Annotated in this window: 103 protein-coding genes, 3 tRNA genes, 1 rRNA gene, 1 other RNA gene and 1 pseudogene (1 of these 109 running past the window's edge); 50 read left to right on the top strand and 59 right to left on the bottom strand. The window is 70.1% G+C overall.

The annotated features are described in order from the left end of the window. Positions 1-89, bottom strand: the start of a protein-coding gene (locus tag AB0M35_RS17425; RefSeq protein ID WP_363746389.1) for an adenosylcobinamide amidohydrolase. It extends 574 nt beyond the left edge of the window; only the first 89 of its 663 coding nucleotides appear in the window; its start codon is at positions 87-89; the stop codon falls past the left edge of the window. Positions 90-300: 211 nt separating this feature from the next. On the opposite strand from AB0M35_RS17425, the gene AB0M35_RS17420 reads away from it, so the two are divergent. The 6 genes from AB0M35_RS17420 (at position 301) to AB0M35_RS17395 (ending at position 8,333) form a co-directional block, all read left to right on the top strand. Beyond that, entirely contained in the window at positions 301-978 is a 678-nt protein-coding gene (locus tag AB0M35_RS17420; RefSeq protein ID WP_013736306.1) for a Crp/Fnr family transcriptional regulator, read from the top strand. 137 nt (positions 979-1,115) lie between these two features. Further along, the gene (locus tag AB0M35_RS17415) at positions 1,116-1,751 is read left to right on the top strand and encodes a TetR/AcrR family transcriptional regulator (protein WP_363746387.1); all 636 of its coding nucleotides are present in this window, start codon (positions 1,116-1,118) and stop codon (positions 1,749-1,751) included. 117 nt (positions 1,752-1,868) lie between these two features. After that, positions 1,869-3,587: an acyclic terpene utilization AtuA family protein gene (locus tag AB0M35_RS17410; RefSeq protein ID WP_363746385.1), complete on the top strand. Its 1,719-nt coding sequence runs from the start codon at positions 1,869-1,871 to the stop codon at positions 3,585-3,587. After that, entirely contained in the window at positions 3,584-5,185 is a 1,602-nt protein-coding gene (locus AB0M35_RS17405; protein ID WP_363746383.1) for a carboxyl transferase domain-containing protein, read from the top strand. The genes AB0M35_RS17410 and AB0M35_RS17405 overlap by 4 nt, the downstream gene beginning before the upstream one ends. A gap of 11 nt (positions 5,186-5,196) precedes the next feature. Beyond that, complete coding sequence (locus AB0M35_RS17400; protein WP_363746382.1) at positions 5,197-7,170, top strand: biotin carboxylase N-terminal domain-containing protein; 1,974 nt, start codon at positions 5,197-5,199, stop codon at positions 7,168-7,170. Then, entirely contained in the window at positions 7,170-8,333 is a 1,164-nt protein-coding gene (locus AB0M35_RS17395; RefSeq protein ID WP_363746712.1) for an acyl-CoA dehydrogenase, read from the top strand. Before AB0M35_RS17400 ends, AB0M35_RS17395 begins: the two co-directional genes overlap by 1 nt. 78 nt (positions 8,334-8,411) lie before the next feature. Here AB0M35_RS17395 and AB0M35_RS17390 read toward each other — a convergent pair whose 3' ends face one another. After that, on the bottom strand, positions 8,412-10,157 hold the full coding sequence (locus AB0M35_RS17390) for an alpha/beta hydrolase (RefSeq protein ID WP_363746380.1): 1,746 nt from the start codon (positions 10,155-10,157) through the stop codon (positions 8,412-8,414). A 270-nt stretch (positions 10,158-10,427) separates the two neighbouring features. On the opposite strand from AB0M35_RS17390, the gene AB0M35_RS17385 reads away from it, so the two are divergent. Further along, the gene (locus AB0M35_RS17385) at positions 10,428-10,754 is read left to right on the top strand and encodes a hypothetical protein (RefSeq protein ID WP_363746378.1); all 327 of its coding nucleotides are present in this window, start codon (positions 10,428-10,430) and stop codon (positions 10,752-10,754) included. 48 nt (positions 10,755-10,802) lie between these two features. Here the strand turns inward: AB0M35_RS17385 and AB0M35_RS17380 are convergent, their stop codons facing one another. The 7 genes from AB0M35_RS17380 to AB0M35_RS17350 form a co-directional block, all read right to left on the bottom strand. Beyond that, positions 10,803-12,281, bottom strand: coding sequence for a serine/threonine-protein kinase (locus AB0M35_RS17380; protein WP_363746377.1), 1,479 nt, complete (start codon positions 12,279-12,281; stop codon positions 10,803-10,805). Positions 12,282-12,312: 31 nt separating this feature from the next. Beyond that, positions 12,313-12,801: a hypothetical protein gene (locus AB0M35_RS17375; RefSeq protein WP_363746376.1), complete on the bottom strand. Its 489-nt coding sequence runs from the start codon at positions 12,799-12,801 to the stop codon at positions 12,313-12,315. 168 nt (positions 12,802-12,969) lie between these two features. Beyond that, positions 12,970-16,533, bottom strand: a complete 3,564-nt coding sequence (locus AB0M35_RS17370; RefSeq protein ID WP_363746375.1) for an adenylate/guanylate cyclase domain-containing protein — start codon at positions 16,531-16,533, stop codon at positions 12,970-12,972. Next, positions 16,530-17,372 (bottom strand): MBL fold metallo-hydrolase, encoded by an 843-nt coding sequence (locus AB0M35_RS17365; RefSeq protein ID WP_363746374.1) that lies wholly within the window; start codon positions 17,370-17,372, stop codon positions 16,530-16,532. Before AB0M35_RS17365 ends, AB0M35_RS17370 begins: the two co-directional genes overlap by 4 nt. 172 nt (positions 17,373-17,544) lie before the next feature. Continuing rightward, positions 17,545-18,006: a RidA family protein gene (locus tag AB0M35_RS17360; RefSeq protein WP_363746372.1), complete on the bottom strand. Its 462-nt coding sequence runs from the start codon at positions 18,004-18,006 to the stop codon at positions 17,545-17,547. A 76-nt stretch (positions 18,007-18,082) separates the two neighbouring features. Continuing rightward, positions 18,083-18,238 (bottom strand): DUF4177 domain-containing protein, encoded by a 156-nt coding sequence (locus tag AB0M35_RS17355; RefSeq protein ID WP_013736319.1) that lies wholly within the window; start codon positions 18,236-18,238, stop codon positions 18,083-18,085. Between the two features lie 44 nt (positions 18,239-18,282). Next, entirely contained in the window at positions 18,283-18,741 is a 459-nt protein-coding gene (locus tag AB0M35_RS17350; protein WP_363746371.1) for a hypothetical protein, read from the bottom strand. Between the two features lie 326 nt (positions 18,742-19,067). Between AB0M35_RS17350 and AB0M35_RS17345 the strand changes: the two genes are divergently transcribed. The 3 genes from AB0M35_RS17345 to AB0M35_RS17335 are packed head-to-tail and all read left to right on the top strand — an operon-like array spanning position 19,068 to position 21,814. Further along, positions 19,068-19,607, top strand: coding sequence for a hypothetical protein (locus AB0M35_RS17345; RefSeq protein ID WP_363746370.1), 540 nt, complete (start codon positions 19,068-19,070; stop codon positions 19,605-19,607). A gap of 26 nt (positions 19,608-19,633) precedes the next feature. Beyond that, positions 19,634-20,611, top strand: a complete 978-nt coding sequence (locus AB0M35_RS17340; RefSeq protein WP_363746369.1) for an ArsA-related P-loop ATPase — start codon at positions 19,634-19,636, stop codon at positions 20,609-20,611. Positions 20,612-20,665: 54 nt separating this feature from the next. Continuing rightward, positions 20,666-21,814 (top strand): ArsA-related P-loop ATPase, encoded by a 1,149-nt coding sequence (locus AB0M35_RS17335; protein WP_363746367.1) that lies wholly within the window; start codon positions 20,666-20,668, stop codon positions 21,812-21,814. A 19-nt stretch (positions 21,815-21,833) separates the two neighbouring features. Here AB0M35_RS17335 and AB0M35_RS17330 read toward each other — a convergent pair whose 3' ends face one another. Continuing rightward, a complete protein-coding gene (locus AB0M35_RS17330; protein ID WP_363746366.1) occupies positions 21,834-22,166 on the bottom strand; it encodes a WhiB family transcriptional regulator in 333 nt (110 codons plus the stop codon). A 404-nt stretch (positions 22,167-22,570) separates the two neighbouring features. Between AB0M35_RS17330 and AB0M35_RS17325 the strand changes: the two genes are divergently transcribed. Then, entirely contained in the window at positions 22,571-25,021 is a 2,451-nt protein-coding gene (locus AB0M35_RS17325; RefSeq protein ID WP_363746364.1) for a transglycosylase domain-containing protein, read from the top strand. A 152-nt stretch (positions 25,022-25,173) separates the two neighbouring features. On the opposite strand, the gene AB0M35_RS17320 is transcribed toward AB0M35_RS17325, so the two are convergent. Then, positions 25,174-25,629, bottom strand: a complete 456-nt coding sequence (locus tag AB0M35_RS17320; protein WP_363746363.1) for a GatB/YqeY domain-containing protein — start codon at positions 25,627-25,629, stop codon at positions 25,174-25,176. 25 nt (positions 25,630-25,654) lie between these two features. Here AB0M35_RS17320 and AB0M35_RS17315 point away from each other — a divergent pair, with 25 nt between their 5' ends. From AB0M35_RS17315 to AB0M35_RS17305, 3 genes are all read left to right on the top strand, one after another. Further along, positions 25,655-26,548, top strand: a complete 894-nt coding sequence (locus AB0M35_RS17315; RefSeq protein WP_363746361.1) for a metallophosphoesterase — start codon at positions 25,655-25,657, stop codon at positions 26,546-26,548. 145 nt (positions 26,549-26,693) lie between these two features. Continuing rightward, a tRNA-Pro gene (locus tag AB0M35_RS17310) sits at positions 26,694-26,770 on the top strand. A gap of 126 nt (positions 26,771-26,896) precedes the next feature. Further along, complete coding sequence (locus AB0M35_RS17305; protein ID WP_363746360.1) at positions 26,897-27,229, top strand: hypothetical protein; 333 nt, start codon at positions 26,897-26,899, stop codon at positions 27,227-27,229. A 100-nt stretch (positions 27,230-27,329) separates the two neighbouring features. Here AB0M35_RS17305 and AB0M35_RS17300 read toward each other — a convergent pair whose 3' ends face one another. Further along, positions 27,330-27,788, bottom strand: coding sequence for a lamin tail domain-containing protein (locus AB0M35_RS17300; RefSeq protein ID WP_363746359.1), 459 nt, complete (start codon positions 27,786-27,788; stop codon positions 27,330-27,332). A gap of 308 nt (positions 27,789-28,096) precedes the next feature. Then, positions 28,097-28,876, bottom strand: coding sequence for a phosphodiesterase (locus AB0M35_RS17295; RefSeq protein ID WP_363746358.1), 780 nt, complete (start codon positions 28,874-28,876; stop codon positions 28,097-28,099). A 193-nt stretch (positions 28,877-29,069) separates the two neighbouring features. On the opposite strand from AB0M35_RS17295, the gene AB0M35_RS17290 reads away from it, so the two are divergent. Continuing rightward, a complete protein-coding gene (locus AB0M35_RS17290) occupies positions 29,070-30,488 on the top strand; it encodes a sensor domain-containing diguanylate cyclase (protein ID WP_363746710.1) in 1,419 nt (472 codons plus the stop codon). A gap of 241 nt (positions 30,489-30,729) precedes the next feature. Here AB0M35_RS17290 and AB0M35_RS17285 read toward each other — a convergent pair whose 3' ends face one another. Continuing rightward, positions 30,730-31,791 carry an aspartate-semialdehyde dehydrogenase gene (locus AB0M35_RS17285; RefSeq protein WP_363746357.1) on the bottom strand — a complete coding sequence of 354 codons (1,062 nt, stop codon included), beginning with the start codon at positions 31,789-31,791 and terminating at the stop codon, positions 30,730-30,732. Positions 31,792-31,796: 5 nt separating this feature from the next. Beyond that, entirely contained in the window at positions 31,797-33,062 is a 1,266-nt protein-coding gene (locus AB0M35_RS17280) for an aspartate kinase (RefSeq protein ID WP_363746356.1), read from the bottom strand. Positions 33,063-33,308: 246 nt separating this feature from the next. On the opposite strand from AB0M35_RS17280, the gene AB0M35_RS17275 reads away from it, so the two are divergent. The 3 genes from AB0M35_RS17275 to leuA all read left to right on the top strand — a co-directional run bounded on the left by AB0M35_RS17275 (position 33,309) and on the right by leuA (position 36,753). Then, a complete protein-coding gene (locus AB0M35_RS17275; protein ID WP_363746355.1) occupies positions 33,309-34,124 on the top strand; it encodes a hypothetical protein in 816 nt (271 codons plus the stop codon). 84 nt (positions 34,125-34,208) lie between these two features. Continuing rightward, positions 34,209-34,757: a nitroreductase family protein gene (locus AB0M35_RS17270; RefSeq protein WP_363746354.1), complete on the top strand. Its 549-nt coding sequence runs from the start codon at positions 34,209-34,211 to the stop codon at positions 34,755-34,757. Between the two features lie 217 nt (positions 34,758-34,974). Further along, complete coding sequence (gene leuA / locus AB0M35_RS17265) at positions 34,975-36,753, top strand: 2-isopropylmalate synthase (RefSeq protein WP_363746353.1); 1,779 nt, start codon at positions 34,975-34,977, stop codon at positions 36,751-36,753. A 56-nt stretch (positions 36,754-36,809) separates the two neighbouring features. Here the strand turns inward: leuA and AB0M35_RS17260 are convergent, their stop codons facing one another. Beyond that, positions 36,810-38,240 (bottom strand): MFS transporter, encoded by a 1,431-nt coding sequence (locus AB0M35_RS17260; protein WP_363746352.1) that lies wholly within the window; start codon positions 38,238-38,240, stop codon positions 36,810-36,812. Between the two features lie 108 nt (positions 38,241-38,348). On the opposite strand from AB0M35_RS17260, the gene AB0M35_RS17255 reads away from it, so the two are divergent. Together AB0M35_RS17255 and AB0M35_RS17250 are read left to right on the top strand one after the other, a co-directional pair. Next, positions 38,349-39,011, top strand: coding sequence for an HNH endonuclease family protein (locus AB0M35_RS17255; protein ID WP_363746709.1), 663 nt, complete (start codon positions 38,349-38,351; stop codon positions 39,009-39,011). Beyond that, a complete protein-coding gene (locus AB0M35_RS17250; protein WP_363746350.1) occupies positions 38,993-39,490 on the top strand; it encodes a hypothetical protein in 498 nt (165 codons plus the stop codon). The genes AB0M35_RS17255 and AB0M35_RS17250 overlap by 19 nt, the downstream gene beginning before the upstream one ends. Positions 39,491-39,562: 72 nt before the next feature. Here the strand turns inward: AB0M35_RS17250 and AB0M35_RS17245 are convergent, their stop codons facing one another. The 9 genes from AB0M35_RS17245 to ffs all read right to left on the bottom strand — a co-directional run bounded on the left by AB0M35_RS17245 (position 39,563) and on the right by ffs (position 49,872). Next, positions 39,563-40,660, bottom strand: coding sequence for an oligopeptide/dipeptide ABC transporter ATP-binding protein (locus AB0M35_RS17245; RefSeq protein WP_363746348.1), 1,098 nt, complete (start codon positions 40,658-40,660; stop codon positions 39,563-39,565). Continuing rightward, entirely contained in the window at positions 40,657-41,769 is a 1,113-nt protein-coding gene (locus tag AB0M35_RS17240) for an ABC transporter ATP-binding protein (RefSeq protein WP_363746346.1), read from the bottom strand. The genes AB0M35_RS17245 and AB0M35_RS17240 overlap by 4 nt, the downstream gene beginning before the upstream one ends. A gap of 4 nt (positions 41,770-41,773) precedes the next feature. Further along, positions 41,774-42,742 (bottom strand): ABC transporter permease, encoded by a 969-nt coding sequence (locus tag AB0M35_RS17235; protein WP_363746344.1) that lies wholly within the window; start codon positions 42,740-42,742, stop codon positions 41,774-41,776. After that, positions 42,739-43,743: an ABC transporter permease gene (locus AB0M35_RS17230; protein WP_363746342.1), complete on the bottom strand. Its 1,005-nt coding sequence runs from the start codon at positions 43,741-43,743 to the stop codon at positions 42,739-42,741. The genes AB0M35_RS17235 and AB0M35_RS17230 overlap by 4 nt, the downstream gene beginning before the upstream one ends. Before the next feature lie 78 nt (positions 43,744-43,821). Further along, entirely contained in the window at positions 43,822-45,486 is a 1,665-nt protein-coding gene (locus AB0M35_RS17225; protein WP_363746340.1) for an ABC transporter substrate-binding protein, read from the bottom strand. Positions 45,487-45,788: 302 nt separating this feature from the next. Beyond that, positions 45,789-46,382 carry a recombination mediator RecR gene (gene recR, locus AB0M35_RS17220; RefSeq protein WP_363746339.1) on the bottom strand — a complete coding sequence of 198 codons (594 nt, stop codon included), beginning with the start codon at positions 46,380-46,382 and terminating at the stop codon, positions 45,789-45,791. A gap of 8 nt (positions 46,383-46,390) precedes the next feature. Continuing rightward, positions 46,391-46,699 (bottom strand): YbaB/EbfC family nucleoid-associated protein, encoded by a 309-nt coding sequence (locus tag AB0M35_RS17215; protein ID WP_363746708.1) that lies wholly within the window; start codon positions 46,697-46,699, stop codon positions 46,391-46,393. Positions 46,700-46,916: 217 nt separating this feature from the next. Further along, positions 46,917-49,610, bottom strand: coding sequence for a DNA polymerase III subunit gamma and tau (locus AB0M35_RS17210; protein WP_363746337.1), 2,694 nt, complete (start codon positions 49,608-49,610; stop codon positions 46,917-46,919). Positions 49,611-49,782: 172 nt separating this feature from the next. Beyond that, an RNA gene (gene ffs / locus AB0M35_RS17205) (signal recognition particle sRNA small type) lies at positions 49,783-49,872 on the bottom strand. Positions 49,873-49,953: 81 nt separating this feature from the next. On the opposite strand from ffs, the gene AB0M35_RS17200 reads away from it, so the two are divergent. Further along, positions 49,954-50,038: transfer RNA gene (locus tag AB0M35_RS17200), tRNA-Ser, on the top strand. A gap of 89 nt (positions 50,039-50,127) precedes the next feature. Here the strand turns inward: AB0M35_RS17200 and AB0M35_RS17195 are convergent. The 14 genes from AB0M35_RS17195 to AB0M35_RS17130 all read right to left on the bottom strand — a co-directional run bounded on the left by AB0M35_RS17195 (position 50,128) and on the right by AB0M35_RS17130 (position 60,008). After that, positions 50,128-51,393, bottom strand: a complete 1,266-nt coding sequence (locus AB0M35_RS17195; RefSeq protein ID WP_363746335.1) for a site-specific integrase — start codon at positions 51,391-51,393, stop codon at positions 50,128-50,130. A gap of 17 nt (positions 51,394-51,410) precedes the next feature. Beyond that, positions 51,411-51,698, bottom strand: a complete 288-nt coding sequence (locus AB0M35_RS17190) for a helix-turn-helix domain-containing protein (protein WP_363746333.1) — start codon at positions 51,696-51,698, stop codon at positions 51,411-51,413. Between the two features lie 206 nt (positions 51,699-51,904). Then, positions 51,905-53,206, bottom strand: coding sequence for a DUF3631 domain-containing protein (locus AB0M35_RS17185; RefSeq protein ID WP_363746331.1), 1,302 nt, complete (start codon positions 53,204-53,206; stop codon positions 51,905-51,907). Then, on the bottom strand, positions 53,203-54,108 hold the full coding sequence (locus AB0M35_RS17180) for a bifunctional DNA primase/polymerase (RefSeq protein ID WP_363746329.1): 906 nt from the start codon (positions 54,106-54,108) through the stop codon (positions 53,203-53,205). The genes AB0M35_RS17185 and AB0M35_RS17180 overlap by 4 nt, the downstream gene beginning before the upstream one ends. A gap of 92 nt (positions 54,109-54,200) precedes the next feature. Further along, positions 54,201-54,419 carry a hypothetical protein gene (locus AB0M35_RS17175; RefSeq protein ID WP_363746327.1) on the bottom strand — a complete coding sequence of 73 codons (219 nt, stop codon included), beginning with the start codon at positions 54,417-54,419 and terminating at the stop codon, positions 54,201-54,203. A 4-nt stretch (positions 54,420-54,423) separates the two neighbouring features. Next, positions 54,424-54,708: a hypothetical protein gene (locus AB0M35_RS17170; protein WP_363746325.1), complete on the bottom strand. Its 285-nt coding sequence runs from the start codon at positions 54,706-54,708 to the stop codon at positions 54,424-54,426. Next, positions 54,705-54,953: a hypothetical protein gene (locus tag AB0M35_RS17165; RefSeq protein WP_363746323.1), complete on the bottom strand. Its 249-nt coding sequence runs from the start codon at positions 54,951-54,953 to the stop codon at positions 54,705-54,707. Before AB0M35_RS17165 ends, AB0M35_RS17170 begins: the two co-directional genes overlap by 4 nt. A gap of 141 nt (positions 54,954-55,094) precedes the next feature. Next, positions 55,095-57,299: a cell division protein FtsK gene (locus AB0M35_RS17160; RefSeq protein WP_363746321.1), complete on the bottom strand. Its 2,205-nt coding sequence runs from the start codon at positions 57,297-57,299 to the stop codon at positions 55,095-55,097. 95 nt (positions 57,300-57,394) lie between these two features. After that, positions 57,395-57,607 (bottom strand): hypothetical protein, encoded by a 213-nt coding sequence (locus AB0M35_RS17155; RefSeq protein WP_327038802.1) that lies wholly within the window; start codon positions 57,605-57,607, stop codon positions 57,395-57,397. A 40-nt stretch (positions 57,608-57,647) separates the two neighbouring features. Then, positions 57,648-58,079: a DUF3307 domain-containing protein gene (locus AB0M35_RS17150; protein WP_363746319.1), complete on the bottom strand. Its 432-nt coding sequence runs from the start codon at positions 58,077-58,079 to the stop codon at positions 57,648-57,650. Between the two features lie 90 nt (positions 58,080-58,169). Next, positions 58,170-59,045: an ABC transporter permease gene (locus AB0M35_RS17145; protein ID WP_363746318.1), complete on the bottom strand. Its 876-nt coding sequence runs from the start codon at positions 59,043-59,045 to the stop codon at positions 58,170-58,172. Then, the gene (locus AB0M35_RS17140; protein WP_363746707.1) at positions 59,045-59,359 is read right to left on the bottom strand and encodes a hypothetical protein; all 315 of its coding nucleotides are present in this window, start codon (positions 59,357-59,359) and stop codon (positions 59,045-59,047) included. Before AB0M35_RS17140 ends, AB0M35_RS17145 begins: the two co-directional genes overlap by 1 nt. A 26-nt stretch (positions 59,360-59,385) precedes the next feature. Next, a complete protein-coding gene (locus tag AB0M35_RS17135; RefSeq protein WP_363746316.1) occupies positions 59,386-59,760 on the bottom strand; it encodes an RRQRL motif-containing zinc-binding protein in 375 nt (124 codons plus the stop codon). Beyond that, positions 59,760-60,008 carry a DUF6284 family protein gene (locus AB0M35_RS17130; protein WP_363746314.1) on the bottom strand — a complete coding sequence of 83 codons (249 nt, stop codon included), beginning with the start codon at positions 60,006-60,008 and terminating at the stop codon, positions 59,760-59,762. Before AB0M35_RS17130 ends, AB0M35_RS17135 begins: the two co-directional genes overlap by 1 nt. A gap of 558 nt (positions 60,009-60,566) precedes the next feature. Here AB0M35_RS17130 and AB0M35_RS17125 point away from each other — a divergent pair. The 3 genes from AB0M35_RS17125 (at position 60,567) to AB0M35_RS17115 (ending at position 62,634) form a co-directional block, all read left to right on the top strand. Further along, the gene (locus AB0M35_RS17125) at positions 60,567-60,788 is read left to right on the top strand and encodes a transcriptional regulator (protein WP_146017628.1); all 222 of its coding nucleotides are present in this window, start codon (positions 60,567-60,569) and stop codon (positions 60,786-60,788) included. Positions 60,789-60,916: 128 nt separating this feature from the next. Beyond that, a complete protein-coding gene (locus AB0M35_RS17120) occupies positions 60,917-62,083 on the top strand; it encodes a hypothetical protein (protein ID WP_363746312.1) in 1,167 nt (388 codons plus the stop codon). Between the two features lie 5 nt (positions 62,084-62,088). Then, positions 62,089-62,634: a cysteine hydrolase gene (locus AB0M35_RS17115; protein WP_363746310.1), complete on the top strand. Its 546-nt coding sequence runs from the start codon at positions 62,089-62,091 to the stop codon at positions 62,632-62,634. Between the two features lie 671 nt (positions 62,635-63,305). Here AB0M35_RS17115 and AB0M35_RS17110 read toward each other — a convergent pair. Both AB0M35_RS17110 and AB0M35_RS17105 read right to left on the bottom strand, forming a co-directional pair. Beyond that, on the bottom strand, positions 63,306-64,205 hold the full coding sequence (locus AB0M35_RS17110; RefSeq protein ID WP_363746308.1) for a hypothetical protein: 900 nt from the start codon (positions 64,203-64,205) through the stop codon (positions 63,306-63,308). A gap of 567 nt (positions 64,206-64,772) precedes the next feature. Then, complete coding sequence (locus tag AB0M35_RS17105) at positions 64,773-65,039, bottom strand: hypothetical protein (protein WP_363746306.1); 267 nt, start codon at positions 65,037-65,039, stop codon at positions 64,773-64,775. A 352-nt stretch (positions 65,040-65,391) separates the two neighbouring features. Here AB0M35_RS17105 and AB0M35_RS17100 point away from each other — a divergent pair, with 352 nt between their 5' ends. Genes AB0M35_RS17100 through AB0M35_RS17085 form a run of 4 tightly spaced genes read left to right on the top strand, consistent with a single transcriptional unit; the run spans position 65,392 to position 67,523 of the window. Beyond that, complete coding sequence (locus AB0M35_RS17100; RefSeq protein WP_363746304.1) at positions 65,392-66,159, top strand: helix-turn-helix transcriptional regulator; 768 nt, start codon at positions 65,392-65,394, stop codon at positions 66,157-66,159. Next, positions 66,156-66,353 carry a DUF397 domain-containing protein gene (locus AB0M35_RS17095; protein ID WP_363746705.1) on the top strand — a complete coding sequence of 66 codons (198 nt, stop codon included), beginning with the start codon at positions 66,156-66,158 and terminating at the stop codon, positions 66,351-66,353. The genes AB0M35_RS17100 and AB0M35_RS17095 overlap by 4 nt, the downstream gene beginning before the upstream one ends. 42 nt (positions 66,354-66,395) lie before the next feature. Next, positions 66,396-66,953, top strand: coding sequence for a hypothetical protein (locus AB0M35_RS17090; protein WP_363746302.1), 558 nt, complete (start codon positions 66,396-66,398; stop codon positions 66,951-66,953). Positions 66,954-66,992: 39 nt separating this feature from the next. After that, positions 66,993-67,523, top strand: a complete 531-nt coding sequence (locus tag AB0M35_RS17085) for a hypothetical protein (RefSeq protein WP_363746300.1) — start codon at positions 66,993-66,995, stop codon at positions 67,521-67,523. A gap of 84 nt (positions 67,524-67,607) precedes the next feature. On the opposite strand, the gene AB0M35_RS17080 is transcribed toward AB0M35_RS17085, so the two are convergent. Beyond that, positions 67,608-68,198 carry a TetR/AcrR family transcriptional regulator gene (locus tag AB0M35_RS17080; protein ID WP_013736367.1) on the bottom strand — a complete coding sequence of 197 codons (591 nt, stop codon included), beginning with the start codon at positions 68,196-68,198 and terminating at the stop codon, positions 67,608-67,610. A gap of 138 nt (positions 68,199-68,336) precedes the next feature. Here AB0M35_RS17080 and AB0M35_RS17075 point away from each other — a divergent pair, with 138 nt between their 5' ends. The 10 genes from AB0M35_RS17075 to pruA all read left to right on the top strand — a co-directional run bounded on the left by AB0M35_RS17075 (position 68,337) and on the right by pruA (position 78,325). Further along, a complete protein-coding gene (locus tag AB0M35_RS17075; RefSeq protein WP_363746298.1) occupies positions 68,337-68,852 on the top strand; it encodes a hypothetical protein in 516 nt (171 codons plus the stop codon). Continuing rightward, positions 68,843-70,078 (top strand): ABC transporter substrate-binding protein, encoded by a 1,236-nt coding sequence (locus AB0M35_RS17070; RefSeq protein ID WP_363746296.1) that lies wholly within the window; start codon positions 68,843-68,845, stop codon positions 70,076-70,078. The genes AB0M35_RS17075 and AB0M35_RS17070 overlap by 10 nt, the downstream gene beginning before the upstream one ends. A 66-nt stretch (positions 70,079-70,144) precedes the next feature. After that, the gene (locus AB0M35_RS17065; RefSeq protein WP_363746294.1) at positions 70,145-71,020 is read left to right on the top strand and encodes a branched-chain amino acid ABC transporter permease; all 876 of its coding nucleotides are present in this window, start codon (positions 70,145-70,147) and stop codon (positions 71,018-71,020) included. Beyond that, a complete protein-coding gene (locus AB0M35_RS17060) occupies positions 71,017-72,045 on the top strand; it encodes a branched-chain amino acid ABC transporter permease (protein ID WP_363746292.1) in 1,029 nt (342 codons plus the stop codon). The genes AB0M35_RS17065 and AB0M35_RS17060 overlap by 4 nt, the downstream gene beginning before the upstream one ends. Further along, the gene (locus AB0M35_RS17055) at positions 72,042-72,836 is read left to right on the top strand and encodes an ATP-binding cassette domain-containing protein (protein ID WP_363746290.1); all 795 of its coding nucleotides are present in this window, start codon (positions 72,042-72,044) and stop codon (positions 72,834-72,836) included. The genes AB0M35_RS17060 and AB0M35_RS17055 overlap by 4 nt, the downstream gene beginning before the upstream one ends. Further along, positions 72,823-73,518 (top strand): ABC transporter ATP-binding protein, encoded by a 696-nt coding sequence (locus AB0M35_RS17050; protein WP_363746288.1) that lies wholly within the window; start codon positions 72,823-72,825, stop codon positions 73,516-73,518. The genes AB0M35_RS17055 and AB0M35_RS17050 overlap by 14 nt, the downstream gene beginning before the upstream one ends. A gap of 17 nt (positions 73,519-73,535) precedes the next feature. Continuing rightward, entirely contained in the window at positions 73,536-74,774 is a 1,239-nt protein-coding gene (locus tag AB0M35_RS17045) for an amidohydrolase family protein (protein WP_363746286.1), read from the top strand. 27 nt (positions 74,775-74,801) lie between these two features. Then, positions 74,802-75,749 carry a carbon-nitrogen hydrolase family protein gene (locus AB0M35_RS17040; RefSeq protein ID WP_363746285.1) on the top strand — a complete coding sequence of 316 codons (948 nt, stop codon included), beginning with the start codon at positions 74,802-74,804 and terminating at the stop codon, positions 75,747-75,749. Position 75,750: 1 nt separating this feature from the next. Then, positions 75,751-76,680, top strand: a complete 930-nt coding sequence (locus tag AB0M35_RS17035) for a proline dehydrogenase family protein (protein ID WP_363746283.1) — start codon at positions 75,751-75,753, stop codon at positions 76,678-76,680. 19 nt (positions 76,681-76,699) lie between these two features. Beyond that, positions 76,700-78,325: an L-glutamate gamma-semialdehyde dehydrogenase gene (gene pruA / locus AB0M35_RS17030; protein WP_363746281.1), complete on the top strand. Its 1,626-nt coding sequence runs from the start codon at positions 76,700-76,702 to the stop codon at positions 78,323-78,325. Positions 78,326-78,386: 61 nt separating this feature from the next. Here the strand turns inward: pruA and AB0M35_RS17025 are convergent, their stop codons facing one another. The 4 genes from AB0M35_RS17025 to AB0M35_RS17010 form a co-directional block, all read right to left on the bottom strand. Beyond that, positions 78,387-80,024, bottom strand: a complete 1,638-nt coding sequence (locus tag AB0M35_RS17025) for a hypothetical protein (RefSeq protein ID WP_363746279.1) — start codon at positions 80,022-80,024, stop codon at positions 78,387-78,389. Positions 80,025-80,077: 53 nt separating this feature from the next. Further along, positions 80,078-81,745, bottom strand: coding sequence for an FG-GAP-like repeat-containing protein (locus AB0M35_RS17020; RefSeq protein WP_363746277.1), 1,668 nt, complete (start codon positions 81,743-81,745; stop codon positions 80,078-80,080). Between the two features lie 20 nt (positions 81,746-81,765). Continuing rightward, complete coding sequence (locus tag AB0M35_RS17015) at positions 81,766-83,424, bottom strand: hypothetical protein (RefSeq protein ID WP_363746275.1); 1,659 nt, start codon at positions 83,422-83,424, stop codon at positions 81,766-81,768. Positions 83,425-83,607: 183 nt separating this feature from the next. After that, positions 83,608-83,694 (bottom strand) — tRNA-Ser (locus AB0M35_RS17010). Positions 83,695-83,769: 75 nt separating this feature from the next. Between AB0M35_RS17010 and deoD the strand changes: the two genes are divergently transcribed. From deoD to AB0M35_RS16995, 3 genes are all read left to right on the top strand, one after another. Next, a complete protein-coding gene (deoD, locus tag AB0M35_RS17005; RefSeq protein ID WP_363746273.1) occupies positions 83,770-84,477 on the top strand; it encodes a purine-nucleoside phosphorylase in 708 nt (235 codons plus the stop codon). Between the two features lie 124 nt (positions 84,478-84,601). Next, positions 84,602-85,240, top strand: a complete 639-nt coding sequence (locus AB0M35_RS17000; RefSeq protein ID WP_363746271.1) for a TetR/AcrR family transcriptional regulator — start codon at positions 84,602-84,604, stop codon at positions 85,238-85,240. Further along, on the top strand, positions 85,237-85,692 hold the full coding sequence (locus tag AB0M35_RS16995) for a thioesterase family protein (protein ID WP_363746269.1): 456 nt from the start codon (positions 85,237-85,239) through the stop codon (positions 85,690-85,692). The genes AB0M35_RS17000 and AB0M35_RS16995 overlap by 4 nt, the downstream gene beginning before the upstream one ends. Positions 85,693-85,735: 43 nt before the next feature. Here the strand turns inward: AB0M35_RS16995 and AB0M35_RS16990 are convergent, their stop codons facing one another. The 4 genes from AB0M35_RS16990 to AB0M35_RS16975 all read right to left on the bottom strand — a co-directional run bounded on the left by AB0M35_RS16990 (position 85,736) and on the right by AB0M35_RS16975 (position 87,628). Next, positions 85,736-86,227 carry a nucleoside deaminase gene (locus tag AB0M35_RS16990; RefSeq protein WP_363746703.1) on the bottom strand — a complete coding sequence of 164 codons (492 nt, stop codon included), beginning with the start codon at positions 86,225-86,227 and terminating at the stop codon, positions 85,736-85,738. 148 nt (positions 86,228-86,375) lie between these two features. Next, positions 86,376-86,903, bottom strand: coding sequence for a tRNA adenosine deaminase-associated protein (locus tag AB0M35_RS16985; protein WP_363746267.1), 528 nt, complete (start codon positions 86,901-86,903; stop codon positions 86,376-86,378). 128 nt (positions 86,904-87,031) lie between these two features. Further along, positions 87,032-87,199 (bottom strand): hypothetical protein, encoded by a 168-nt coding sequence (locus AB0M35_RS16980; protein ID WP_363746265.1) that lies wholly within the window; start codon positions 87,197-87,199, stop codon positions 87,032-87,034. Between the two features lie 87 nt (positions 87,200-87,286). After that, positions 87,287-87,628 carry a hypothetical protein gene (locus AB0M35_RS16975; RefSeq protein WP_363746263.1) on the bottom strand — a complete coding sequence of 114 codons (342 nt, stop codon included), beginning with the start codon at positions 87,626-87,628 and terminating at the stop codon, positions 87,287-87,289. A gap of 176 nt (positions 87,629-87,804) precedes the next feature. On the opposite strand from AB0M35_RS16975, the gene AB0M35_RS16970 reads away from it, so the two are divergent. The 3 genes from AB0M35_RS16970 (at position 87,805) to AB0M35_RS16960 (ending at position 92,760) form a co-directional block, all read left to right on the top strand. Beyond that, the gene (locus tag AB0M35_RS16970; protein WP_363746701.1) at positions 87,805-88,515 is read left to right on the top strand and encodes a peptidoglycan DD-metalloendopeptidase family protein; all 711 of its coding nucleotides are present in this window, start codon (positions 87,805-87,807) and stop codon (positions 88,513-88,515) included. A gap of 177 nt (positions 88,516-88,692) precedes the next feature. Further along, complete coding sequence (locus AB0M35_RS16965) at positions 88,693-91,596, top strand: glycosyl hydrolase (protein ID WP_363746261.1); 2,904 nt, start codon at positions 88,693-88,695, stop codon at positions 91,594-91,596. Positions 91,597-91,698: 102 nt separating this feature from the next. Further along, positions 91,699-92,760: a PHP domain-containing protein gene (locus AB0M35_RS16960; protein ID WP_363746259.1), complete on the top strand. Its 1,062-nt coding sequence runs from the start codon at positions 91,699-91,701 to the stop codon at positions 92,758-92,760. On the opposite strand, the pseudogene AB0M35_RS16955 reads toward AB0M35_RS16960, so the two are convergent. Further along, positions 92,646-93,836, bottom strand: a pseudogene (locus tag AB0M35_RS16955) (DMT family transporter). The gene AB0M35_RS16960 and the pseudogene AB0M35_RS16955 overlap by 115 nt on opposite strands. 117 nt (positions 93,837-93,953) lie before the next feature. On the opposite strand from AB0M35_RS16955, the gene AB0M35_RS16950 reads away from it, so the two are divergent. Both AB0M35_RS16950 and AB0M35_RS16945 read left to right on the top strand, forming a co-directional pair. Beyond that, entirely contained in the window at positions 93,954-94,553 is a 600-nt protein-coding gene (locus AB0M35_RS16950) for a Uma2 family endonuclease (protein WP_363746257.1), read from the top strand. Between the two features lie 134 nt (positions 94,554-94,687). Continuing rightward, positions 94,688-96,358, top strand: a complete 1,671-nt coding sequence (locus AB0M35_RS16945; RefSeq protein WP_363746255.1) for a DUF885 domain-containing protein — start codon at positions 94,688-94,690, stop codon at positions 96,356-96,358. Positions 96,359-96,429: 71 nt separating this feature from the next. Here the strand turns inward: AB0M35_RS16945 and AB0M35_RS16940 are convergent, their stop codons facing one another. The 4 genes from AB0M35_RS16940 to AB0M35_RS16925 form a co-directional block, all read right to left on the bottom strand. Beyond that, positions 96,430-97,569 carry a DUF3068 domain-containing protein gene (locus AB0M35_RS16940; protein WP_363746253.1) on the bottom strand — a complete coding sequence of 380 codons (1,140 nt, stop codon included), beginning with the start codon at positions 97,567-97,569 and terminating at the stop codon, positions 96,430-96,432. Between the two features lie 68 nt (positions 97,570-97,637). Beyond that, positions 97,638-98,459, bottom strand: coding sequence for a methyltransferase domain-containing protein (locus tag AB0M35_RS16935; protein WP_363746251.1), 822 nt, complete (start codon positions 98,457-98,459; stop codon positions 97,638-97,640). After that, on the bottom strand, positions 98,456-102,811 hold the full coding sequence (locus tag AB0M35_RS16930; protein WP_363746249.1) for an alpha-(1->3)-arabinofuranosyltransferase: 4,356 nt from the start codon (positions 102,809-102,811) through the stop codon (positions 98,456-98,458). The genes AB0M35_RS16935 and AB0M35_RS16930 overlap by 4 nt, the downstream gene beginning before the upstream one ends. Further along, positions 102,808-104,475 carry a substrate-binding and VWA domain-containing protein gene (locus AB0M35_RS16925; protein ID WP_363746247.1) on the bottom strand — a complete coding sequence of 556 codons (1,668 nt, stop codon included), beginning with the start codon at positions 104,473-104,475 and terminating at the stop codon, positions 102,808-102,810. The genes AB0M35_RS16930 and AB0M35_RS16925 overlap by 4 nt, the downstream gene beginning before the upstream one ends. 257 nt (positions 104,476-104,732) lie before the next feature. Here AB0M35_RS16925 and AB0M35_RS16920 point away from each other — a divergent pair, with 257 nt between their 5' ends. Continuing rightward, entirely contained in the window at positions 104,733-105,890 is a 1,158-nt protein-coding gene (locus AB0M35_RS16920; protein ID WP_363746245.1) for a glycosyltransferase family 4 protein, read from the top strand. Positions 105,891-106,012: 122 nt separating this feature from the next. Here AB0M35_RS16920 and AB0M35_RS16915 read toward each other — a convergent pair whose 3' ends face one another. Together AB0M35_RS16915 and AB0M35_RS16910 are read right to left on the bottom strand one after the other, a co-directional pair. Next, entirely contained in the window at positions 106,013-106,174 is a 162-nt protein-coding gene (locus AB0M35_RS16915) for a hypothetical protein (RefSeq protein WP_363746243.1), read from the bottom strand. Continuing rightward, positions 106,171-107,955 (bottom strand): hypothetical protein, encoded by a 1,785-nt coding sequence (locus tag AB0M35_RS16910; protein ID WP_363746241.1) that lies wholly within the window; start codon positions 107,953-107,955, stop codon positions 106,171-106,173. Before AB0M35_RS16910 ends, AB0M35_RS16915 begins: the two co-directional genes overlap by 4 nt. 147 nt (positions 107,956-108,102) lie before the next feature. Here AB0M35_RS16910 and AB0M35_RS16905 point away from each other — a divergent pair, with 147 nt between their 5' ends. Next, on the top strand, positions 108,103-110,283 hold the full coding sequence (locus AB0M35_RS16905; protein ID WP_363746239.1) for a hypothetical protein: 2,181 nt from the start codon (positions 108,103-108,105) through the stop codon (positions 110,281-110,283). 10 nt (positions 110,284-110,293) lie between these two features. Here the strand turns inward: AB0M35_RS16905 and AB0M35_RS16900 are convergent, their stop codons facing one another. Continuing rightward, positions 110,294-111,049: an FkbM family methyltransferase gene (locus AB0M35_RS16900; protein ID WP_363746237.1), complete on the bottom strand. Its 756-nt coding sequence runs from the start codon at positions 111,047-111,049 to the stop codon at positions 110,294-110,296. Between the two features lie 156 nt (positions 111,050-111,205). Here AB0M35_RS16900 and AB0M35_RS16895 point away from each other — a divergent pair, with 156 nt between their 5' ends. Together AB0M35_RS16895 and AB0M35_RS16890 are read left to right on the top strand one after the other, a co-directional pair. Continuing rightward, a complete protein-coding gene (locus tag AB0M35_RS16895; RefSeq protein ID WP_363746235.1) occupies positions 111,206-112,663 on the top strand; it encodes a polysaccharide biosynthesis protein in 1,458 nt (485 codons plus the stop codon). Positions 112,664-112,720: 57 nt separating this feature from the next. Next, entirely contained in the window at positions 112,721-114,535 is a 1,815-nt protein-coding gene (locus AB0M35_RS16890) for a VanW family protein (protein ID WP_363746233.1), read from the top strand. Between the two features lie 547 nt (positions 114,536-115,082). Here the strand turns inward: AB0M35_RS16890 and rrf are convergent. After that, positions 115,083-115,199: ribosomal RNA gene (gene rrf / locus AB0M35_RS16885) — 5S ribosomal RNA — on the bottom strand. Positions 115,200-115,343: the final 144 nt, after the last annotated feature.

Below are 115,343 nucleotides of genomic sequence, written 5' to 3'. Positions count from 1 at the left end.
GCCCGCAGGGGTCGCCGCGTACGCCACACGAGTAGCGGGATGTCCCGACCGTCCTCGCGCCGGGTGGTCAGCAGGGGCTCGCTCAGCACGCCGTGACCTTACGACCAGCGACGTCGTCCCTTCGATCGGGCCGGTGGCGGTGCCAAGGCGTCGGCGACGGGCGGGTTACCCCCAACGATCAAGATTCCAGGGGTGGACCTCTGATTACTGCTCACGTGCGCCTAGACTGGTCGGCGCGCGAGGGGATCAGCGGACGGCAGTCCCGGCCGAGCAGACGGCACGCGCAACCGGAGGTGCGCGATGGACGAGGTACTGGCCCGCAGCGGGATCTTCCAGGGCGTTGACCCGGAGGCTGCCGAGGCGCTCGCCAAGGAGATGGAGACGATCGAGGTCCGCAAGGGCGAGGTCGTCTTCAACGAGGGCGAGCCCGGCGACAGCCTCTACATCCTGCTGTCCGGCAAGATCAAAGTGGGTCGCCGCGCGGCGGACGGCCGGCAGAACCTGATCGCGGTGATGGGGCCGTCGGACATGGTGGGCGAGTTGTCCCTGTTCGACCCGGGTCCGCGTACGGCGACCGCCACTGCGGTCACCGACAGCCGGCTGGCCCGACTGCGCAAGCAGGCCCTGCGGCCCTGGCTGAACAACCGGCCGGAGATCGCCGAGCAGCTGCTGCGGGTGCTCGCCCGTCGGCTGCGCCGCACCAACGACGCCCTCGCCGACCTGATCTTCACCGACGTGCCCGGTCGGGTCGCCAAGAACCTGCTCCAGATGGCCGGTCGGTTCGGCACCCGCGACGGCGGCGTGCTGCGCGTGACGCACGATCTCACCCAGGAGGAGATCGCCCAGCTCGTCGGCGCCTCCCGGGAGACGGTCAACAAGGCGCTGGCCGACTTCGCCTCGCGCGGTTGGCTGCGCCTGGACGGCAAGAGCATCATCATCCTCGACCCGGAGCGCCTGGCCCGCCGCGCCCGCGTCTGACCCGTCTGCTCACCCCACCCGCTCGGCCCGCCACTGCGGACCGAGCGGGTGGGGTGTTTCTACGGGGCGGCCGGCAGCCGCAGGACCGATAAAAAGTCAGTCTTGACTGTTTGTTTTTGGCGCGGCAGGCTGTGCGCGTGTCCACCGCATCGACCCGCGTCCCTCAACAGGAACGCAGTCGCGCCACCCAGGCCCGACTGCTGGAAGCGACCGTCGACTGCCTGGTGGAGCATGGCTGGTCTGGCACCACCACCACCGTCGTGGCTCAACGGGCGGGCGTCTCGCGGGGCGCCCAACTGCACCACTACCCGACCAAGGCAGCCCTGGTCACCGCCGCCGTCGTGCACCTGACCGAGCGCCGGGCGGCGGAGTTGCGCAGCGAGGCCGAGACCCTGCCGGCCGACACGAGTCGGCTGGACCGGGTCGTCGACCTGCTGGCTGCCGCCTTCACCGGGCCGCTGTTCGTCGCCGCCCTCGAACTCTGGGTGGCCGCCCGCACCGACGCCGAACTACGCGCCGCGCTGCTGCCTCTGGAGGCCCGGGTCGGCCGGGAGATGTACCGGCTGACCGTCGAGCTGCTCGGGGTGGACGAACGCCGGCCCCGCGTACGCGAGGCGGTGCAGGCCACCCTCGACCTGCTGCGCGGTCTGGGCGTGGCCAACCTGCTCAGCGACGACTCGGCCCGCCGGACCGCCCTGCTGCACGCCTGGAAGCACCAGCTCGCCATCCTGCTCGCTCCCGCAGTCGACCCGCCCGGGAGCGAGCGGCACTGACATCCCGCCCGGAGGCACCATGGTCGACCTGCCCGCACTGCCCGCCGATCCGGCTGCCGAATCCGAGCTACCCGGCACCGGCCTTCCGGTCCACGTGCCCGGCGCCGGGAGGTTCGCGTGAGCCCGGCCACCGGCGGGGGTGCGGTGCTGCGGGTCGGTAACGCCTCCGGCTTCTACGGTGACCGCTTCTCCGCCTGGCGGGAGATGCTCGACGGCGGTGAGCTGGACGTGCTGACCGGTGACTACCTCGCCGAGCTGACCATGCTCATCCTGGGCCGAGACCGGATGCGCGACCCCGACCTCGGCTACGCGAAGACGTTCCTCCGGCAGCTGGAAGGCTGCCTCGGCACCGCGCTGGACCGGGGCGTCCGGATCGTCACCAACGCCGGTGGACTGAATCCCGCCGGGCTGGCCGCCGCCGTCCGGTCACTCGCCGAGCGGCTCGGGCTCGACGTCAACGTCGGGTACGTCGAGGGCGACGCCCTCCAACGGCCGGACGCCCTGACCGCGAACGCGTACCTGGGCGCGTTCGGGATCGCCGCCTGTCTCGATGCCGGGGCGGACATCGTGGTGACCGGACGGGTGACCGATGCCGCCCTGACCGTCGGCCCCGCGATCGCCCGCTTCGGGTGGGGACACGACGACCTCGACGCGCTGGCCGGCGCCACCGTGGCCGGACACCTGATCGAGTGCGGGGCACAGGTGACCGGCGGCAACTTCAGCTTCTTCACCGAATTGCCCGACGGCGCTCACCGACCCGGTTTCCCGATCGCCGAACTGCACCCGGACGGCTCGTCGGTGATCACCAAGCATCCCGGCACCGGCGGTGCGGTCACCGTCGAGACGGTCACCGCCCAGCTGTTGTACGAGGTGGGCGGGCCGGCGTACCTGGGGCCGGATGTGGTGACCCGGCTGGACACGGTGCAGCTGCGTCAGGACGGGCCGGACCGGGTGCGCGTCTGCGGAGTCCAGGGCACTCCCCCGCCCGACACCCTCAAGGTCGGCGTCAACAACCTCGGCGGTTTCCGCAACTCGATGACGTTCGTGCTCTGCGGGCTGGACATCCCGGCCAAGGCCGCCCTGGTCCGGGCGCAGCTGACCGAGGCGGTCGATGCGGAGGGGCTGGAGTTCATCCTGGCCCGCACCGATCACCCCGACGCCGCCGACACCGAGGCGGCGAGCGCGCTGCTGCACGTACACCTGCGGGACGGGGACAAGGCACGGGCCGGGCGGGCGTTCTCGGCGGCGGCGGTGGAGCTGGCGCTGGCCTCCTACCCGGGCTGCACGCTGACCACGCTGCCCGGCGACGCCACCCCGTACGGCGTCTTCACCGCCGCAACGGTGCCGCAGGACGCGGTCGAACAGGTCGCCGTGCTGCCGGACGGCACCCGGGTGCCGATCCCACCGCCCCCGGTGACGTGTTTGGCGGGGCCCCCTATACAACACCAGGCGTTAACAGGGGGCCCTTCCTTCCACTCGACCCGGCGGGGGGTGCTGGGGGAGTTGGTGGGGGCGCGCTCAGGCGACAAGGGCGGCGACGCGAACCTCGGCGTGTGGGCGCGTACCGACGCGACCTGGGCCTGGCTGCGCGGCTGGCTCAGCGTCGAGCGGTTGGCCGAGTTGCTGCCGGAGACCGCTGCACTGCGGGTGCAGCGGTACGAGCTGCCCAACCTGCGGGCGGTCAACTTCGTCATCGAGGGGTTGCTGGGTGCCGGCGTGGCCGCCTCCACCCGGTTCGACCCGCAGGCCAAGGCGCTCGGCGAGCTGCTCCGCGCCCGGGTGGTCGACCTGCCGGCGGACCTGTTGGCCGGACCGGCATCGGAGGGAGCACCGTGAGCACACTGGACACCGCTGTCGATCCCGCCTCCCCAGCGTTCCGCGCCAACCGGAAGTCGCTGCTGGAACGCCTCGCCGAACTGGACGCTACGTTGGACACAGCGCGGGCCGGTGGCGGAGAGAAGTACGTGACCCGGCACCACCGACGCGGCAAGCTGCTCCCCCGGGAACGCATCGAGCTGCTGCTGGATCAGGACAGCCCGTTCCTGGAGCTGTCGCCGGTCGCCGCGTACGGCACCGATTTCCCGGTCGGGGCCAGCGTGGTGACCGGCATCGGGGTGGTCGAGGGCGTCGAGTGCCTGGTCGTCGCCAACGACCCGACGGTACGCGGCGGGGCGGTGAACCCGTGGTCGCTGGCGAAGACCCGACGGGCCGGCGAGATCGCCCTGGCCAACCGGCTGCCCATGGTGAACCTGGTCGAGTCGGCCGGCGCGGACCTGCCCACCCAGGCGGAGATCTTCATTCCGGGCGGCCGGGTGTTCCGCGACCTGACCCGGCTCTCGGCCGAAAAGATCCCCACGGTCAGCGTGGTCTTCGGCAACGCCACCGCCGGCGGGGCGTACGTGCCCGGGATGTCCGACTACACGATCATGATCCGGGACCGGTCACAGGTCTACCTGGCCGGGCCGCCGCTGGTGAAGATGGCCACCGGTGAAGACGCCGACGACGAGTCGCTGGGCGGCGCGGCCATGCACGCGACGAAAAGCGGCCTGGCCGACTTCCTCGCCACCGACGAGCGCGACGGCATCCGGCTGGCCCGGCAGTGCGTACGCCGGTTGAACTGGCGCAAGCTCGGCCCGGCGCCCCGCAACCCGCACCCGCAACCCCCCAAGTACGACGCGGAGGAGTTGCTCGGCATCGTCAGCGCCGACCTCAAGGTGCCCTTCGACCCCCGCGAGGTGCTCGCCCGGGTGCTCGACGGCAGCGAGTTCGACGAGTTCAAGCCGGCGTACGGCGACGCGCTGGTCACCGGCTGGGGTGAGCTGCACGGGTACCCGGTCGGCGTACTCGCCAACGCCCGGGGCGTGCTGTTCAGCGCCGAGGCACAGAAGGCGGCCCAGTTCATCCAGTTGGCCAACGCCACCGACACCCCGTTGATCTTCTTGCAGAACACCACCGGTTACATGGTCGGCACCGAATACGAGCAGCGCGGCATCATCAAACACGGCGCGTTGATGATCAACGCGGTGGCGAACTCGAAGGTGCCGCACCTGACGGTCAACCTGGGCGCCTCGTACGGTGCGGGCAACTACGGCATGTGCGGCCGGGCGTACGAGCCGAGGTTCCTGTTCACCTGGCCGAACGCGAAATCGGCGGTGATGGGCCCGGCGCAGTTGGCCGGGGTGCTGTCCATCGTGGCCCGGCAGGCCGCCGCCGCCCGGGGACACGAGTTCGACTCCGACTCCGACACGGCGATGCGGATGATGGTCGAGCAGCAGATCGAGTCGCAGTCCGGCGCCCTGTTCCTCTCCGGCCGGCTCTACGACGACGGGGTGATCGATCCTCGGGACACCCGTACCGTCCTCGGGCTCTGTCTGTCGGCCATCCACAACGGACCGGTGAAGGGCGCCGACGGCTTCGGCGTCTTCCGAATGTGAGCGGGCGAATCATGATTCAGAAGTTGTTGGTCGCCAACCGGGGGGAGATCTCCCGTCGGGTCTTCGCCACCTGCCGGTTACTCGGCATCGAGACGGTCGCCGTGCACTCCGACGCGGACGCCGACGCGCCTTTCGTCGCCGAGGCCGACCAGTCCGTACGCCTGCCCGGCAACACCCCCACCGAGACGTACCTGCGGGTCGACCTGATCATCGAGGCGGCCCGCCGCTGCGGCGCGGACGCCGTCCACCCCGGATACGGGTTCCTCGCCGAGAACGCCGACTTCGCCACGGCGGTGGCCGACGCCGGCCTGACCTGGGTCGGCCCGTCCGCGAAGGCGATCGCCGCGATGGGCGACAAGCTGGCCGCCAAGGCGTTGCTCGCCGAGGCCGGCGTACCGATGCTGCCCAGTTGGACCGAGGCGGACCAGGTCACCGGCTTCCCGGTGCTGGTCAAGGCGTCCGCCGGTGGCGGCGGGCGCGGCATGCGGATCGTCCGCGACGCGGCGGGGCTCGCCGAGTCCGTCGCGGGTGCGCGCCGCGAGGCGGCGTCGGCGTTCGGCGACGGCACGGTCTTCATCGAGCGGTACGTCGAACGGGGCCGGCACGTCGAGGTGCAGATCGTCGGCGACCGGCACGGTGCGGTGCTCGCCCTCGGCGAGCGGGACTGCTCGATCCAGCGCCGGCACCAGAAGATCGTCGAGGAGGCACCGGCGCTGCTCGCCCCGGAGGTGCGGGCCCGGCTGCACCAGGCTGCGGTGGCCGCCGGTCGGGCCGTCGACTACGTCGGTGCGGGCACGGTCGAGTTCCTGCTCACCGAAGAGGGCGAGTTCTTCTTCCTGGAGATGAACACGCGACTCCAGGTCGAACACCCCGTCACCGAGGCGGTCACCGGGCTGGACCTGGTCCGGCTGCAACTGCTGGTCGCCGAGGGCCGGCCGCTGCCGCTGTCGGCGACCCCGCCGGCCCAGGGTCACGCGATCGAGGTACGCCTCTGCGCCGAGGACCCCGCCGCCGGGTACGGTCCGGCGACCGGCATCCTGCACCGGTTCGCCCTGCCCGGGGTGGCCGCCGAGTTCACGCCGCACCAGGGCCTGCGGCTGGACTCCGGGGTGGTCGACGGTTCGGTGGTGGGCGTGCACTACGACTCGATGCTCGCCAAGCTGATCGCCTGGGCACCCACCCGCGCCGAGGCGGCCCGCGCCTTGGCCGCCGCCCTCGCCCGGGCCGAACTGCACGGCGTTACCACCAATCGGGACCTGCTGGTCCGGGTGCTGCGCAGCCCGCAGTTCAATGCGGCGCAGGTCGACACGGGCTTCCTGGAGCGCCACCCGGAGGTCCTCGCGCCACTGCTGGCACCTGCTGAACTCCCGCTGGTCGCCCTGGCCGCCGCGCTCGCCTCGGCCGCCGCCCGACGCGCCGCCGCCGGAGCGCTGGCCGGGCTGCCGTCAGGCTGGCGCAACGTGCCCGCCTTTCCCCAGGTCACCCGGTTCACCGACACCGACGGCGGCGAGATCGAGGTCCGCTACCGGTTGGACCGCGTCGGCCGGCTCGCGCAGTGGTCGACCTCGCCGGGCGAGGCACCCACGGTCGCTCTGGTCGAGGCGAGCCCGGAGCGGGTCGTGCTGGACGTGGCCGGGGTGCGGCGGGCGTATCGCGTACACCGGGTCGGGTCGGAGGTCTTCGTGGACGGCCCGGACGGGGCGGCGCGGTTGGCCGAGTCGCCGCGTTTCCCGTTGCCCGGCGTGGCGCTGGCGGCCGGGTCGCTGCTCGCCCCGCTGCCCGGCGCGGTGACCCGGGTGCACGTCGAGGCCGGTCAGCGGGTCACCGCCGGTGACCTGCTGCTGACCCTGGAAGCGATGAAGCTGGAACATCCCGTGTTCGCCCCGACCGACGGCGTGGTCACCGAGCTGCCGGTGTCGCCCGGCACGCAGGTCGACACGGGTGCCGTGCTGGCCGTGGTCAACCCGCTTGAGGAGGCATCGTGATGAAGTTCGACCTCAGCCCGGAACAGGACCAGTTACGCGAGGCGGTACGCGCGCTGGGCCGCCGGTACGGTCACCGCTACTTCGTCGAGAAGGCCAGAGCCGGCGAGCACACCAGCGAGCTGTGGCACGAGGCGGGCCGGCTCGGCTACCTCGGCGTCAACATCCCCACCGAGTACGGCGGTGGCGGCGGCGGCATCACCGAGCTGGCCATCGTCTGCGAGGAACTGGCCGCCGCCGGCTGCCCGCTGCTGCTGCTCGTGGTCTCCCCCGCGATCGCCGCCACCGTCATCCACCGGCACGGCACCGAGGCGCAGCGCAAACGCCACCTGCCCGGGCTGGCCGACGGCTCCCAGAAGATCGTCTTCGCGATCACCGAGCCGGAGGCGGGGTCGAACTTCCACCGCCTCGCCACCGTGGCCCGCCGCGACGGTGACGACTGGCTGCTGTCCGGACGCAAGTGCTACATCTCGGGTGTCGACGAGGCGCAGCACGTGCTGGTGGTGGCGCGTACCGAGGACGCGGCGACCGGCAAGCTCAAGCCGGCGCTGTTCGTCGTGCCCACCGATGCTCCCGGAATGACCCGCTCCAAGCTCGACATGGAGATCGTGTCCCCGGAGAACCAGTTCCTGCTCTACCTGGACGACGTCCGGCTGCCCGCCGACGCGCTGGTCGGTGAGTCCCTCGACGCCGGTCTGCCGGCGTTGTTCTCCGGGCTGAACCCGGAGCGGATCACGGTCGCCGCGATGGGCGCCGGCACCGGCCGGTACGCCATCGAACGGGCCACGGAGTACACCGCCACCCGGGCGGTCTGGGGCGGCCGGACCATCGGCTCCCATCAGGGCGTGTCGCACCCGCTGGCACACGCCGCCGTGCAGGTGGAACTGGCTCGGCTGATGATCCAGAAGGCGGCGACGCTCTACGACGCCGGTCGCGACCTGGAGGCGGGGGTGGCCGGCAACATGGCCAAGTACGCCTCCGGCGAGGCGGCGGCGTTGGCCGTCGACACCGCCGTCCAGGCCCTCGGCGGTGCCGGCATGACCACGGAGTACGGGGTGGCCACGTTGCTCGGTGCGGTACGCGCCAGCCGAATCGCCCCGGTCAGCCGCGAGATGATCCTCAACTTCGTCGCCCAACACGTCCTCGGCCAGGACAAGTCGTACTGAGGGCGGCTGTAAAAAGACGCGGCCGGGGTACGGCGGGCGACCCGAACGCCGGCCGTACCCCGGTGAGTCGAACGTAACTCAGCGACCGGCAGGTGTCCCGGCCGGCAGCGGCGCCACTACCGGCGGTAGCTGCTTCGGTGCGCCACGGCGCGGCGCGCTCTGCCCGGCCGTGTCGCTGCTGGGCACCTCGGCCCGCGTGGTCGCCGCGAACTCCGGCACCTCCTCGAAGGGCTGGATGTCACCCTTGCAGACCGTGCCCTTCCTGGGCAGGGTCACCCGCAGCAGGTACGCGTCGATGGCCTTGGTCGCGCAGGCCGACGACCCGTACGCGGTGTGTCCCCAACTGTCGCTGGACAGCAGCCGACTGTTCGGCAGCAGCTTCGACGTGGAGACCGCCCCGTTGTAGTTGGTGGCCGGGTCCCAGTAGTTGCCGACCACCAGCACCGGGTTGGCGGTCCGCCGGTTGAACGGGCCGGTGAACCGATCCTCGTCGCGTACCGTCCAACTGTCTCGGGCGCAGGCCGCACTTCTCCAGGTCCAGAGCCGACCGAAGTACCCGTCCCGCTTCTCGGCCCTGGCCGCCCGCGCCGGCCAGGGGGCGACGTCCTTCGGGTGGTTGGCGTCGGCGCAGTTCACCCCGAGGAAGGCCTCCTCCAGGTTGTTGTAGGGAGTGTCGTCGATGTCGGCCCTGGCCAGCCGTTGGGCCAGCGCGGCCCGGGCCTGCTCACGGTCCGCCTTCGGCGCCGTCGGGTCGGTCAGCCGCAGTACCTCGGCGGCCAACCACACGATGTCGCCGTCGTTCCACGGGTAGTACAGCAACCTGAGGACGTAGCCCACGAAGCTGGTGTAGGTGAAGGGCCGCGGGCCGAGGTACGGGAGGTCGATGACCACCGGCCCGGCCTTCAGCCGCTGCAACGCCAACTCGAACTTGGCCTCCGGGTCGCCGGGGGCCAGCGGACAGACCTCGGCGCCGACGGTCTTGCACCGCTTCAGGATCTCGCGAAGCGCCTTGTCCGCGCCCTGCGCGCTGCGCATCCGCGACTCCTGGTCGACGTCGCCGTACTTGCCGCCACCGACCCAGGCGGTCGCGTCCAACACCCCGTCGATCGCCACGGCACGGACCCGGTCGGGGAACATGTTCGCGTAGTACTGCCCGAGGATGCTGCCGTAGCTGTATCCCAGGTAGGTCAGCTTCTTGTCACCGACGGCCCGGCGCAGCACGTCCATGTCCCGGGCCACCTCGGCGGTGGACATCGCGCCACTGATCGGCCTGCCCGTGGTGGAGCAGGCCCTGCCGACGGCGATCGAGGAGGCCAGGTACGCCTTCTCCTCGGCCTTGGTGTACGGGAAGTCGACGTTCAATCCCTCGTACGCCCGGGCCTGTTCCTCGACGGATCTGAAGCACCTGATCGGATTGCTGGCACCCACCCCACGCGGGTCGACTCCGACGATGTCGAACCGTTCCAGCAGTTCGTCACTGAGGACGTACGGCATGACGAGGGCGATGTCGGTGCCTGGGAGCCCGGGGCCGCCCGGGTTGATGAAGAGGCTGCCGATCTTGCGTTTCTGGTCTCGCGCCTTGACCCGCAGGACGGCGACCTTGGTCGTGGGGCCCTTCGGGTCGTCGTAGTCCAGCGGCAGGTCGACGGTGGCGCACTCGGCGTATTCGTGGCACTCCTGCCAGTCGAGGTTGGGCGTCGGTACCCGGTCGACGCGCAGCCTCTCCTGGATGCTGGTGCGGTGCGAGACGGTCGCACCGCCGATCGAGGTCGGGGCGGCAGCGGCGGGTGCGACCGCCATCCCGGCGAGCAACACGCCGGTCATACCTGCTGCGGCCAGTGTCCGAACTGGTCGTAACATATGGACGCCTTCCGGTGGAGTGAGAGACACGTCGAGTCGAGGCCCGACCATCGACACTCTAGATATTCCCGACAATGGATGGCGCCCCGCAAAGTCGGACCTTCAGGGCATTCAACTCGACGATGTAACGAGTTGTTCATTTCAGGCGCTTATGTCGAGCGGCTTTGCCTGTTGTTATCCCAACGGTGGGAAGCCCGTAGTTGACAGCTCGGCGATCCCCGACATTCTGGACGAGTGAAACGCTTCTCCGACGCCCGGACCGTCGCGGTGGTCACCGCCGTCGCGGCACTCTGGTTGCTGGCGTCACTGGTCGCCGGGCGCCGACAGGATCTACTCGGCGTGGCGATGGCCCTGCTCTGCGTCCTGCTCGCCACCATCGCCGGCGTGGCGGTGGCGGCCGCCCGCCAACAGGACGCCGCGGCCCCGCCCGATCCCGCGCACCCGCTCGGGCCTGCCCACGCCGCGCCGTCCGGCATCGACGCCGACACGCTGGAGACGTTGGGCGACCGCGACGCGGTCCGCGCGATGCGGGCCCGCTACCGCCGTGACGGCGACCAGTGAGCATCCGGCAGCACCGTGCCTCGGCGGTGCAGCTGCGGCACCGCCCGCTCAGCCGCCGGTGAGGGTGGGCGAGGCCAACCCGTCCAGCCCACGGCCGGCCAGGCAGCGGTACGTGCGGTCGGTGTCCCCGTCGGCCGGCGGCAGCACCTCCAGGTTCCAGCCGGTCGTCTGACGCCCTCCGCTGACCAGCCGGAACGTCTCTTCGTTGCAGACCTTCCGCACAGCGGGATCGGCCACGATCTCGTCATGGCCGGCGTCGGCCAGCGCGGCAGGCAACTGCCCCTGGGCATAGCTCTCCCAGGTGTGCCGGGTGTCGCACGGCACCTGGCTCGCCTCGGCCCGTTGACCACGCACCTGTACCGGCCCGAAGCACTCCAACTCCTCCGCGCACCGGGCACCGCTGGGCAACGCCTCGGGCACGGCGGCGCAACCCGGGCGGAGGACGCCGGTCGCCGACGGGCGAGGGGGCAGGGTGGGCTGCGTCGACGGCAGACCACCGGCGGCCCAAGCGCCCACCCCCGCCGAGGCGGCCAACGCGACGACGCCGGTCACGCCGAAGAACCAGCGCCGCCGACGACGCCGCTCGGCCGAGTCGGCGGAGACCACCTCGGCGGGCTGCCCGTACGGCGACGGGGGACGAGCGGTGTCGTACCGGCCGCCGCCGAATCCGAACGAGGTGTCCTGGGCGTACCCACCGGGCGCGCCCAGGGAGAGGTTGGCCAGCAGGTCGCGCAGTTCCGCGGCGGACGGCCGCTCCCCGGGATCGTTGGCCATCCCCGCGCGCAGCACGTCGAGCAGGTCGCCCGGCACTCCGGGCAGGCTGGGAATCGGCTGGTGGAACATCTCCAGCACGGTCACCAGGCTCGGGTTGCGTTCGGCCTGCCAGCGGGGCGGACGCCCGTGCATGACCGCGTAGAGCGTGGCGCAGAGCGCGTACACGTCCACGGCGGGCGACGGCGGGCTGTGGTTGAACATCTCCGGCGGCGCGTACGCCGGGGTGAGCACCTCCAAGGCGACAGAGGCGTCCCGCATCTCGGCGACCACCGCCAACCCGAAGTCGGCCAGCACCGCGCTGTTGAAGTGCGAGTAGAGGATGTTGGCCGGCTTCACGTCGCGGTGCAGCACACCGGCGCCGTGCGAGTGGGCGATCGCGTCGGCGATCTTGACACCGAGATCGCGGGCCTCGACGGCATCCAGCGGCGAGGTGCGCATCCGTTCCGCGTACGACCCGTCGCACAATTCCATGATCAGGTAGGGGTGCTGGTCGATGGTGACGCCGACGTCGAACAGATCGACCACGTGCGGATGCGACGACATTCGGCCAGCCGCCCGCGCTTCGCGCAGGAAACGCGCCTGGTCCCGCTCGCTGGCCAGGGTGCGGTTCTCCACCTTGACCGCGACCTCACGGCCCACCGAGATCTGGGTGGCCCGGTAGACCGTCGCATAACCACCCCGGGCAAATACCTGCAAATCAGTCAGACCGGGCACAATGGGCATCGGCAAGGAGCCGGGCGGCGTGGCGGTCACGGTATCGAAAATACCCAACCGCACCGTCCGCTCAACGAACCGCATCCGCAGATGGTTCCACGCTCGACGTTTCAGCACCCCTGCGCCCGCCCGACGACGACGCCGAACCCGCAGCTCCGCCGCCACGCCGAGCGTCCCACCAGAGGCCGGCGGCGGTGGCCAGCGCGCCCACGCCCTCCCAGGCCGCCACCCCGAAGAACCGGCCGGGCGCCACGTCGGCCAACACCGCGAGGGTGAACACCGTGAACGTGACCAGACGGAAGACCACCGTGAAGCGGTAGAACGCACGCCACTCGGTGGCGGTGGCAAGCAGGTAGTAGACGCCCATGTTGAACGAGGCCATCGACGAGGCGGTCACGAACACGCCCGTGTAGTCGCCGGTCATCCGGGTCTCGGGTATCTCGAAGCCGAGCATCCCCAGCAGCGCCTCCGGCCAGAGCAGCCCGACCGCACCCATCAGCAGCGCCAACACACCGAACACCGCGATCGTCCAGCCGGCAACCGAGCGCGGCAGCCTCATCTCGTGCCCTCCCCCTGTCGGCGCAACCGTCCACATCGACCGTCGCGTGCAACATGCACGCTAACGGTCGACTCCGACGGATCACATCACCGAAACCGACAGACCTGCATCTGCCGTACCAACTCGCCGCAGTATCGGCTGAGTTCGCGCTGTGACGTCGGAGGAGTTTCAGCCGCCGCGCAGGCGGCCGAGCAGTTCCTCGGCGGCGGCCCGCTCGCTGCGCTGCTCGGTGGCGTACGCCAGCCGCACCGCCTCCTCGGCACACGCCGTGGCCTCGACCGGGCGGTCACACGCGGCCAACGCCTCGGCGAGCACGCTCGTCGCGATCACCTGGCTGCGCACGTCCTCCGCAGGCACCTGCACCGCCCGCCGGGCCCAGTCCAACGCCTGCTCGGGCTGGCCGTGCGCGAGCAACGCCGAGGCGTACCGGGCCATCGACTGCCGGCGGGAGAACAGCAACGAGGGCGTACCCGCAGCAGCGGTGGCGACCGGCGCGAGCAGCCCGACCGCCGTACCGGAGTCACCGGCCGCCAGGCGGGCGGTCGCCAGCAACACCCGGGGCGCCACCTGCGCGGGTGCCTGCGGATTGTGCGGCTCGACACTGCTGAGCACGGCACGGGCGTCGCGTTCGGCGGCGCTGCCGTCACCTGAGTCCAACGCCACGAAACCACGCAGCGTGCCGGCCATCCCGGTGAGCAGCGGGTGACCCGTGCGGCGGGCGTAGGACAGTGCGTCGGTGAACAGGTCGGCGGCGTGCTCCGGCTCACCCAGGCCCCGGGCGACCACCCCGCGTACGACCAGGGCGAAGCCCTGCCCCCAGTCGTCCGAGGCGGCGGAGAACTCCCGGTACGCCCGCCGGGCCTCCCGGTCGGCGTCGGCCAGGTCGCCGAGTTCGGCTTTCGCGTACGCGTCGACCGCTCGCAGGGTGCCCACCGCCCACGCCTCGCCGACCCGCTCACCGAACGGCAGGAAGATCCGGGCCAGCCGGTGTGCCTCCCGTAGCCGGCCGGCGAGCAGCCGGGCGAACGCCGTGGTACCCCGCAGCCACGCCCGGCCGTACGGGTCCTTGAGTTCGGCGAAGAGCCGCGCCGCCCGGCCGAGGACGGCGTCCGTGCCGGCGAAGTCCCCCCGGGTGGTGGTCACCCAGGCCAGGTTCTGCAACGACCACGCCTGTCCCCGACGGTCCTGTGCGGCCAGACTGACCTGGTACGAGGCAGCCAGCCGGCTGCTCGCCTGGCCGAGCCGGCCGGAGAGGAAGTCCGCCATGCCCAGTCGCCGCATCGCCGATGCCCGAAGGGCGGGCAGATCGGCGACGGTGGCCACCTGCAACGCCTCCCGCCAGTAGGTCTCCGCCCGCCGCAGGTCACCCATCACCTGCTGGGCCTGCCCGGCGAGCAGCAGCGCGCTGATCCGGGTCGCCGCCTGGTCCCCGGCGTTCGCCGCGATCTTCTCGGCGTAGGCCAACGCGTCGGCGGCCCGACCGACCTGGAACAGCGCCCGGGCGTGCACCACCCGGTCAGCACCCGGCACCTCACCCCGGGCCAGTTCGGCGGCGCGCTCGGCGTACTCGACGGCCAGCGCCGGCTCACCCTCCTGCACTGACCGGCGCGCGGCACGGCTGAGCGCGGCCACGCCCAGCGGTGCGACCGCCCGGGCCGGCGCGTCCGGACGCAGGGTGACCGCGTCGGCCAGCGCGGTGGCCCGCTCGACGTGGCCAGCGACGAAGTCGTCCCGGGCCACGTCGGCGAAGCCACCCGGGCCACCTGCCGCGCCCTCCTGCGGCGCGGCCCAGCGGGCCAGCACGGCGTGCCGTTCGGCGAGCTCCGCCTTGCTGACCCCGGAGTACGCGGCCTCCCGCATCAACGGGGTGGCGAAGGCGTATCCGGTTCGGGTGCGATGCAGCATGCGGCGTTGCAGCAGTTCCTCGACCGCCCGTTCCAGCTCGACCGCGACCACCGCAGCGGGCCGGCCGTCCCGGCCCACGCGTTGTTCCCGCAGCACCTCCAACGCCCCGTCGGGCACCGTGTCGCCGACCACCGCCGCGTCCCGCAGCACGGCACGGGCCTGCGGCGGCAGGGCGTCGATCCGAGCCGCGAGCACCGCCGCGAGGTCGCGGGAGAGCAGCCGGCTGCCGAGCGAACCGGGCGCCAAGCGCCAGCTGTTGCCCGTTCCGGCGGTCAACGCGCCGCGCTCCATCAGCAGGGTGACCAGTTCGGCCAGGTAGAAGGGATTGCCTTGGGCGGTGGCCAGCAGCCGGTCGGTGTCGGCCTGGGGCAGCCGCCCGCCGCCGAGGTAGCTGGTGAGCAATCGGGCCGCGTCGGCACCGCGCAGCGGCGGCAGGGCGTGCACCTCGGCGTCCGCGACCCGGGTCAACGTGCCAGCGGTACGCACCAGTTCGGGCCGGCCGAGCAGCAGCACCAGGACCGAGCCGCTGAGCCGGGACAGGGTGACCTCCAACGCCCGGATGGTCTCGCTGGTGGCGTCGTGCAGGTCGTCCACCACCACCATCAGCGGCGCCTCGGCGGCGAGCGCGCTGAGCAGATCCGCCACCGCGTTGGGCACCGCGTCGACGTCGGCCGGCTGCGGGGCGCTGCTCCAGTCGACCTGGTCGGTTCCGGCGGGCAGTTCGGCGTACCCGAGCAGGGCCAGCAACTGGTCGACGGCGACCGGGGCGGGACCGGGGCGGGACCGGCTGAGTCGCTGTTCCAGCCGACGCAGCCGTTCCTCCACCGCCGGACGGGTGACCGCGGTGGAAGCGTCGTTGGGTAGGCCGGCGGCGGCGCGTACCAGGTCGGCGAGGGGAGCGAGCCGGCGACGCTCGCCGAACGCGGCGCATCGTACCGACAGCACCCGGGCCCCGGTGTGCGCGGCGTACCGTCCGGCGCCCACGTCGTAGCCGGCGGCGAGGCGTTCCACCTCGGCGGCGAACCGGGACTTGCCGATGCCCGCCTCGGCGGTCATCAGCAGCACCCGTGGCTCGCCCCGGTCGATCACCTCGGCCAGTCGCCCGGCGATCCGGCCGATCTCGGTCTCCCGGCCGACATAGGGTGCCTCGTCGCCGAGGCCGGACCGGGTGCCCGGGGCGTCCAGCAGGCCGAGCAGTTCGTACGCCTCGACCGGCTCGCGCTTGCCCTTGAGCCGCAACGGCCGCAGCGCTCGCCAGCTGGCCACGTGTCGGGTGGCCGCAGCGGTGCGGGCCCCGGCGTAGACCGCGCCGACGGCAGCGGCGTCGGCCAGCCGGGCGGCGGTGTTCACGGTGTCGCCGATGACGGTGTACTCGATGGCGGCCTGGATGCCGGCGATCACGTCGCCGGTGTTCAACCCGACCCGCAGCCCCAGCGGCGCACCGCCGCCGCGCTCGTCGTCCAGCACCCGCCGCACCGCCCGTTGCATGGACAACGCGGCGCGGACGGCACGCTCGGCGTCGTCCTCGTGTGCGACGGGGGCACCGAAGACCGCCATGATCCCGTCACCGGTCAGCTTGTCGACGTGCCCGCCGAAGGTCTTCACCGCCCCGGCGAGGGATGCCAGCACCCGGTCGGTGACCGCGCCGACCCGCTCCGGGTCGAGATCCTCCGACCAGGAGGTGAAGTCGGACAGGTCGCCGAAGAGCACGGTCACCACCCGGCGTTCGGCGGCCGGCAGGGTCGCGGCGGCCGGCAGCGCGGCACCACAGTTGTGGCAGAACCGCGCGCCGGGTACCGCGACGGTTCCACAAACCGGGCAGGTCACGGTGTGTCCAACCCCACGGCGTCAGCGCCGGATTCCCGGCCGAGATATTCCAGCTGGGCGCGGACCGACCACTCCGCCGCCCACCACAGCGACCGGTCCACGTCGGCGTAGACCTTCGCGACCACCTCCGCCGCGGTTTCCGCACCCTCGTCGAGAGCCACGCGGACCTGGTCGAGCCGGGCCCGCCGGTGGGCGAGGTAGAAGTCGGCGGCGGCACCGCAGTCGGCCAGCGCCGGGCCGTGTCCCGGCAGCGCCGGGATCCCTCGGTACGCGGAGAGCAGTTCCAGACTGGCCAGGTAGTCGCCGAGGTGGCCGTCCGGGTGGGCGACCACGGTGGTACCCCGGCCCAGGATCGTGTCGCCGGTCAGCACCACCTGCCGGCCGCCCTGCTCGACCAGCAGGCAGATCGAGTCGGCGGTGTGCCCGGGGGTCGGTACCAGCCGGATGGACAGCCCACAGCCGTCGCCGCCCAGCTCGATGCCGTCCGGCCCGTCGCTGGCCAGGGGCGGGCCGGCGATGCTGTGCGCAGGGTCGACGGCTCGGACCGGCACCCCACCGAGCAGTTCGTGCAGCCGCCGGGAGCCATCCGTGTGGTCGGGATGCCCGTGGGTGATGAGGACCAGACCGATCGGCCCCTGCGCGGCGATCGCCGCCAAATGCCCCTCGTCGGCCGGCCCCGGATCGACGACCACCCCGTGCGCCGCACCAGGATTCCGCAGCAGCCAGGTGTTGGTGCCGTCCAGCGTCATCACGCCCGGATTGGGTGCCCGTAGCAACGTCACCCACTCTGGCAACTCGCTGGCGAGGGCGGTCACCGCCCCCGTCACATGCCCTCCCATGGCTGCGATCGTACGACCCCACCGACCCGGCCCCGCGATCTTGCAGTTTCGGTCCCCGATTCGCCCTGGTTAGGGCGCTTCGTCCCGACCAGAACTGCAAGATCGCGGGGAGAGGGGTGGGGGGGTGGGGGTGGGGGGTGGGGTGGGGTGGGGGAGGGGGGTGGGGTGGGGGTTAGGCGACTTCGACGATGACTTCTACTTCGACGGGGGCGTCGAGGGGAAGTTCGGAGACGCCGACGGCGCTGCGGGCGTGGCGGCCGGCCTCGCCGAAGACGGCACCGAAGAGGTCGGACGCGCCGTTGATGACGGCGGGCTGGCCGGTGAAGCCGGATGCGCTCGCGACGAAACCGGTCAGCTTGACGACCTTGACGACGTTCTCCAGACCGACGAGCGCGTCGATCGCGGCGAGCGCGTTGAGGGCACACCGCTGGGCGAGCTGCTTGGCCTGTTCGGCGGAGACGCCGGCACCGACCTTGCCGGTGGCCAACAACTTGCCCTCGGCCATCGGCAGCTGCCCGGAGACGTACACGTGCTGACCGGACTGCACCGCCGGCACATAGCTGGCCACCGGCGGAACCACCTCCGGCAACGCCAACCCGAGTTCCGCCAACTTGGCGTGCGGCCCGTTACTCATGCCGGCACTCCGCTCCGCCGGTCGCCGCCATGCGGCACCACCACGCTGCGCCTGATGATTCGCTCGTTGCGCTCGCTCATGCCTTCGGCCGCTTCAGGTACGCGACGAGCTGCTCCGGGTTCGGCCCGGGTACGACAGAGACGAGTTCCCAACCGTCCTCGCCCCAGTTGTCGAGAATCTGCTTGGTCGCGTGGACCAGCAGCGGGACGGTGGCGTATTCCCATTTCTGCATCGGTGGAGAGCTCCCTCGGTGGCATGGACACTTCGGGGCACAGCCTACGGTCCACCAGCCGGTTCGGAGGCGGGACGCTGTTCGGGTGTGGTCGGCTGTTCCCCGCAGGGCCCCCGGTGGTCGTACGGCTGGGGGCAGCGTGTCCGGTCGGGCAGCAGCAGGTCACAGAAGACCCGGTGTCGATTGTTCTGGTCGTCTGCGGTCGACACTTCGGTCTCGCCCGCGTCCAGTTCGGGTAGGAAGTTCAGCGAGGTCGCCACCTGACCGGCCAGGGTGGTCGCAGCGGCCAGATCGGTCACCTTGATCGGCAGATGGATGACGTACCCGGGGTTCTCCTCGTCCCGCCCGCCGGTCGGCTCCAGCCCGCTGGGCGGGTCGACGGGACGCCGGTACGACCGCTCGTTGACCGGCAGCCGGCCGGCTGAGCCGGCCCCGGCCGGCCGGCCGACCCCGCGTACCCCCGACGGGAACTGGGCTCGGGGGGTGTTTTCCGTGTCGCGCATAGGCTGCCTCCGGGCGTCGTACCTGGTCACGGTGCCGCCCAATGGTCCGGAGCCGTTGCGCCCGACCCGGCCCGGACGTGCCGGAGCGACCGTAGGACGGCCCGCTGGTCCCATCAACAAGACGCGCGTGTCTGATGGCGTTCGGTCACATTTGCGACAGCTAACCAGCAGCAAGCTGATCGCGCCGCCCGCGCGAGAGACACCAGGCCCCCCGCACCCGGCCCGTGGACCGCTACCCTTCCGGTCTGGACGGGCGCCCTGCCCGACCGCCCGATCCCATCGCTCGCCGGGGCCACGCGGCGACGCACCCACACCGGGGGGACGCGATGACCCAGCCACCCGCCAGCGGCCCGATCGGCCCCACGGATCCGCCGCCCACCCCACCCGGTTACCCGCCGTACCAGTCGCCGACCGGCCGACCGCCCCGCAAGCGCGGCGCCCTGGTGGCCGCGCTCGCGCTCGCGGTGGTGTTGCTGCTCTGCGCCGGCGGCGGCGTCACCGCGTTCCTGACGCTGCGCAACACCGAGTCCGGCGAGGGCGCGCCGGAGCCTTCGGTGGCGGTGGACGAGTTCCTCACCGCCGTCTACCAGGAGCGGGACGCGGCGAAGGCGGCCAGGCTGGTCTGCACCGCCGCCCGGGATCAGCAGAAGATCCGCGCCAAGGTCGCCGAGGTCGAGGCGTACCTGTCGGCCCACCAGAGCCCTCGGTTCCGCTGGGACACCCCGAAGGTGGACAACGAGACCGGTGACCGTGCCACGGTCACCACCACGGTCACGGTGACCACGGCCGACGAGAAGATCGCTGACCAGGATCTTCGCTTCACCGTGATCCGCAAGACAGGCTGGTGGGTCTGCGAGGTGGCCTGAGCTCGCCGGCTGGATAGGCTCGACAGGTGGGAGCGACGCAGCGCCCGGCCGACCGGGCCGGCACCGATTGGCCCGCCCGCCTGCACGTGGTGACCGGCAAGGGAGGCACGGGCAAGACCAGCGTGGCCGCCGCGCTGGCCCTGGGCCTGGCCGCCGGTGGGCGTCGCACGCTGCTGGTCGAGGTTGAGGGGCGTCAGGGCATCGCCCAACTCTTCGACACCGAGCTGCTGCCGTACGCCGAGCGGCACCTGGTCGAGGCACCCGGCGGCGGCGAGGTGTGCGCGCTGGCAGTGGACGCCGAGGAGGCGTTGCTGGAATACCTGGACATGTTCTACAAGCTCGGCGCGGCCGGCCGGGCGCTGCGCAAGCTCGGTGCGATCGACTTCGCCACCACCATCGCCCCGGGCCTGCGCGACGTGCTGCTCACCGGCAAGGTCAAGGAGGCCACCACCCGCACGGTCGACCAACGGCGGGTGTACGACGCGGTGGTGCTGGACGCACCACCCACCGGTCGGATCGGCCGTTTTCTGAACGTCACCGCCGAAACCGCCCGATTGGCGAAGGTCGGCCCGATCAAGACCCAGAGCGAGGGGGTCGCGGCGCTGCTGCGCTCACCGATGACGGCCGTGCACGTGGTGACCCTCCTTGAGGAGATGCCGGTGCAGGAGACGATCGACGCGATCGGCGAGCTGACCTCGCTCGGCTTCGGAGTGGGGAAGGTGATCATCAACGGGGCCCGGCCGCCACTGCCGACGGGACGGATGGTCACCGAGGCGGAGTTGACGGCCGGGCTGCGCGCCGCCGGGCTGCCGGCCGAGCGTGGGCTCGTCGCCGGGCTGTACGCCGAGGCGCGTGACCAGGTGATCCGCCGGGAGCTGGAGGACTCGCTCCGCGCCGACCTGGTGGAGTTGGGCGTACCGCTGGTGGAGTTGCCGCTGCTGCCCGGCGGGGTGGATCGAGCCGGCCTCGACGTCCTCGCCGCAGCCCTGGTGAGGGGCGATTGACTCACACCTTGACGTCGGCCTGACGCGCGGGCGGGGTTGGCCCGATACGCTCGATTGGTGCCTTCCGACAACGCGCCGCCGCTGGACGTCGACCAGATCCTGGCCGACCCGGGCGTACGGATCGTGGTCTGCTGCGGGGCGGGCGGGGTGGGCAAGACCACCACGGCCGCGGCGCTCGCTCTCCGCGCGGCCGAACAGCACGGCCGACGGACGGTGGTGCTCACCATCGACCCGGCCCGGCGGCTGGCCCAGTCGCTCGGTCTGACCGAGCTGGACAACACTCCTCGGCAGGTCAAGGGGATCGACGTCGAGGCCAGTGGCGGTGAGTTGCACGCCATGATGCTCGACATGAAGCGCACCTTCGACGACGTGGTGCTCGCGCACACCGACCCGGCGAAGGCAGCGGAGATCTTTGCCAACCCCTTCTACCAGGCGATGAGTTCCACCTTCTCCGGCACCCAGGAGTACATGGCCATGGAGAAGCTGGGGCAGTTGCACGCCCGGGGCGAGTGGGATCTGATCGTGGTGGACACCCCGCCGTCCCGCTCGGCGCTGGACTTCCTCGACGCACCGGCCCGGTTGTCCCGCTTTCTCGACGGGCGGATGCTGCGGCTCCTGCTCGCCCCGGCGCGTACCGGGGGCCGCAGCATGTTCAGTCTCGTCACCGCGTCCTTCGGGATGTTTTCCCGGGTGGTGCAGAAGGTGCTCGGTACGCAACTGCTGAGTGATCTGTCCGGCTTCGTCGCCGCGCTCGACTCGATGTTCGGCGGCTTCCGGCAGCGCGCGGAGCAGACGTACCGCATCCTGCAGGCCCGCGAGACGGCGTTCCTACTGGTCGCGGCGCCCGAGCCGGACGCGGTGCGGGAAGCCGCCTACTTCGCCGGGCGGCTGCGCGAGGAGCAGATGCCGCTCGTCGGTCTGGTGCTCAACCGGGTGCACCGCCCAGCGGTGCCCGAGTTGGACGCGCAGGCCAGCCGGGCCGCCGCCGAGCGGCTGGCCTCGGCCGGTGGCCACGAGGGCACCGTCGAGGTGTTGCTCGCGCACGCCGCCCTGGCCGAGCAGTCGGTACGCGAACAGCAGGTCGCGGCGCGGTTCACCGATGAGTTTCCGCAGGTGCCGACCGTCTCGGTGACGGCGCAGCCCGCCGACGTGCACGACGTCGACGGGCTCCGCACGATCGCAGCGGCGATCAGCCGCTCCTGACCGACGGTCGGTGCGGCACTCAGTCGTTGCCGACCGCGCCGGTGGTGACCAGGATCTTGTCCTTGCCGCTCTTGTCCTTGGCGTTCTTCTTCATCGCCGCCTCGAACATCTTGCGCCAGCTGGTGACCTGCGGATGGCGGCGCAGCAGCGCCCGGCGTTCGCGTTCGGTCATGCCGCCCCACACGCCGAACTCGATCCGATTGTCCAGCGCGTCGGCCAGGCACTCGTACCGGACTGGGCAGCTACGGCAGATCCGCTTCGCCACGTTCTGTTCGGCGCCCTGTACGAACAACGCGTCCGGGTCCCCGTTCTGACACGCCGCCAGCGACGGCCAGTCAGTGATCATGCCCATCTGTACTCGTCCCCCCTTGCAGTACTACCGACGCCGTCGCGGGCCAGCCGGCATTCCCCCCGATCGCCCGGCACACCTCACCCCAAGGCGGCACAGACGACTCATGTGGCGCTGTCGCCGCCCCCATCATGCTCTGTAGTTGCCCGATTACGCAACGTTGTCGGCCAAATCCATCATTCCGGACACTCCCGGCTTCTCGGGCTCGGGACCGCGGCTTACCCCACCGGAGTCCGCGAAAACGCTGCGAGGCCCCTCCGCATGGAGGAAACTTCGGCACGGAATCACGCAACCGGACACCCGGTGCCACGCGTCTAGCACAACGAGGCCGGCGCGCGCAGGAAATGGGGAAAAGACGCCCCAGCGCCCCTCGTTACCTGTTCGCGTACCCTGTCGAGGTGACCTGGATGCGGAAACGTGACCACAATGTCCTGACCAACGCCGCATCGCTGCTCATCTGTGGGCTGTTGGCCGGCGTCGTGGTCGCCGCCGCGGCCTTTCCCGCGGTGGCGATGTCGGGCCTGGCCGCCAAGGCCGGCGCGGACACCTTCGGCGCACTGCCGAGGGAACTGACCCTGGCCCGCGCCCCCCAGATCAGTTATCTGCTTGCCGCCGACGGCAAGACTCCGCTGGCCACCATGTATGACGAGAACCGGCGGGAAGTGAAGTTCGCTGACATCTCGCCTCACATGCGGGCAGCGATCATCGCCGCCGAGGATCACGACTTCTACAAGCACAACGGAGTCGATCTCAATGGCGTGGCCCGGGCCTTCGTCAACAACAGCTCCGCCACCAACGACCGGCAGGGCGCCTCGACGCTGACCATGCAGTTCGTCCGGATGAGCATCGCCTATTCGGCGACCCATCCCGCCGACGTTCTCGCCGCGACCGAGGACACCAGCGCTCGCAAGCTGCGCGAGATGCGCTACGCGATCCAGCTCGACAAGGAGCTGTCGAAGGACGAGATCCTGGCGCGCTACCTCAACCTCGCCGCCTTCGGCAACGGCGCGTACGGCGTCTTCGCCGCCAGCCAGGTCTACTTCAACAAGAAGCCCAAGGACCTGAAGATCGAAGAGGCCGCCATGCTGGCCGGTCTGGTCAAGGCGCCCACCTCGTTCGACCCGACCACCAAGAGCGGCTACCCGCAGGCGGTCGCCCGGCGCGACTACGTCATCGACAACATGGTCAAGACCGGCGCGATCACCCAGCAGCAGGCCGACGAGGCCAAGGCCGTCAAGCTGGTGGTCAAGGGCAAGCGGGCGCCGAACGGCTGCGTCGCCACCAACAAGAACGCCTGGGGCTTCTTCTGCGACTACTTCTACCGCTGGTGGATGGCGCAGGAGACGTTCGGCTCCACCTCGTACGACCGGGAGCGGCGACTCAAGAGCGGCGGCTACACGATCGTCACCACGCTGGACAAGCAGGCCCAGGACGGCGCCGACAAGGCGGTCCGCGCGGCCAAGCCGGTGACCGCCAAGGAAGCGGTGATGCTCGCCGTGGTCGAGCCCGGCACCGGTCGGGTACGCGCGCTGTCGGTCAACCGGAACTTCAAGCTCGACAACCCGAAGAACCCGAAGAACCGCCCACACAGCGACCCGGTCCAGCGCAACAAGGGCAAGCTCGGCAACTATCCGAACACGGTGAACCCGCTGCTGACCGGCGGTGACGGCATCACCGGTTACCAGGCCGGGTCGGTCTTCAAGATCTTCACCATCGTGGCCGCGTTGGAGAAGGGCATTCCGCTCAGCTACATGATCAACGCGCCGCAGCAGTTCAAGTCCGAATATCGGATCGAGCGTGGCAGCGATGCCGCCTGCCCGGGCACGCACTTCTACTGCCCGACCAACTCCAACCGGCAGCCCGGCGGCGTGAAGGACATGTGGAGCGCTTTCTCCGCCTCGACCAACACGTACTTCGTGCCGCTGCAACAGCAGGTCGGCGCGGCGAACGTGGTCGACGCGGCCAAGCGGCTGGGCATCCAGTTCCGGCAGAGCGAGGACGCGAAGTTCGCCAACAACAAGGAGGCCGCCAACCAGTGGGGCGCCTTCACCCTGGGTGTCTCGCAGACCACCCCACTGGAGCTCGCCAACGCGTACGCCACGCTGGCCGCCGACGGCAAGTACTGCGAGCCGACCCCGGTGCAGGAGATCCGCGACCTGGACGGCAACAAGCTGGACGTGGCCAATCCGCGCTGCGAGAAGCGGTTCAGCACGGAGGTGGCCCGGGCGGCCGTCGACGCGGCCCGTTGCCCGGTCGGTGACAACTCCTCCACCACCAAGTGTGGCGGCAGCCGTACGGCCGCCGAGGGCCGCTACATCGTCGGCAAGCCGATCGCCGGCAAGTCCGGCACCACCGACTCGGAGAAGACCGCCTCCCTGGTCGCGATGACCAAGCAGTACGCGGTGGCCGGCATCCTGGCCGACCCGGACTGGCCGCAGACCAACGTCAAGATGAAGCACAAGACGGCCGACGGCATCAACCCACCGGTCTTCCAGGCGCTCAAGGCCGCCATGAACGGCAAGAAGGCGATCAACTTCGACCCACCGGGCCAGAAGATCGCACTGGGCGACCAGCGCAGCATCCCCGGGGTCCGATGCCTCAGCATCGATCAGGCGAAGTCCCGCCTCTCCGGTGCCGGTTTCACACCTGTCGTGTCCAGCCACCGGGTCACCTCGGACTGCCCGGCCGGCAGCGCCGCCGGCACCAGCCCGGAGGGCCGCACCATCAAGGGCGGCATCGTGACCATCACGGTCAGCGCCGGCGGCGGCGGAAGCAACGACGACGATGACAGTGACGATGGTCGGCCTGGCGGTGGCCGACCGGGCAACGGCCCGCCGACCGGCCGGCCCGGCGGCTGACCGTCACACCGCAACGCCGAACGGGCGGGCGCTCCGCAAGGAGTGCCCGCCCGTTCGGCACGACGTATGCCCCGAGGTACACCCGCTCGGGCGAGGCGGACGCCCCGGCCACGTAACCCTGGCCAGGAGTTGGCGGCCCGCCTCCCGGGAGATCAGAGACCGAGCTGGCGGCGTACCTCGGCGGCCACCCGACCGCCCTCGGCCCGGCCGGCCACCGCGGTCTGGGCCGCCTTCATCGCCGGACCCATCTGGGCCTTGCCGGTGAAGCCGCCCGCGGCGAGCGCCCCCGCGACCAGATCGGTCAGCTCGGCGTCGGAGAGCTGCTGCGGCAGGTAGTGCTCCAGCACCTCGCCCTCGGCGGTCTCCTTGGCGGCCTGCTCGGTGCGCCCCGCGTCGGCGAAGGCGGTCGCTGCCTCCCGACGCTTCTTGGCCTCCTTGGTCAGTACGGCCAGCACCTCGTCGTCGCTGAGCTCACGCTTCGCCTTACCGGCGACCTCAGCCGTGCCGACGGCGGCCAGGGCCATCCGCAGAGTGGAGGTGGTCAACTCGTCGCGGGCCTTGAGGGCGGCGCGCATGTCGGCGGTGAGGCGGTCCTTCAGCGTGCTCATGGACGCCCAAACTACCCTGATCGGCATGCGAAAGCGCACCCTATTCCGGCTCGCGACCGCCACCGTCGCGACGGGCGCCGCCGCCCTGGCGTACGCGTCCCTGGTCGAGCGCAACATGTTCACCCTCCGCCGCTTCGACGTCCCGGTGCTGCCGGCCGGCACCGAGCCGCTGCGCGTCCTGCACCTGTCCGACCTGCACATGACCCCCAACCAGGTACGCAAGCAGCACTGGGTGGCCTCGCTGGCCGCCCTCGACCCCGACCTGGTCGTGGTGACCGGCGACAACATGGCCCACCCGGACGCGGTGCCCGGGGTGCTGCGGGCGCTGCAACCGCTGCTCGACTACCCCGGCGCGTTCGTCTTCGGCTCCAACGACTACACCGGGCCGGTCTGGAAGAACCCGTTCAGCTACTTCCTGCCCGACCGGGAGTACACCGAGGGGGTCGAGCTGCCCTACGAGGAACTGCGGGACGTCTTCATCGGATCCGGTTGGGCCGACCTGAACAACCGGCGGACCACCGTCAAGGCCGGCGGTCGGGCGATCGACATGGCCGGCGTCGACGACCCGCACATCGAGCGGGACGACTACACCGCCGTAGCCGGCCCGGTCTCCGCCACGGCGGATCTCTCCATCGCCCTGACCCACTCCCCCGAGCCGGCGCTGCTCGACGCGATGGCCGCCGACGGTTTCGGGCTGCTGCTCGCCGGCCACACGCACGGCGGTCAGGTCTGCGTACCGGGAGTGGGAGCGCTGGTGACCAACTGCGGGCTGCCCCGTTCGATGGCGAAGGGTCTGCACCGCTGGCCCGGCTCCGACTCCTGGCTGCACGTCTCCGCCGGCCTCGGCACCCACCCGACCGCTCCGGTGCGCTTCGCGTGCCCACCGGAGGCCAGCCTGCTCACCCTGATCTCCCGCTGACCTGATGATCGACTCCGTCGCGCCGGCATGGCGGTAACCGAGCCGGTCCGACACCACCGTTCCGGCGTAACGGAGTGGATCACCGCCAGCCGGGGTACCGAGTTTGACCGCCGGGACGGGTGGGCTACTATTTGTCGGCACGCCTCGGGGTGTGGCGCAGCTTGGTAGCGCGCTTCGTTCGGGACGAAGAGGTCGTCGGTTCGAATCCGGCCACCCCGACCAGAGGTAAGTAAAGGTCAAGGCCCCTCCACGGAGGGGCCTTGATTCGTTCCGCCGATCGCCGCGCACGGCGGCGTCAGGCAGGACTTGCACGGGCGTACGGGCACAATGCGAGGTAGCCTGACGCGGGTGCGGATCATCGCGAGTGTGGTCGTCTTCGTCGTCGTGGTGACCGCCGTCCTGCTGGTTTCCACGGTCGTGACGGCCAACGTCCGACGCCGGCGCCATGCCCTGGAGATGTCTGCCCGCTGGGCGGTACGCCACTACGCCATACCGGGTCGCGGGCACACCGTCGTCGGGGTCGCGCTGACCGACGCGGAGGGCCGGGTGCGTGGTGAGCACGTGGTCGCGCGCATCCCGGATGATGCCCAGGACTGGCAGCGTGACTTCGTCGCGGCTCGACAGGAGGCCGAGGAACGCGCGTTCCACCTCAACATCGACCGTCCGCCCATCGAGGGCTGAGAGCCACCCCGACCGCACCGGCTCAACCCAGCCGTCCCGCTTGGCTCGGCTGCCCGCTGGGCCGGTGCCGGCCATCTGGGTTGGCCGGCACCGGCGGAACTCAGCAGTTGGTGTAGCCCTTGCCCTTCTTGCTCCAGGCGCACTTGTCGATCTGCTTGCCGCTGGCGTTACGCAGATACGCGGTGTCGCCGGTGTTGTTCCAGACGTAGTTGCCCGAGCCCCAGTAGCGGGTGCTGGCGGTGTTCTTGCCCTTGCCGGTACGAATGATGACGCTCTTGCCCTTGGCGAGCTTGAAGTCCCCGCTGAACTTGTAGACGTGGTTGGCCTTGTCGCGCAGCGTCCAGTTCTTCAGGTTGATGGTGCTGGCCCGCCGGTTGGTCAGCTTCACGTACTCGGCGTTGAGGCTGGTGTTCGAGCGGTTGTCCGTTCCCGGCGAGTCGTAGTACACCTTCGTGATCTCGATCGCCGGGGTGGCGGCCTGCGCCGGAGCGGCAGCGGCCAGCGAGCCGACCACCGTCATGGCAAGTGCGGTAATGAGCCCGAGAAGTTTTCTCGTCATGCGTCTACCCCCACTGGAAGCGCCGAATAGGCGCAGATTTGTCACGCCGACGCGCGTGACCGCAGCGAGGTTAGCGATGGGATCAGGCAACGTGAACACCCGCGAACACCGTGCCGTCGAATACGATCCGCGCGGCGGCATTCGACATCCGGCCGGGTCGAATCGATCAGCCGTTCTGGATTGCCGAGATCGACCCTGGTCCAGATGTGGATCGACCGAAAGCTGACCGAGGGCCACCTATTCGGCGCCCATTGTGGACGTTTTGCCACCATTGCTTCGTACGCTGCGAACGACCACCTTCGAGCCGGTCAGTACCCGCAGGTCATGCCAGCGGTATGACTGACCTGAACGGTGTGCGTGACACAGCCACGGTCGCTGACCCGATGCAGCAACAGGGCGGTCGGCTCGGTGACCCAGCCGATCTGTTCGTCGTCGCTCATGGTCAAGGTGGCCTGCCGCCAGGTGCTCGGCGCGACGGTCAGCACCGTACCGGCGAACGTGGTGGTCACCGACCGGTGCAGATGCCCCGCGGCGACACGCACGACCTGGGGATGCCGCAGCAGCACCTCGGCGAGGGCGTCACCATCGGCGAGCCGGATCTCGTCGGCCGCCGGGATGCCGACCTCGACCGGCGGGTGGTGCAGGCAGACGACGGCCGGCACGTCGGGCCGTGCGGTGAGCACACCGTCGAGCCAGCCGAGTTGCTCGGCGCCGAGCCGACCGCCGTCCGATCCCGGGACCAACGAGTCGAGCATCACCAGGGTCAGCCCGGGCTGGTCGACCTGGTAGTACGCCGAGAAGCTGCCCCCCAGCCAGGGGGTGCCGCCGAAGGCGTCCAGCAGCGACTCCCGGTCGTCGTGGTTGCCGGTGGTCAGGTACAACGGCAGCGGGAAGCGCCCGATCACCTCGCGCAGCACGGCGTACTCGTCGGGACGACCGTGGTCGGCCAGGTCACCGATGATCACCACACAGTCCGGCCGGGGGTTCAGCGCCAGCACCCGGCCGAGGGCGTGCTGCAGCCCGGCGGCCGGCTCGGCGCCGAGCACGCCGGTGGTGAGGTGCGGATCGCTGAGGTGGGCGATGAGCATGGAGCCTCCACTCGGCCGGAACCCTCACGCTATCGCCGCGGCGGCCCGCGTGTGGCTGGGTCCACAGGCCGCATCCACAGCCTGTGGATAGCACGTGTGTACGAACATCAGCTTGCTTCCGCACACCATGAGTACGCTTGATCAGCATCCCGGCACCCGGCCGGGACCCAACCCGACCTGGGACGACGTACAAGTGGATCACCAGCAAGTCATTCGGGACGTCACGGTCCGCCTACCCATGGCGCCGACTGTCGCCGAGGTCTGTCAGGCGACCGTGGACGCGCTGGCCCGCTACACCCCCGCCACCATCGCCGTTCTGCTGCACGTCAACGGTCGACTCCGCTGCGTTGCCGCCACCGGCTCCTGGCAGGTCTTCGCCACCGTGGCTCCGGACGCCGGGATCGTCGGCCGGGTCTTCACCGGTGGCAGGCCGGCCGTCGTACCGGACGTCACCACCGACCCCGACCACATCCCGGTACGCCCCGACGTCACCGCGGAGGTGTGCGTGCCGGTCTGCGATCCGGCGGGCCGCCGGATCGGCGTACTCGACTTGCAGTGGACCGGCCCGGCCGACCTCGGTGCGTGGCGGGCGACCGCCGAGCGGGTCGCCGGCCGGCTCGGGGCCCGGATCATGGCGCTCGGCGGGCCGGCGGAGAGCCCCGGCGAGAAGCTGCTCCGCCACGCCGCCGCGATGACCTCCGCCACCACCGAAGGGGACCTGCTGGCCGCCGCGATCCGGGCCGCCCGGGACGTGTCGGCCCTCGACGCGGCACTGCTGGTGCTCGCGGGCCGCAGCGGTCCGCAGCTCGGCGAACCGACGGCGACGCCTGGCGAGCTGGAGACCCGGATGCGCGCCGAGCTGACGGAGGCCGGACCGCAGGCGCTGCGTGCCATCGTCGCCCGGGCCCATCGGTACGGTGCCGGTCACACCCTCGGCGAGACCGGCCACCTGCCGACCGAGGAACACGAGCCGCTGGTACGAGCGGGGGTACGCACACTGGTCGCGGTACCGGTGGGCCCACCCGAGGGCGGTGGGGTGCTGCTGGTCGCCGACGAGCGGTTGCTGCGCCCGGATCCCCGGACGGTCAACCTGTTGGAGCTGCTCGCCGGCCAGGCGTGGAGCTGCCTGGACCGGCTGCGCACCCTGGACCGGCTACGTGAACAAGCCAGTTCCGACCCGCTTACCGGGCTGCGGCACACCGGCCCGTTCGGACAGCGGATCGCCACCGCGACCCCGGGACGTACCGCCCTGCTGGCGATCGACGTGGACGGCTTCAAGACCGTCAACGACACGTACGGCCACCAGGCCGGCGACCGGGTGCTGGTCGGTCTGGCCCGGGCGCTGGAAGGTGCGCTGCGGCAGGGCGACGAGCTGTACCGCATCGGTGGCGACGAGTTCGTCGCGGTGATCGAGGTGAGCCGCCCGGAGGAGGCCGTCCGGGTCGCCGAGCGGCTCACCGAGGCCGCCCGCCGGATCGGCCGTACGATCAGCGTCGGTGTTGCCCTGCCCCGCCCCGGCGAGTCTCCCGAGCTGACCCTGCGCCGCGCCGACCAGGCCCTCTACGCCGTCAAACGCCAAGGCCGCGACGGCGTCCGCCTCTCCGCCGCCTAACCCCACCCCACCCCGCCCGGCCCGGCCCCGCCCGGCCCGGCCCCGCCCGGCCCGGCCCCGCCCGGCCCGGCCCGGCCCCGGCCCCGGCCCCGGCCCCGGCCCCGGCGATCTTGCACTTCTGGTCGCCGCTATGCCAGTTATGCCCCGATATCGGGAGACAAAAAGTGCAAGATCGGCGCGAACTGAGGGCGGGGTGCGGCGAGTGCGCGTGGGGGAGGGTGGGGGGAGGGAGGGGTGGGTGTTAGGGGTGGGTTAGGTGTTTGGCTAGGAGTTCGGCTATCTGGGCGGTGTTGAGGGCGGCGCCCTTGCGGAGGTTGTCGCCGGTGACGAAGAAGTCGAGGGCGCGGGGGTCGTCGAGGGCACGGCGGATCCGGCCGACCCAGGAGGGGTCGGTGCCGACGGCGTCGATCGGCATGGGGAACTCTCCGGCGGCCGGATCGTCCACCACGATCACCCCGGGCGCGTTGCGCAGCACCTCACGGGCACCGTCGGTGTCGATCTCGGTGGCGAAGACGGCGTGTACGGCCACCGAATGGCCGGTCATCACCGGCACGCGTACGCAGGTGGCGGAGACCTTCAGGTCGGGCAGCCCGAGGATCTTGCGCGACTCGTTGCGCAGCTTCATCTCCTCGGACGACCAGCCCTCGTCGGCCAGTGAGCCGGCCCAGGGCACCACGTTGAGCGCCAGAGGGGCGGGGAACGGGCCGAGGTCGTCGCCGACCGCCTGCCGTACGTCGCCGGTGCGGGAGCCGAGCGCCCGGTCGCCGGCCACCTTGGTCAACTGGTCGTGCAGGGTGTCCGCACCGGCCTGACCGGCCCCGGAAACCGCCTGGTACGAGGCGAGCACCAGTTCACGCAGGCCGTACTCGCGGTGCAGTGGAGCGATCGCGATGATCATCGCGAGAGTGGTGCAGTTGCCGTTGGCGACGATGCCGCGCGGTCGATCATGCACCTGCTCGGGATTGATCTCCGGCACGACCAGCGGGACGCCCGGGTCCATCCGGAAGGCGCCGGAGTTGTCCACCACGACCGCGCCCCGGCGTACGGCGATCGGCGCCCAATGCGCGGCGACCTCGTCGGGCACGTCGAACATCGCCACGTCGACGCCGTCGAAGGCCTCCTCGGTCAGCGCCTGGACGGTCAACTCCTCGCCCCGACAGCGAATCGTGCGCCCGACCGACCGCTCCGAGGCCAGCAGGCGGATCTCACCCCAGACGTTGCGGCGCCCGGTGAGCAGCTCACACAAGACCGTGCCGACGGCTCCCGTCGCCCCCACCACGGCCAGGGTGGGCAGCCCGGCCACCCGCGTTACCGTCCCGTCCCCGCGTACACCACGGCTTCGGTGTCGCCGCCGAGGTCGAAGGCCTCGTGGATGGCGCGGACGGCGGCGTCCAGGTCGGTGTCGCGGCAGACCACGGAGACCCGGATCTCCGACGTGGAGATCATCTCGATGTTCACGCCGGCCTGGCCCAGCGCGGCGAAGAAACCTGCGGCGACACCGGGGTGCGAGCGCATCCCGGCACCGATCAGGGAGACCTTGCCGACGTGGTCGTCGTAGAGCAGGCCCTTGAAGTTGACCGTCTCCTGGATCTTCTTCAGCGCGGCCATCGCGGTGGGCCCGTCGGCCTTGGGCAGGGTGAAGGAGATGTCCGTGCGACCGGTGCCCTCGGTGGAGACGTTCTGCACGATCATGTCGATGTTGATCTCGGCACCCGCGACGGTGTCGAAGATCCGTGCCGCGGCGCCCGGCTCGTCGGGCACCCCGACGATCGTGATCTTGGCTTCGCTGCGGTCGTGGGCCACTCCGGTGATCAGTGCCTGCTCCACTGGAAGCTCCTCCATCGATCCGGTGACCATAGTGCCGGTGTTGGTCGAGTATGACGAACGGACGTGGATCGGCAGTCCCGCCCGGCGGGCGTACTCCACGCTGCGCAGATGCAGAACCTTGGCGCCGCAGGCGGCCAGTTCCAGCATCTCCTCGTAGGTGATCTGCTTGATGTGCCGGGCGTTCGGCACGATCCGCGGGTCGGCGGTGAAGACGCCGTCCACGTCGGTGTAGATCTCACAGACGTCGGCGTTCAGCGCGGCGGCCAGCGCCACTGCCGTGGTGTCCGAACCACCACGGCCCAGCGTGGTGACGTCCTTGGTGTCCTGGGAGACGCCCTGGAACCCCGCGACGATCACCACGGCACCCTCGTCGAGCGCGCCCTTGAGCCGCCCGGGGGTGACGTCGATGATCCGCGCCCGGCCGTGTACCGAGGTGGTGATCACGCCCGCCTGCGAACCGGTGAACGACCGGGCTTCGTACCCCAGGTTGTGGATGGCCATGGCGAGCAGCGCCATGGAGATCCGCTCACCGGCGGTGAGCAACATGTCCAGCTCGCGGCCGGGGGGCAGCGGGCTGACCTGGTTGGCCAGGTCGAGCAGTTCGTCGGTGGTGTCGCCCATCGCGGAGACCACGACCACCACGTCGTCGCCGGCCTTCCGGGCGGCGACGATCCGCTCGGCCACCCGCTTGATCCGCTCGGCGTTGGCGACGGAGGATCCGCCGTACTTCTGCACCACGAGTGCCACGACGGCGCACTCCCTCCCGGTTGCCCCTGAGCGTGCCGGCACTCAGGCTGAGCGTGCCGACGCCGCCGGCACCGGGGCCGGCGGCGCGGATCGGACGAAGTCAGCGTATCGGTCCGCTCTGACCGCCGGGTCAGGTGATCCCACGATCCGGCCCGCGTACGCACGCGAGGTGGCGCGCGACACGCCAGAAAACGGCTGCCTGCTCGGGGGTGTCCGCAAGGCGCCCACAACGCCGAGAATGACCGGGTGTACGCCCACCGTCCGGCCCGGCGCCGGGTCGCCCCGATCGCGCTCGCCCTGCCCGCGCTCGCCCTGCCCGTGCTGATCGCCGGCTGCTCGGCCGATCCGCCCGCCGACCCGACGCCACCGACCTCGGCGCCCCGACCGGTCGGGATGGACGCCGCCCGCGACGAGTTGGCTGCGCTCGCGGCCGCCGCTCAGGATCGGCACCTGGTGGCCCGCTACACGCTGCGGGTCGACGGGGCTGCCGACCGGCTGGTCCTGGTGACCAGCGCGAACGACGGCGGGTGGCGGGTGGACGTGCCCGGCGGTGCGCTCGGCGGTACGGCGGACATCTCGCTCGCGGCGACCACCGACGGGCTGTTCCAGTGCGCACTGCCCACACCGACCCGGCCGGAGCCGGCCAGTTGCGTACGCCTCGGCGAACGGGACGACACGCTGCCGCGCCGGCTCGACCCCCGGGTGCAGCACCCGTTCACGGACTGGCTGGACGTGCTTACCGACCGGCGTGCCCCGCTGTCCGTCTCACCGGCCATGGCACCGGCCGGGGCCAGCGGCTCCTGCTACTCCGTGGAGACCACCGCAGCGTCGATCAATCCGCCGCTGGACGTGGGGATCTACTGTTTCGACGCCGACGGCACCCTCACCGCGGTACGCGCGGCGTTCGGCACGCTGACACTGGCCGCGACGCCCGAGCCCGCCCCGGCCTCGGTGCAGCTGGCCGGGCCCGTGGTGGAGGGTGAGCCGTTGGGCCTGGCAGCCCCGGTCACCGACGCACCGCCCACGGGAACCGCCGATCCGGAAGCCACCGGAACGCCCTGAGCCGACATGCGTTACGGGTGCTTTTCGCCACATCTGCCCGCCCCGCCCGGCCCCACAAAGCCCCTCATACGGGACACTCTTCGCATGACCGACCTCACCCCGCTGCTGGCGTTCCGCTGGAGCCCTCGGGCCTTCGACCCGTACGCCGAGGTGACCCGAGCCGAGGCGGCGGCGCTGCTGGAGGCGGCCCGCTGGGCGCCCTCGACCGGCAACGGGCAGCCGTGGCGGTTCGCGGTCGGACATCGCGACGACGACACCTTCAAACGGATCCTGGTCAACCTGCCTCCCGCCGAGCAGCGCTGGGCCGGACGGGCCAGCCTCCTGGTGCTCGTCGCGCACCCCCGCACCGGCCACCCGATGGCCGCGTACGACCTGGGCCAGGCAGTGGCGCACCTCACCGTGCAGGCAACCGCGCTCGGGCTGCACGTACGCCAGGTCACCGACCTGGATCGCGCGGGCCTGGCCGCCGACCTCGACCTGGCCGACGACCTGCGACCGTACGTGGTGGTCGCGGTCGGGCAGTTGGGTGATCCGTTGAGCCTGCCGGCCGATCTGGTGCCCGACGAGACCGCCCTGCGCCACCGACACCCCCTCGGTGAACTGGTCCTGACCTGCGGCGATGCAAAGCCCTGACCGACAGATGCGAACTGCGTCTCATACTGCGGACCCACCTTCCCACCCCCGCCTCCATCACGTAGGGTGACTCTGTCATGTGGCAGGCGAGCCTTCTCCTTGGTCGCCGCGACGAGGCCTGACGGCCGGCACCTCGTCGCGGAGTCGAACCGCGCCGCCCGCACCGTCCCGGATCCCTCCGCTCGGCACCGCTGCCGACAGCCACTGCTGACGTCACATGACCCAGGAGACCTTCACCATGGCTCACCAAGCCAGCACCACCGACATCGATTCCGATCCCGTCGCCCGGCAGCGTCCCAGCCGGATGCCGTACCGCCGCTACCCGGCGTACCAGCAGCAGTTCCGGATCGACCTGCCGGACCGCACCTGGCCCACCCGGCACGTCGAGGCCGCACCTCGCTGGTGCGCGGTCGACCTGCGCGACGGTAACCAGGCACTGATCGACCCGATGTCTCCGGAGCGCAAGCGCCGGATGTTCCAACTGCTGGTCCAGATGGGCTACAAGGAGATCGAGGTCGGCTTCCCGTCGGCCAGCCAGACCGACTACGACTTCGTCCGGCAGCTGATCGAGCAGGATCTGATCCCCGAGGACGTCACCATCCAGGTGCTGACCCAGTGTCGGGAACACCTGATCGACCGCACCTTCGAATCGCTGCGCGGGGCACGCCGGGCGATCGTGCACTTCTACAACTCCACCTCGACGCTCCAGCGTCGGGTGGTGTTCGGGCTGGACCGCGACGGCATCGCCGACATCGCCACCACCGGTGCCCGGCTCTGCCAGAAGTACGCCGAGATCCACACCCCGGACACCGACATCCACTACGAGTACTCGCCCGAGTCGTACACCGGCACCGAGCTGGAGTACGCGCTGGAGGTCTGCGCGAAGGTCATCGAGGTGATCGACCCGACGCCGGACCACAAGCTGATCATCAACCTGCCGGCCACCGTCGAGATGGCCATGCCGAACGTGTACGCCGACTCGATCGAGTGGATGGATCGGCACCTGCCCCGCCGGGACAGCCTGGTGCTCAGCCTGCACCCGCACAACGACCGGGGCACCGGGGTCGCCGCCGCCGAGCTGGGCCTGCTGGCCGGGGCGGACCGGATCGAGGGCTGCCTGTTCGGCAACGGCGAGCGCACCGGCAACGTCGACCTGGTGACGCTGGGGCTGAATCTCTTCTCCCAGGGCATCGACCCGATGATCGACTTCTCGGACATCGACGAGATCAAGCGGGCCGTCGAGTACTGCAACCAGCTGCCCGTGCACGAGCGTCACCCGTACGCCGGTGATCTGGTCTACACCGCCTTCTCCGGCTCCCACCAGGACGCGATCAACAAGGGCTTCGCCGCGCTGAACGCCGACGCGACGGCGGCCGGCGTACCGGTCGACGACTTCACCTGGGCGGTTCCGTACCTGCCGATCGACCCGAAGGATCTGGGCCGCAGCTACGAGGCGGTGATCCGGGTCAACTCGCAGTCCGGCAAGGGCGGCGTCGCGTACATCATGAAGACCGAGCACCAGCTCGACCTGCCCCGGCGGCTCCAGATCGAGTTCTCCGGCGTGGTGCAGCAGGTCACCGACCACGACGGTGGCGAGGTCGGCCCGGACACCATGTGGCAGATCTTCGCCGGGCAGTACCTGCTCGACCACCAGAGCGACCCGACGGTGACCCTGACCGAGTACGCCATCGGCACCGCCGACGGCAAGGTCGAGATCACCGCGCAGGTCGACGTCGCCGGGAAGCCCCGAGCGCTCACCGCGATCGGCAACGGCCCGATCGACGCGTACGTCAACGCGCTCGGCTCGACCGGAGTGGCGGTACGGGTGCTCGACTACCACGAGCACGCTCTCTCCTCCGGCGGCGACGCGCAGGCCGCCGCGTACGTCGAGTGCGAGGTCGACGGCCGTACGGTCTGGGGCGTCGGCATGGACGCCAACATCGTCACCGCCTCCATCAAGGCGGTCACCAGCGCCGTCAACCGCGCCCACCGCTGAGGTGCAAGGAAGGGCCCCTTGCCAATAAGGTGCCCTTCCTTACACCCACCCCGTCCTTACCGGTGGCGGGGTGGGCGGTGGACGAGCACTGCGGCGATGATCGCGCCGGCCAGCAGCAGCCCGGCACACCAGAGCAGCGCGCCCCGGTAGGCGGCAGCCAACTGCGTGTGCTGCTCGTACCCGGTGCCGGAGAGCCCGACCAGCAACGGCAGGGCGGCGACCGCGAGCAGACCGCCCACCCGGGAGGCGGCGTTGTTGAAGCCGCTGGCCACCCCGGCGAACCGGTCCCCGACCGCGGCCAGTACGGACGCGGTCAGCGGCGCCACCACCATGGTCAGCCCGACCCCGAACAGCGCCACTCCGGGCAACACCTGCCGCCAGTACGACGCTCCCGGGCCGACCTCGCGCAGCAGCAGCAGACCGACGGCGGCCAGCACCGGCCCGACGGTGAGCAACAGTCGCGGCCCGATCTTCGCCGACAGCGCACCCGCAGCCGGTGAACCGACCAACAAGAGCAGGGTCATCGGCAGCAACGCGAGCCCGGTCACGAACGCCGACCAGCCGACCACGTTCTGGAGGTAGACGGCGAAGAAGAAGGTGAATCCGCCGAGGGCGGCGTAGACCAGCACCGTGAAGACGTTCAGCACCGAGAACAGTCGGCTGCCGAACAGCCCGGCGGGCAGCATCGCCGTCTCGCCACGCCGTCGCTCCACCAGTACGAACACCACTGCGGCGAGCACCGCGACCACGGCTGCCACGACCACCGGCGGGGAGCCCGCCCCCCGGCCCGGCGCGTCGACCAGGGCGTAGGTGACACCGGCCAACGCGAGTGCGCCGAGCAGCGCACCGGCCACGTCGAACCGCCGGCTCGCTCCCTGAATCCTCGACGCGCTCTCGTCCCGACTCTCCGGAACCCAGCGCAGGGCGGCCAGCACCACGAGCACGGCCAGCGGCACGTTCAGGAAGAAGATCCACCGCCAGGAGAGGGCGTCGATCAGCCAGCCGCCGATGAACGGGCCGAGCGCCGTGGAGACGCCGGACAGACCCGACCAGGCCCCGATCACCTTCGCCCGGTCGTCGGGGTGGAAGCTTGATTGCAGCAACGACAGCGAACCCGGGGTCAGCAGGGCCCCGCCGGCACCTTGGAGAAGGCGCGCGGCCACCAGCCAGTCGGTCCGTAGTGCCAGACCGCAGAGCACCGAGGCGCCGGTGAACCAGAAGACGCCGAGTAGGAAGACCCGCCGCCGACCGAACCGGTCGCCGAGCGCGCCGCCGAGCAGCACGAACGCGGCGAGGGTCAACAGGTACCCGTTGACCGTCCACTGTAGGCCGGCGACCGAGGCGCCGAGGTCGGCGCCGAGCCTGGGCAGCGCCACGTTGACCACGGTGCTGTCCAGAAAGACCATGCCGGACGCGAGTACGGCGGCAGCGAGGGTACCCCGGCCGGCTGCCGTACTCATGCGTAGGGCGGGTGCGGGTTCAGGCATGCCTACCAATCTGCCGTGCACCATCTGCCAGACACTACGAAACGCCAAAACACCGTACGGGTACTGTGCGGGATCGGCGAATGCCCGCAAGCTGGAGAGGTGTCGTCTGTGCGTACCAGATCAGGACCCCGCGCCCTGGGGGCGCTCGCGCTCGTCGCGGCGCTGGCTCTCGGCGCGACCGGGTGCGTCCCGCTCGAAGAGGAGCCGGACGCGCCGTCGAGCAGCAACGGTGGCACCGCCAACCAGATGCTCTCCCAGCTAACCGTCGCCGAGGCCAACCCGATGCGCGGCTACAGCCGCAAGCGCTTCCCGCACTGGCGCAAGACCGGCCAGAACTGTGACGTCCGCGATACGGTGTTGGAGCGCGACGGCAAGGGCATCCAGCACTCCGGCTGCAACGTCGTCGGTGGTCAGTGGGAGAGCGTGTACGACGGCCGCACCTTCACCGATCCATCTCAGGTGGACATCGACCACATGGTTCCGTTGGCCAACGCCTGGCGTTCGGGCGCCGACGAGTGGGATGACACCAAGCGGAGCGATTTCGCCAACGACCTCGACCGGCCGCAGCTTTTCGCGGTTTCCGCCTCTTCCAACCGGGCAAAGGGTGACCAGGATCCGTCCCAGTGGAAACCGCCAAACCAGTCATATTGGTGCCAATACGCTGGCGACTGGGTGGCGGTCAAGCACCACTGGCAGCTGACGGTGACCAGTGCCGAGAAAGCTGCACTGACCGACATGTTGGAGGGCTGCACATGGGAGAGCAAGCCGTAACCGGAGCTGACGGCGACCCGACGCCCGACCAGCCGTCGGACGTCGACGGCGCGGACGCGGCGGCGACCGGCAGCCCGGTGCCCGGGCGTACGCCGGACGCCGGCGAGGGCGCGGGGGCAACCGGCAGCCCGGGGCCGACCACGGCCGGCATGACCGCCGACGGCGCCGCCGCCAGCGAGGTGGAAGTGCCGGGCGCCGGGATGACCGCCGACGCCGGGGGCGCGACCGGCCCGCAGAGCCGCACCACCGACATCGTGCCCGGACCGGGCGGGGTGATGACCGACGAGGTCGGCGTGGTCACCGGCGAGTTGACCCTGCGCACCGAGTTCGCCGACGGCCAGGTCACGCTGCATGTCCAGTACAAGGACGCGGACGAGTGGTACGTGGTCAGCGGCGGCAAGGCTCCGCTGGACGACGCCACCGGGCTGGACGCGGTGCACAACATCGCGGTCGGCCTGCTGAACCGTCCCGACGGCTGAGTTCGCGGCGTCCGCGCAAAATGTTAAGAGGGGCCCCTTCCTATGCCTGAGGCGTTAAGAAGGGGCCCTTCCTTACACGAAGGAGCCGGGTTCGCTGGGGGCGGAGACGACGTCGGGCTCCTCGCCCCCCGGCCTAACGATCTCCACGCTCACCTTGTGCGGGCGGAGTTCGCCGCTGGCGATCCGCTCGGCGAAGTGACAGGCGACCCGGCTGCCGCCGATCTCGCGCAGCGCCGGACGTTCATCCGCGCAGCGGGTCGGCTGTGCCCACGGGCACCGGGTGTGGAAGCGGCAGCCCTTCGGCGGATTGGCCGGCGATGGCAGGTCACCGGCGAGCAGGATCCGCTCCCGGCGATCCTCCACGTCGGGGTCGGGCACCGGCACCGCCGACATCAGCGCCCGGGTGTACGGGTGCAGCGGCTCGGTGTAGAGCCGGTCGCCGGGTGCCTCCTCGACCAGTGCGCCCAGGTACATCACGCCGACCGTGTCGGAGATGTGCCGGACCACCGCCAGGTCGTGCGCGATCACCAGGTAGGTCAGACCGAGGCTGTCCTGTAGCTCGTCGAGCAGGTTGACCACCTGGGCCTGGATCGACACGTCCAGCGCGGAGACCGGCTCGTCGGCGACGATCAGTTCCGGACCCAGCACCAGTGCGCGGGCGATGCCGATGCGCTGCCGCTGACCCCCGGAGAACTCGTGCGGGTAGCGGGAGAGCGCCCAGCGGGGCAGCCCGACCTTGTCCAGCGTCTCCGAGATGATCTTCCGGCGGGCTTCCCGGCTGTCACCGATGCCGTGCGTCTGCAAGCCCTCGGTCAGGATCGACTCGACGTTCTGCCGAGGGTCGAGGCTGGACATCGGATCCTGGAAGATCATTTGCATCCGCCGGCGCATGGTGCGCAGTTTGCCCGGCGCGAGCTTGGTCAGCTCGACCCCGTCGAAGCTGACCTCACCGGCGGTCGGCGGGGTGAGCTGGAGCAGTGCCCGCCCGAGGGTGGACTTGCCGCAACCCGACTCGCCGACCAGGCCGTAGGTCTTGCCACGCGGGATCCGCAGGTCGACGCCGTCGACCGCCATGACGTGGCCGACCGTCCGGTCGAACAGCACTCCCCGCTTGATCGGGAAGTGCACCTTCAGGTCCCGCACCTCGACGAGGATGTCGCTCTCGGTCATGACTTCTCCTCCTCGCGCGGCGCCGGCACCGGGCCGCCGGCCGAGGCCGCGTCACCGGCCGTCACTGTGTCGACGGTCGACGCCGTTTCCACAGGTGACGCCGTATCGACGGGTGACGCGGCGGGTGTCGGGTCCGACAGCGGAGCCGGGTTGACGCAACGGTAGCTGCGGCCGTCATGGGTCAGCACCAACTCCGGCGGCTGGCCCACGCAGGCATCCACCCGGCGGGTGCAGCGCGGGGCGAAGGCGCAACCCTCCGCCCAGGGCAGCAGATCCCGTACCGAGCCCGGAATGGGGTTGAGTCGCTCGCCGCGTCCGGCGTCCAGGCGCGGCACCGACCCGAGCAACCCCACGGTGTACGGGTGCCGTGGCTCGCGGAACAGCGGACGTCGTCGTGCGGTCTCCACCACCCGGCCGCCGTACAACACGTTGATCGTGTCGCACATGCCGGCCACCACGCCGAGATCATGCGTGATCATCACCAGCGCGGTGCCGGAGTCTCGGACCAGATCCTTGAGCAGTTCCAGGATCTGCGCCTGGATGGTGACGTCCAGCGCCGTCGTCGGCTCGTCGGCGATCAGCAGGCGAGGCTGGCAGGCAACCGCCATGGCGATCAGGGCGCGCTGACGCATCCCGCCGGAGAGCTGGTGCGGATATTCCTTGAGACGTCGCTTCGGATCCGGGATGCCGACCCGGTCCAGCAGTTGGGCGGCTTCCTTCGCCGCCGCGTCGCCCCTCATCCCGCGGTGCCGGGTCAACACCTCGGTGACCTGGAGGCCGATCGGGATGACCGGGTTCAGCGACGACAGCGGATCCTGGAAGATCATCGCGACGTCCCGGCCCCGGATGTCCCGCCGTGACCGGTCGTCGAGTTGGAGCAGATCGGTGCCGTCGAAGACCGCCTTGCCGCCCACCCGCAACCCGGGCTGCTTGGGCAGCAACCCCATGATGGCCAGCGAGGTCACCGACTTGCCGCAGCCGGACTCGCCGACCAGGCCGACCACCTCACCGGCGTCGACCGAGAAGGAAACCCCGTCGACGGCGCGTACGGTGCGCTGACCCCGCCGGGAGAAGCTGACGGAGAGGTCGTCCACTTCAAGTAGTGCCATTTTTCTACTTCCGCAGCTTCGGGTCGAGGGCCTCACGCATCGCCTCACCGAGCAGGGTGAAGCCCAGCGCGGTGATGATGATGGCGATCGCCGGGTAGATGGCCAGCGCGGGCCGGATGCCGAGCCACGGCTGTGCGTCGGCCAGCATCACGCCCCACTCGGGTACGGACGAGTCCGGGTTACCCAGGCCGAGGTAGGACAGGGCGGCGGCCTCGATGATCGCGGTGGCGAGCGTCAACGTGGCCTGCACGATGACCGGAGCGAGCGAGTTCGGCAGCACATGGGCCAGCGCGATCTTCGACTTGCGTACGCCGAGCGAGGTGGCCGCCAGCACGTAGTCCTTGTTGGACTGCGCGATCATCGAACCGCGCAGCAGCCGGGCGAAGACCGGCACCGAGACCATACCGACGGCGATCATGACGGTGGTCAGGCTCGGCCCGAGCAGCGCGGCGATGCTCACCGCGAGCAGCAGGCTGGGCAGCGCCAGCAGCATGTCGATGAACCGCATCAGGGCGGCGTCCACCCAGCGGCCCCAGCGGCCGCCGAGCCCGGCGGCGGCACCGGCCACACCACCGATCAGCGCGCCGAGCGCCAGACCGATCAGGGTGGCTACCACGCCGACCAGCAGGGTCTGTCGGGCCCCGACGACCATCCGGCTGAACACGTCCCGGCCCTGGTGGTCGTAGCCGAGCCAGTGCTCGGCCGAGGGGCCCGGGATCAGGCCCTGGCCAACCTTGACCACACCCTCACGGATGCCCATGGTGTCCGTCGGGCCGTATGGCACGAAGAACGGCCCGAAGACGGCGACCAGTACGAAGATGGTCAGGATGACCGCGCCGACGATGGCGGCGGGGTTGCGTCGCAGCCGGCGGAACGCGTCCTGCCAGAGGCTGACACCGCGCTCCTCCTCGCGGGCCGCGAGTTCGGCGAGGCGGTCGATCTTCTCGCGCTTCTTCCCGCTGATGATCGTCATCGGACCCTCACCCTCGGGTCGATCAGGCTGTACGAGAGGTCCACGACCAGGTTCACCAGCACGTAGACCACCGAGATGATCATGATGAAGCCCATCAGGACGGGATAGTCACGCTGGCTGATGGAGTCGGCAAGAAATGCCCCGATCCCGCTGAACGCGAAGACCGTCTCGGTGAGCACCGCGCCGGAGAGCAGACCGCCGGTGAGCAGACCGATCGAGGTGGCCACCGGCAGCATCGCGTTGCGCAGCACATGGCGGCGGCGTACCACGTTCTCGGTCAGGCCCTTGGCCTCGGCGGTGCGTACGAAGTCCTCGTTGAGCACCTCGAGCACGCTGGCGCGGGTGATCCGGACGATGATCGCCAACGGGATGCTCGCCAACGCCATGCCCGGCAGGATCAGATGCCAGAGCGCGTCGGCGGCGGCGTCCCACTCCCGGGTCATCAGTCCGTCCAGGACGAAGAAGTTGGTGATCCGAGTGGCACCGATGATCGGGTCCTGCCGGCCGCTGGACGGGAACCAGCCAAGGTTCTCCGAGAAGATCGCCTTGAGCACGTACGCCAAGAAGAAGACCGGGATGCAGATGCCGATCAGCGATCCGCCGACGGAGGCGTGGTCGAGGAACCGGCCACGACGACGAGCGGCCAGGTAGCCCAGCGGGATGCCGATGCCGATCGCGATCACCATCGCGGTGATGGTCAGCTCGACGGTGCCGGGGAAGCGCTGGAGGAACTCGGTGGTCACCTCGCGCTTGGTGGAGATGGACGTACCGAGGTCGAGGCGGATCATCCGCTTCACGAACCGGCCGTACTGGATCAGGACCGGCTCGTCGAGGCCGAGATTCTGGCGGATGGCGGCCCGCATCTCGGGCGTACCCCGCTCGCCGAGGATCGCGGTCTCAGGGCCGCCGGGCAGCCGCCGGAGCCAGATGAACAACAGGATGGAGAGCCCGAACAGCGTGGGTATCAGCTGTAATAGGCGTCTGACGATGAACCGGAACACGGCGGCCTCGGAGGGTGTGCTGAGGATCGCGGGCGGACGCTGTGGGTAACAGCGTCCGCCCGCGGTCGGTGCTTCAGGTCAGGACTTGAACTCGACGGTGGAGAACCGCTCGTCGGTGAGCGGGCTCGCCTTGACCCCGGTCACGTCCTTGCCGAACACGATGGCCGGCGGCGAGTGCGAGATCGGCACACCGGGCAGGAAGTTCATGATGTCGGCGTTCAGCTCCTTGTAGAGCGCGATCTTGGCCGCCTGGTCGGCGGTGCTGTCAGCCTGCTTGAACTTCTCGAACAGGGCCGGGTTGTTGAAGCCCCACTCGACCTTCTGTCGGTCGAAGAACGTACCGATGAAGTTGTAGGCGTCGCCGTAGTCGCCGGTCCACCCGAGGAAGTGGATGTCGTGCTTGTCACCGGCGGTGACGGCGTTCAGGTAGTCCGGGCTCCACTTGAGCGGGATCGGCTCGATCTTGATGCCGGCCGCCTGAAGATCCGCCGAGATCAGCTCGAACAGGTCCTTCGGGTTCGGCATGTACGGCCGGGTGACCTCGGTCGGGTAGTGGAACCGCAGGGTCAGATCCGACGCGCCGGCCTCGGCCAGCAGTGCCTTGGCCTTCTCGACGTCGTACTCGTACTTGGTGACGTCGCCGTTCCAGCCCTCGACGGTGTCCGGGAAGAAGTTCACCGCGACCTGGGCACCCGGGGGCAGCTTCGAGTCGACCAGGGCCTGACGGTTGATCGCGTGCGCGAGCGCCTGCCGGACCTTGAGGTCGGCCAGCTTCGGGTTTCCACTCTGGTTGATCGCCAGGTAGAGGATGTTGAAGGCCGGGCGGGTCAGGAGGTTGAAGCCTTCGCTCTTCAGCGGCTCGACGTCGGCCGGACCAACCAGGTCGTAGCCCTGGATGCCGCCGGAACGCAGCTCCTGCTTACGCGCGTTCTCGTCCGAGATGGTCTTGAAGATCAGGGTCTTGAGCTTGGCCTTGTCGCCCCAGTAGTCCTCGTTACGCTCCAGGGTGAGCGTCTTGTTCGGAACGTCCCAGGACTTGAACTTGAACGGACCGGTACCGGTCGGGTGCTCGGTCGCGTACGGCGGGTACTTGATGTCGTCCGCGCTGCCCGAGATGTTGCTGGCGTCGTACTGCTCCAGCGCCTTGGGGCTGGAGATGGAGAAGGACGGCAGCATCAGGGCGGCCGGGATCTTGCTGGAGACCCGGGTGAAGGCCAGGTTGACCGTGGTGGGGTCGACGGCGGTGCAGGACTTGAAGAGGCTCTCCGGCAGAGTGTCCCGCTCATTGGCGGCGAAGCCACCCATGATGTCCTGCCAGTACGGGGTCACGTCCGGGCTCTGCATCAGACCCTTGGCGTTGTACAAACGGTTGAAGTTGTAGCAGACCGCCTCGGCGTTGAACTCCTCACCGTCGTGGAACTTCACGCCGGAACGCAGCTTGAACGTCCAGGTCGTGCCGGCAGCGTCCGGCTCCCAGGACTCCGCGAGACCGGGACTGACCTTGGTGCCACCCTCTTCCGGGCGGACCAGGGTTTCGAACACCTGACGGGCCACGCGCAGCGATTCACCGTCGCTGGCGAGGCTGGGGTCCAGCACCTTCGGGTCTCCGGCAACGCCGAAGACGAGGGTGTCCTTCTTACTACCGCCGGAACCTTCTTCGCGATCGCTCTCGGCACAGCCTGCAACCGCGAGGGCCGCGGCCGCCAGGGCCGCGATAGCGACCTTCGGCCTGGATGCACGCATGGTGCTTCACCTCGTCCTAGGGGGTACGGACAACGTGGTGACAGGGTCACCGATGGCCGTGACCTTAGCTCCCGTTCGGACTGACCGGAAACGGCGCGGGAAGCTCTTGGTACCGGATCGTGTCCTTAGTGACCAGCCGCCGTAACACCGTCCACCGGACAATGGGGCAAACAGCCTAATAAGCCCACGCCAATCGATATCATTCTGTTACATCAATCGAACGTCCGATCACGACAGTGTCATACCCGGCGGGCCGCGGAAGCCGTGCCCGCACAGCGCGGGCACGGCTCGAACGCTGCGCGCTAAACCGCCCGCCGCCCCTCGAAAGCGCGACCCAGCGTGATCTCGTCGGCGTACTCCAGGTCGCCGCCGACCGGCAGGCCACTGGCCAGCCGGGTCACCGAGATCCCCATCGGCTTGACCATCAACGCGAGGTACGTGGCGGTCGCCTCGCCCTCGGTGTTCGGATCGGTGGCCAGGATCAGCTCACGGACCGTGCCGCTACCGAGGCGGGCCATCAACTCCCGGATCCGCAGATTGTCCGGACCGATGCCCTCCAGCGGATTGATCGCCCCGCCGAGCACGTGGTATCGCCCCCGGAACTCACCGGTCCGCTCGATCGCCACGACATCCTTCGGCTCCTCGACGACACAGATCACCTCGTCGCTGCGGCGCGGGTCGCGGCAGATCCGGCACTGGTCGGACTCGGCGACGTTGTAGCAACTGGTGCAGAACCGCACCAACTCCTTGACCTTGCGCAACGCGCCCGCCAGCCGGTTGACGTCGGCCGGATCCGCGGACAGCACGTAGAAGGCGATCCGCTGAGCACTCTTCGGACCAACGCCCGGCAGCCGACCCAGCTCGTCGATCAGGTCCTGGATGGCACCCTCGTACATCTGCGGGCTCAGAACCCGGGCAGGCCGAGGCCGCCCATCCCGCCCGCCACCGGGCCCATCTTCTGCTCGGTCAACTGGCGGGCCGCCTCGCTGGCGTTGTGCAGCGCCGCGACGACCAGGTCCTCCAGGGTCTCCACGTCCTCTGGGTCGACCGCCTTCGGATCAATCTTGATGCTCTTGATCTCGCCGGCACCGGAGACCGTCGCGGTGACCAGACCACCACCGGCAGTGCCGGACACCTCGGCCTCGGCCAACTCGGCCTGCGCCTTGGCGATCTGCTGCTGCATCTTCTGCGCCTGCTTCAGCATCTGCTGCATGTTCGGCTGTCCACCAGGCCGCACGACGGCTCCCTCAACTCGGCTACGTAACCAGGCCCACCCTAACGGCCCAACACCCCCACCCCACCACCACGCGCCTCCGCCGCCCCAGCCCGCCGATCTTGCACTTCTGGTCGCCGGATTGTCCCGGATGAGGCATTCGCCCCGACAGGAAGTGCAAGATCGGCGACTAGGTGGGTGGGTGGGTGGCGCGGGGTCAGCGGGTGTCGACTTCGCTGATCTTCTCGGTGGCGGCGAATGCCTCGCGGAGCAGGCGTACCGCCTGTTCCTCGCTCGACTCACGGGCGGTCTTCTCGTCGATGATCTCGTCCAGCGGCTCGTCGCCCGGATCGAACCCCTCGTAGGAGGCCGTCGGCGCCGACTGGGCGCCACCGCCGCGTACCGGCCCGTCGAAATCCGGATCGTACGGCGGCTCACCGGCGAACTCGGCGTCCGCGGTCTGCCGGGCCGCCTGGACCGTACGCGTCCCCCGTCCGGCCGCCGCCGCACGGGCCGCCGCGATCGCGCTGCTCGCCGGAGCGCCTCTGGTGCTGCCGTTGGCCGGTACGTCCGACCGGGCTGCCTTCGCCCCCGCTGCCGAGCCGCTCGCCGCGACCGCAGCCGCAGTCCCAGCGGCCACCCGCGCACTCGCCGGAGCCGCCCCACCGGAAGTCGACCCGACCGGCGGCACCCCGCCGGCAGTTGCCTCGACCGCACGCGCCCGGCCAGGGTCCGCCTCGACCGACCGGGCCCTGCTGGAGGCGCCGTTCGCGGAAGTGCCGGAGTCCGCAGCACCGTTCCCGGAGCTGCCACCCGGGCGCGCCGCCTCCGGCCAGTCGTTCTCCGCGTCGCCCACCGCAGCGGCGCTGGGGGCGGAGCCGCCGGGACGGGCCGGCTCGGGCCAGCCCTCGTCGTCCCCCGCCGCTCCCCCGGCCGATCCGGGACGCCCGCCGGAGGCACCCGCGTCACCGGCCGACGATGCCCCGCCACCGGCCGACTGTGCCGCAGCCACCGGTGGTAAAGACACCGACAACGTGGTGCCGTTCGGCGGCGCGGCGGACGGCGAACGAGACGGTGCGGGGACCGTGGCGCGCGGGTTGCCCGGTGACATCCCGCTCCGCTCGCCAGCCACCTCGAACCGGATCTGCCAGCGCCCGCCCAACTCCTCGTAGAGCGCGTCGGTGAGCACCTGCGCGTGGTCGGACATCATCCGGGCCAGCACGGCCGACTTCACGGTCAGCACGAGGGTGTCGCCGTCGAGGTCGCGGACCACCGCGTCACGCATCAGCGCCGCGATCTTCTTGTTGCTCCGGTTCACCTTTCCGACCACCTCCGGCCAGGCCCGGCGCACCGCGACCGCGTCGAGCACGCCGGGAGCCACCGCGCCGGGGCGGGGCGGCTCGGGAGTGACCGGGTCGGGCATGACCGCCGAAGGGGGCACCTGCCGCCGTGGGGTGGCCGACGCGGCAGCATCGCCCGTAGCGACACCACCGGCCGAGCCGTGGCCGGCAGCCGACCCGGCATCGCCGCTGCCAGCCTGGGTCGCCCCGCCACCGTTGACGGCACCCGAGGCAGCGCCACTGCCGACCTGGGCCGCCCCGCCACCGTCGGTGGTAGCCGGCGCGGCAGCGGCGGTCGCGGCCTGAGGCGCGGCGGCAGCCGCGGGCGGGGCGGAAGGCTGGGTGCGTACCGCCGGGGTGGTGGTGGCCGGCGCGGAGTCGGCGGCGGCCGGCAGGGCGTCGGTGCCGGCGAGGGTGAGCCGGCGTTCCATGCGTTCAAGACGCTGGAGCAGGCCGCCGGTGGAATCGTCGGCGCTGGGCAGCAGCATCCGGGCGCAGATCAGCTCCAGCAGCAGCCGGGGCGCGGTGGTGCCGCGCATCTCCACCAGGCCGTTGTGCACGATGTCGGCGCAGCGGGACAGCGTGGCGGGGCCGAGCCGCTGGGCCTGGGCGGTCATCCGCTCGATCTGGTCGGCCGGGCCGTCGATCAGGCCCTTGGCGGCGGCGTCCGGCACCTGCTGGAGCACGATCAGGTCACGCAGGCGTTCCAGCAGATCCGAGGCGAACCGACGCGGGTCGTGCCCGGCCTCGGCGACCCGGTCGACGGTGGCGTACGCGGCGGCGCCGTCCCCGGCGGCCAGGGCGTCGCACATCTCGTCGATCAGCGCCGCGTCGGTGACGCCGAGCAGCGCGGCGGCGCGAGCGTACGTGACGCCGTCCGGGCCGGCACCGGCGATGAGCTGGTCGAGTACGGAGAGACTGTCCCGGGCGCTGCCCCCACCGGCCCGCACGACCAGCGGGAACACCGCCGGCTCGACCTCGACGCCCTCGGCCTGGCAGAGCTGCTCCAGGTAGGGCCGCAGCACCTTCGGCGGGATCAGCCGGAACGGGTAGTGATGGGTCCGCGACTTGATCGTGCCGAGGACCTTCTCCGGCTCGGTGGTGGCGAAGATGAACTTGACGTACTCCGGAGGCTCCTCGACCAGCTTGAGCAGGGCGTTGAAGCCGGCCGACGAAACCATGTGCGCTTCGTCGATGACATAGATCTTGAAACGGCTGCTGGCCGGCGCGAAGAACGCCTTCTCCCGCAGCTCACGGGCATCATCCACACCACCGTGGCTGGCCGCGTCGATCTCGATGACGTCGATCGAGCCAGCCCCGTCACTGCCCAGCGAGCGGCACGACGCGCAGACCCCGCACGGCTCCGGGGTGGGACCGTGCTCACAGTTCAGTGAGCGGGCCAGGATCCGGGCGCTGGAGGTCTTGCCGCAGCCTCGCGGCCCGGAGAAGAGGTACGCATGGTTGAGCCGCCCGCTACGCAGCGCCTGCGACAGCGGCTCGGTGACGTGCTCCTGCCCGATGACCTCGGCGAAGGTACGCGGCCGGTACTTGCGGTAGAGCGCCAGTGCCATGGCGTCCCGCCTCCTCTCGACCGCGCCATTCTCCGCCGCCCGCGCCCGACTGACCACCCACCCCGCCGGGCACTCACCTGTGATCGACTCCGTTACGCCGATGTGGCGGCATCGACAGGCTCGGGACACCCCATACCGCCGAAACGGCGTCGATCATGGGGCCTTGAGACGAAAAGGCCCCCCGTGCACCCGGCAGAGCTCGCTTATCCTTGCTGCCTTCCGGCCCTGGGGAGGTTCACGAGATACCGCCGCACGGGAGGTGGCTCCAGCCTACCCGACCCGTCGTCGATCTTCAGGGGGTGGTGGGGTGGGCAACGTCTCGGGGACCTGTATCCTGGCTCGCGGAGGATTCGCCTAGAGGCCTAGGGCGCACGCTTGGAAAGCGTGTTGGGTTCACACCCTCACGAGTTCGAATCTCGTATCCTCCGCTCGTCAGAGCTGGAAAAACGACAGGGCCGGCCCCCGAAGGGACCGGCCCTGAGTCGTACCTACGGTCGCTCTCGTCTCAGTTGTCGTCTCACTTGCCCTGTTCCGGCTCGTCGGGCGGCGGCTCGGTGGCCTTCTCCCCCGGCCCGCTCGGTGGGTCTCCCCAGAGCAGTCCGCCGAGTTGCTGCGCGATGTCCCGGCGTACCTGGTCGGTCATGTGCTGGTACCGGACGGCCATCGCTGAGTTAGACCAGCCCATGATGCCCATCACGGCGCGGCCGGAGACGCCGAGGACCAGGAGCACGGTAGCGGCGGTATGCCGAGCGTCGTGCAGTCGGCCATCCCGCACTCCGGCGAGCTTGAGGAGCCGTTTCCACTCGTCGTAATCCGTCGCCTGGTGGATCGCCTCGCCGGTCGGCGAGGCAAATACCCATCCTTCGTCCCGCCAGAGTTGCGCGGCGGTTTCGCGCTCGGCGTCCTGTTCTTTCCGGTGCCGCCGCAGCAGGTCGACCAGCGCATCCGGCAGACCGATTGAGCGTCGACCAGCACGCGATTTCGTGTCAGCTGCAACCGGGCGTTCGTTCACCCGCTCAGGACATTGACCGGGCAACTTCTGTTCGCACTTCCCGTCGCAGCCGTGCCGCCATTTCGGCCGAAGCAGTGCCCGGCGGACGGTCAACGATCCGTTGTCCAAATCCACGTCCGACCATTTCAGGCCGAGCGCTTCGCCCTGGCGCAGACCGAGCGCCAGCGCCACCGCCCATCGCGCGCTGTTCCGCCGCGACGATGCCGCACGCAGGATCGCCTGCACCTCCGGAACGGAGTACGGCTGCACCTCGGAATCCGGCAGGCGGGGCGGCTTGGCCAGCGCGGCAGGGTTCCGGGCGAGGTGCCCACGACGGACCGCCTCACCGAGTGCCGTGCGGATGGTTCGGTGCGCCTGGTGGGCGGTGCCGGCCGCGCTGCCGTTGGCCATCATCCGGACGTACAGCCGCTCCAGGTGTTCCGGCTCCAGGCGGTCAAGGCGGTGGGCACCGACACCGGGAATCAGATGCCGACGAACGGCGACCCGGTAGCCGTCAAGGGTGTTCGTCCGCACCACCGGGCCGGCGATGTTCTCGACCCAGTGCGTTAGCCACTTCTCGACCGTCCAGCGGCTACCCGGCTTCCGAACCGTGCCGTTGTCGCGCTCCCGTTCCAGGGCACGAACCTTGCGGATTACCTCGGCTTCGGTTTTTGCCTGAACGTGCCGCCGGTCCGGCTTGCCATCGTCCTTGACGCCGACGGTTACCCGGCCGTGCCAGTAGCCGTCACCGCCCTTGTAGATGCTGGATGCGCCGTTCGGCTTTCTTCCCACTCGTCGGGCTCCTTTCGTCAGGCGGCGTGGTCGAGTTGGGTCGGGTTGGACAGGAGGTTCTGCACGTACTCGTCAAGGCAGAAGGTGGGCACTCGGCGCAGGCGGCCGATGGTGACGGTGCGAATCTGACCCGTCTTGATCAGGGCGTACATCGTGGTACGGCCGATGCCGAGTCGCTCTGCGGCTTGCTCGATGGTCAAAACCACGCGGTTGTCGGGGGTGGTCATCGGTGGGGTGCCCTCCCTCGGGGTGCCGTTGAGTGCTGCGGCTGTTTCAGCAGGCGTGCCGTGCAGCCTGATTCGCACGGTGGGTGCCTTCCGGTCGCTTGCGGTCAGTTATGGGGGTATAGGGATCTATCGCCATAGAAGGGCGCAGAACGGCCCGCTGAGAGCGCCGTAGACGCAAGATTTCGGGTGTCCTGGTGTAAGGCGTAGGGCGGTTGCGTCTGTGTGGCTCTCAGCGGGCCGTTTTGGTGGGCCGGTGGCCGACGGTCGGGGCAGGGGTGGTCCGGTCAGGGTCGGCGGTGGGTGACGTGTCGCCGGGGGGTATCCGTACCATCCGTACCAAGCTCGTTTTGCCTGGTCAGGTGCGGTACGGATTGGTGTGCTGGTACGGATTGATCCGTACCAGGGCCACGGCTGGGTGGGGTTGGTGGTACGGATCGATCCGTACCAGGTGGGTAATCCGTACCGGGGATGACCTGCGGAAATGAGGGTGGGACGGATGGTACGGATGGGGCGGGGCAGTACCGGTTCCATGCGTCGGTGAAGGCTTCTCGGGTGTAGCCCTTGGCCTGTCCGACGGGGAAGCGGATGGTGGTCGAGGTGATGCCGAATTCGCGGAGCAGGTCGCCGAGTCGTTTGCCGGTGAGGCCGGTTGGCCCGAATGCTGCCCAGGGTGCTTCGTCGTCGCCGTTGAGCGCGGCGAGTAGGTCGTGTGTGGATGCGGCGGGTGGGTCGCCGAGCACGGTGAACGCAGTCCGCACGTCGGCCAGGAGTCGCACGCGGGTGGAGACGTTGCCTGCTTCGTCGGCCTCGGCGGTGAGGGTGGTGACGGCGTGCCGGGCGCGTGCCGGCCAGGTGCCGCCGGCCAGGTCGGCGACGGCCACGAGGGGTTCCCAGGTGTCGGCGGCACGGTCTTCGACCGGCATGGGCGGTTCCGCGGCTTCGAGCGCGGCGAGGTTCGCGCCAAGCCACACGGTGAGCCGTTGCGCGATCGCGCGCAGCGCGGGTCCGTCACGGCGGTGCCGGTAGGGAGCAACGGTTTCGCCGGGGGCGCGGCGGCGCATCCGGACGACGACGGCCCGGTCTTCGATGGTGTCGGGCATCGCCCCGATACCGGCCAGTGCCGCCATGGCGAAGGTGGGGATCTTCTCCAATCGCTGCGTTCCGGCGTCCCACCGGATCGCGGGCCGGTTGCGTTGGTGACCAGCGTTGAGCAGACCGCGTAGGTCTTCGTTCGCGTCGGCGTTCTTCCCACCAAAGATGGTGTCCGCCTCGTCGACGAGCAGCGTCGGCGGGTTGTCGGTGCCGATGGCCCGATAGACGGCGGCCGGTGAGGCGTTGACGGTGATCAGCGGGTTGTGGCAGCACCCTTCCACCACGTCCAGCAGCCGGCTTTTCCCGCACCGCTTTTCCGGCGCCCGAATCACGAGGCGGGGCGCGTGCGCCCATGCGGGTTGGGCGTGGGTTGCGGCGATCCACAGCGCCACGGCGTCGATCGCCTCGGCGGACGGCAGGATCACGTACCGGGTCAGGGCGGCATGGAGGGTGTCCAGGATGGCCGCGCCGTCGATTTGTTCGCTGGTAGTCATGCGGCGACTCCTTCGGCTCGGAAGCCGCCACGGATGGCGGCCCGGATATCGCGGTCGGTTTGCTCTGCGCGGCGGCCGGCGTCGGTGAGAGCGGCGATCGCGTCGGCGTAGTCGATGGCTCCGGCGGTGACCATCCGGGCCACGCCTCGGGCGACGCCGTAGAGGGTGGTGCGGCGGACCCCTTCGGGGGCGGCGGTCACGCGGTCGAGCAGCACGGCTAGGAGGCGGTCGGGATGGGAGATGCCCCCCGCCTCACGTACGCGCGTCGGGCCGGTCACGGTCGCCACGGGTGGTGCCGGCGGCGGTAGGCAGGCCGTGAGCAGGGCGGGGGGCATCTCCCCTACCTGCGTGTCCCTGCCGGTCGCCCATCGGTACGGGCGTCCGGTACGCGGGTGCACCGACGGTGGCAGCACGACGTAGCCGCCATCGGCTTTCACGTCGACCCCGGGGCCGAGTCCTTGTCCCGGCTTGCCCTGGCTGCACGGCACTCGGCGGCCGGGGTGCCGGTAGTACAGGTGCCACCCACCGGAGCCGGTGACCACGTACGCGGTCGGCGGCAGAAGTCTCCGGCCGATGAGGTCGGTCATGGTGGTACGGCCATCGTGGGCGGGGTCGATGTCGATGACGACGGTTCCCGACGCGGCACCGGTGCGCAGCGCTAGCTGTCCGTTGGGGACGGCGGCCACGATCGCGGCCACCCGGTCTGGGTTGGTGGTGGCGGCGTAGAAGCCGTGGCAGGTGAGGCACGGGCACCGTTGCTGATCGTGGGTCGGGTCTTCGTCGGCTTTCGGGCAGGCGGGGCAGTTGGCGACGGGCCGTTTGGTGCGGCCGAGCATGAACACCGGCCACCCTCGATCGGCGTAGGTCAGCGCGGCGGTGACTAGCCGGGCAGGGTCGGGCATAGCGGGAACTCCTTTCCGGTGCGGCGGTCGAGAGCCGGGGCCGCGCGGGTGTTGGCCACCGGGTAGTGAGAGCGCGAAGCGCGCCGATTAGGTCATGCGGCCAGCGGCAGCGCACCCGACTGCGGCAGCCGGGGTGGGCGGCGCTGGTGGCGTTCCTGCGCGCACGCGGCACAGTCGCGCCGTTGCAGGTAGACGGGACGGCCGCTGCGGGTGTCGGTGCCGTTGATCCGCCGTCCGCAGATGTGGGGATACGGCTCGGCGTCGGTCACCGGTCGGCCGAGTGCCGCGCTCGCGGCAAGCCACCGCGCCACCGGTTCACCACCTCGGCCGGGGACGGGCGGTGATCGCGGCGCGGGTCACGGCCTGGCGCAGGTCGCCGAGCAACCCGACCAACTGGCGGCGGGCGGCCAGTTCGGTGGGGGCGAGGGCGACCCGGATGCGTACCTCGGCGTGGTCGCGGCCGGCGGCAGTCCGCACCCGCACTAGAACGGCGCGGGCGTGGCCGGGGATGTCGACCACGATTTCGGGGGAGCGGTGTTCGTTGAGGTTGCAGCGGTGGTCCCGGCCGCACCAGTCGGTGTGACCGGTCCGGCGGTTCATCGGTGTGCCTCAGCGCGTAGCCGGTGAACCACGTTGTAGACGCGCCGTCCGGTGCGCAGTCTCATGCCCCGGTCGCAGCGGCGGCAGGCACGCGGCCGGCGCAGGAATCGGGTGGTGGTCTGGCCGGTGCCGACGCACCGCTTGCAGGTCTTGAACGGCGCGACCCAGCACAGGACGCCGTAACCGAGCGTGACGGCGGTGGGGATGGTGGTGAGGGTGATAGCGGCGATGGTCAGGGGGTCCACGGCAGCCTCCAGGGCCGGTTTCGGGGCGTGTGGGGCTGTGAGCTGCTATCCGCTAGAGGGCAGCTCATGATTCGGTTTGGGTGCTAGCGGGGGTGCTAGCGCTAGCAGCAGGGGCCGCTAGCGCTAGCACCCTGGCGGCGGTTAGCCGGCGGACCGCTTGCGGTCACGCTCCGCAATCGCGGCAAGAAGATCGGTGTGCTTGATACCGCGCCGGGTGACCGACTTGCCGTCAATGCGGCGGCCCACGTCGGCGACCTTGATCAGCGGGTGGGGTTTGAGTGCGGTGGTGAGTTGCGCGGCTTCCCATCCGCCGTAGACGTCGGGTCGCAGTTCGGCGAGCAGACCGCACAGGGTTTCGTTCCATGCCGACTTCTCATCGCCCGGCCACACGCGGGCGAGGTCGCCGAGCACGTCGGCCACCGGGGCCACCTGCCGGGTCTGTTCGTCCGGGGCCGGCAGCGTCCCGGCGGTCTGTCGCAGCGTCACGGCGCGGGTGACGATGCGGGCGGCGGCGGTGGTGTCGACGTAGAAGGAGCGGACCGCCGACGCCTTGGGGCCGAAGCCGCGCAGGATGCCCCATCCGGCTTCGATGACCGGTTGGAACACGGTGGCCCGGTAGCCGTTCTTGTACGCCGACGTCCCGAGGATCATGTCGTTCGCGGTCTGGTCAGCGACGCTGAGGCAGAAGCGGGAGTTGACGTTGCGGGTGATGCCGGTGGGCAAGCTGTCCTTGTCGGGGATCTGCGTGCCGATCAGGATGATCACACCGAGCGCCCGGCCGAGCTTGATGACCTTCTCCAGCAGTTCTCCGGCGTCTTTGCCGTACTTGCTGGTCATCAGCTCTTGCAGCTCATCGAACCACGCCACCAGGGGGTGAAGCCCGGACTCTTTGAGCGATGCCAGTTCGGGGGTGACCTTGTTCTCCGGTGCCTTCCCGAGTCGGGCGTAGTGCTCGATGCGCTTGGAGCGGCGGCGGCACTCCTCGTACAGCCACTCGATGAAGGCGAAGCAGCGGGCGAGGGTGTCGTCGTCGAAGCCGTTGCCGTACTCGGCCATGACCGGTTCCAACACGGCGAAGTCCCCGACGCCCTTCAACTCGTAGCCCCGGATCTCGGCGCGGGGGTCGAGGGCGGCGGCCAGGATCAGATCCCGCAACGCGAACGTCTTCCCCGAACCCGGCTGACCACCGAACAGGAAGTTGCGGAACATCAGATCCACGCTCACCACGTCGAGGCGGGGCGTGGTGGCGAACGGGAACGGCTTGAACACATCCACCTTCACCCCGGCGTTGAGCAGCGGCCAGGCGGGTTGCTTCATCTGCGACGCCGGTTCGTAGCCCACCCACAACGCGAGTCGACCGGTGTGGCCGGGGGCGGGTTCGGGCCACACCTGATCCAGCGGCAGGCGCATCGCTGAGGCGAGCTTGCCGCGCCGGGCGACCACCTCGGCGGCTTCCACCCCGTAGGGCAGATCGACCACGGCCAGGTGGCCAGGGCCGTCGCGGTGGATGTCCACCGGGAAGCTGATGGCCTTCGGATCCTTGGCCACCGCCGAATTGATCGCGGGCATCTGCAACGAGGTCAGCGCCCGACGCACCAGGTCGGCGGTCAGCTTCCGGTAGCGGGTGCCTTCGGTCACCCGGTCCGTGATCGGCCGGTCCGCCGGACGCCCACGGGTCGCCAACCACGGCACCACCACCGCCCCGGCCACCGCCGACCACCACGATGGCCCGGCCGCGAGGACGATGACGCCGGTACCGGTGCCCGCGGTTCCGGCCGCGAGCACCCACCACCGCCACACCGACTGACGCTGACGGCGCGCGTCCAGCTTCAACCAGGTATCGGCGTCACCGCGCGAGGCGGCGGCTTGCCGTAGATGCCAGTTCCCTTCCTCAGCGGCGGCCCAGCGCAGGGCCTGGCCGATGCTGCGGACCGCACCGATCGGAGCCCACGCCAAGGCTTTCACCGCGTACTTCGGCAACCGCACACCGTGGTACGCGACCACGTAACCAGCGTCCTTGCTCTGGTGCTTCACGGCGGCGCGCAGCGCACGGCCGGAACGTGCCCACTCGGCCAGGATCGGCCGACGCTGCTGTTGCCGGGCCACCACCTCGGCGGGGATGTCGTCGGCCATGTCCACCGGCCCGCCGACCCGCTCTGGTCCCGCGTCTACCGTCTCCGCATCCTCGGCGTCGTCGGTGTCGGTGTCGGGGTCGGCCGGTGGGCGCGGGCGGGGTGCGCGACGGGCGCGGGCGTCGTCGAGGTCGACTACCTCGGCATCCGGGCCGGTGGTGAGGTCGGCTTCGGCGGCGTGCCAGTCGAAACGGTCGTCATCGGGGGCAGTCATGATGGGGGTTCCTCCAACGGGTCTGTCGGATCGGTAGGGGGCCGGCGGCACGGCCCGTGGTTTGCGAGGCCGGTGGGCCGTGCCGCCGGGTGGGGTCAGCGCCGCTTGCGGCGGCCGATCGCGATTGCGCCGTTGCCGATCGCGGACTGGCCGTTCACCTGCACCGCGCCGGTCTGCACACTGCTGGTGCTGGTCGTGGTGGGGTCGAAGTTGTAGTGGCCGGCGGTGCAGATGGCCAGGGTTCCGGTGTCGTCGATGGAGACGCTGCGGAAGCCCTTGCCGCACTGGTCGCAGGACGAGATCGCCACAGGTGGTTTCCTTCCAGGGCCGGTGGTGGGGTGGGAGCGGTCAGACCGCGCAGAACAGGGCGGCGATGAACAGCCACCCGACGTGCCAGGACTGATCGAGGGCGTACATGCCGCCCGCCTTGTCCAGCCAGGCCGGGGACTTACGGAGCCGGTCGGCGATCCACCGCAGCGGGGTGCGTCGGTCGGCGATGTAGTGCGTCACGGCGGAGATACCGAGACCGACCGCCACCCCGGAGGGGTCGAGGCGGAGTCCGGTGCCGGCGATCAGGAACACCAACGCCAGCACCGCCGTAGCCGTGTAGGTGGCCACGTGCGCGGCACACGCGAGACGGCCTGCCCAGCCCGGCTGTCCCTTGCAGTCGGCCTGATGCTGGGTCTGAATCCAGTGATCGGCCACCTGGTGAGCGGCGTAGAGGGCGGCGAACACGGCAGCGAACGCGGCGGCGTGCGCGCCGGTCGGGTCTGCGAGCATGGATGTCTCTCCCAAGGTCCGTGAGGGTTGCGGGGTGAGGCCGGCAGCGCAGCTCTTGGCCTAGGAACCGGGCTGCGCTGCCGGGCGTAGCTAGTCGTGCGAGCGAACGAGGTGCGCCAGCGCGGCGCCCATGCCGAGCACCGCCACCGGCAGGCAGGCGACGGCGGTGGTGATCCACCACGGGGCGACCTGCACTCCGGCGGCGACGAGCAGGTGATAGGCGACCTGGCCGAGCGCGCCGACGAGCAGTGAGGCGATGGCCGACCACTTGGCGAACCGTCGTGCGCGGTCGGGTACGCGGCCGGACAGCCACACGTAGAGGGCGTAAGCGCCGTAGGTTTCGACGCCGATCGGCAGGGTGATCGCGGTGTTGATGGCGAACCCGTCCGCGATACCGGGCAGCGGGTGCACCACGCCGAACCCGGTGAGTCCGCCGAGTCCGACCCACCCGGACCAGATCGCCACGAACGCCGGCAACGCCAGCAGGATGACCGGCCACACCACCGCCGGGCGGGCCGGCTTGCCGGTGGCCGGCGGGGTGGGCGTGTCCGGGTGACCGACCGTGCTGGCCTCGGCCAGCGGCTCGGCGGGTGCGATCGTCGGCGGCTCGGCGGGCGGTGGCGTGTGCTCGGGTACGGCGGGTACTGGTGCCGGGTCCGGGCCGATCGGCTCGGCGTAGTCCCACCGAGGCACCACCGGGCTACCGGTGCCGGTGTCGGGTGCCAGCACCGCACCCCGGACGGCCATGGCCGAGCGCAGCGTGTCTGTGCGGGTCCGCTCGGCGTGCTCGGACTTGAGCCGGGCCAACAGCTCATCGGCCTTCGGCGCACCGATGCGGAACTCCCGCATCAACCGGTTACGCGACGGATACTCCTGCCCATCCGGCAGGTCCAGGGCGCGGGCGGCGGGCAACAGCTTCTCGACGGGTTGCGGGTAGCGGGTGCCGTTGATCGTGGGAGCGGTCATCAGGCCACCGCCAGCGCGGCGAGCTGATCGGCGGTCGACGTGTCGAGGGTCGCACCGTTGTCGGTGTACTCCACGGCGTGAGCGAAGATTTCCCAGCCGTGCCACGTCGGGTAGGCGTTCAGCGACCGGTACGGGCGACCCTCGGCGTTGGTGCCCTCGTACTCCTTGCTGATGAGTACGTCGGGGATGTCCAGCCCGGCCAGGTGCAACCAGGCGCGCAACTCGGCGATGCTGTCAAAGTCGATGTCCAGGGAGGTGCCGTCACCCCGGACGCGGATGCCGGTCGGGTTGGCCAGCAGGATCAGTTCGGCCATCACAGCGCGTCGGCTCTTACGGGTGTTCACGCGGACTCTCCTTCGGGGTAAGCGCAGTCGACGCACTCGCCGAGCGAACGCGGGATGCAGTACGGGCGCACCGTGCCGCAGACGCGGCAGGTCCGGCGGGCCGTCAACGCGGCGTCGATGGCGCGCAGCTGGGCGGGGGTGGCGGTGCGCTTCGGCCGGGCCAGGTCGACCCGGTACAGGTAGGCGGTGCGGGTACCACCGACACCGCGCCACAGGATTTGGGCGGCGACCGGTTGGCCACCGGGACGTAGGCCGGCGGCGCGTAGTTGGCGGCGGGTGGCGTAGCCGGCAGGTGCGCCGCGCCACCAGTAGGTAGGGATCCCGTACTTCGACCCGTCCGGGTCGTAGTAGGCGGCACGAATACGGGACATCAGGCCGCGCGCTGCGCGCCGGTGGTGCGGTCGGCCAGGTCGGCGGCGGCGCGGGTCACGCGGGCCTCGGCCCGGCGCAGCCGCCGCCAGTCCAGCGGCGAAGGGCCGCCGTGGTCCTCGGCGTAGATCAGCGTGATCTGCGCGTCGAGCACGTCCAACTGGGCGGCGATCATCGGCCACTCGGTGTCGATCGCGGCCAGGTCGGCGGCGGTCGGCTCGGCGGTGACGGCGGGGAGGTTGGTGATCACTTCGATCGGTTCCTTCCGGATCGGCGGGAGCGTGCGGCCGGCGGGCAGGACCGGCAGTAACGCTCGTCGGGTGCCAGCGGGGCGAGCCGTTCGCACCGGTTGCAGGTACGCCACACGGCGCTGTTGCGGGTGGTCACTCGAACGGCAGCGAAGACGCTCACGGTCATGACGGCTCACCTCCATATGCAGGGATCAAGACGGGAAAGCCCGGGGTGAGGCCGCGCGCTATCAGCGCGACAACCCACCCCGGGACAGGTGCAGAGAGGCAGAAGACGGTCCGCGCGCCAAGATCCGGCCCGCTCGGCCCGCTCGCTCGGGATCTACCGAGGTCGGTCACCGTGTGACTCAAGGCGGGAATACCGCAAGCCAGATCAAACGCGGCGCTTCTGCTCTGAAGTTCTCAATGAACGACCGCACAGCGGGACGTAGGCGCGCAGTGCTGTTACGCACTGCCTTCCCCGGACCCCAACTGACGGGATACAACGTGGCGTTGTATTCGTGACGCTACAACGCCACGTTGTATCCACGCAAGCACCTGTACCACGTAGGCTTGTACTGATGACTGACGCTGACCTGCCCGCCGACTGGTGGACGACGGACCACGTACGCACCTACCTCGCCTCGGTAGGTGCCCCGATCAGTCGCGCAACCTGGGCTTCTTACGTCTCACGCGGGCAGGCTCCCGCGCCTGACCGGATGTTCGGCCGGTCCCCGGCGTGGCAGCCCGACACCATCCGGAAGTGGCAGGCCGAGAGGCCGCGTAAAGGCACCACCGGCTAGGTCGGACCATCTGGTGCCTCCTGTCCTCGGCTCCCGTCTGCGGCGGCACCTTGCTCGCCTGCCAATGAGACTGCCCGGCCGGCGTCGATTTGGGCATCTCCTACGCACGGACACGAAGGACACGGCCTATGTCCACTGAGGTGCCTCGGCAGTTCAAGCCCAATCTTGTGCTGGTCAACCGCCGAAAGGCGGCCGGCTGGGAGTCGCGCAAGCGCGCCGCGCGAGAGCTGCACCGCGTCGGCCAACAGCGCGGCATCCGAGAGACGCCCACGGTCGAGGCCATCGAAAAGGCGATGTACCGCCACGAGACCGGGCGCGTAGCGGTCACCGACCCGATCTACCGGCAGCTCTACTGCCTGGCGTACGACGCAAAGCCCCACGACCTGTTCGGCGAACTGACCGGCAACGCCGAGGACCGTCCGCACTTCACGGCACGATCTCACAAGTTCGTGACGGCGTTCGTCGGCGCTGAGGGGGCCGCCCGGTTGCGGGAGAGCGCCGGCTGCACGCCGGCCGCAGGACAGTGGCACACCTGCTACTCGGCACCAGTCGAGCACCCGGAAGGCGGCTGCACCCTGTACGTCTGGCCGTGCGGGTCGGTGGTCTTCCACCTTGTCGAGCCTGTGCAGCTGTCCACGATCGCGGCGCTAGCCGCCTGGCGGGTCGCCTCGTATGGCGACAACATCAATTGGGCTATCGATTACCTCGCGCCCGTCGCGCCGGTTGAGAATGAGTCTGCGGTGTACGTCCTTGGTGCTCACTGGGTTGTTGAGCCAGCGTGGCCAGCAGAGCTACTAGGAACTGCGCTGCGCATCATGTCGACGCCGAAGGTGTTGTTGCACCGCGATCGGCCGATGGATGACGAACACTTGGCGCATGCCGAACTGGTCGAGCAGTCGTTGCTAGCCGAATCGTACGATCACACAGGCATCGAATCATTCGGCGTACCGGGAATCTCTGTGGGCTACGCCTCATGGTCCGGAGTCGTGTACCACCCGATCTCTGCCGAGCGTTCCCTAACCGAGTCCGAGGTAATCTCGTGCGAGCTTGCAATCCAATCCATGTGGGCATACAGCGACGCGATCGCCCGTCAAGTCGAGCAGGGGCGAGACCCACAGGTGCCGCCGGAACATGGATGGCGCTACCTCCGGGGAGTGCGCTCCCGACTCACTGTTTCCCGCCTACGGGAGACCGGACAACATCAAGCAATGCGCCGAGCAATCCTACGGACATGTGACCTAATGCCAGCCCTAGACCAAGCCATCGAAACCCTCCGTGATACGGATCGAGGTTAAGCTTAATGACGATTGAACGCCCAGTGCTGGTGGTCACCGACATGCAGAACGGATTCGTCCGAGAAAAATCGGTGCACATCGTGCCGACCATCGTCAACCTTGTTTCTAATTGGAAAAGGGCTGGCGGCGATATTCTTTTCACCCGGTACTTGAACTACCCCGGAAGCCCTTTCGAGCGCTTTTTTGGCTGGAGCCGGCTTCAGTCCGCACCTGAGACAGACATCATCCCTCAGCTACAGCCACTCATCGGCCAAAGCATAGTTCTTGACAAGAATATCTATAGCCCGTTCACGAGCGACGGCGTGAAGATCTTCGCACGTCAGCGTTGGACCGATTTCTACTTCTGCGGTATTGCGACTGAAAGTTGTGTACTCAAGGGTGCCGTAGACGCATTCGAGCATGGCGTCACGCCATGGCTCATCTGCGATGCTTCTGCCAGCCACGCCGGCCCTGAAGCACACGAGGCGGGGCTACTGGTTGCTCGACGCTTTATTGGCCCCGGGCAGGTAATTACGCAAGGGGAGATCCCTAGAAAACTCCTTGGACTCTGACTTTAGCAACTGCCGTCAACTAGCACGATATTCGGATTCTCCTTCTGCCCGACGTCGCCTCGTGAGCGTCCTCTTGGGTTGAGGGTTCTCGGCCGGCGAGTCAACCGCCATTAGGATAAGGTCGAACAGGAAGGACAGTCGCCAAAACTTGAGGACTGCGATTGCAAGGGCCGTCTCGAATATCCATTGCGAGCCGCGTGGTGTTTCCTTGGCATCAACAGCCATTGCAACAATGCATAGTACGGCCCCAGCGAGTAGATACCTTGTCAGGTTACGGCAATTCATTCTGATCTTCGCACCATGTTTAGCCCGAAGGTCAGTGACGACCGGACCAGATGAGCTGCCGTACGCCGCTATCGCAGTACCCGCGAACCCTGCAATCAACGCCATGACGCCAGCCCCCGCCGAGTAAATAGCCAGCCTTTGACCCTGGTCAGCCCAATGCAAGACGTTTCCGTGGCCGAGCCCATAAACGATGAATGCGTGACCTCCGACGAGCAAGAGGCAAAGGAACAGATCAATATTAGGATGATCTGACCATAGCCCCCCCGGATGGCGGAGGGCCGCCCACAGCAGACGTCGCCGACTTGGCTGAACCCTAATTTCTGCGGTCATTCGCCATCACCCCTCTGCGCCCGAGTGAAGCGTAGCGGCAGGGTACGACAGCCTCGTCAGCGATCCAGGTCGTACAAGTCGGCCTTCATCGCATCTGCCGCCTGATTGATGGCTTGTACGGCCGACTTGATTCGGACCGATCGGCCTTCCTCGTCTGTCACGTCAATATACTTTTTCTTTGTAATTCTATTGTTTAGGAAGTCAACATCCTCTCGATGAGGATTTCCTTCATCGTCATAGTTGACGATCTGAGCTACTGCACGCTTGAAGTCTTTACCAATCAGATCTTGTGCGGCAGCGGCAACCCTACGGCGCTCATCCTCGCGTCGTCCTGAAATCCTGCCCTTTACTCTTACAACGAGCTCAACCTCCACATCCCCAAAGCTATCTTGTAGGGCGTGCTTCGCACCGAAGAGGGAGGAGCCATCCGCTGTCGTGGCATTATGGGAATCAAATTTCGCCCGCACCAGGCTAGCCTCAGCAGCCCCGTTAATCTTGCTTATGACATCCTTGCTAAGCACCGGCCCGATGGAAATTTCTTCTTCAAACGCCCCGAAACGATTCAACCAAGCAGCGAGGGTCGAGGACCTTGGTGATGCCCCCGTCCCGAGCACATACCCAAACCTATTTGTTTCCGGCAAAAAACTGGCTACAGAAACCTCTACCCACGGCTTGTTGGTGTCCGCTTCGGTATCGAGGATCTCCCCGGTATCTCTATCCAATGACGATACCGCCTCGTCTCTCGCACGTGCGAACACAAGATGATATGCACCGTCGTGCGGATATACCTGAGCCCAGTGGATAACCTGCTTTATGCTTTGTTCCCGACGCTTAAGCGATGCAGCAGCCACTTCTGCAAGGACATCCTGCCAGTCGACAATCTCGGTGAGTGGGTCTCCGTACGCATCCCGCACCTCGAAGAAGGAAACCAGCTTCTTTCGCCGTTGGATTACCACTCTTCCCCCCTGACTCACGTCGCACGTGCGCCAAACACACTCGCTTTAATGGTTCCCGATGTCAAGCCGATCAGCGCTAGACAACTACGCTTATGTGTGCTTTGTACGTAAATATGGCGATTGAAGATGGCGTGCTGTCTACTTGCCGACGAACCAGAGTTGTACGGCCGCGCGTGGCGAACGTAGTTGGACGGGCAAGAGGGCCCCGTGGCGCTCGCATGGATACAGCCGAATCAACTACAGACTCAGGGGACGCCTCGCGCTGGGCCGAGCACCGGAGCGTCTCATTAGTCGTCTCGTTCGGCCACGTCCAAGGCCATCCGGCAACGTCCTGTCCCACGCCGATGTCGCTGCCTGGCACCGCTACGAGCCCCAGCGAACACGAGACGACAGACTTGGAAAGCGTGTTGGGTTAACACCCTCACGAGTTCGAATCTCGTATCCTCCGCTCACACGAGCAGCACGAACGACAGGGCCGGCCCCCACGGGACCGGCCCTGAGTCGTTTCCTACAGTCACTCTCGTCTCACTTGCCCCGCGCCAGCCCATCTGGCACCCGGTCGGTCCGTCACTCGCGGTGGGAGCCAGGTCCGCCACCACTTCGCGTGGGCAGCGGTGGGGATGGGTTGGTGGGGATCAACCCGGCCGGCATGACGTACAACTCGCGGCGGTCGACCGCCTTGCCGTACCCGTCGATTTCGTAGACCTCGATCCAAGCCCAGCCGTGGTAGGTGTGCCGGTCGGTCCGTTCGCGGATCATCCGGACTCGGATCGGCTGGGCGAACTGCGGTGACGCCGCACGGGTGACGACGAACTCGTGCCCTGGCGCGAACACGATCGTGTCAGCACAGCGGCAGTCGGTCCTCGCTGTCTGCTCCCGCCGAGGACGGGCAGCCCGATGCAGCACTGGTTCACCTCGATCTGTTCACCGGCCGAGCCGACTTGCACCGATTCGCCAGTCGCGGTGAATCGCTCGTGCTGTGCGCTCGGCACTGCCTCCTGAGTGGATGGGGGCCGCCGCCGTTGGTCGCCGGCGGCGGCCCCCGGACGCCATGACCGCCGGGTCAAGGGGGATGAACCTCCACCGGCCACGCCGTCGATACCCCAATTTGGCGCAGGTGACGAGACAACTACAGGGCGTAGCTATATGGTGCCCAGATATTCGGGACATCCAGTCGGGAGACGCCATGAACGACGCGCTGCGAGTCGCCTTGAGGGACACCGGGCACACCATCGAGTCACTTGCCGAACACGTCGGTGTCGACCCGAAGACGGTCAGCCGGTGGCTACTCGAAGACCGGATCCCGCATGCCCGGCACCGCCTGACGGCGGCAGATGCGCTGCGGAAGAACGTCTCGGACATCTGGCCGGACATTTCACGGCGTCGTGCGCTTGTCTGGTTCCGTCCCTGGCAGGAGATCGAACGCGAGGCGACCACCCTGCGTTCCTTCGAGTCCGTTGTGGTACCGGGCCTGCTCCAGACCGAGGCGTACGCCCGCGCGGTGCTCACGGGCGGCGGCCTTATCCCCCGCAGCGAGGTGGAGCGAGTGGTGGCCCACCGAATGTCCCGCCAACTGATTCTGCACCGGGAGGAGCCGCCACGGCTCACCGTCGTGCTGGACGAAGCGGTGCTGCGCCGCCCGGTCGGCGGCCCGGCCGTCATGCGTGAGCAGTTGCTGGCCCTCGCCGAATCCGCCAACCAGCCACACATCCGGGTGTACGTCGTGCCGTCCACTGTGGGGGAATATGCCGGAATCAATGGGCCCTTCGTGCTCGCCACGGCGAATGATCACCGCATCGCGGGCTACCTGGACAACCAGTTGCAGGGCCAGGTGGTTAGCGAACAGGACGACATCGCGGCGATACTGGCCGTGTGGGAGAACGTGCGCGGCGAGACGCTGTCGCACTGGCAGTCGGTCGACCTGATCAGGGAGGTAGCGGAGTCGTGGAGCTGAACGAAGCCCGGCTGACCGGCGCCCGGTGGCGCAAGAGCAGCCGCAGCAGCGGCAACGGCGGCAACTGCGTCGAGGTCGCGGACAACCTGCCGGACCTGGTCGGCGTACGCGACTCGAAGGATCCGACCGGGCCGGCGCTGGCCTTCACCCCCACCGCGTGGCGGGCCTTCGTCGCTGAGATCGACAAGAGCTGACCCCGTCGTACACATGTTCTATCCACAGGCTGTGGACGCCGGGTGAGTTACCAGCTCAGCGCGATTGTCGCGGACGCCGAACTGCTCCGCGAGGAGACCCGCGAGCTGGATCATGCCGTGCTCGGCGAGCTGCGGCAGGACTTCGCCCTGCTCCCGGTGACCCCACAGCTGGTGCAGGAGTTGACCGGCACCGCCCCGGACTACGCGACCGACGAGCCCGGCCCGGAGCAGCCCTTCACGCTCACCCTCTCCCCCGCGCTGAGCGAAGCACTGACCCGCTGGTCGCGGCGGGGGCCGGTGGCGTACGTCGAGGCGGAGTTCGCCGGTGGTGCCGGGCGCCAGGCGGCGGCGGTCTGGTTGGACGGCGCGCTGGCCTGGGGGCCGCGTTTCGACTCGGCGTTCGACGGGCCGCGACCGCAGTGGCCGATCAACGCCGCCCTGATCGAGTTGGGCGCGGAGCCCGGAAACTGGATCGATCCCTTCGCCGAGCTGGGGTTACACGTCGAACGGAGCACTGAAGGGTGGCTCGCGCACGGGCGACGCGGGCTGAGCGCCGACTACTGGGACGAGTTGGCCGAGGAATGGGAAGCCCGGCAATAACCTCTGCGCTCCCGTCACGTTGGGGACTGGGGGATTCTGATGAAATTGCGACAATTCGGCTTCATCGCCGCACTGCTTCTGGCTGCCTCGGTGTCGGGCAGCGGACCCATGCCACCGGAGGGCATCGCCGTGCCCGAACCCGTCGCGTCGGTCACCGTTGTCGATCTCGACGGACTGGCCGATGTGGACTTCGGCGACACCGAGGCCGAGCTGACCCGGCGCGGGATACTTCGTACCGACGTCGGCGCCTGCGGTCCGACGCTGGCCGGCCACGCCACGGTCAGTCCGATCTTCATCGACGATCGGCTGGTGCTGCTCTGGGCCGGCGACCCGGCCCGCACCCCCGAGGGGATCGCGGCCGGCACACCGATCGCCGAGGTCCGGGCCAGCTATCCGACGGTACGCGAGCTGAGCGCTCCACAGGGGACGTACCGCTTCGACGGTCTACTCGCTCGCAACGGCGACCGCGCCTACCTCTTCCTGCACGACGGCCGGACGGTCCAGAAGATCATCGCCGGCTACGCCAACTGGGCGCATCGCCTCTTCGTCGAGGGCCACGGCCCCTGCTGACCCGGCAGCGCCGAGACCAGGCGCGCGGCAACGCCCAAACCAGGGCGCGCGGCGACGGCCCGGGGTCAGCGTGAGGCCGATCGTTCAGCGTGGCTGCGGGACCGGGTGGAGGCAGATCCCGGGCATCAGCACCTGCATGATCGAACGCGTCAGTTCCTCGGGCGGGGTGGACGCACGGGCCCAGACGAACGTGTAGATGAACAGACCCAGGATGCCCTCCACGAACGCGAGGTCCAGCGGCCGGAACTCGCCGGCCGTCGCCCCCTCCTGGAGGACCTGCCGCCACCGGTCGAGGTACTGCTGGCGGCGCTGCAGGATCTGCGCCTTGCCATCGGCGCCGAGGACGCTGTACTCGCGGAGGAACACCGTCCAGGCGGCGAGGTCGGCGGCCATGGCGTTGCCGAGGTCCGTACCGAGTTGCCGCAGCTTGGTGGTGGCGTCGCCGTCGGTGGCCAGGATCTGGTCGCTGCTGACGAGGATGCGGTCGATCGGATCGAGCATGATCTCCAGCAGCAACTCTTCCTTGCTGGCGATGTGGTGGTAGAAGCCGCCCTTTTGCAGGCCGACCGCGTCGAGTAGCTCAGCCAGGCCCGTGCCGTGATACCCCTGCCGCGCAAACAGGTCTGCGCTGGCGGTGAGGATGCGGGCCCGCGTGTCTTCGCTCCTCGTTCGCATAGATCGTCCCTTTCAGTAACCCCGGCCGAATGCGAGCGGGTTACGTTTCGATTTCAAGCTACCGGACCGACCGGTCGGTCCGGTACGGTCCTCCTCAACGTACCGACTGGTCGGTAGGGGTCGCTGGGGAGGTGACACATGCCGGATAAAGCAGCAGCTAGTGGCCTGCTCACGGTCCATGACGGCCTGCGGACGGCTCTCGCCGGGCGCCCCGGAATCTACGTCGCCTGGGGCCCGGAACTGGCCGAGGACGCTTCCCCCGCCGCCGCGGCGCTCCGTGCCGCCGGTGCGAGTTGGGAATGGAGTGCCCTGGGCTTCGCCAGCCGATCCTTCTGGGATCTGCACGTGGGCATCCTTCCCATCGAGTCGGGCTTCTCCGTAGGCCTGCACTGGACCCGCGCACTCGACCACGAGGTCCGCCCCTGGGCACCGAACGCGGTGCCCGGAGGAACCCAGCGGTTCGCCGCAGTCGCCGGAGAGTACCAACTGCTCACCGCCGACTCCACAGGCGTCGCGACGCACAGTATCCGATCCGCCGTGGACGTGGCCCTGGCCGTCGCCACCCGGGTCCTATCCAAGATCACCGATGACGCTCACCCGGCCGAGGTGTTCGCACCAACAGATTGCACAACTAGGGAGAAGACATGCGGTTGAAGGGACGGCTGGTCGTCGCCACGTTGGCGAGCACCTGCATGCTGTTCGCCGCCGGGTGCGGTAACGCGACCGGCGACTCGAACTCGTCGGCGGGCTCGTCGGGCTCGTCGACAAACGGTTGCGACACCAAGGAGATCGGTCCGGGTGTCACGGACAGTGAGATCCTGGTGGGCACCACCATGCCCCTGTCCGGCTCGGGTGCCGCGGGTGGCCTCGGCACCAAGGAAGGGCAGGAGGCGTACTACGCCAAGCTGAACGCCGAGGGTGGCGTGCACGGTCGGAAGATCAAGCCGATCATCCTCGACGACGCGTACGACCCGTCGACCGCCCAGAAGCAGATGCGCCAGCTGGTCGAGAAGGAGGAGATCCTCGTCGTCTCCGGCGGTGAGGGCACCCCGAACTTCCTCGGCGCCGTGCCGTACCTCGACCGCAAGAAGGTACCGGCCATCGCGCCGTACGCGCCCAGCGACGAGCTCGGCGGCGACAAGAACCAGTACGTCTTCATGGCGACGGTCGACTACATCCAGGAATTCGAGATCCTGACCGACTACGTGCTCGCCCAGGAGACGCCGAAGAAGATGGCGCTCGTCGGCGTGGCCGGCAACGTCGGTGACAACGCGAAGCTCGGCATGGAGAAGGCGCTGGAAGGCAAGGGCATCGAGCTGCTCTACGTCCCCGAGACGCCGGGCACCACCGACTTCACGCCGATCGCCACCCAGCTCAAGCAGTTCGACGCCGAGTACGTGTTCCTCATCCTGACCAACGCCGACACCGGCGGCCTGCTCCAGGCGATGTCCCGCATCGGGTACACCCCGAAGACCGGTGCCTGGGCCGGCATGAGCGACGACTCCTACATCAAGGAGTTCGGTGCGCTCTCGCAGGACATGCTGGTCGCGCTGGAGACCTCGTCGCTGGAGAGCGAGAACCCGCTGGTCAAGCAGTTCGTCGCCGACTTCACCGCGCAGACCGGCAAGGCTCCGAGCAAGTTCAACCAGCTCGGCTGGGTGCAGGCGCAGCTGACCGCCGAGGCGCTGAAGCGGGCCGAGAGCCTCAACCGCGGCTGCGTGGTCGAGGCGCTCGAAACCTTCGAGAACTTCGAGACCGGCATTCTGCCCCCGGTCACCTGGGGCAAGGGTGACCGCGCCGGCGTCGACGCGGTCGGCATCGGCCAGATCAAGGGCGACAAGCTCGTCGTCCTCGAAGAGACCAAGTCCCTGCAGAAGTGACCCCTCCGGGGGTGGGTCCGGCGCAATCCGACCCACCCCCGGACCAGTACGAGACCAGGAGTCCACGTGGGTGACCTCGGTCAGATCATTCTCGGCGGCATCACCACCGGCAGCCTCTACGCACTTTTCCTGCTGGGCGTGCTGATCGTCTTCCAGGTCAGCAAGAGCATGAACTTCGCGTACGGGCAGGTCGGCATGATCGCCGCCTTCAGCGCATGGTTCTTCTACTCCGAGCAGGGCCTGCCCGTACCGGTGGCGCTGGTGATCGGTGTGCTGCTCGCCGTGATCGTGAACAGCGCGATCGACTTCGCCGCCATTCGCCGGATCCCGGCGGGTCGGCCGGGCCTGGACCTGGTCGTCACCCTCGGCATCTTCCTGCTCATCACCGCCGTCATGCAGCAGCTGATCGACGCCAACGCGCACACCTTCATCTCGCTCGGCGCGGACACCCGCACCGAGGTCGCCGGGGTGGTGGTCAGCATGAGTGACGGCATCGTCATCGGCCTGACCGTGGTGACCGTCCTGGCGGCGTACCTGCTGCTCAACCGGACCAGCCTGGGCACGTCGCTGCGGGCGAGCGCCGAGGACGCCGGCATCGCGCAGGCGGCCGGCGTGAACGTCCGGGCGCTGCGGACCGCCACCTGGGCGGTGGCCGGTCTGATCGCGGCGGTCGTCGCCATCCTGGTCGCCAGCCGACTGTCGGTTGACGCGTTCTACATGACGCCGTTCCTGATCAAGGCGTTCATCGCCGGGATGATCGGCGGCCTCGACCGGTTCTGGCTGCCGCTGGTGGTCGCCGTGGCGCTCGGGGTCTACGAGTCGCTGGCGGTCTACCTGCTCGGCGCGAGCGCCGGCACGCCGGCGGTCTTCCTCCTGATCATCGTCGTCCTGGCGCTGGTGCCGAAGCGGTTCGTCAACGAGCGGAACGAGGTGCGAGCATGACCGGCACCACCATGACGCGGCCCCGCCGCGACGGGAAGAGCCCGGCGGTGGGCAAAGGCCGGGGCGTACCCCGCCTGCTGACCCGGGTGGCCGTCTTCGCCGTGATCGCCGCGGTCCCGCCGCTGTTCTTCGACGACTACTGGGTGTTCATGGCGGCGCAGGTCCTCGCGTTCGCGGTGGCCACCCTGGGCCTGGACATCCTGTACGGGCGGACCGGGCAGATGTCGTTGGCGCACGCCTCCTTCATGGGCGTGGGTGCCTACACCACCTACGTCATGTCGTCGTACGGCTACGGGCCGGCGATGCAGCTCGCCGCAGTGATCGGCGTGGCGCTGATCGCCGCGCTGGTCGTCTCCGTACCCACGCTGCGACTGTCCGGCATGCGGCTGGCGCTGGTGACGCTCGCCTTCGGTGAACTGCTGGCCTGGGCCATCCGGAACACCACCGACCTGACCGGCGGCACCCAGGGGGCCTCGGTCGCCCCGCTGCTGATCGGCCGGCTGGACTCCAGCGAGCCGCTGCACGCCTACCTGATCGCGCTGGTCCCCGCGGCCATCGCGACCGCGTTCGCCGTGCACCTCGGCCGGACCCAGCTCGGCCGCCGGATGCTGGCCGTACGCGACAGCGAACTCGCCGCGGAGTCGGTCGGCGTGGCGGTGGCCCGTACGAAGATCACCGCGTTCCTGCTCAGCGCCGTGTACGCGGGCGTCGCCGGCTGGCTCTACGCCGGCATCACCGGATTCATCGCACCGCCCGACTTCGACCTGTTCGCCTCGGTGTACCTCTTCGTCGCCGTGGTGATCGGCGGCGCGGGCACCGTGCTGGGGGCCTGGCTGGGCGCCTCGTACGTGGTGCTGATGCCCGAGGTGTTCACCCTGGCCGGCCAGCCGAACCTCTACCCGATCGTGGGTGGCGCCCTGCTGGCGATCGTGGCCCTGGTGGTGCCCGACGGCATCGTCGGGCTGGGGCGCAACGTGTGGCGTCGGATCAGAGGCGTACGTGGGGACGAGGAGGAATCGAGATGAGCACGGCCACCGGCGCACCGCACGTACGGACCGAAGGGTTGACCGTCCGGTACGGCGCCTTCCTGGCGCTGCGTGACGTCACCGTCAGCCTCCCGGCGGGCGGGATCAGCGGCCTGATCGGCCCCAACGGTGCGGGCAAGACGACATTGCTCAACGCGATCAGTGGTTTCACGCCGATCGCCGAGGGCTCGGTGCACATCGGTCACCGCAACATCACCGCGCTCGGCACCCGCCGCCGCGCTCTCGCCGGCGTCGTGCGCGGCTTCCAGACGGTACGGCTGATGGAACGCGAGTCGGTGCTGACCAACGTGCTGGTCGGGACCGAGCGGCTGCCGCAGCCGAACGCGCTCGCCCAGTTCCTCGCGTTGCCGTCCCAGTGGCGCGCCCGCAACCGGGACATGGCGGCGGCGACCGAGGTGCTCGACCTGCTGGGCCTGGCCCGGCAGGCGCACCGCCGGGTGGACGAACTGCCGTTCGCCAGCCGCCGCCTGGTGGAGGTGGCCCGGGTCCTGGTCTCCTCACCGTCGGTGATCCTGCTGGACGAGCCGGCCGCCGGTCTCGACCAGGAGGGGCGGCAGGAGTTGGCCGCCGTACTCACCCGGGTGCATGAGAACCATCCGTCGACCATGGTCGTCGTCGAGCACGACGTGGACCTGGTCAAGAGCCTCTGCTCCTACGTCATCGCCCTCGACTCCGGTGCCTTCCTGCGCGACGGCACCCCGGCCGAGGTGTTCGGTGACCGTCAGGTGCAGCTCGCGTACTTCGGGAGGGCCGCAAGTGCTGACGCTTGAGTCGGTCAAGGGCTGGTACGGCTCGACCCAGGCCCTGTTCGGGGTGAACCTGCGCGTACCGCCGGGCAAGACCGTCGCCCTGGTCGGCACGAACGGTGCCGGCAAGACCACCACGCTGCGGGCCATCCTCGGCGCGGTCCGCACCGAGGGGTCGGTACGCGTCGACGACGTGGACATCTCGGCGAAGCCGACGCACCGGCGGGTCAACGACCACCACATCGCGGTCGTCCACGAGGGTCGGGGCCTGCTGTCCCAGCTGACCGTCCTGGAGAACCTGACGGTCGGGGCGAACCGCGCGCAGCGGGCCCGCATCGACGAGGTGTTGGACCTGTTCCCGGCGCTGCAGGGGCGTACCCACCAGAAGGTGTCGCTGCTCTCCGGCGGGCAGCAGCAGATGGTGGCGCTGGGTCGGGCGCTGCTGCGCGACCCGAAGTACCTGCTGCTGGACGAGCCGGGTCTGGGCCTGGCACCGGTCGTGATCGACGAGATCTACCGCTACATCGCCGAGTTGTGCTCGCGTGGCATGGGGGTGCTGCTCGTCGAGCAGAGCGTCGCGCGGGCCGCGAGCGTCGCCGACGAACTCGTCCTGCTCCGCGTCGGCACCGTCGACCGGGTCATCGACACCGCCGACGCCGCCCAGGTCGACCAACTCGTCGCCGACGCGTTCGGCGTCCATCACTGACAATCGAAAGGACTCACGTGAGCACCATCGCACTGACGAACGCCACTGTCTTCGACGCCACCGGCGCGGAGCCCGTGGAGGGTGCCACCGTCGTGGTGGACGGCGAACTGATTGTCGACGTAGCGGCCGGCGGTGCGGTGCCGGCCAGCGCCGACCGGGTGATCGACTGCGGCGGCCGGACCGTGATGCCCGGCCTCATGGACGCGCACGTGCACATCGGCGCGATCGACGTCAACATCCTCGAACAGCACCGGAACTACCAGACCAGCCACGCGGCGCTGAAGATGGGGCGGATCCTGAACCGCACCCTGATGCAGGGCTACACCACCGTGCGGGACGCCGGTGGCTGCGACGCGGGTTTCCGGCAGGCCGTCGAGCAGGGTGACATCCTCGGCCCCCGGCTGCTGGTGTCGAACGCGCCGCTGTCCATGACCGGGGGACACGCCGACTGGCGGCGTCCCACCGAGCGCGGCAACACCGTCGAGTGCTGCTCCCAGGTGGGCATGAACGCGATCGTCGCGGACGGCCCGGAAGAGATCCGCAAGGGCGTACGGGAGAACATCCGCACCGGTGCCGACCAGATCAAGGTCATGGCCAGCGGCGGCGCGATGTCCCCCGCCGACGAGCTGGACACCATCCAGTACAGCCCGGAGGAGCTGCGGATGGCGGTGCAGACCGCCGAGGCGGCCGGCAAGTACGTGCTGGCGCACGCCTACTCCTCCGCCGCGATCCGCAACTGCGTCGAAGCCGGCGTCCGCTCGATCGAGCACGGCAACCTGATGGACGAGGCGACCGCCGCGCTGCTCGCCGAGGTCGGCACCTACCTGGTGCCCACCCTCTCCACCTACGAGCTGCTGCACCGCCAGGGTGCCGAGCACGGGGTCGCCCCGGAACCGCTGGAGAAGATCCGGATGGCCCACGAGCAGGGCCTGCGTTCGCTGGAGTACGCCTACCGTGCCGGCGTACGCATCGCCAGCGGCTCCGATCTGCTCGGTCCGATGTTCGTGCACAAGCACCGGGAGCTGTCCCTCAAGGCGGAGATCATGCCGGCCGCGGCGGTGCTGATCGCCACGACCCGCGTCAACGCGGAGCTGTTCGGCCTGGCCGACCGGCTCGGCACGGTCGAGGTCGGCAAGCTCGCCGACCTGATCGTCGTGGACGGACGCCCCTGGGAGGACATCGAGGTCTTCGCCAACCCCACCGCCGTGCCCGTGGTCATCAAGGGCGGCGACCTGGTCAAGTACGAGCTCTCCTGATCTGACCCCCTGACGAGGAGGAAAACCATGGCCCCCGTGACCCTCGCCGCCGCGAACGTGCGTATCGAGCACGACAAGGCGCGCAACCTGGCGAAGTTCCTGGAGATGATCGACGAGGCCGCCACCAAGGGCGTCGACGTGCTGGTGCTGCCGGAGGTCGGCCTCCAGGGCTACGCCGATTTCGCCTTCGGCCTCGGTGACAAGGGCACCGCCGCGCAGAAGCAGTACTACTTCCGCGAGGCCGAGCCGGTGCCCGGCCCGGCCACCGAGGCCATCCGGGCCAAGGCCGCCGAGCACGGCATGTACGTCCAACTCGGGCTCGCCGAACGGGCCGGGCACGGCAACGTGATCCTCAACGCGACCGCGTTGATCGGCCCCGACGGTGTGGTGGGCGTGTACCGCAAGACCCACAACACCTTCGAGTTCCCGTACTTCAACGCCGGCCAGTCCACGCCGGTGTTCGACCTGCCGTTTGCCCGCGCCGCCAGCCTGATCTGCTACGACCTGGCCTTCCCCGAGCTGATGCGGGTTTTCGCGCTGCAGGGTGCGACGCTGGGCCTGATGTCCACGGCGTGGCCGATGAAGGGCCACGACCCGGCCGACGACTACCACGGCTTCGCCATGGACCTCTCCGCCCAGGCCAACGCCTTCTTCAACCAGATGTGGCTGGTCGTCTCCAACCACTGCGAGAAGGGCGTCTACACCGCCGGGCTCGACTACTGGGGGCACAGCCAGATCGTCGACCCGTACGGCAAGGTCGTCGCGATGCTGACCGACGAGGAGGGCCTGGTCACGCACACCGCCGACCTGGACGCCACCACGCTGGCCAGCCGCACCGAGGGCTTCTTCGGGCTGAACCTGATCCAGGACCGGCGTCCCGACCTCTACGGCCCGATCGTCGCCACCGACCCGTACGCGCCGACCGACCGTCCCGCGCCCACCCCGCGCGGTCCGCTCGACCAGAAGGCCGGCTGACATGCTGCGCCAGGTCATCCTGAAGACTGCGGCCAGCCGCCGCGCCCGGCGGGCGATCGAGGCCACCCCGCTCACCCGTGCCGTCGTGGACCGGTTCGTCGCCGGTGAGAACGTGCCCGCCGCCGTACGCGCGTCGGAGGGGCTGCACGGCGCCGGTTGTCTCGCCACCCTGGACTACCTCGGCGAGGACACCACCGACCGGGCCCACGCCGAGCACGTCACCGGGCAGTACGTGGCACTGCTCGACGGGCTCGCCGACGCCGGGCTGACCGGCATGGCGGAGGTCTCGATCAAGTTGTCCGCGCTCGGTCAGGCCCTGCCCCGCGAGGGCGAGGCCCTCGCGTTGGACAACGCGGCCCGCATCTGCGCGGCCGCCGCGCGGGCGGGCACCACGGTCACCGTGGACATGGAGGACCACACCACCACCGACTCGACGCTGGGCATCGTCGCCCAGTTGCGTGGGGACTTCCCGGAGACCGGCGCGGTCATCCAGGCGTACCTGCGGCGCAGCGAAGGCGACTGCCGTGACCTGGCGACCGCCGGTTCGCGGGTCCGGCTGTGCAAGGGCGCCTACCGGGAGCCGGCGAGCGTGGCCTACCAGGCTCGCGCCGAAGTGACCCAGGCGTACCTGCGGTGCGCCGAGATCCTGATGGCCGGCCCCGGCTACCCGATGCTCGCCACGCACGACCCCGAGCTCATCGTGGCCGGCACCCGGCTGGCCGCCGACCGCCCCGGCGGCGTCACCGGCTACGAGTTCCAGATGCTGTACGGCATCCGCCCCACCGAGCAGCGGCGGCTCGCCGAAGCAGGCCACCAGGTCCGGGTGTACGTGCCGTTCGGCGAGGAGTGGTACGGCTACCTGATGCGGCGTCTCGCCGAGCGCCCGGCCAACCTCATGTTCTTCTTCCGGGCTCTCACCAGCCGCAACTGACCAGGAGCAACGCAGTCTGATGGACGCCGTCACCACCACCCCTGCACCGGTCAACGAGCCGAACCTCTCGTACGCGCCGGGCAGCCCGGAACGCACCGGGCTGACCGCGAAGCTGGGCGAACTCGCCGGCCAGCGGTTCGAACTGGACATGACCATCGATGGTCGACGCCGCATCGGCGGCGGCGACCGGATCGACATCGTCCAGCCGCACCGCCACCGCCACGTCCTCGGCACCCTCGGCAACGCCACCCACGACGACGCCCGAGCTGCGGTCGACGCGGCGAAGCAGGCCGCCGGTGACTGGCGGGCGCTCTCCTTCGACGAGCGGGCGGCGGTCTTCCTCAAGGCCGCCGACCTGCTCGCCGGGCCGTGGCGGCAGACGCTGAACGCGGCCACCATGCTGGGCCAGTCGAAGACGGCGTTCCAGGCGGAGATCGACTCGGCCTGCGAGCTGATCGACTTCTGGCGCTTCAACGTGCACTTCGCCCGGCAGATCCGCACCGAGCAGCCACAGTCCTCGCCCGGCGTGTGGAACCGCGTCGACCACCGGCCGCTGGAGGGCTTCGTCTACGCGATCACGCCGTTCAACTTCACCGCCATCGCCGGAAACCTGCCCACCGCGCCTGCCCTGATGGGCAACACGGTGGTGTGGAAGCCGTCGCCGACTCAGCAGTTGGCCGCGTGGTGGACGATGCGCCTGCTGGAGGCGGCCGGTCTGCCGCCCGGGGTCATCAACATGGTGACCGGTGACGGTCTCGCCGTCTCCGACGTCGCGCTCGCCGACCCGGAGCTGGCCGGCATCCACTTCACCGGCTCGACCGCCACCTTCCAGCACCTGTGGCGCACGGTCGGCGAGCGGATCGGCAGCTACCGCAGCTATCCGCGGATCGTCGGCGAGACCGGCGGCAAGGACTTCATCGTCGCCCACCCGTCGGCGGATGTCGACGTGCTGCGTACCGCCATGATCCGGGGGGCGTTCGAGTTCCAGGGGCAGAAGTGCTCGGCCGCCTCCCGGGCGTACGTGCCCCGCTCCCTCTGGCCCCAGCTGCGCGAGGACCTGATCGCCGAGGTGGAGTCGCTGACCATGGGCGACGTCACCGACCTGTCCCACTTCATGGGGGCGGTCATCGACGGGCGGGCCTTCGCCCGGCACGCCGTCGCGATCGAGCGGGCCCGCGCCACCGCCAGCTGCGAGATCCTCGCCGGTGGTGGGTACGACGATAGCGAAGGCTGGTTCGTCCGGCCCACGATCATCGAGTGCACCGACCCGACCGACGAGGTCTTCACGACCGAGTACTTCGGGCCGATCCTCGCGGTGCACGTCTACGAGGACGAGGCGTACGAGGCGACGCTGGCCCAACTGGAGTCCGTCTCCGCGTACGCGCTGACCGGCTCGATCATCGCGCAGGACCGCGCGGCCATCGCGCACGCCGCGCAGGTGCTGCGCTTCGCGGCCGGGAACTTCTACGTCAACGACAAGCCCACCGGGGCGGTGGTCGGCCAGCAGCCCTTCGGTGGCGGGCGGGCCAGCGGCACCAACGACAAGGCCGGTTCCGCCCAGAACCTGCTGCGCTGGACCAGCGCCCGCACCATCAAGGAGACCTTCGTGCCGGCGACGGACCACCGCTACCCGCACATGGCCTGAACGCCGTCGCCCCCGCCATCCCCTGCTGCGCAGGCGGTGGCGGGGGCGATCGGGGCGCAGATCAGTGGTACATCAGGCCGCCGGACTGCGCGGTGGCCAGGCGACGGCCGTACCACTTGGGCCAGACGAAGTCGGTGCGCATACTCGCACCACTCCACGAGGCGGACTGCGGAACCAACCCACCGGAACCACCGTGGAACAGGGCGACCGACCCGGATGCGGGCCGCTCCGGGTCCGCGCCGACCAGTTCCCCGGGCGAGGCCACGATCGCGTCCAGCGGGCCCTTGCCGTCGAGGTTGAGGATGGCCACCTCGCCGCCGAACTGGTCGTTGCTCTCGGCCCCACCCGGCACAACCGGGTGGTCCTGGTCGAAGCCCTGGGCGCCGGTGCCGGTCAGCCCGGAGGCGGACCCCTTGAGCAGGGCTACCGTGCCCGCCCGCTTCTTCGTACCGATCGCCTCACCGGGCGCACCCACCAGCACGTCGGCCCGACCGTCGCCGGTCACGTCACCGACCGCGAGGGTCGCACCGAACAGGTCACCGACCTCCGCCGAGCCAGGCACCCCGGGCGTACGCTGGCTGAACATCTTCGCCGCGCTGCTGGACAGGCCGGCGCCACCGGTACGACCGGTGAAGACCGCGACCATGCCCTCGTTGCCCTTCGGGGACTGCGTGTACGGCGCCCCGGCGATCACCTCGCCCAGTTTGTCGCCGTTGACGTCCCCGATGGCCAGCGCCATGCCGAGGCCCCGCACGTAGCTGTCGTCACGACCGGTCGCCTTGCGCAACGCCGCCCCGGTGACCGAGGTGGCGCCGCTGAGCTTCACGCCGTTCGCCGAGCCCCACATCAGCGTGAGCATGCCGCTGCCGGTCGGCGAACTGTTCTCGTTCTCCCCGGGTGCGCCGATGACCAGGTCGGCGTACTTGTTGTCGTTCACCTTGCCGATCGCCAGGGTCCAGCCGAAGTGGTCGTTGCGCTCGGCGGAACCCGGCACGGCGGCCTGGTTCTGGTGCAACTGCTGCGCACCGGTGCCGGTCAGTCCGCTGGTCCCGCCGTACAGGACGGTGACCGCACCGGCGTAGGTGAGCTCGCCGATCGCCTCGCCGTACGCCCCGACCGCCAGGTCGTCGCGGCCGTCACCGTTGATGTCACCGGCCGCCAGCGCCGAGCCGAACCAGTCTCCCTGCTCGGAGGCGCCCGGCACTCCCGAGGTGCTCTGGGTGAAATGCTTCGCCCCGTCGATCCGCAAACCGGTGCTGCTGCCGGGGATCACCCAGACCCCTCCGGCGTTCACCTTCGCGCTCAGGTCGTACTCACCGTGGTCGCCGACGGCCAAGTCGTCGTAGCCGTCACCGTTGAAGTCCCCGGCAGCGAGAACCTCACCGAAGGCGGGCTCACCGCCGGCCGGCGTGACCGCTGTCGCGTAGTAGTCCACGTACGGTGCGGAGGAGTAGCGGACCACCACCAGACCCATCGGGGTCTGCGGGAAGCGGTGCTCGGAAGGGTCGGCGGAGGCGGCGATGTCGTCGACGCCGTCACCGTCGAAGTCGGACCGGGTCGGCCCGGTTCCCTTGACCGGGGTGGTCGCCTTCGCCACCCGGTAGTGCTGAAGGACGATCCCGTCCCGGGTGACCGTCCGATGCTCATTCGCTGCCGCCGGGGCGGGCACACTCACCGCCAGACCGGTGGCAATTGCCAACGTGGACAGTCCTGCGACAGTTCGCCGCATCAAGAACCCCCGCTTTCAGGTGATCAGAAGTATCGTGGGCCGCCACTGACCGGGCCGGCGATCCGAGCGCCGTACCACTGCGGCCAGATTCGGTCGGTGCGCAGCGACGCACCACTCCAGGAGCCCGCCTGCGGCACGAGACCGCCCGAGGCACCGTGGAACCGCGACAACGTGCCGGAAGGGTACCCGGCCTGGTCACCGGCGACTTCCTCACCCGTCGATGCCACGATCGCATCCAGTGGGCCCTTGCCGTCGAGGTTGAGGATGGCGACCGAAGCGCCGAACTGGTCACCACGCTCCGCACCGCCCGGCACCACCGCGTGGTCCTGGTCGAACCCCTGGGCCCCGGTACCGGTCAGCCCGGAGGCAGAGCCCTTGAGCAGGGCAATCGTGCCCGCCTCGGTCTTCTTGCCGATCGCCTCACCGGGCGCACCCACAAGCACGTCGGCCCGACCGTCGCCGGTCACGTCACCCACCGCGAGCGCCGCACCGAACCGGTCCTCCTGCTCCGGGCTGCCCGGAACACCGGCCGTGCGCTGGGTGATGATCTTCACAGCTTTGCCGGACAGCCCCGCGCCACCGGAACGACCGGTGAAGGCCGCGATCAGACCACCGTTGAGGTGCGGGGTCTGGGCACCGGGCGCCCCGGCGATCACCTCGCCCAGCCCGTCGCCGTTCACGTCACCGATCGCCAACGACATCCCGAGATACCAGGCGATGGTGTCCTCGCGGCCGGTCGCATGGTAAACCCCCGCGCCGGTGACCGAGGTGGCGCCGCTGAGCTTCACCCCGTTGGCGGAACCCCACATCAGGGTCACCATGCCGCTGCCGTTCCAGGACGTACCGTCATTCTCCTGTGGAGCACCGATGACCAGATCGGCGTACTTGTTCTCGTTCACCTTGCCGATCGCCAGCGTCCAGCCGAAGTGGTCACGGCGCTCGGCGGCACCCGGCACGGCGGCGAGATTCTGGTGCAGTTGCTGCGCACCCGTGGTCCGCAGGCCGTACACCCCGCCATACAGGACGGTGACCGCACCGGCCTCCTTGAGCTTGCCGATCGACTCGCCGTGCGCCCCGATCGCCAGATCGTCGCGGCCGTCGCCGTTGATGTCACCGGCCGCCAGCGCCGCGCCGAACCAGTCGTAGTCCTCCGCCGCACCGGGCACCCCAGGGCTGCTCTGGTTGAAGTGCTGCGTCGAGTCGACCACCAGACCGTTGCGGCTACCCGGAATCACCCACACCCCACCGGCATGGGTCTTGTTGCCCGGATCGACCTCATCCGAGTCGCCGATGGCCAGGTCGTCGTAGCCGTCGCCGTTGAAGTCGCCGGCCACCAGGGCCATACCGAAGCAGCCACAGCCGCCATCCGACGAGAGCACACCCGCGAAGTAGTCGACGTGCGGTGCGGACGAGTAGCGCACCACCACGATCCCGGTCGAATGGTGTGCCAGTCGCTCGTGCGTTGAGCCACTGGCAGCCGCGATGTCGTCGACCCCGTCACCGTCGAAGTCGGAGCGGGTCGGTCCGGTCCCCTTCACCGGGGTGACCGGCTTCGGCACCCGGTGGTACTGGAGGATCACATCCTCCCGGGTGATCGTCCGGAACTCCTCCGCCGCCGCCTGTGCAGGAGGACTCACCATCAGGCTCGCCGCAACCGCCAACACCGACACTCCGGCAAGCCTGCGCCGCATCAGCGCCCCCGTTCCCCTGCTCAGTACCACGGTCCGCTGCTCTGCGGCCCGGCGATCCGCCAGCCGTACTCCAGCAACTCCAGACGGTTGGTGTTCAGGGCACGCCCGCTCCACGAACCGGACTGCGCGACGATCCCGCTGGAGGAACCGTGGAACCGGGACAACGTCGCGGAGGGGTATCCGGGAATATCCCCGGCGACCTCCTCCCTGGTCGACCCCACGATGGCGTCCAGTGGACCCTTGCCGTTGAGGTTCAACAGCGCTACCGAGCCGCCGAACCGGTCACCGCGCTCGGCTCCACCCGGAACGACCGAGTGGTTCTGGTCGAACCCCTGCGCGCCCTTGCCGGTCAACCCGGACGACGAGCCCTTGAGCAGGGTGATCATGCCAGCCTCGGCCTTCGTACCGATCGCCTCGGTGTGTGCACCGACCAGCACGTCCGCCCGACCGTCGCCGGTCACGTCACCGGCCGCCAGCGTCGCGCCGAACCGGTCACCACTTTCCGGTGAGCCCGGCACCCCGGTCGTACGCTGCGTGATGATCTTCACGGCCTTGCCGGACAGCCCCGCGCCGCCGGTACGGCCGGTGAAGACCGCGATCAGACCACCGTCGACGTGCGGGGTCTGCGCGTTCGGTGCCCCGGCGATGACCTCGCCCAACCCGTCACCGTTCACGTCACCGATCGCCAGCGACATGCCCAGGTACCAGGCGATCGTGTCCTTGCGCCCGGTCGCCTGGTACACCCCCGCGCCGGTGACCGAGGTCGCCCCGCTGAGCTTCACCCCGCTCGCCGAACCCCACATCAGGGTCACTATGCCGCTGCCGTTGGCGCCGCTGCCGTCGTTCTCGTGCGGCGCGCCGATGACCAGGTCGGCGTACTTGTTGTTGTTGACCTTGCCGATGGCCAGCGACATGCCGAAATGATCACGACGTTCGGCCGATCCCGGCACCGCCGCCTGGTTCTGGTGCAACTGCTGGGCGCCGGTACCGGTCAGACCGCCACTTCCGCCGTACAGGATGGTGACCGCACCGGCCTCCTTGACACTGCCGATCGCCTCCTTGAAGGCACCGATCGCGAGGTCGTCCCGTCCGTCGCCGTTGATGTCACCGGCCGCCAGCGAGGCGCCGAACGCGTCCCGGTCCTCCGACTCGCCGGGTACCCCGGGGGAACTCTGGTTGAAGTGCTTGGTCGAGTCGACCACCAGGCCGGTGCGACTGCCTGGGATGATCCAGACACCGCCGCCATGCGCATTGTTCTTCCGGGTGTCGGCCTCGTCGGCGTCACCGATCGCCAGGTCGTCGTAGCCGTCACCGTTGAAGTCACCGGCCACCAGCGCGATGCCGAAGCTGGAGATGTTGTCCACCCCCGTGCCGATGAAGTAGTCGACGTGCGGCGCAGACGAGTAGCGCACCACCACCACGCCCGTCGGATAGTGCGGCAGGCTGTGGTTGAGCCAGCCGGCCGAGGCCGCGATGTCGTCGACCCCGTCGCCGTCGAAGTCGGAGCGGGTCGCCCCGGACCCCTTCACCGGCGTGACCGCCTTCGCCACCCGGTGGTACTGCATGATCAGTCCGTCCCGGGTGATGGTCCGGAACTCGTCGGCGGCCTGGGCGGGAGCACTCACCGCCAGCCCGGCCAGAATCGTCAGAACCGTCAGCCCGGCAAGCCTGCGTCGCATCGAAAACCCCGCATCCCCGTAGTCGCTCCCACATCATAGGGATACGTAGATCAATAGCCATATCCGTCCGGCCAGACGTCGCGGCCTGTACAGCCAGAAACCGGTCATGGGCGCAGCCCGGGAAACAGCAGAACGCCCGGTGCGATCCTCACGGATCGACCGGGCGTTCTCGCACTTCATGAGCGGTGGCGGCGGGATTTGAACCCGCGGAGGGCGTAAACCCTCACACGCTTTCGAGGCGTGCTCCTTAGGCCACTCGGACACGCCACCGCCGAGTAGGCTACAGGACTCCCGGCTCGGACGCCGAACCGGTCCCCGGCCACCCGGCCTGGCAGGATCACTGCCATGAGTACGCACATCGGCGCGAAGCCGGGCGAGATCGCCGAGCGGGTCCTGATGCCGGGTGACCCCCTGCGGGCCAAGTGGATCGCGGAGACCTACCTCGAAGGCGCGAACTGCTACTCGACGGTCCGGGGGATGCTGGGCTTCACCGGCCGCTGGAACGGGGTCGAGGTCTCCGTGCAGGGGTCCGGGATGGGCATGCCGTCCGCCTCGATCTACGCCCACGAGCTGGTCAACGAGTACGGCGTGAAGTCGCTGATCCGGGTCGGCTCGTGTGGCGCGTTGTCCGAGGATCTGCAGCTGCGGGACGTGATCGCGGCGATCGGGTCGTCCACGGACTCGAACATGAACCGGGTGCGCTTCGACGGGCTGATCGACTACGCCCCGGTCGCCGATTTCGGGCTGCTGCGTACCTCGGTCGAGGTGGCCGAGCGGCGCGGCATCGCGATGCGGGTCGGGCCGATCCTGGCTGCGGACGCCTTCTACACCGACCGGCCGGACCTTTACGACCGGCTGGCCGACTACGGGGTGTTGGCGGTGGAGATGGAGTCGGCCGCGCTCTACACCATCGCCGCCCGGTTCAAGGCTCGGGCGTTGACGCTGCTGACCGTCAGCGACCACATCAAGACCGGCGAGAAGACCACCTCGCAGGAGCGGGAGCAGACCTTCGGCCAGATGGTCGAGATCGCCCTGGACACGATCGTCACCTGAAGCGCGCACCCACCAGCGTCCCGTCACCGCATCGCCGGTGGCGGGACGCTTTCGTGTCGAGGGGTGACGGCCGTCACCGATAAATAAATACGACCGGTCGGTTTTATTTAGTACGGTGGCAGGCATGACCGTCGACGGCCGCCTCGCCCGGGGTGAGCGCACCCGCACCGCAGTGCTGGATGCCGCCGTCAGCCTGGCCTCCGAAAGCGGCCTCGACGGGCTGTCGCTCGGGCATCTCGCCGACTCCCTCGGGGTCAGCAAGTCCGGCATCTTCGCGCACTGGCGTTCCAAGGAGGCGCTCCAGCTCGCCACAATCGACCGGGCCGTGGCGCAGTGGCAGGAGCTGATCATCGCTCCGGCCCTACGCGCACCCCGGGGCGTACGCCGCATCCACGCCCTGCACGAGGCCCGGATCGACTTCTACGCCACCCGGGTGCTGCCCGGTGGCTGTTTCTTCGGCACCACCGAGTTCGAGTTCAACGCCCGGCCGGGTGCGGTCCACGATCGCCTCGCCACCGTTCTCGCCGACTGGACGGCGTTCCTGGAACGACTCGTCCGCGAGGCGGTCGAGCTGGGCGAGCTCCCTGCCGAGGTGGACGTGGCACTGCTGGCGTACGAGATCGATTCGTTCGGGATCGCCGCCGCGATGCGCTCGCGCCTGTTCGATCCGGAAAGCACCTACCGGCACGCCCGCCGGAGCGTGCTGGACCGGCTCCGGGGCCTCAGCCCCGATCCCACCCTGCTACCGGAAGGCCCGTCATGAGCAACGCCGTCGCCGATCCCGCCGCCGTCGAGTACGGCCATCTCGAGCACGCCATGGTGCACTTCGACGACCTCGACGCCATGGGCATCCTGCACAACGCGCGGTACGCGGTGCTGCTGGAACGGGCGCTGACCGCCTACTGGTCCGCCAACGGGGTCGCGTTGCGCAACGGGCAGGCCACCACCCCCGACGTGTTCCACGCGGTCCGCGAGTTCGCCATCAGCTACCGGACGCCGATCACCGGCACCGGCCCGGTCGGCGTGCACTTCTGGCTGGACCACCTGGGCACCAGCAGCGCCGTCTACGCCTTCCGGTTCCACTCGGTCGACGGCACGACGGTGTACGCCGAGGGGCGGCGGACCGTCGTCCGGCTGGACCCGGCGACCCTGCGCCCGGCGCCTTGGACGGACACCGCCCGAGGCATCGCCAGCACGCTGCTGCGCCCCGCCTGACGACCGCTACACCCGACCGGCTGCGACGACGGCCAAAGCGGCGTCAGCGGAAGAAGGCGCGCATGACGGTGCCGGTCTCGGTGGCCAGGACGCCGCCGTACACCTCGGGGCGATGGTTGAGGCGGCGGTCGCGCAGGACGTCCCAGAGCGAGCCGGCGGCGCCCGTCTTCGGTTCCCAGGCGCCGAAGACCACGGTGGACACCCGGGACAGCACCAGCGCGCCCGCGCACATGGTGCAGGGCTCCAGGGTGACCACCAGGGTGCAGCCGTCCAACCGCCGGCGGCCCAGCCGTTCGGCGCCCCGCCGCAGCGCCAGCACCTCGGCGTGCGCGGTCGGGTCACCGGTCAGTTCCCGCTCGTTGCGGCCGATCGCCAGCTCGCTGCCGTCCGGGCCGTAGAGCACCGCACCCACCGGCACGTCGTCGGCCTGCGGGGACGGGTCGGGAACGTCCGGACCGGTGACCGCGACCTCCAGGGCGCGGCGCATCCAGAGTTCGTGTCGCTGCCGGCGACCGGTGCCGCTCAGATCCGCCAGGCCCTCATCCGCTCCCGGACCCGCTCGTCCGACCGCACCCGGCGTGGGCTGCCCGGCCCGGACCGTCTCCAACGCCGGATCGGTCGCGTCGGCCGGCTCGCCACCGCCCGGAGGCAGGGCCCCAGCCGATCCGGCACCACCGGCCGGGTCAGACCTCACGCAACTCCTCGACGTCGTCGACGCAGCCCAGCACCAGGCAGACCTCGGCGGTGACGTCGGCCGGCATCATTCCCTCGTGGGCGCAGAGGGCGAGCAGCCGCTGCGCGGGGATGCCCAGGTCGGCCAGGAGGTCCGCCTCGCCCACCGGGTCGGCCTCCGGGTCGACGGCCGGCTGCTCGTTGTCGTCGCCGCTGGTCGGCGCCGGATTCGCCGCCTCGGTGTCATCCAGCCCGGTGACCGAAGCCTTCAGGTCACCGACCAGCAGGGCGCCCAGCCGGGACTCCTCGGCGAAGGCCGAGTCCGAGCCGAAGACCCGCAGGTCCTCGCCTTCGTCGAGGCGCAGGATGACGAGGTAGGTGTCGTCCGCCTCGACGAACAGCAGCGACAGGTCGGCGTCGGGAGCGACGTCGCGCAGCCGTTCGGCGACCTCGTCGACGTCGGTGGCACCCCGCAGACTCAACTCGGCGGCCGTCCAGCCGCCCTTTTCGCGTACCACGGCCGCAGCGAAGTACGACACGGTCCCCCCAAGTAGCCCTTGGCACAGCTCACGCCGGCCGTTACGCGTGCACGTTAGCCGGTCGGGCCGGCAGGCGACCGGTCAACGCCCCGAAGGGCCGGTCATTCCTGGGGAAGTATCTGAACCGCTCAGCCGGCGAGCCGGCGGCGGGTGGCGATGAGCTGACGCAGTCGCTCGGTGCGCACCCGCTGTGGCCGTTCTCGTTCGCGTACCGCGCGGGCGTCCGCCAACTGCGCGAGCAGCTGAATTCGGCGACGGCTGCGATCCGGATCGAGCCGCGGAGTGGTCCAGGCCATACCGGGAGAGTGCCGAGTCCTGGCGGCACAGTCAAGATGGGTTTCAGTGCCTGCACGACGACGCAACGCACTCGATGTCGGCAGGAATCACCAGAGCGGCCAATCTCCACTGCTCCACCACCGGGCGGCCACCGCGGCGGCGGCGATGCTCCACCCTCCGGCGGTGACGATGGCGATGCCGGTGGCCACTCCCCGGTCGCCGTACCGGACCAGCACCAGAGCCGCCAGCCAGGCCAGCGCTCCGGCGATCAGGGTCCACCAGGCGTACCCGGTGAGGCTGCGGCCGAGCAGCCCGAAGATGACCAACCAGGCGGCCGTACCGGCGGCTCCGGCGGCGACGGAGGCGCCGCTGACCGGGTTCGGCTCGCGGTAGGTGGGACGAGGAGGGCGTCCGGCTGGGAAGAGACCCGACGGGCTGTACGGCATCATCGCTGGCCACTCCTCCCACGCTTGGTCGGTGGTACTGCTCACCGTACCGGCTCGACCGCTGCCGGTCGGCCGGCGGCGCACGCGGCCCGGTCGAACGAGGCGTGGTCTGTCAGGATGGCCCGGTGGTTTCGCTGACCGGACGACGCCTGCCGTACGCGGTGCTGCTGCTCGCGCCGATGCTCGCCGTCGGCTGCGGGACCGGCGCCGGGCCCACGTGGGCCGAGCCGGCCGGCAGCCCGACCAGCGCGACCGCCTCGACCAGCCCGACCGCACCGTCCGGTCCGGGGGGGTCCAGCGCCGCACCGACCGCCGGCGCGGACAGCGCCGACCAACCGGCACCGACCGCCACACCGACTCGGGACCGGCTACCGCACGTCTTTCCGGTACGCGCCCGGAAGGTCGACTACCACCCGACCCACTCCGGGTACCCGGGCACGGACATCTTCGCCGACTGCGGCGAGCCGTTCGTGGCGGTCACCGACGGCACGGTCGGCGAGGTCAGCCGCCGGGACCGGTACGACAAGCGGGGCACACAGGGCCCGTACAACGGCGGTCTGTCGGTGTCGGTGCTCGGCGACGACGGCGTCCGCTACTACGGCTCACACCTGACCGAGGTCGCCGTGGGCATCGAACCCGGCGTGCGGGTGCGGGCCGGTCAGCAACTCGGCACCGTGGGCCGGACGGGAAACGCCAACAACGTCTGTCATCTGCACTTCGGCATCTCTCCGCCGTGCCTGGGCGAGGACGGCTGGTGGATCCGCCGAGGGGTGGTCTGGCCGGCGCCGTACCTGGATTCGTGGCGCAAGGGTGGCAATCGCGCGCCGGCGGCGGAGGTCGCCGCCTGGCACCGCCGACACGGCTGTCCGGCGAAACCACCGGGACGCTGAACCGAAGCGTCGCGTCCGGCGTGATTCGCACGTCATCACTTCGCAACATTGACGGACGTCTTGTTCGTGAACTACCGTCCGCATAACACGAAGAGAGCGCTCTCTCAGCTACCTAAACTCACATTGACGACGAAACGCGCCCACCGGTCACTGCCGGATCGACGCGATGGAGGAAAGATGCGACCTCCCGTCCCACACCGCACCCACCACCGACTCCTGGCCGCCACCGCCGCCGCGGCTCTCGTCCTCGGCGGGCTGGCCGTCATCGCCACCTCCGCCGCGCAGGCCGCGCCGGTCGGCGCCGGCAGCTACACCACCACCCCCGTCGGCCCGCTCCCCGGCGGCTGCGGAAACATCGCCACCAACCCCCGGCAGTACGCCACCGCAGCCGCGCCGGCCGGGCCGGTGCCGACCAACGACTGGTGGTCCTCGCTGCTGTGGAAGCGCCTCAACTGCACCTTCAGCGAGCCGCTGCACGCCCACCCGGTCGCCTACCAGCCGGTCACCGACGGACTCGGCTTCTCCGCCACCTCCACCGCCACCATCACCGGCACCGCCACCGGGGTCGGCGAATTCAAGTACCCCTACGTCGAGGACCTCCGGGTCGGAGTGGCCGGGTTGGGCGCCCCCAACGTCCTGGTGGACGACTGGACGGACTGGACGGTCACCCCGTACTGGAGTGACGGGTCGCGCACCCTGCGAGCCACCATCGGCCACGGCCTGCCGTTCACGTACTTCCGCAGCACCGGCGGGGACGCGTTGATCAACGTGACCGGTGGCAGCCCGACGGTCTGGTCCAACAGCGGCGCCACCATCGGCTTCACCGTCCGCGGCCACGACTACGTCGCGTACGCACCCACCGGCGCGACCTGGACCGTCAGTGGCGGACGGATCAGCTCCAACCTCGCCGGGCGGGGCTACTTCTCCCTGGCCCTACTCCCGGCCAGCGCCGACGGCACCGCCCGCGCCCAACTCGCCACCACCTACGGCCGCTACGCACACGCGCACGTCACCGGCACTCGGGTGGGCTACAGCTACAACCAGGCCACCAGTCAGGTGGAAACCCGCTACACCTTCACCACCACGCCTCGGGAGGGCACCGAGACTCGCACGGTGGTCAGCCTCTACCCGCACCAGTGGAAGGCGCTGACCGGGGCCACCCCGATCACGCAGACCTACCCGTCGCCCCGTGGTCGGATGAAGGTGCTCACCGGGGTCGCCGAGTTCCGCACCTCGATGCGTTTCCACGGCGTACTGCCCGAGGTGCCCGCCGTCGCCACCGGGGCCGGCGCCGACCTGACCACGCTGCGTCAGCATCTGGCGGCGACCCGCGCCAACCCGATGGACCAGCGCGGTGGGGACACCTACTGGACCGGCAAGGGGCTGGGCCGGGCGGCCCGGATCGCCGAGATCGCCGACCAGGTCGGCGACACCGAGACCCGGACGGCCGCGCTGAACGCCATCCGCGCCACCCTCACCGACTGGCTCACCGCCTCGGCCGGCGAGACCGAGCGGCTGTTCTACTACGACCAGCGCTGGGGCACGCTGATCGGCTATCCCGCCTCGTACGGCTCCGACCAGGAGCTCAACGACCACCACTTCCACTACGGCTACTACATCGCCGCCGCCGCGACGCTGGCCCGGTTCGACCCGGCGTGGGCCCGCCAGGACCAGTACGGCGGCATGATCGACCTGCTCATCCGGGACGCCAACAACTACGACCGGGCCGACAGCCGCTTCCCGTACCTGCGTGACTTCGACATCTACGCCGGGCACGACTGGGCCTCCGGGCACGGCGCGTTCGCCAGCGGCAACAACCAGGAGTCCTCGTCGGAGGGGATGAACTTCGCCAACGCCCTGATCCAGTGGGGACAGGTCACCGGCAACACCGCCGTACGTGACGCCGGCATCTTCATCTACACCACCCAGGCCGCGGCGATCCACGAGTACTGGTTCGACGTCACCGGCGAGAACTTTCCCGCCGCGTTCGGCCACAACAACGTCGGCATGGTCTGGGGTGACGGCGGGGCGTACGCCACCTGGTTCAGCGCCGAGCCGGAGATGATCCAGGGCATCAATCTGCTGCCGATCACCGGCGGGCACCTCTACCTGGGCTACCACCCGAACGACAACGCGCTCAAGTACGCCGAACTGGTCCGCAACAACGGCGGCGAACCGACCGTGTGGCAGGACATCCACTGGCAGCACCTAGCCCTCGGCGACGCCGACGCCGCCCTGGCCAAGCTACGTGCCAATCCCGGCTACACGCCGGAGGAGGGCGAGAGTCGGGCGCACACCTTCCACTGGGTGCGCAACCTGGCCGCGCTGGGCCGGGTGGACACCGCGATCACCGCGGACCATCCGCTGGCCGCCGTCTTCAACCGCAACGGTGCCCGGACGTACGTGGCCAGCAACGTTTCCGGCACCACGCTGACCGTACGGTTCTCCGACGGTACGCAACTGTCGGTGGCGCCGGGCCGGACCACCACCAGCGGTGCGCACACCTGGAGCGGCGGCAGCGGCAGTGGAGGTACGCCTCCGCCGACCCCCACGCCCACCCCGACCCCCACGCCGACGCCGACGCCGACCCCGACCCCCACCGACCCGCCGTCCAGTTCGCCGGTGCGGTACCTGCTGTCGGGCGGTGGCCTGGGCGCGGCGGGCGCTGCCGGCACGACCACCGTGGCCAGTGCCGGCGGCGCCAACTACGACGGCACGCCACGCAACCCGGTGGTGTTCACCGCGACCGGGCTCAACCTCAACCACAACGGCGGGCAGACCTCGTTCGACTTCTTCCTCGACGCCGGCCAGGCGGTCGGCAACGGGGTGCAGGCCCGCATCTCGTACGACCTGACCGGCAACGGAAGCTGGGAACGGGTGGAGACCTACCGGTACTTCGCCACCGACCCGGTGTCCGGTTGGGAGCACTACACCCAGGCGGCCGGGCTGCACTCCAGCACCGGGTCGCTGGGCAACCTGCGCGGCGGCATCGTACGGGTGGAAGTCTGGTCCGCCATCGGTAACAACCCCAGCACCCTCGGGGTCGGCAACCGCTCGGTGATCAGGCTGCCGTACAGCTGATCCGTACCCACTCACCGGCGGCCTTCGTCTGCCGCCCGGTCCCACCACCCCGCGCCGCCGGTCGTCTCCCGACCGGCGGCGCGGGCGCGTAGTTTGCAGAACATGACCCGTGATCCCATTGCCGACCTGCGCCGGATCGCCTTCCTGCTGGAGCGGGCAAACGAGGCCACTTACCGGGTCCGCGCCTTCCGGTCCGCCGCCAAGGCCCTGGCCGCGCTGCCCGCGCAGGAGGTGGCCCAGCGGGCCCGCACCGGCAAGCTCACCGAGCTGCCCGGGGTCGGCGACGTGACGGCCCGCTGCGTGGCCGAGTCGCTGGCCGGCGAGGAACCGGTCTACCTGCGCCGGCTGCTCGCCACCGAGGGCACCGACCTGGACGCCGAGGCCACCCGGCTGCGTACTGCGCTGCGCGGCGACTGCCACACCCACTCCGACTGGTCCGACGGCGGGTCGCCGATCGAGGAGATGGCGCTGGCCGCCGTCGAACTGGGTCACGAATACCTGGTGTTGACCGACCACTCCCCCCGGCTCAAGGTGGCCCGTGGCCTGACCGCGGACCGGCTACGCCGGCAACTCGACCACGTGGCGCAGCTCAACGCGGCGCTGCCGGAGGGCTTCCGGATCCTCACCGGCATCGAGGTGGACATCCTCGCCGACGGCTCGCTCGACCAGGAGGAGGAGCTGCTCGCCCGGCTGGACGTGGTGGTCGGCTCGGTGCACAGCGGCCTCAACGACGACCGGGCGAAGATGACCCGCCGGATGCTGACCGCCGTCGCCAACCCACACCTGGACATCCTCGGGCACTGCACCGGCCGGATGGTGTCGTCCCGCCCGGCCGGGGTGACCGGGCCGGGCGACCGGGGACACCGCGCGCGGACCCGCCCGGAGAGCGACTTCGACGCCGACGCGGTCTTCGCCGCCTGCGTGGAGCATCGCACCGCCGTCGAGATCAACTCCCGACCGGAGCGTCAGGACCCGCCCAAGCGGTTGATCCGCCGCGCGCTGGAGGCCGGCTGCCTGTTCGCCATCGACACCGACGCGCACGCCCCCGGTCAGCTGGACTGGCAACGCTTCGGTTGTGAGCGGGCGGCCCGCTGCGGCGTCCCCATCGACCGCGTGATCAACACCTGGGCCGCCGACGACCTGATCGCCTGGACCCACTCCTGACCCGCCCGTACGCCCGCCCCACCCGGACGCCTCACCCGGACGCCTCATCCCGACGTCGACCCAACGCCCACCCCCACGGAGGAGGCATCGTCCACCCGGGCCGAGGACGGCGCATCGTCCACCCGGGCCGGAGACGGCGCCACGCCCGCCCTGGGGCGGTGACGGCGGCCGATCAGCCCCTGCGACACGGCCACGCCGAGCAACACGATCAGCGCGCCGACCGGCTGGTGCCAGGTGAGCCGCTCGTCGAGCACAAGCGCGCCGATCACGATGGCGAAGACCGGGATCAGGTAGGTCACCATGGCGGCCGTGGTGGCGCCCACGGTCCGGATGTTGTGCAGGTTGATGACGAAGGCCAGCCCGGTACCGATCGCGCCCAGCACCAGCACGGCGGCGACCACGCTCGGCGACAGGCTGGTCGGTGCCGGCGGCGCGCCGGCCACCAGCGGCGCCACGATGGCGAGTTGGGCCGTGGCGAGCATCAACTGCGCAGTCGACAGCGACAGTCCGGACAGCTTGCTGCCCGCGACGAACTTCTTCTGGTACGGAATGGCGAGGCCGTAGCAGGCCGCCGCCCCGAAGCACATCAGCTGACCGACCAGGTGGGCACCGCCGACACCCTGCCAGACGCCGAGCACCACCAGCACACCGGCGAAGCCGAGCGCCAACCCGACGGCCTTGCGTACGGTCAACCGCTCGGTACGGAACACCAGTACCGCCATCGGCAGCACCACCAGCGGGGTGGTGGCGTTCCAGATGCCGGCGAGCAACGACTCGATCCGCTGCTCGCCGTAGCCGAACAGGGTGAACGGCACCGCCACCCCGAAGGCGGCGATCACGGAGAGGTGGCCCCACACGCGCGGATCCCGGGGCAGTCGGTCCCGCAGCAGGGCGAGCACCACCAGCAGGGTCAACGCACCGGCGCCGACCCGGTAGAGGGTGAGGTGCAGGGGGTGCAGTTCCGCCACGCCGACCTTGATGAACAGGAAGCTGGAACCCCAGATGGCGGCGAGTGCGACGAATCCGGGCAGCCAGCTCCGCAAGGCCGGCTTGTCAGGGGTGAAGTCCATGGTCACCCCTGACACTCTGCCCCTGGGGAACGGCATTGTCCTGCGGATTTCCGCCGCCGTGTCGCGCACCACAGAAACCACCTACATTGGTAGTGCGTTGACCGGCCGAGGAGGTGTGAACCCATGGTGATGCCGATGCGCTTCGACCCACTTGTCGATCTCGACGGAATGTGGACGACCCAGCTCGCCGAGCGCTACCTCCCGCTGCCTGAGCTACCCGATGCGCGCTACGAGTGCATCGACGGGAGGTTGGTCATGACGCCCGCCGAGGTCGGCACGACCAGCTACGGCGAGATCGAGCTCGCCCATCTCCTCAAGCCCGCCGCCAGGGCTCACGGTTTCTACGTGTTCGGTCAGGTGAATCTGACCTTCTCGCCGCAGCGATGGATTCAGCCGGACGTCACCGTCCTGCACGCGCTGCCGAAGACCGACGAGGAGGACCGCTGGATTCCGGCGCACCTGTGCACCATGGCCGTCGAGTTCGTCTCGCCCGGCAGTCGTCGCCAGGACTTCGTCGACAAGCCGATGCGCTGCGCCGAGGGGCGGGTGCCGTACTTCATGCGGGTGGAGATCTCCCGCCGACTGCGGCACGCCGCGGTGGAGCTGTTCACCCTCGGCAAGTTCGGCGGCTACGACACCCTCGCCCAAGCTGTCAGCGGTCACCGGTTACGCGCCGACGAGCCGTTCCCGATCGACTTCGATCCGGCCTACCTCCTCCCCTGACCGTCGCCCGCCGACAGCGACACAAGGCCGTCGCCGTGCCAAGCACCCCACCGCCGTCGGCGGGTCGCCACGCCGGTGCGGAAGGGCCGGAAAGGCGGCGGTGTCTGCCCGGCCGTCTCGCGTAGTGTCGCGACGTGGGACGAATCGACGACATCGCCAACCGTTACGTCGCCGAGTGGGCCGCGCTGAGCCCGACCGGCGCCACCTACGTCGGCATCTCCGGTTACGACGACCAACTGGACGACCTGTCGCCGGACGGGTACGTCGCTCAGGCCGAGCTGACCCGCCGCACCCTGGCCGACCTCGACGGCACCGAGCCGGACACGGAGGCGGAGCACACTGCCCGGGAGGCGATGCAGGAACGACTGGGCCTCGACCTTGCCCGTTACGAGGCCGGCGAGACGACCAGCGAGATCAGCGTCATCACCAGCGGATTGCACCACACTCGAATGGTCTTCGACCTGATGCCCACCGAGGGTACCGAGGCGCAGGCCAACATCGCCGCCCGGTTGAACCTCTTCGCCGGGGCGATGGAGGGCTACAAGACCACGCTGCGCGAAGCGGCGGCGGCCGGCAAGGTCAGCTCGCAGGCCCAACTGATCGAGGTCGCCAAGCAGTGTGACGCCTGGGTCGACCCGGAGGGCGACAACGTCTTCCACGGCCTGGTCGAGCGGTTGGGTGCCGAGGGTGCCCTCGACGCCGAACTGCGCCGGGGTGCGGCGGCGGCCACCGCGGCAACGGCCGAGTTCGGGCAGTTCCTGCGTACCGAGCTGGCGCCGCACGGGCGGCAGAAGCAGGCGGCCGGGCGGGAGCGATACGAGCTTGCCTCGCAGTACTTCCTCGGCGCCCGGATCGATCTCGACGAGACGTACGCCTGGGGCTTCACCGAGCTGGCCCGCCTGGAAGCCGACATGCGTACCGTGGCCGGGCAGATCCTCAGTCCCGGTGCCACCATCGACGAGGCGGTCGCGGCGCTGGACGCCGATCCGGCCCGCACCATCCAGGGCAAGGAGGCCTTCCGGGACTGGATGCAGCAGCTTGCCGACCAGGCGGTCAGTGAGCTGAACGGCACCCACTTCGACATCCCGGAGCAGGTACGCCGGATCGAGTGCATGCTCGCCCCGACCAGCGACGGGTCGATCTACTACACCGGTCCCAGCGAGGATTTCGCCCGACCGGGCCGGATGTGGTGGGCGGTGCCGCAGGGCATCACGGACTTCTCCACCTGGCGCGAGGTGACCACCGTCTACCACGAGGGTGTTCCCGGGCATCACCTTCAGGTCGGGCAGACCGCCGTCCGAGCCGGGCTGCTCAACCGCTGGCAGCGGCTGCTCTGCTGGGTCTCCGGGCACGGCGAGGGCTGGGCGCTGTACGCCGAGCGGCTGATGGACGAGTTGGGCTACCTGGAGGATCCGGGTGACAAGCTCGGCATGCTGGACGGCCAGGCCTTCCGGGCCGCCCGGGTGATCGTCGACATCGGCATGCACCTGGAGCTGGAGATTCCGAAGGACAACCCGTTCGACTTCCACCCGGGGGAACGCTGGACGCCCGAGCTGGGCTGGGAATTCCTGCGGGCGCACTGCCGCGTACCGGACGAGATGCTGCGTTTCGAGTTGAACCGCTACCTGGGTTGGCCCGGGCAGGCCCCGTCGTACAAGGTGGGTGAGCGGATCTGGCTACAGGCCCGCGACGACGCCAAGACCCGCAAGGGCGCCGACTTCGACCTGCGCGAGTTCCACCGGCAGGCGCTCGACCTCGGTGCGCTCGGGCTCGACCCGCTGCGCCGGGCGCTGGCCCGCCTCTGAGTCCGGCATCGACGCGTTGAAGGGGTGGACCCGTGCGGGTCCACCCCTTCAACGTCGACGTGCTCAGCGGGTCAGTGCTTCTCCGCGTCGCCCTGCGTTCCACGCTGGATCGGCACGGTGGGGTCCTCGGAGCGCCAGTTGGTCGACGCCGGCGGGATCTCGTCGGTCAGCGGCCCGCCCGCGCGGTCGTCGCGTACCGCCGGCTGGTCGACCCGGGTCGGCGCCGAGTCCGCCCGGTGTCGCCGGGTGGCCACGGCCGCCGGGGCGGGCCGACGGGAGAGCAGCAGCGCCGCGACGATCAGCGCCAGACCCAGTACGACGAGGGCGAGCGGCGCCCACACGCCCAGGATCGCCAGCTGGCCCCGGCTCGACTTGGCCCGGTCGGCAGAGGCCGTCACGGTCTCGTCGTTGTACACGAAGTCCGCGTCCAGCAGCGTCACCGGTGCTCCCGTGTTGGGCGTCAGCACCTTCTTCTGCTGCTCCCGCACCTTGATGTAGGAGCCGGTCACCGGGTCGACCCAGACCGTACGGGTGTTGCTGTAGACGATGTCGCCAGCGGTCGCACCCGGGGCGAGCGCGCCGAGCAGCAGGGCGATCCGCTCGGCGGGCAGCGGCAGCTTCTCGTCGCTGATGACCTGCTCGTACCGGTACGTCTCCAGGCCCTCGATCTCCTCGGTGCCCTTGAACTCGGCCATCCGGGTCTGCCGCAGGTCCCGGTCGAAGACCTCGTAGTTGCTCTGCGCAGCGTTGAACGGGAACTTGTAGATCTGCCCGGCGAACGAGACCCTCTCCGGGGCACCGCTGTCGTCGAGGAACTGGTCGTTCCACTCCACGGCCGCACCGGAGACCCGGTCCAGAGCCAGCTCCGCGCCGTACGCGCTGACCAGTTCCTTGGTGTCGGTCCGGTCGACGGTCTGGCCGACCCGCCACACCACCGTGTCGCCGGCGAGGTCACCGCTGAGCGCGGCGGTCTTGTCGCGTTCCGGAGTGACCAGGATGGTGGACTTCAGGTCAGCCTGGTCGATGTCGACCGCGCCGTTGGTGATCTGGAGAAACGTCGCGCCCTTGGCCTCGGCGACCGAGGTCGAGGGATCCAGGTCGTAGGGCAGTTTGGTCATCGCCGGTTTGACGACGAACACCAGTCCGGCGGCCAACGCCAGGAGCAGGACGCCCCCGCCGAACAGCACGGCACCCACGGCGCGGTGCTTCATGTTTCCTCCCTAGAGGAGCGAATTTCGTCGGTGTCAATCAGTGGGATGGCCGCGAGGTTACTACCTGGTCACATAGCAACGCGACCCCCGGTCAGCTCTGATTTCTGCATCGTGTCGGGCTGATGCCCCGCGCGACGGCGCAACACCAGGACGAAATTCCAGGCCACCACTTCCCGCAGCCAGGGAACCCGGATCACCCAGCGGGCCCACCACGGGTGGTATCGGGGCAGCGCATCGACCATATCGATTTGGTCATTGCTCCGCGCCCAGCGCAGCGTGTCGGCGATCGACACCGGGAAGAGCGTCTCCCGGAACCGGTTCTTCGGCGGCCGTCCGGTGCGGCGTTCGTACCGGCGGCGGGCCCGGTCGCCGCCGAGATAGTGCCAGGGCGCGGTCTCGTGCCCACCCCAGGGCGAGAACCACGGGGTGTACGACACGAAGATCAGCCCGCCGGGTCGGGTGACCCGCACCATCTCGTCGAGCATCCGGGGTGGTTCGGCGACATGCTCCACCACGTTGGACGAGAACGTGACGTCCACGCTGCCGGTGCGTACCGGCAGTGCCGTGCCGCTGCCGCGCAGCATCCCCGCCACCGACTCGCCGGCCGCCGAGAAGTCACCCACGTCCGGGTCGAGTCCCACGTATCGGGCTCCGGCGGCGCGGAAGGCGGCGGCAAAGTAGCCCGGCCCACCGCCGACGTCCAGCACGGTCCGGCCGGACAACTCGGTGTAGCCGTGGACCTGACGTACCGAGTCGGTGGCCAGCAGGCCGTAGAAGTGGTCCGGGTCGGTCTGCTCGACCAGGAATGCCCGGAACAGGGTCACCGAGCGGCGCAGGGTGGCGAACCGGCGCCGCGCCGCCCGCCGCTTCCGGTCGTCCGCTGTCGTCACCGCGTCACCGTCCCGTCCTCGCCCTCAGCTCTGGCGTCGGCCGCCTGCGGCGGCTCACCGGATGTGCCCGGCGTCACATGATGCGGGATGGGCGGGTCGGGTCGTACGCCGGGTGCGGGCATCACCGCCGCGACCACCGCGCCGACCGCGACCAGCATCGCCGCCTGCACCCAGGAGCCGTAGGCCCAGCTCTGCCCGTGGCCCTGCACCCGACCGGTCACCGCGATCACCGTGGCCACCGTGAGGCCACCGAGCACCACCACCGGTAGGGCCCGCACGGCCAGTTGCCGCAGCAGCATCGCGGCCAGCACGATCGCCACCGGCAACACCCCGCCGAGCGCGGCGAGCAGCAGCACCAGCAGTCCGCCGATCACCCAGCCGGGCGCCTCCGCCGGAACCGCCCCTGCGCCGTAACCACCGAACACTGTGGGCTCGGCTCCCACCGCCACCGTGGGCTCGGCTCCACCCGTCGCCCGGCGCCGCACCGGCCAGCCGGCCAGCAGCAGCACCCCGACAGCCGCCAACGCGCCGACCAGCAGCGCGTTGCGGTACGTCCGGTCGGGCGCGAACACCAACCTGACCTCGCCGCCGACACCAGCCGGCAGTACCCACGCCTGCTGCCACCCGTCCACCTGCGTCGCGGCCAGCGACTCGCCGTCCAGTTCGGCCGTCCAGCCCGGGTTGGCGTTCTCCGGCACCACCAGCAGCGCCGACTCTCCACCGGCGACCCGGACCGTTCGGTCCGTCGGCGCCCAGTCCAGCACCGTGACGGCCCGATGCCGAGGCCCGTCGCCGCCATCCACCGGACCCGAGGACGCACCGTCCACCGGGCGCAGGGTCGCGTCCTGCACGAGGAAACCCGACGAGGGCGAGGTTGCCAGTCGGTGCCCACCGGTCGGCAGGTCCAGCACTGCGCCGCCCGGCCCGCAGATCCGCAGCGCCACCGGCCGACCGGCCAGCACATCACCCAGCCGGGCGTTGACCGACGTGTCGTAGCGGTGACCGGCCAGCTCGACGGTCGGCCCGTCGCCGCACCGCTCGACCACCCGGGTCTCGGCGTCGACCGGCTCCAGCAGCTTCGCCAGCGCCGGGATCTCCACCTCGGCGATCCCGGCGGTCGCGGGCCAGCCGTTGCCACGCTGATCGGCGATCCGGAGTTCGGTCGATCGCACCACGATCTCGATCCGGTTGGTGCGTACCGCCGGGAAGCGCACCGTCCCGTCGGCGCTGACCGGCACCACCACCTCGCGCCCGGGCGTACGGATCTCGACCTCATCCGGCAGCGAACCCACCGGCAGTTGCGCGGCACGCAGCCGCAGTTGGTCGATGCGACGCGGACCCGACCAGCTCAACCGCAGGGTTGGGCGCAGGTCGCCGGTGTCGGCGAGCCAGGCCGTGCCGGGGTCGCCGTCGATCGCCGCGTACGCCGTCACCGCCGGGTCTCCGGACAGCCGGGACGAGGCGCTCGCCCGCACGTCCAGGTCGGGCAGCTTCAGCTCGCCTCCCGGGCGAGGCACCGCGCGCAGCGCCATCCGGTACGTGCCGGCGACCGGGCTGCGGAAGACCCGGTCCAGTCCCAGCGGCTCCTCACCGACCCGGGCCAGGAACCGGTCGCACCGGATCACCGTGTCGGCCGCCCGCACCGGCGATCCGTTCACCGAACCGACCGCCACGATCCGGTCCGCGTCCCTCGCCTCGGTGAGATGGCACGCCGGCCGGTCGGCCGGGCCACGGCTGAACACCCAACTCACCGGCCCGTCCGAGTCCGGTGGCAGGTCGGTGGGGGCGCGCAACGCGCGACGTGGCTCGGTGTCCGGGATGGTCAGCTCGCGGATGCCGACGGCTCCGTCGAGCCGCCCGTCGGCCACCGCCAGCACGGTCACCCGCACCCGGCTGGTCGGCCCGGGCAGCGTGTAGTACGTGTGCCCACCCAGCACCGGGGCCACCTCATGATCCACCGAGCCTCGGTCGGTGGTGAGCCGGAACCGGGTCACCGGCCAGCCCACGGCCAGGTCGGTGACGAACGCCAGGCGCACGTTCTCCACCTGGCGGGGAGTGTCCAGGTCGACCTGGAGCCACTGCCCGATCGGCCCGCTCAGCGGCGCCGAGTGCCAGGCGGTGTGCTGCTCGCCGTCGATGGCCGCGAACGGCAGGCGGGACGGGTCGGCCGGGCCGAGGGTGTCCACGAAACTCACCGCCGAGGACGCGGACACCTCGCGTACGCCCTGGTAGGTCGCGGTGGTCTGGTGTTGCTCACCGGAGAAGGGCAGCAGGTCGAGCGCGACCCGGCCCTGCCGTCCCGCCTCGTTCGCGGTCAACGTCTGGGAGAGGTTGTCCCGGACCCGGCCGATGTCGCGTTCCCGGCGGCGCAGCCCGTCGGTGACGATCCACGAGTCGCCGGTCGCCTCCGGCACGGCGGCCTGGTCGCCGGCGAGCACCACCGGCCGGTCCCGTTCCACCACGCCCTGCTCCAACAGGGGCAGCAGCGACTCCGGGCCACCGCTGACCGTGGGCACGTCGGCGGTGAGCACCGCCGAGGCGGTCGGTACCGGTGAGCGGACCTCGTACACCTCGATCGCCGGCAGGACGTCGGTGCCCTCGTCGACCGGGCTACCGATCGTCCGGGTCAGGGCCTCGGTGCTGCCGAACGTGGCGACCCGGGTGATGCCGGGCGACTCGGCCAGCGCCCGACGCAGCACCGCCACCGGTGGTGCGTCCACCTGGATCCGGTCGATGTCGTTGCGCAGCAGCAGATGCCGGAATCCGGAACGGGCGAGCAGGTCGGCCAGCCCGGCAGAGCCACGGCCGCTGGCCAGTACCTCCTCGACGGTGTCCATCATCCGGGTGTTACCGGCCGAGCCGAGCGGAATCTGGTGACGGACCGCCCAGGGCGCCCCGGCCAGGGCCTGCAACGGCTCATCGACCGTGCGCCCCCACTCGTACTGCCCGAAACTGGAACCGGGCACCATCAGCGTGCGGGCCAGCGCGTCCCGGTCGGCCAGCCAGGTCGCCGCCGACCGCCAGTGCGGTGGCAGGTCCGCCCAGCCCGGGCCGGGACGCAGCAGACCCAACCAGGCCGGTGCGGCGGCGCCCAGCACCAGCAGCAGCACCGGTACGAAGGCCAGCGGACGCAGCCGGAGGCCGGGCCGGCGTCGGGCCAGCGCGTGATGCATCCGGGTGACCACCGCGTCGACGCCATGCGCGAAGCCGAGCATCAACGGCAGCCGCAGCACCGGGTCGAGTTTGTGCACGTTGCGCAGCGGGGCGAGCGGGCCGTCGAGCAGCCCCCGGACCAGTTCGGAGAGCGGGCTGTCCACCGCACCGACGTAGCCGATGGTGAGCAGGGTCAGCCCGGTGAGGAAGCCGGCCACCAGGAATCGTCGCTGGGGCAGCAGGTTGCCGGCCAGCCCGGCCAGCCCGATCAACGCGACCACCGCGGTGAGCGCCATCAGCACCGGGTGGTCGATCAGCAGCCAGCCGGCCGGCCACCACGGTTCGCCCTGCACGATGTACGCGACCCACTGGTTCGTGCCGCGTACCGCCTGGAACAGCGAGGCCACCGCCGTGGTGGTGGTGGACGACTCGATGTAGTCGAGGAACGGCAGGCTGTACTGGCCGAGCAGCAGCAGCGGCACGATCCACCACAGACACACCCCGACCACGCAGACGCACCACCAGGCGACCAACCGCCGGTGCTCGGCGTCCCAGCGCCGGGTGAGCAGCCAGACGCCGGGCAGCACCAGCGCCATCAGCACCACTGCCGCGTTGATCCCGCCCATGCCGAGCACGGCCAGCGCGGAGAGCGCGGCGGCGCGGCGTGGTGAGCCGATCCGGCGTACGGTCACCAACGGCAGCAGCACCCAGGGCAACATCGCGGCGGAGAGGGTCTCCGAGGACAGCACGCCGACCTCGGTGAGAATGCGCGGGGCCAGCGCATAGCCGAGCGCCGCCGCGTACCGGGTCGGTTCGGTGCCGATGTTCATCGCCCGGGCCAACCGCAGCAGCCCGTAGAACGCGGCGGCGAGCAGCAGCGCCGTCCACAGCCGCTGGGTGATCCACGGCGGGATGCCCAGCAGTCGGCCGGCGGCGAAGAACGGCCCCATCGGGAACAGGTAGCCGTACGCCTGGTTCTGCAACTCCCCTGCGGTGGCCTCCGGGTTCCACAGGTGCAACGCCCGGGCCATGAAGTGGATCGGGTTGGCGGCCAGGTCGAGCTTGGTGTCGAAGGTGACCTGACCGGGCCGCTGCCCGAAGGAGATCGCGGTGAGCAGCAGCAGCGACAGCACCGTGCCCGGCGACCGACGCAACCGGGCCAGCAGCCGGCTCGCCGGTGGCGCCAGCAGCCGGCTCATCGGCGGCACTCCGGCGGCAGGCAGCTCAGATCGGCCAGGGCGGAGAAGAAGATGCGGCGCATGCCGCTGGGGTCGGCGGTGACGAAGACACGTCCGCCGGTGACCTTCGCGATCGCGTTCAGCTCCTCGGGATCGATCTCGCCGCCCAGCCCGATGAAGATGATCGGCAGTGGGCGGCGTGGTTCCTGCATGCGCTTCAGTTCGGCGAGGAAGGCGGCCCGACCGATGCTGTCGTCGTCCTCGTTGCGGCCGTCGGTCATCACCAGCACCAGGTTGATCCGCCCGGGAGTCCAGTTACGCCGCGCGTCGCGGTACGCGGCCAGCGTGCTGTCGTACAGCCCGGTGCCGCCCTGCGGCTTGACCTGGACGGCGGCGAGCGCCTCGGCCAACTGATCGCGTTGGGCGCCCAGCGGGGCGACCGGCAGGATCTCCTGGTAATCCCGTTCTCCGGCGAGCTTGGTGGCGAACGCCCACACGCCGAGTTCACTGTTGTCCAGCAACAGTGCCGCACCTTCCTCGGCGGCACGGACCGTCGCATCGAGTCGGGTGCCGCCACCGGGGACCTGCGCGGCCATCGAGCCGGAGACGTCCAGCAGGGTGAGTATCCGGGCGCTGCGCTGCACGCCACTCCACCCGGTCAGCAGGTCGGTGACGACCTCCTCGGCCGGTAGCGGGATCGGTCGGCGTTCCTCGGCCCGCAGCCGGTCATCGCTCGGCATCGCGGGCGGGAAACCCGACGCGGTCCGGAAGCCGTGGCCGACGAAGATGTCCCGGGCTGTGGTGTTGAGCAGTTCGGCGAGGAACTTCGCGGCGGCGTCGCGCGTCCGGTCCTGCGCGGCGGGCAACACCACGTACGGCAGGTCGAGCCAGGGCACGGCGATCTCCGGGTACGCGGCGACCAGCTTGCCGGACGTGGTCAACGCATTGTGTTCGAGCACGGCCTGTTCGCTCGTGGCGACCACGTCGACGCGACCCGGCAGCTCACGGCCGGGAGTCAACGTGCTGGTCGCCTCGGACGGGCTGAAGGTGCGGCTGGCGAGGCGGCGCAGCGTCGCCGCCACGGTCGCCGTCGAATCTCCGTTGTCGTCGGCCAACACCCGTACGCCGAGCAGGGCACCGACCCCGGCCGGGTCGGCGGCCGGGTCGGGCAGCCCGACCTGGACCGCCCGCGCCCTGGCGCCGACCAGGGACTTCCAGGTCAGCGGTTTGCCCGGCCAGCCGGAGCGACGAGCGACCCGTTCGGTCGCCGCCAGCACCACCGGCGTACTCGCCACCGACGTGCCCGCAGCGGGGACCTCGAAGGCACCTGCGGCCCGGGCCCGACGCAGCCAGAACGTCGACTCCGGCAGCCAGGCGTCCGCCACGTCGCCGCCCTCGGCGAGTTCCCGGGTAACCGCCGCCGACGGCCGGGCCTGCACCTCGACCGACACGCACGGCTGGTTGCCCGCGTTCGCCCGCGCCACCCGGTCCAGGGCCGGCGCGATCACGGGGGCGGCCGTCACCCGCAGCCGGACCTGTTCGACGCAGGTCGGCGTGCCCCGGTCGGCGCGCACGTACGCGACCGCCGCCCAGCCGGCCAGCAACACCGCCAGCGCGGCACTGAGCAGCACCACCGGCGACCGGCGGGACAGGGTGCGCGTGGGCGCACGACGGTCGGCCTCCACCGCCGCCTCACCTCCTCGTCACCCCTGCGGCCGACACGCCGCCGCAGGTCAAACGCGTCGCGACGAGACCCCGCATCGGGCAGGCGACCATCGCACACTGTCGCGCTGCACACCCTGCCAAGGTTTGTGCGCCTCGGCAAACCCCTGATCGACGACCCGTCGTCCGACCCGCGCTGCCGAATCTGCCCATTGCGCACCCGGGTCGGACCGCCCTAGGGTGGCGCGATCGTGCTCACTTACTCGTCGGTAGGAGCAGCGTGGACAACTCCGACACCCCCTCCCGCCACGTCCTGTTCCTCAACTGGCGCGACACCACCAACCCGGAAGGCGGCGGCTCCGAGGTCTACATCGAGCGCATCGCCGCCGAACTGGTCACCGCAGGCCACCGGGTGACTCTGCTCTGCGCCGCGCACGACAACGCGGGCCCGGCCGAAACCACCGAGACCGGCGTACGGGTCCTGCGTCGCGGCTCGCGGATGACGGTCTACCTGCGCGCGGCGCTCACCTGCCTGGCCGGCCGGTTCGGCTTCGGCCCGCTGAGCCGGCGTGCTCTGGGTCGGCCGGACCTGGTCGTGGACGTCTGCAACGGGGTGCCGTTCTTCGCCCCGCTCTACGTCGGCCGACCCGTCATCGCACTGGTGCACCACGTGCACCGGGAGCAGTGGCCGGTGGTGTTCGGGCCGTGGATGTGCCGGCTGGGCTGGTGGATCGAGTCGTGGCTGGCGGTACGGCTGTACCGGCGCTGCCGGTACATCACCGTCTCCGAGGCGAGTCGGGCCGAATTGACCACGTTGGGTGTCGACGCCGACCGGATCGACGTGGTGCCCAACGGCACCCCGGCCGTGACCGGCCCGTCCCTGCCGCGTACGACCCATCCGTCGCTGCTGGTTCTCGGCCGGCTGGTGCCGCACAAGCGGGTGGAGATCGCCCTCCGGACGGTCGCCGAACTGGCCGACGAACTGCCCGACCTGGAACTGGTGGTGGCCGGGCAGGGCTGGTGGGAGGAGCCGCTGCGCGAGTTGTCCGAAACGCTCGGCATCACCGACCGGGTCCGGTTCACCGGTTTCGTCAGCGAGGAGGAGAAGCACGCCCTGCTCTGCTCGTCCTGGCTCGCCCTCACCCCGTCGCTCAAGGAAGGTTGGGGGCTGACCATCGTGGAGGCCGCCGCATGCAGCACCCCGACGGTGGCGTTCCGCTACGCCGGCGGGGTGGCCGAGGCGATGGTCGACACGGAGACCGGCCTGCTCGTCGACGACGAGCAGGAGTTCACCGCCGTCGTCCGTGAACTGCTCGCCGACGACGTACGCCGCAAGGCGATGGGCGAGGCGGCGCTGACCCACGCGGCCCGGTTCACCTGGACCGCCACCGGCGCCCACTTCGCCCAACTGGTGGCGCAGGCCACTGCCCGCGACTGACCGGCCGTCTGCGCAGGGCCCGCCCGCGACTGACCGGCCGGGTTGCGCAGACCACCGCCTGGTCGGCCAGGGCACGACGAAAGGCGCCCGCGTCGCGCGCGGGCGCCTTCAGTCGGTCGAGGTCAGCGCGTGCCGTACAGCGGGGCCTCGGTCTGCTCGCTCACCTTGGCGGTCGCGGCCTCCTTGGCGGACGGGCTGAGCACGTTCGCCAGACCGACACTGCCGAGCAGGCCGAGCACGACCCCGAGCACCCCGACGGCGACGAACGCGGGCAGGTTCCTCATCCACCTTCTCCTTCCGCGGGACTCGCGTGCCGGGACGCTACCACGCGGTAGCCTCGTCGCGCAGCGCCCGAAAACCCGATGGCCAGCACCACCATTCCGGCCAGGAGATGCGCCAGGCCCACCGGCCCGGGACGGGCAGGAGCGGGCGAGGGTCGCCATTGCGGGTTTTCGTACAGAGTCAGGTCGCCGTCTGCGTACACCCGTTGGAGTCCGGCCAACGTCGCCGGGTCCACCGGCGGGCCGGCCGCCCGCTGCACCAACACCCACCGAGAACCAGCCGCCGCCACCGGCTCACCCGCGCCGAGCAGGTCGCGTACCCGAGCGGCCTGCGGGTCCTCGCCCGCCACCGCCGTACCGTCCACGCGCAGCGTGTCGTCGATCAGGACCGGCACGCCCAGATATCGGGGCGCCGGATCGATCACCACCTGGCCCTCGTTCCAGGCGTAGCTCTGATACTCCTGGAACGGCAGCGAGATCACCTCACCCGGCCTTTCCTGCACCAGCCGGGCCACGGTCGCCCAGTCCGCCGGCCAGGCCACCGGGCGCAGCCGTCCCGCCCCGCCGAACGCCAGGTCGGGCAGGACAGCAACGGGCAGCAACGCCGCGCCGACCAGCAACACCCGCCCGGTCGTCACGTCGAACCGGGCGGCCAGCAACTCGGCGAGCCGCTCCGCGCCCAACGCCACCGTGATCGCCAGCAGCAACGCGTACGGAATGAGCAGTTTCTGCCCGTCGCGCAGCAACCCGGCGCCCGGCACGTTGGCGACCAGCCAGCCCAGCACCGTCACCGCACCCGGCAGCACGCCGAGCGCCGCCGCCAACCACGACCCGACCGCCAGCAGGCCGAGGCGGCCCACCACCCCCGTCGGCCACCGACGCCGCAGCAGCGGTACGCCACAGCCGGCGACCACCAGCAGCAGCCCGGTCGCCAGCGGCACCAGCAGCCCGGCGCGCGACGCCGGGGTGGCCTGTGCGTTCCAGATGCCACCGGTGCCGGCGAGCGCCACCAGTGGACCGGCCCAGTTCTCCGCGCGGGCGGCGAAGACGGCCACCCCGGCGGGATCGGACCGGCCGTCACCGGCGCTGGTGAACCCGGCCACCAGCCACGGCGCGTTCAGCAGCAACGTGACGCCCACCCCGACCGACGCCGACCGGGCCGCGCCCCGGTACCGCCCGACGACCAGCACGGCGACGACCACCAGGGCGAGCAGGCCACCGGTCGGGGTGATCGCCGAGACCGCTGCCGCCAGCAGCAACCGACGCAGCGCACCCCGCTCGCCCGCCCGTACCCCGAGCGCCGCGCGCACCAGCCAGGGCAGCGCGGCGTACGCGACCAACAAGCCCCACTGACCGATCAGCAGCCGCTCGGCCAGGTACGGCGTCCAGGCGTACCCGAGTGCGGCGACCACCTGCACGGCCGTCCGCCGGGTCGGCACCAGCCGGGCGGCGCCGAGCGCGGCGAGATAGAGGATCGCCACCAGTACCAGGCGTTGCAGCAGCCAGCCCGGGACCAGTTGGTTGGCCAACGCCACCACCGCGTCCTGCGGAACCGCCCGGGGCAGCGCCGTCGCCGGGGCGATCACCTCCCAGCTCAGCGTCTGCCTCGGCACGAAGATCATGTCGTAACGCAGCACGTAGCCGGGCAGGGCCAACGGTGCGAGCACCACGGCCGTCACGGCGGCAGCCACCAGGTGCTGCGGCAGCCAGCCGGATCGGCTGCCGACCGACGGGGCCGAGCCGCGCTCAGGCACCGATTCGGCCCGCCGTTGCCGTTCCCGCATCCGTCGACCTCACCTCGCCGGTACGCGGCGACCCGCCGCGTCGGTGGCGGCCACTGTAACCGGCAGACTTCGCCCGGCCCGCCAACCGGTCGAACCATCCGTTGACCTGATAGGGAACGCGTTCAGTGGTGTGGCAGTCTTCCCGCCATGGCATCGGCGGGGGCAGGCGTGGCGGAGGCACCGGGTCGGCTGGGCGGCCGGCTGAGCGGCGACCGGATCGCCACGGCGGCACTGATCATGATCGCGGTCAGCGTGTTGTGGCGTGCCCAGGTGGCGTCCCGCGGTTTCCTGGCGGTTGACGACTACGTGCTGATCACCCAGGCGGCGGAGTCCCGGCTGACCGTCGAGCATCTGTTCGCGCTCTACAACAACCACCTCATGCCCGGCGGGCGGCTGCTCATCTGGCTGGTCACCGAGTACGTGGGCCTGGCCTACTGGCCGTACGTGCTGCTCATGGCGATCGGCCAGGCAGTCCTCGGGATCACCTTCTTCCGGCTGCTACGGCGAATGCTCCGGCCCTCCGCGCTGCTGCTCCTGCCGCTGGGCCTGCTGCTGTTCAGCCCGCTGACCCTGGAGGCGACCACCTGGTGGGCCGTCGGCGTCAACATGTTGCCGATGCAGATCGCCATGGTGCTCGCGGTCTCCGCCCAGGTCGGCTACGTGCAGACCCGACGCACCCGCCACCTGGTCGCCCTGGCGCTGTCGCTGCTGTTCGGGCTCTTCTTCTTCGAGAAGTCGATCCTGATCGTGCCGCTGGTCTTCCTGCTGACCGCCGCCTGTTACGCCGACGGCGGCCCGGTACGGGCCGTCTGGACCACGATCCGGCGCTGGTGGCCGTCCTGGCTGGTGCTGACCGTACTGTCTATCGTCTTCGCGGCGGCCTACCTGAGCCGTTCGGAATCCTCGCTGCGTCGACCGGAATCGGCGGGCGAGGTCTTCTCCTTCCTGACCCAGATCTTCGGATCGACGGTGATTCCCGGCCTGGTGGGCGGCCCGTGGCAGTGGCTCGGCGCCGGCGACGGCGCGCCCGTCGCCGCACCGCCGCAATTGGGCACCTGGGTGGGTTGGACCATCGTCGCCGCCGTGGTCACGGCGACCGTACGCCAGCGCCGCCGGGCCGGCCGAGCCTGGCTGCTGCTCGCGGCGTACCTGCTGATGGTGGCGGGAATGCTTGCCGCGACCCGGCTCGGCTCGGCCTTCAGCGGGGTCGCCGGCGGCCACCCCCGGTACGTCAGCGACGTCGTCGTGGTCGCGGCGATCTGCCTGGGCGTCGCCGTGGTCGGGCTGGCCCGGACGACCGGCACGACCCTGCCACCGGCAACGGCGCAGCCGCCGACCGCTCCGGCTGTTCCGGCTCCGACTGCACCGGCTGCGGCTGCCCCCGCTGTCGCGGCGGTGAGCCAACCGGCGTGGCCGGTCTCCCGCCACGGCGTCATCCACGCGGAGGCCCCCGTCGACCCGGAACCCGACCCCATCCCGGTCACCCCTGGCCAGCCTCCGGCCGAAGCGCCATCGGTCCCGACGGATGCGCCAGCGGCCCCGGCCCAAGCGCCGCCGACTCTGGCCGATGCGCCGCCGGTCCCGGCCGAAGTGCCGCCGGCTCCTGTCGATGTGCCACCGGCGAACCCGACCGAGCCGCCCACGCCGGGACTGCTCGGCCCGGTGCCGGAGCGTTACCGGGAGGCGGTCACCGTCGTCCTCGTCCTCGTCCTGGTCGCGGTCGGCCTGGGCACGGTCTGGACCACCGCCCGGTACGGCGACGAGTGGGCGGCGAAGTCCGGCCGGTCGTACATCGACACCGTGCGGATCGAGATGGCCAGCGCACCACCGGACACCGTCTTCTTCGACGCCCCGGTACCGGACAACGTCGTGCCCCGCCTCTCCTCGCCGTACAACCTCCAGTCCCGCTTCTTCCGTGCCTTCGGCACCCGCCCTACCTTCGTCGACGAGACCGACAACGCCTCGATCCTCGACGACCTCGGCCGCATCCAGGTGGCCACGATCGTGGGCAGCACCATCCAGCCCGGCCCCCAGGAGGGCTGCGGCTACCTGGTCGACACCGGGAAGACCGTACGGATGCCGCTGACTGAGCCACGCTTCGAGTGGAACTGGGTGGTACGCATCGGCTACCTCAGCTCGGCGGACGGCACGGCGACCCTGCGGCTCGGCGATGGGGTGGCACAGTTCCCGATCCGCAAGGGTCTGAACCAGCACTTCTTCCGCATCACCGGTGGCGGCGACACGGTGGAGCTGGCCGTGACCAGCGGCGAGGTGTCGCTCTGCACCAACGAGATCGCGATCGGCAACCTGGCACCCAAACCCGAGTAGCGACGCGACGTCACTCGGGACGGAACAGCACCGAGTTGACGTACCGGGGCCGGGGCCAGACGACCCGGCGGGCGAAGCTCTGACCGACCCGTACGATCGCCTCCCGCTGGTGTCCACCGAGGTCGAAGTCGGCCAGTGGCACCCATTCGCGGTCCGGCAGCACGTATCCGCGGTAGCCCCAACCGGTGAGCAGGTCCAGCAGCGGCGCGACCGGTTGGATCCGCTCCTCCACCTCGATCAGCAGCACCGGCCGGTCACGCTTGACGGTCTCCGTCGCGCCGCGCAGCGCGGGCAGTTCGTGCCCCTCGATGTCCAGCTTGACGAACCGCACGTCGGTCAGGCCGAGCGAGTCGAGCGTGATCCGTCGAACCGGCACCGGCACACCCTGTGTCGGATCCTCCAGCGACGAGGTGCCCACGATCGCGCCCCCTGCGGGCAGGTACAGCGTGGCGGAGCCCTCATGGTCGGAGACGGCCGCTTCAACCACCTGGACCGTGGGGAAGGCCGAACGCAGCTGTCCGGCCAGCGCTGCCGTCGGCTCCACCGCAACCACCCGCTCCGCCCGCCGCAGCAACCGGGCGGTCCACGGGCCGTACCAGGCGCCCACGTCCACCGCCGTACCGCCGGACGGAACGAACTCCGCCAGCCGGGCCAGTTCCGGCTCGACCCGTGGATAGGCGCGACGGATGGCCGCCCCGAGCAGCCGCTCGGGGAGCATGGCCGCCAGGCCGGAGGTTGCTGCGGGGGCCAGCTTCGTCGACGCCATGGGGCAGCACACTAGACGCTTCCGGCCGCGCTGGGCAGGGGGTGCCGGTAAGGGCTGTCCGTACGGGCTACTGGCCGGTACCGTCTTGCCGGTCGGGCCGCCTCCCGACGGGATCAGCCGGCCGGTCGAGCGGGCGGCCGGCAGACGCGGAGTGGCATGACGCAGACGACAGGCAGCGACACCAGCCGGGTTCGGCTCGGTGCGGCCGGTGCCGCCGTCACCCTCGCCACGCTGGTGACCAACGCTCTGGCGTACGTCGTCCCGGTGCTGGGCGCACGCCGGCTCAGCGCCGCCGATCTGGGCGCCCTGGCCACCGTCCTCGCGCTCGGCGCGATCGCCGCGGTTCCCGGGTTCGGGCTACAGATCGCGGTGGCCGCACACCGGGCCCGCTGGGGCGGCGGTGGCGCCGGCCGGCTCGGGCTGCGCACCGCCGCGCTCACCGGGGCCGTCACGCTGGCTGCGGTACCGCTGTTGACGGTGCTCCTGCGGCTACCGGCCCCGCTGACGCTGCTGCTCGCCGCCACCACGTTCGCCACCGTACTGGCGGGTCGGTGGCTCGGTGAGTTGCAGGGCGACCAGCGTTTCCTGCGGCTCGCCGTCGCAATGGCCGTGGTGGCCGCCGGCCGCTACGGCGGCCTGGTCGTCGGTCTCCTGCTCGGCCGAGGGCCGGTGACCTGCCTGCTGTTGACCACGGTCACCGGCCTGCTCGCCCTGCCGATCCTGGCCCGTCTCGCCGCCCCGGAGACCGCGGGCGTTACGTCGCCCATCGGGCGGGGCGCGGAATCAGCCACCCCACCGGGCGCGGTGCTGACCGGGCCGCGAGGCGATGAGCCGGGAGCCGGCGAGACCGGCGGTGTGGTGCCGCGCCGGCTCGGTGCCCGGCAGGTGACGACCGCCTGCGCCGCCACGCTGGCGATGCTCACCATCTCGTACGCCGACCTGATCCTCGCCCGCCAACTGCTGCCCGCCGCCGACTCCGGCGCGTACGCGGTCGGTTCGGTGCTCACCAAGGGTGCGTTGTGGGCGCCTCAGGTCGTCACACTGCTGGTACTGCCCCGGCTGGCCCGCGGCGACCGCCGCGCCCGTCTGGTGGCGCTGGCATTGATCATGGCCTGCGGGGCGGCCCTCGTCCTCGCCGCCACCATCGGCGGCGAGTTGGCGTTCCGGCTCGCCGGCGGCGCCGGCTATCTGCACCTGGCCGACACGGCACCGATCTTCGCCGCCACCGGTGCGCTCTACGCGGTGGTGTTCATGTTGGTCAACGATCGGGTGGCGACTGGCGCACGATGGCCCGCCGCACCGCTGTGGGTGGCCACGGCCGGCCTGGCAGCCGCCACTGCGCTCATCGCGCCACGCACCGTCACCGGCGTGCTGTCCTGCGCGCTGATCGCCGCCACCGTGACCGCCGCGGCGATGGTCTGGCTGGTCTTCCGGCCGGGCCGACCCACTCACGCGATCAACATCGGTAATCTCCGGCCCACCTGGATGCGCGGGTCACAGCGAACGAGGACTACGCTCAGTGATCAGCCTGGTGCCGTGACGAGGCAAACGGGTGTCGATGACGACTCTGCGGGCACTCAGGCTCCCCGCGCCCCGTCTCGTTGGCTACCGTAGTTGCTCCCGGGGTGGAGGTTCTCAGCTCCACCCACGGCCATTTCCGAAGAGGTAGCTGTGACGCTGTACGGCGAAAACCGTCCGCCCGCTGACGACGACCGGCCCACGGTCCAGGTGACAGCGGTCAGTTGGCCTGTCGAGGAACCGGAGCGTCCCACACCGGTCGCCCCACAGGACGGCGCGAAGCGTTCCCGTCGGGTCCGGATTCTGCTCGCCACCGGGGTGGCCACCACCGTACTCGCCTCGGTCGGCGTTGTTGCCGCCTGGGCGTACGCCGGCGACGTCCCGCGCGGCACCACCGTGCTCGGCACCGAACTCGGCGGACGCAGCCGGGCGGACGCGGCCCGGGAACTTCAGGCCCAACTGGACCGACGCGCGGCCGAACTGGCCGCCCCGATCGAGGTACGGGTCGGCGAACGGACGGCGCAGATCAACCCGGCCGAGGTCGGCCTCACCGTCGACGTGGAAGCCACCGTCGCCGCCGCGGCGCAGGCCGAGGCGCACACCGTGGACCGGCTGGTCGGCTCCCGCGAGATCGAGCCGGTGGTCTCCGTCGACGTGCCGAAGCTGGAGGCCGAGCTACAGAAGCTCGTCGGCAAGCAGGGCCGGAAGATGACCATGCCGGCGATCACCTTCTCCGGCACCACGCCCAAGGCGCGCCACCCCAAGCCGAGCCTGGCCATCGACGCCGAACATTCGGCTCAGGTGGTCAAGGACGCCTGGCTCAACGGACAGTCGGTGACCGTGCCGTTGGTCGAGAACCACCCTGTCACCTCCGCCGAAGAGGTGGACCGCCTGGTCGAGGAACTCGCCAAGCCGGCGGTCGCGGCACCGGTCAAGCTGACCACCGACCGGGGCACGGTGACCATTCCGCCCCAGGCGATCGCCAACGGCCTCCGGTTCAAGGCCGACAAGGCTGGCAAGCTCACCCCCAGCGTGGACGCCAAGCAGCTCCGGTCCGCCCTCGCCGACCGACTCGACAAGGTCGAGGTGGCGCCGAAGGATGCCACGATGACCATCTCCGGCGGTAAACCGAAGGTGGTCGACGGGCGCTCCGGCAAGCAGGTGGACATCGGCGCGCTCCGGGACGACCTGCTGGCAGTCCTGGCGCGCACCGAGGACCGTACGATCGCGGCCGAGCTCAAGCCGGTCGCGCCGAAGATCACGGCGGAGAAGGTTGCCGGGCTCGCTATCAAGGAGAAAGTCTCCTCCTTCACCACGTACTTCACCGGTGGGCTGTCGTCGCCACGTAGCCAGAACATCGTGACGATCGCCAAGCACGTGGACGGCACGGTGGTACTCCCCGGCGAAACGTTCTCCCTTAACCGCCACACCGGGGAGCGCGGCTACGCGCAGGGCTACCGCGACGCTCCGGTCATCCTCGACGGCAAACTGGTGCCGGGGGTCGGCGGCGGCACCTCGCAGTTCACCACCACGCTGTTCAACGCGACGTACTACGCGGGCCTGGAAGACGTCGAGCACAAGCCGCACTCCTACTACTTCAGCCGCTACCCGGCCGTCATCGAGTCGACGATCTTCTGGCCGAACCTCGACTTCAAGTTCCGAAACAACACCGAGTACGGCGTACTGATCGACACCTCGTACAAGGCAAACTCGATCACCGTTTCGATCTGGAGCACGAAGATCTGGGACAGCGTCAAGACCGAGTACGGCCCCCGGCGCAACATCACCTCGCCGAGGACTGTCTATCTGGAGCCGGGTCCCAGCTGCATCCCGGCCAACGGCAGCCAAGGCTTCACCCAGGATGCCTTCCGGGTCATCAAGAAGGACGGCAAGGTCGTCAAGCGGGAGAAGTTCACCTGGACCTACGACGCGGAGCCTCGCTTCATCTGCGCCAAGCAACCATCCTGACCTGGGAGCTTCCCGACCTCCACTTCCTCGTCAGTAATGTCACGGCCCCGTCCGGCTTCCCGCCGGCGGGGCCGTTCTCATGGCGGAAACCGTCCACGGCGGCGCGTCCACACACCTGGTGTCACCCATTCATCCGCGGATCGGCGCACTTCTTCTCCGGGCTGCGGCCCTGGGCCGACCGGCGTACCCGTTAATCGGATGCGGGCCTCTGGTCTCTGTTGGCCGTTGACCCGCTGGTACCGTTTCCGGGTTTCAGCAGCAGGACCCTGCGTCAGCCATCCGAATCCGGGAGTCTGTTCAGCATGCGAATCCGGGAGTCTGCCCAGGCCCGCAGCTGACCTCGCCGCCTTCCGCAGGCCAGCCCACCACTGTGGCCGGCGCCAGCGTCGGCGCCCTCACAGTCGGCAGTTGGTGCCCCCGGGGGCGGGCAACGGACCGACCCCTGACGCGCTCGGGTGGTTGTGGATCGTGTCAGGGGTGTGGGGGGTTGTGGGTGAAATGATTCGAGGGCCACCCCGCATGGGGGTGGCCCTCGAATCTAGAAGATGTCCGGCGGTGTCCTACTCTCCCACACCCTCCCGAGTGCAGTACCATCGGCGCTGGAGGGCTTAGCTTCCGGGTTCGGAATGTAACCGGGCGTTTCCCCTCCGCCATGACCGCCGTAACCTTATCAACATATCAAACAACACCACACCAACAACTGTCGGGGTGTCCGTTTGTTTGTTGTGAGTTACACAGTGGACGCGAGCAGAATCTTTGTGAGCAAGTCCTCGGCCTATTAGTACCGGTCAACTGAACCCGTTACCGG

This window comes from Micromonospora sp. NPDC051196, from assembly GCF_040682415.1.
In the GTDB taxonomy this organism is placed as follows: Bacteria; Actinomycetota; Actinomycetes; order Mycobacteriales; family Micromonosporaceae; genus Micromonospora.
The sequence above is the reverse complement of the archived record's forward strand: the minus strand, read 5'-3'. Positions and strand labels throughout refer to the sequence as shown.

Coding starts and splice junctions, on each gene's coding strand:
- AB0M35_RS17420 (WP_013736306.1), top strand. CDS start 301: ATGGACGAGGTACTGGCCCGCAGCGGGATCTTCCAGGGCGTTGACCCG.
- AB0M35_RS17400 (WP_363746382.1), top strand. CDS start 5,197: ATGATTCAGAAGTTGTTGGTCGCCAACCGGGGGGAGATCTCCCGTCGG.
- AB0M35_RS17395 (WP_363746712.1), top strand. CDS start 7,170: ATGAAGTTCGACCTCAGCCCGGAACAGGACCAGTTACGCGAGGCGGTA.
- AB0M35_RS17390 (WP_363746380.1), bottom strand. CDS start 10,157: ATGACCGGCGTGTTGCTCGCCGGGATGGCGGTCGCACCCGCCGCTGCC.
- AB0M35_RS17375 (WP_363746376.1), bottom strand. CDS start 12,801: ATGAGGCTGCCGCGCTCGGTTGCCGGCTGGACGATCGCGGTGTTCGGT.
- AB0M35_RS17365 (WP_363746374.1), bottom strand. CDS start 17,372: ATGGGAGGGCATGTGACGGGGGCGGTGACCGCCCTCGCCAGCGAGTTG.
- AB0M35_RS17360 (WP_363746372.1), bottom strand. CDS start 18,006: ATGAGTAACGGGCCGCACGCCAAGTTGGCGGAACTCGGGTTGGCGTTG.
- AB0M35_RS17355 (WP_013736319.1), bottom strand. CDS start 18,238: ATGCAGAAATGGGAATACGCCACCGTCCCGCTGCTGGTCCACGCGACC.
- AB0M35_RS17350 (WP_363746371.1), bottom strand. CDS start 18,741: ATGCGCGACACGGAAAACACCCCCCGAGCCCAGTTCCCGTCGGGGGTA.
- AB0M35_RS17345 (WP_363746370.1), top strand. CDS start 19,068: ATGACCCAGCCACCCGCCAGCGGCCCGATCGGCCCCACGGATCCGCCG.
- AB0M35_RS17330 (WP_363746366.1), bottom strand. CDS start 22,166: ATGGGCATGATCACTGACTGGCCGTCGCTGGCGGCGTGTCAGAACGGG.
- AB0M35_RS17325 (WP_363746364.1), top strand. CDS start 22,571: ATGCGGAAACGTGACCACAATGTCCTGACCAACGCCGCATCGCTGCTC.
- AB0M35_RS17320 (WP_363746363.1), bottom strand. CDS start 25,629: ATGAGCACGCTGAAGGACCGCCTCACCGCCGACATGCGCGCCGCCCTC.
- AB0M35_RS17315 (WP_363746361.1), top strand. CDS start 25,655: ATGCGAAAGCGCACCCTATTCCGGCTCGCGACCGCCACCGTCGCGACG.
- AB0M35_RS17300 (WP_363746359.1), bottom strand. CDS start 27,788: ATGACGAGAAAACTTCTCGGGCTCATTACCGCACTTGCCATGACGGTG.
- AB0M35_RS17295 (WP_363746358.1), bottom strand. CDS start 28,876: ATGCTCATCGCCCACCTCAGCGATCCGCACCTCACCACCGGCGTGCTC.
- AB0M35_RS17270 (WP_363746354.1), top strand. CDS start 34,209: ATGACCGACCTCACCCCGCTGCTGGCGTTCCGCTGGAGCCCTCGGGCC.
- leuA (WP_363746353.1), top strand. CDS start 34,975: ATGACCCAGGAGACCTTCACCATGGCTCACCAAGCCAGCACCACCGAC.
- AB0M35_RS17260 (WP_363746352.1), bottom strand. CDS start 38,240: ATGCCTGAACCCGCACCCGCCCTACGCATGAGTACGGCAGCCGGCCGG.
- AB0M35_RS17250 (WP_363746350.1), top strand. CDS start 38,993: ATGGGAGAGCAAGCCGTAACCGGAGCTGACGGCGACCCGACGCCCGAC.
- AB0M35_RS17245 (WP_363746348.1), bottom strand. CDS start 40,660: ATGACCGAGAGCGACATCCTCGTCGAGGTGCGGGACCTGAAGGTGCAC.
- AB0M35_RS17240 (WP_363746346.1), bottom strand. CDS start 41,769: ATGGCACTACTTGAAGTGGACGACCTCTCCGTCAGCTTCTCCCGGCGG.
- AB0M35_RS17235 (WP_363746344.1), bottom strand. CDS start 42,742: ATGACGATCATCAGCGGGAAGAAGCGCGAGAAGATCGACCGCCTCGCC.
- AB0M35_RS17225 (WP_363746340.1), bottom strand. CDS start 45,486: ATGCGTGCATCCAGGCCGAAGGTCGCTATCGCGGCCCTGGCGGCCGCG.
- recR (WP_363746339.1), bottom strand. CDS start 46,382: ATGTACGAGGGTGCCATCCAGGACCTGATCGACGAGCTGGGTCGGCTG.
- AB0M35_RS17215 (WP_363746708.1), bottom strand. CDS start 46,699: ATGCAGCAGATGCTGAAGCAGGCGCAGAAGATGCAGCAGCAGATCGCC.
- AB0M35_RS17210 (WP_363746337.1), bottom strand. CDS start 49,610: ATGGCACTGGCGCTCTACCGCAAGTACCGGCCGCGTACCTTCGCCGAG.
- AB0M35_RS17185 (WP_363746331.1), bottom strand. CDS start 53,206: ATGACTACCAGCGAACAAATCGACGGCGCGGCCATCCTGGACACCCTC.
- AB0M35_RS17180 (WP_363746329.1), bottom strand. CDS start 54,108: ATGCCCGACCCTGCCCGGCTAGTCACCGCCGCGCTGACCTACGCCGAT.
- AB0M35_RS17170 (WP_363746325.1), bottom strand. CDS start 54,708: ATGAACCGCCGGACCGGTCACACCGACTGGTGCGGCCGGGACCACCGC.
- AB0M35_RS17160 (WP_363746321.1), bottom strand. CDS start 57,299: ATGACTGCCCCCGATGACGACCGTTTCGACTGGCACGCCGCCGAAGCC.
- AB0M35_RS17150 (WP_363746319.1), bottom strand. CDS start 58,079: ATGCTCGCAGACCCGACCGGCGCGCACGCCGCCGCGTTCGCTGCCGTG.
- AB0M35_RS17145 (WP_363746318.1), bottom strand. CDS start 59,045: ATGACCGCTCCCACGATCAACGGCACCCGCTACCCGCAACCCGTCGAG.
- AB0M35_RS17140 (WP_363746707.1), bottom strand. CDS start 59,359: ATGGCCGAACTGATCCTGCTGGCCAACCCGACCGGCATCCGCGTCCGG.
- AB0M35_RS17135 (WP_363746316.1), bottom strand. CDS start 59,760: ATGTCCCGTATTCGTGCCGCCTACTACGACCCGGACGGGTCGAAGTAC.
- AB0M35_RS17125 (WP_146017628.1), top strand. CDS start 60,567: ATGACTGACGCTGACCTGCCCGCCGACTGGTGGACGACGGACCACGTA.
- AB0M35_RS17120 (WP_363746312.1), top strand. CDS start 60,917: ATGTCCACTGAGGTGCCTCGGCAGTTCAAGCCCAATCTTGTGCTGGTC.
- AB0M35_RS17115 (WP_363746310.1), top strand. CDS start 62,089: ATGACGATTGAACGCCCAGTGCTGGTGGTCACCGACATGCAGAACGGA.
- AB0M35_RS17100 (WP_363746304.1), top strand. CDS start 65,392: ATGAACGACGCGCTGCGAGTCGCCTTGAGGGACACCGGGCACACCATC.
- AB0M35_RS17085 (WP_363746300.1), top strand. CDS start 66,993: ATGAAATTGCGACAATTCGGCTTCATCGCCGCACTGCTTCTGGCTGCC.
- AB0M35_RS17080 (WP_013736367.1), bottom strand. CDS start 68,198: ATGCGAACGAGGAGCGAAGACACGCGGGCCCGCATCCTCACCGCCAGC.
- AB0M35_RS17075 (WP_363746298.1), top strand. CDS start 68,337: ATGCCGGATAAAGCAGCAGCTAGTGGCCTGCTCACGGTCCATGACGGC.
- AB0M35_RS17070 (WP_363746296.1), top strand. CDS start 68,843: ATGCGGTTGAAGGGACGGCTGGTCGTCGCCACGTTGGCGAGCACCTGC.
- AB0M35_RS17060 (WP_363746292.1), top strand. CDS start 71,017: ATGACCGGCACCACCATGACGCGGCCCCGCCGCGACGGGAAGAGCCCG.
- AB0M35_RS17055 (WP_363746290.1), top strand. CDS start 72,042: ATGAGCACGGCCACCGGCGCACCGCACGTACGGACCGAAGGGTTGACC.
- AB0M35_RS17040 (WP_363746285.1), top strand. CDS start 74,802: ATGGCCCCCGTGACCCTCGCCGCCGCGAACGTGCGTATCGAGCACGAC.
- AB0M35_RS17035 (WP_363746283.1), top strand. CDS start 75,751: ATGCTGCGCCAGGTCATCCTGAAGACTGCGGCCAGCCGCCGCGCCCGG.
- pruA (WP_363746281.1), top strand. CDS start 76,700: ATGGACGCCGTCACCACCACCCCTGCACCGGTCAACGAGCCGAACCTC.
- AB0M35_RS17020 (WP_363746277.1), bottom strand. CDS start 81,745: ATGCGGCGCAGGCTTGCCGGAGTGTCGGTGTTGGCGGTTGCGGCGAGC.
- AB0M35_RS17015 (WP_363746275.1), bottom strand. CDS start 83,424: ATGCGACGCAGGCTTGCCGGGCTGACGGTTCTGACGATTCTGGCCGGG.
- deoD (WP_363746273.1), top strand. CDS start 83,770: ATGAGTACGCACATCGGCGCGAAGCCGGGCGAGATCGCCGAGCGGGTC.
- AB0M35_RS17000 (WP_363746271.1), top strand. CDS start 84,602: ATGACCGTCGACGGCCGCCTCGCCCGGGGTGAGCGCACCCGCACCGCA.
- AB0M35_RS16995 (WP_363746269.1), top strand. CDS start 85,237: ATGAGCAACGCCGTCGCCGATCCCGCCGCCGTCGAGTACGGCCATCTC.
- AB0M35_RS16980 (WP_363746265.1), bottom strand. CDS start 87,199: ATGGCCTGGACCACTCCGCGGCTCGATCCGGATCGCAGCCGTCGCCGA.
- AB0M35_RS16975 (WP_363746263.1), bottom strand. CDS start 87,628: ATGATGCCGTACAGCCCGTCGGGTCTCTTCCCAGCCGGACGCCCTCCT.
- AB0M35_RS16970 (WP_363746701.1), top strand. CDS start 87,805: ATGCTCGCCGTCGGCTGCGGGACCGGCGCCGGGCCCACGTGGGCCGAG.
- AB0M35_RS16965 (WP_363746261.1), top strand. CDS start 88,693: ATGCGACCTCCCGTCCCACACCGCACCCACCACCGACTCCTGGCCGCC.
- AB0M35_RS16960 (WP_363746259.1), top strand. CDS start 91,699: ATGACCCGTGATCCCATTGCCGACCTGCGCCGGATCGCCTTCCTGCTG.
- AB0M35_RS16950 (WP_363746257.1), top strand. CDS start 93,954: ATGGTGATGCCGATGCGCTTCGACCCACTTGTCGATCTCGACGGAATG.
- AB0M35_RS16940 (WP_363746253.1), bottom strand. CDS start 97,569: ATGAAGCACCGCGCCGTGGGTGCCGTGCTGTTCGGCGGGGGCGTCCTG.
- AB0M35_RS16930 (WP_363746249.1), bottom strand. CDS start 102,811: ATGAGCCGGCTGCTGGCGCCACCGGCGAGCCGGCTGCTGGCCCGGTTG.
- AB0M35_RS16915 (WP_363746243.1), bottom strand. CDS start 106,174: ATGAGGAACCTGCCCGCGTTCGTCGCCGTCGGGGTGCTCGGGGTCGTG.
- AB0M35_RS16910 (WP_363746241.1), bottom strand. CDS start 107,955: ATGCGGGAACGGCAACGGCGGGCCGAATCGGTGCCTGAGCGCGGCTCG.
- AB0M35_RS16905 (WP_363746239.1), top strand. CDS start 108,103: ATGGCATCGGCGGGGGCAGGCGTGGCGGAGGCACCGGGTCGGCTGGGC.
- AB0M35_RS16900 (WP_363746237.1), bottom strand. CDS start 111,049: ATGGCGTCGACGAAGCTGGCCCCCGCAGCAACCTCCGGCCTGGCGGCC.
- AB0M35_RS16895 (WP_363746235.1), top strand. CDS start 111,206: ATGACGCAGACGACAGGCAGCGACACCAGCCGGGTTCGGCTCGGTGCG.